Here is a 112,811-nt window from a genome sequence, read left to right as displayed (position 1 = left end):
CCGCCATGGTCACGAGTTCGGCGGGCGCTTTTTTCTTGAGATCCTTAAGGTGCATTCGCGTGAAGTCCGATGGAATGAGAGACAAGGAAGGAGAAATGGGGAAGGTCTGCCCGGCAATGACTCGGGGAAACCCGCGCCGGACGGGCGGGATAGAATGTCTGGCGTTTAGCGATCTGCCATAGGCCAAGTCAAGGTGGCTGAGCCGTTCAGTTGAACGGAAATTGCCGATATGCGCCCTGCCGCGAATGAAATGGGATGGGCGGAACCGGGGCGCTCATGCTATACAGGAATAAAATTAGGAGGAACGGGAGATGGGACGCTGGCGCGCCGCTCTGGGCATCGCGATCGCGATCGCCAGTCCTCCCCTTGCGGCGCAGGATCGCCCGGCGCTGGACCCCGAAGAGCCGCCGGCGGTGATCCGCACCATTGCCAGCGACGACGCCCGCATCACCATCCCCATCCAGATCGACGGCAGGGGGCCATGGAATTTCGTGGTCGACACCGGATCGCAGCGCACCGTCATTTCCCGCGCCCTGGCCGAACGGCTTGCGCTGCCGCTGCGGGATCGGGTGACGGTGATCAGCATGACGGGCCGGGCGGAGGTGGACACGGTGGCTGTCCCGCGCCTGGGTTTCGGCAAGACCGTGGTGGACGACATAGAGGCGCCGGTCCTGGAAGGCGAGCATATCGGCGCGCCGGGACTGTTGGGACTGGACGGCCTGCACGCCAAGCGGCTGCTGCTGAATTTCCGCACGGGCCAGATGGAGATCAGCAACAGCAAGCGGAGCTGGCGCGACCCCAATGTGATCGTCGTCGAAGCGCGGCGGCGCCAGGGGCAGCTGATCCTGCTCGATTCCGACGTGAACGGGATGCAGGTCAGCATCATCCTGGACACCGGCACTTCGGTCAGCGTCGGCAATATGGCGCTGATGAACAAGCTGGTGCGCAAGAAGAAGGCGCCCGCGATGAAGCTGGTGACGCTGACCAGCGTGACGGGAGAGACGCTGTCGGGCCAGGCGGGCCTGATCGACCGGGTGCGCATGGGGCAGGTCACGCTGAACGAGATGCCGGTGATGTTCGCGGATGCCCAGCCCTTCGCGGAACTGGAGCTTCAGGACAAGCCCGCGCTGCTGCTCGGCATCGACGCGCTCAAGCTGTTCGACCGGGTGGCGATCGACTTCGGGAGGGGGAAGGTCGACTTCCTGCTGCCGGATACGGGGCTGCTCGACCGGAAACGCTTCGCGACGGCGCGGAGAGCGGCGGGCTAGAGCAGATTCCGATCCGATTGCATCGGCTCGACTGCTCTAAGTTTTTGTTTTGTCGTGTTTTCCGGGTCAGCAGATGATTTAATCTGCTTGGAAAACGCTCTAGGCATGGTCTAAGCGGAAAACCGGTTGGTCCCTTCGACGGGCTCAGGGCGAGACTTTCCGCACCATGCCCTAATGTGGCGCCGGCTGCTGCCGATTGCGGCCCAGCACATTGTCGATCCATTGCTGGTCCAGACGCGGCGGCTGCGGCCGGTCGGCGGGATTGGGCGCCGCCTGCCCGCTATCGTCCGGCTGTTCCTCATCCTCCGGCGGCTGCTGCGCCCGTTCTATGGGAAGGCCGTTTTCATCGACCATCATGCCGCTGTCCGTGCCGCTGTCGGGCTGGCCATAATAGGCCTCCTCATCCGGTTCGAGCTGCCATTCGGGCAGCGTCACCTGCGTTTCGAACTGTTCGACCGGGCGTTTCGCGACGGCGACCTTCATATAGTCGGCAAAGGCATGGGCCGGCGCCCGGCCGCCCTGGAGGACGCCCACGGCGCGGGCGTCGTCGCGGCCCATCCAGACGCCGGTGGTGATGCCGCTGGAAAAGCCCAGGAACCAGCCGTCCTTGTTGCTGCTGGTGGTGCCGGTCTTGCCGGCGACGGGGCGGCCGATCTGCGCGGCTCTGCCGGTGCCGGTGCTGACGGCGGTCTGCATCAGGTCGGTCATCCCCGCCGCGACCCAGGGGGCGACCAGCACCCGGCTGGTGTCGTCCTGATGTTCGTAGAGCAGGCGGCCTTCGGCGGTCGTCACCCGGGTGATGCCATAGGGAGTCACGGCCACGCCCTTGCGCGCGATGGAGGCGAAGGCGCGCGTCATGTCGATCAGGCGCACGTCGGACGTGCCCAGCACCATTGAGGGATGGGTGTTGATCGGCGTGGTGATGCCGAAGCGGCGCGCCATGTCCGCCACGGTGGGGAAGCCGACCTCCACGCCCAGCTTCGCCGCCACGGTGTTGACCGAATAGGCGAAGGCGGTGCGGATATCGATGTCGCCGGAAAAGCGGCCATTGCTGTTGCGCGGCTTCCACCCGTTGATGTCGACCGGACTGTCGGTGACGCCGGTGTCGGGCGTATAGCCCGCCTCCAGCGCCGCCATGTAGACGAAGATCTTCCAGGCGGAACCCGGCTGCCGCGTCGCGGTCGTCGCGCGATTATAGTTGGAGCTCACATAGTCCAGCCCGCCGACCATCGCCCGCACCGCGCCGTCGCGGTCGAGCGAAACCAGCGCGCCCTGCGTGCCGCTGGGCACATTGGCCTGGATCGCCGCGGTGGCCGCCTTCTGCATGTTGAGGTCGATGGTGGTGTAGACCTCCAGCGGCTCATTGGGCTCATCGATCAGCGTGTCGAGCTGCGGCAGCGCCCAGTCGGTGAAGTAGCGGACGCTGTTCTGCGGCGGTTCGGGCGCCATCCTTACATTCTGGAGACCGGCCGAGGCGCGTTCCGCCGCGCTGATCTTGCCATTTTCCTCCATCAGTTCCAGCACCACGCCCGCGCGGCCGATGGCGGCATCGGCGTCGGCGGTCGGGGAATAGCTGGAGGGCGCCTTCACCAGGCCGGCGACGATCGCCGCTTCGGGCAGGTCCAGGCTGGTGGCCGGGTGGCCGAAGAATTTGCGGCTGGCCGCGTCGATGCCATAGGCGCCGCCGCCGAAATAGACCTTGTTGAGATAAAGCTCCAGGATCTGCCGCTTGGAGAATTTGCGCTCCAGCGCGAGGGCCAGCACCATTTCGCGCACCTTGCGGCCCCAGCTGTAGCTGTTGTTGAGGAAGATGTTGCGCGTCACCTGCTGGGTGATGGTGGACGCGCCCTGCCAGCGGCGGCCGCTGCCGCGCCGCTCCAGCGCCACCCAGGCGGCGCGCGCCATGCCGATGGGATCGACGCCGGGGTGCAGATAGTAACGCTTGTCCTCGGTCGAAACCATCGCATCGACCATCACGGTCGGAATCTGGTCGTAGCTCAGCCAGCGGCCGAAGCTGGGGCCCAGCGACACGATGACGCTGCCGTCGGCGGCATGGACGCGGATCATCTGGCCGTTGGGCGAGGATTTCAGCGATTCATAGTCGGGCAGAGACTGATAGGCGATCACCACCGCCACGACGATCGCGACAAGCGCGCTGAGGCCGCCGACGAGGCCGATCTTCAGGCCCCGCACCAGCCATGTCTTCACTTTGCCCCGCGGTTCGCTGCTCTTGCCTGATCGTGCCATGGTTCGCCCGGATATGCGCTAAACGAAAAGGCGGCCAGTGGAAAAGCCGTGCAGGCCGCGCAAAAAAGCCGGAATTTCTCCGTTATGCGCGATTTCGCCTCTGCCGAAATCGCCCGTCATCCTCAAGGGAAGCGACGCTTTACCGGCGATGAACGATCATTCGCCTTCGTCGCGCGGCTTGAAATCGAGCGACGCGCTGTTCATGCAATAGCGCAGGCCGTTGACGCCCGGACCGTCGGGGAAGACATGGCCCAGATGCCCGCCGCAATTCGAACAGCGGACTTCGGTGCGGATCATGCCATGGCTGGTGTCGCGGATTTCGTCGACCGCATCGATGTCGACCGGCGCGGTGAAGCTGGGCCAGCCCGATCCGCTGTCATATTTTTCGTCCGCATCGAACAGTTCGGCGCCGCAGCCCGCGCAGAAATAACGGCCATCGGCCTTGTTGCTGTTATATTTGCCGGTGAAGGCCCGTTCCGTGCCGCCCTCCCGCAGAATATGATATTGTTCGGGGGAAAGGCGCTCGCGCCATTCGGCGTCGGTCAGGTTGAGCTTGTCCATGCCCGGCAATATGGCGGTGGGCGGGCGTGCGATCAAGCGGTTAGCATGATCCGGGTAACGGCGCTCCCGCGGCCGGCGGCAGCGCCCGGGAGAAACCTCTATCGCTCCCGCGCCGCCTGGCGGGCGATGGCGAGCAGTTCGTGCCGGACCATCAGGTCGCCCAGCCCCCTGCCCGACCGGCTGGCGCGCTCCGCCTGGGCGAGCCTGTGGATGACGCGGGCGATGCCGGGCGCGTCCCAGATGCGGACCTGCCGGGTGACGATGCCCTTTTCCTTCCAGAAGACCTGCTTGCCCGCCGCCTCGACCGCGCCTTCCAGCCGGCCGCTGTCATCGAAATCGGTGCGGATATTGGCGAGCAGCATGGCGCGGGCCAGCAGCGGGCGCAGCACCGCCGCCATCGCCGTTCCCGCCTCCGCCAGCCGCCCCAGTTCCCGGTGCATGCCGCGCAGGTCGCCGCCCAGCACGGCATTCACCAGCGGCGCGGCGTCGCTGTCGGGATTGTCGGCGGAAAGGGCGTCCAGCGCCTCCTCCGTCGCTTCGCGCGGGCGGTCCGGCGCCGCGTCGAGATAGAGGATCAGCTTCTCCACCTCCCCGGCCATCAGCGTGCGGTCGCCATTGGCAAGATCGGCGATGCGGCGGCCCAGTTCGGGCGAAAGGCGCAGTCCCCCTTCCCGCGCGATGGCGATGGCGATCTGCTCCGCCTCCCGCGCGTCGGGCTGGTAGGATATGAAGGCCATGGTCTGCTTGTGGTCGAGCGCGAGCTTGAGCAGCTTCGACGTGCCCTTGAGCGCGCCCGCTATGGCGATGACGGGATTGCCCGCCGCCTCCGCCTCCAGCAGGGCGTTGAGGGCGGGCAGCGATTCCTCCCCCATGCCGGTGACGCGAATCCAGCGCTTGTCCCCGAACATGGAGAAGGACGCCGCTTCATCCGCCAGCCGCGCCGGATCGTCGCGCAGCGTCGGTCCGTCCAGGTCGACCCGCTCTGCTTCCGGCCCCATGGCGCGCTCCAGCCGCTTGGCGAGCGCCGTGCTGCCCGCTTCGTCGGGTCCGTAGAGCAGGAAGAAGCGGCAGTCGGCAGGCGGCGCGTCGAGCGCCTTTTCGATCTGGCCGCGATTGGCCTTCAACGGGATTTGTCCCGCGCCGCGAAACGGGCGAGCCGCGCGACGATCTGGTCGGCAATGGTCTGCGACAGGCGTTCCAGGGCGGTGTCTTCCGCCGCGATGGTCGCATATTCGCTGGAGACCACGTCGATGCCGACGTCCGATCCGGCGGTATCGTCCAGAATCTGCGCGCCGGTTGCGCCGTCGATAAGCTGATAGCGCGCCCGCAGGGTCCGCCGCTCGCGCGTGACGGCGGCGTCGGAGCGCAGACCGAAGCCGCTGATATTGTCGTCCAGCTTCACCACCAGCTTGTATCCGGGTCCGGTGCCGCTCATCGCCGCCAGCCGGTCGTTCAGCGCATTACGCACCAGCCAGCCGCCCTTGCCCTCTATCGGCTGCACCTCGACATTGCCCAGCGCCTGCGCGACCGGGCCGTGGCTGCCCCCGCCATAGACCGGGCGCAGGCCGCAGGCGGAGAGGGACAGGGCGACGAAGAGCAATGGCCAGAGCTTCATAAGACCTACCCTTAACCGTTCGCCCTGAGCTTGTCGAAGGGCCGTTCTTCCCCAAAGAGAAGTAAAGGGCTTCGACAGGCTCAGCCCGAACGGATGTTGTCAGATAACCAAATTCACCAGACGATCCGGCACCACGATCACCTTCCTGGGCGTCGCGCCGTCCAGCGTCCGCACCACATTGGGCGCGGCGAGCGCCAGACGTTCCAGCTCGTCCCTGGAAGTGCCCTTGGGAACGGTGATGGTGTCGCGCAGCTTGCCCATCACCTGGCAGGCGATGGTGACTTCATCCTCGACCAGTAATGCCGGATCGACCGCCGGCCAGGCCGCGTCCGCGATCAGACCTTCCTCACCCATGTCGGCCCATGCCTCTTCGGCCAGATGGGGGGTCATTGGCGCGACCAGCAAAGCCAGCGCCCGGATCGCCCCGCTGCGGCTGGCCGAGGGCTTGGCCTTTTCGACTGCATTGGTGAGTTCGTAGATCTTCGCCACCGCCTTGTTGAAGGACAGCGCCTCAATGTCCTTCGCCACGCCGTCGATGGTCTGGTGCAGCTTGCGGTCGAGCGTCTTGTCCTGCCCCTCTGCCGCCTTGTCGGCTTCCCCGAACAGCCGCCACAGGCGGTTGACGAAGCGCCAGGAGCCTTCGATGCCCGCCTCTGTCCAGGGCAGGTCGCGCTCCGGCGGGCTGTCGGACAGCATGAACCAGCGCACCGCGTCCGCGCCATATTGGGCGATGATGTCGTCCGGATCGACGACATTCTTCTTGGACTTGGACATTTTCTCGACGCGGCCGACGGTGACTTCACTATCGGTCCCGACAAGGAAGCATTTGCCATCCCGGCGTTCGACCTCACCGGGCGAAACCCAAACCTCTGCAGCATGCATTTCCGGCTGCGAGCCATCATAGTCGGCAGGAACCGGGAGAGGGACAGCCGCCTTGTAGGTCTCATGCGTCACCATGCCCTGGGTGAAGAGGCCGGTGAACGGTTCGGCAAAGCCGATCTGGCCCATATGCCGGAGCGCGCGGGTCCAGAAACGGGCGTAGAGCAGGTGCAGGATCGCATGTTCCACGCCGCCGATATATTGGCCGACCGGCAGCCATTTCTCGACGGTTTCCCGGTCGAACGGCCTGTCCTTGGGCTGGCTGGCGAAGCGGATGAAATACCAGCTGGAATCCGCGAAGGTGTCCAGCGTGTCGGTCTCGCGCCGCGCCGCCTTGCCGCATTTCGGGCAGTCGACATGCTTCCAGGTCGGATGCCGGTCCAGCGGATTGCCGGGAATGTCGAAGCTGACGTCTTCGGGCAGGACCACGGGAAGCTGGTCCTTGGGCACGCCCACGGGGCCGCAATCCTCGCAATGGATGACGGGGATCGGCGTGCCCCAATAGCGCTGGCGCGAGACGCCCCAGTCGCGCAGGCGGAAGACGGTGGTGCCGGTGCCCCAGCCGCCCTCTTCGGCGCGGCGGATGACTTGCGCCTTCGCCTCCTCGACGCCCAGGCCATTGAGGAAGTCGGAATTCACCAGCCTGCCGGGGCCGACATAGGCCTCGTCGCCAATGCCCTTGGCTTCGTCGCCTTCGGCGGCGACGACGCGCTCGACCGGCAGCATATATTTGCGCGCGAAGTCGAGGTCGCGCTGGTCATGGCCCGGAACCGCCATGACGGCGCCGGTGCCATAGTCCATCAGCACGAAGTTCGCGACGAACAAGGGCAGCTTGCGACCGGTGAAGGGGTGGATCACCGACCGGCCGGTGTCATAGCCCTTCTTTTCCTGGGTCTCGATCTCGGCGGCGGCGGTGCCGGTCTGGCGGCATTCCTCCGCGAAGGCGGCGAGCGCCGCATCCTTTTCCGCCAAGGCCAGCGCAATCGGATGATCGGCGGCGACGGCCGCGAAGCTGGCGCCGAAAATCGTGTCGGGGCGGGTGGAGAAGACCTCCAGCTCACCGATCCCGCCGACCGGCGCGTCCAGCCTGAAGCGGAATTGCAGGCCGACCGACTTGCCGATCCAGTTTTCCTGCATCAGCTTCACCTTGTCCGGCCACTGGTCGAGCGTCTTCAGGCCCGCCAGCAGATCGTCCGCGAACTGGGTGATCTTGAGGAACCACTGGGACAGCTTGCGCTTTTCGACCGGCGCGCCGGATCGCCAGCCCCTGCCGTCGATCACCTGCTCGTTCGCCAGCACGGTCATGTCGACCGGGTCCCAGTTGACCGCCGATTCCTTGCGATAGACCAGGCCCGCTTCCAGCATGTCCAGGAACAGCGCCTGTTCATGGCCGTAATAGTCCGGCTCGCAGGTCGCCAGTTCCCGGCTCCAGTCCAGCGCGAAGCCCAGCTTCTTGAGTTGCGCGCGCATCGTCGCGATGTTGGAGCGGGTCCAGGCGCCGGGATGCACCTTCTTCTCCATCGCGGCGTTTTCGGCGGGCATGCCGAATGCGTCCCAGCCCATCGGGTGCAGCACCTCATGCCCGGTCATCCGGCGGAAGCGCGCCAGCACGTCGCCCATCGAATAGTTGCGGACATGGCCGATATGGATGCGCCCGGAGGGATAGGGAAACATCTCCAGCACATAGCTGCGCGGCTTGTCGCTGCTGTCGGACGCCTTGAACGTCTGCTTCTCGTCCCAGACGGCCTGCCAGCGGGCATCGGCCTCAAGCGGGTTGAAGCGCCTTTGCATGGATAATCCTTAACTCAAGTGCCGTTCGGGCCGAGCCTGTCGAAGCCCTGCACTTCTCTTCAAGAACATATGGCCCTTCGACAAGCTCAGGGCGAACGGAAATCGACGCCGCGATCAGCCCGCAATCGCCATGCGGCGCAGGTCGCGGGCCTTGGTCAGGATGATCTCTTCCAGCTTCTGCACGGTCGCGGCCTGCACCGGCACGTCGACCCACTGGCCGCCCTGGCTGACCTGGCGGCTGGCGGCGACGCGCAGCGCATCGGCGCGCAGATCCTGGTCGAGGATCGATACGGTCAGCTTCATCCGCTCATTGGGGCTGTTCGGATTGGCGTACCAGTCGGTGACGATCACGCCGCCGTTCGAATCCGTCTGGACCATGGGCATGAAGGACAGGGTGTCGAGGCTGGCGCGCCACAGATAGGCGTTGACGCCAATGGTCGTCACCTTCGATGCGGCGAGATCCGCCTTCGGGCGGTCCTTGGCGCCGCCCCCGCAGGCGGCGAGCGGCAGAAGTGCAGCCAGCAGCAGACCGGCGGAAAGGCGCGAAGAAAGGCGGCGGACCATCATTATTGTCCCATCAAACGAGTAAACGCCCCGCTTCTATAGAGGACCGGCGGCAATGGGCAAGGGGGACTCCGGGACGGCGCGACGACGACCCACCGTGCAACCGGGGCGAGTCCTGTGTGTTCCGTGCAACAGCTCCGACAAAAAACCGGTGGCGCTCTACCAATTCCAGAGCCTTGCGTATATGAAGGACCATAGAAAAGTAGTCGGCGGGGAAGAGATTCGGAACATGCGCCTGAAAAGGGGACATATAGCGTTGGCAGGCTCGGCGGTCGCCGTGGCCGGCTTCATGCTGTCCCCTGCCATCGGGGCGGCCACCGACCTTGTCCGCATGCGTGCCGAAACGCCGGTTTCGCTGGGTGCGCTGGGCAGCATCTCCTCCTTCACGCCGACGACCAAGGACCCGCGCCTGGCGGCGGCCTATGCGAAGATCGCCGCGTCCGCGAGTCGCCAGAATTTCCGCTTCACCCCGACCAGCGGGTCGCTGAGCGGTCAGCGCTCGGTCACCGTCATGGTGCGCGCCGCCGACCTGAACGATCGCGTCGCGATCAGCCGGACGCTGGACCCGGTGAGCATCGCGCCCGTCGCCTTCAGCCTGAACAGCGCGCATAACTGGCGCAAGTTCGCCCTGCCCGAAGCGGTGGGCCGCAAGGAACTGGACCCGGTCGCCGTCGAGCCGATGGCGGGGGCCAGGAATTTCTCGCTGGATCAGGGCCGCAAGGACCGTTTCAGCACCAAGGTGCTGATCGAGAGCCGCCGCGAGCCGGCCGCGACGATCCGCAACCCCAGCGCGGACAAGGATTATTCGCTGGATCTAGCCAGTTCCTATTCGCTGACGCGCAATCTGAACGTCACCGCGGGCATTCGCTATAATAACAGCTTTGCCGGACGCCTGACGCCGATGACCGACGACCGGCAGGATGCGCAGGCCGTCTATCTGGGCACGATCTTCAAATTCTAAAACGGCTTGAGGGGCGAGGTTGAGCGGCATCATGCCTGCCTCGGCTTCTGTCTTGTCCAGCGTTGGTCCTGTCCAGGCCGAACCATGGTCCGGGGCGGGAGCATGTCCCGCTTCCATCCGGCAGAAAGACCTGAGCGCCCTGTGTCGCCCGGCAACCGGGGGCTTTAGAGCCAATCGACATTCAGCCCTGACGGCCTGCAAATGGCGCTTTTCCGTGCTTCCGGTGCTCACCTACTTTGAGTAGGCTGCGCTCCGGGTCACGGAAAAACACCATTTTACCTTCGGTGGCCTTCGGCTCGGCTCGTCATCTTCTGAATGTCGATTGGCTCTACGGTTCGCCTTGATCGTCCCGCAAGCCGCCGCAGCCGTTCAGCGTTCCCTCGCCAAAGGCCACCGCCACGCGGTCGGACCAGACCGCATCGCTCATGCCGTCGCTGCACGGCCCTTCGGTTACGGTCATTGAAAAGCCCTCGCCGAGGAAACGGACAGCCCGCCGGTCGTCGTTCCGGGATATGGCGTAGCGGACGGGCGCCCTGTCCGGGCGCTCCAGCACGGCGGTCGATCCCTTTACCGTCACGGCCCAGAAAGGCTCGGTCCCGATCGCCCGATAACCATCGTCCACAGCATGCTTAACGCCGGGAGAGCTGACCGGCGGGCTCTCCTTCGTCCCACGTGCCTCTGTTCCACGTGGAACCAGTTTGGAAATATTTTCAGGGCCTTGGCCTGGCGCTGGGTCCGGCGTCCCGATCGGTGCGGAGGCGTGAGGCTGCGCGCCGTTGGCCGTGGGCATTTCGTCGCCGCCACACCCCGCCAGCGCACACAGGACCAGCGGCAGGAATCGTCTCACGCCTTGCCGACCTCATCCCGCCGGAAGCAATCCAACGCATGATCGTTCACCATCCCGATCGCCTGCATCCATGCATAGACGATGGTGGGGCCCACAAATTTGAAGCCGCGCTTCTTGAGATCCCGGGAAATCTCTTCCGAAAGGTCGGTTCTGGCCGGGAAGGTCAGGCCATCGTTCCGGATCGGCTCGCCCCCGACGAAATTCCAGACATAGGCGGAGAAATCCTCGCCCCGTTCCCGCATATCGCAGAAAATCCGCGCGCCCCCGATCGTCGCTTCGATCTTCGCCCGCGCCCGGATGATGCCGGGGTCGCCCATCAAACGTTCGACATCGGCCCCGCCGAAGCGCGCAACCTTGTCCGGATCGAACCCCGCAAAGGCGGCGCGGAACGTCTCCCGCTTGCGCAATATGGTGATCCAGCTGAGGCCCGCCTGAAAGCCCTCCAGCATCAGCGTTTCCCAGAGCATCCGCGGATCGCGTTCCGGAACGCCCCATTCGCTGTCATGATAGGCGCAATAAAGCGGGTCCGATCCAGCCCAACCGCAACGGACCCGCTCCATCGGATCAGACGTCCAGATTGGCGACGTTCAGCGCATTGTCCTGGATGAACTCGCGCCGCGGTTCGACCACATCGCCCATCAGCCGCGTGAAAATCTCGTCGGCAACGTCCGCCTGCTCGACCTCCACCCGCAGCATGGAGCGATTATCGGGGTCCAGCGTGGTTTCCCAAAGCTGTTCCGCATTCATCTCGCCAAGGCCCTTGTACCGCTGGATCGCCAGCCCCTTACGCCCGGCAGCGAGGATCGCCTCCAGCAATTCGCTGGGCCGCGTGACCGCCGTCGAACCCTTGGTCGCGACCGGCAGATCGTCATCCCCCGCCTCCTCGGCGGCGGCGGCCGCCTTGGCCGTGACCAGACGGCTGGCGGTGCGATAGCTGTCCGCCTCCTCGGTTGCGATGGCGTGCAGCTTGCGCGCTTCGGCCGACCCGATGAAGCCCGCCTCGATCATGTGATGGTCGGTGACGCCGCGCCACAGCCGCTCGAAATGGAAGCCGCCCTCCTCCGCGATCCGGCCGGTCCACCTGCCCTCTTCGTCCTGCGCATCCATCCAGCGGACGGTGTTCGTCAACCGTTCGGCCTGCGCGTCATGGCTGAGTTCCGGATCGAGCGCGCCGTTGATCGCCAGCGCTTCGATGATCGCGGGATTGTAGCGGCGCGGCACATAGCGCATCACCGCCCGCATCCGCCGGCCATGCTCGATCAAGTGGCGCAGGTCTTCGCCAGACCGCATGCCGCCGGTCGTTTCCAGCGCCATGGATTCGACGCCATTGTCGACCAGATACTGCTCCAGCGCGGCTTCGTTCTTGAGATACACCTCCGACCGGCCGCGCGTCGCCTTGTAGAGCGGCGGCTGGGCGATAAAGAGATGCCCCGCCTCGATGATCTGCGGCATCTGGCGGTAGAAGAAGGTCAGCAGCAGCGTGCGGATATGCGCGCCGTCGACGTCGGCGTCGGTCATGATGACGATCTTGTGGTAGCGCAGCTTTTCCAGGTTGAAATCGTCGCGGATGCCGGTGCCCATCGCCTGGATCAGCGTGCCGACTTCCTTGGACGACAGCATCCGGTCGAAACGGGCGCGCTCGACGTTCAAAATCTTGCCCTTCAGCGGCAGGATCGCCTGATTGTGCCGGTTGCGCCCCTGCTTGGCCGAACCGCCGGCCGAGTCACCCTCCACCAGGAAGAGTTCGGATTTGGCGGGATCGCGTTCCTGACAGTCGGCCAGCTTGCCGGGCAGCGAGGCGATGTCCATCACCCCCTTGCGCCGGGTGAGTTCGCGCGCCTTCTTCGCGGCTTCGCGGGCGGCGGCGGCGTCGATCACCTTCTGCACGATCATGCGGCCATGCTGGGGATTTTCCTCCAGCCATTCCGCCATCTTGTCGGCCATCAGGCTTTCCAGCGGCTGACGCACTTCGGACGAAACCAGCTTGTCCTTGGTCTGCGAGGAGAATTTGGGATCGGGCAGCTTGACCGACACGATGGCGGTCAGGCCTTCGCGCATATCCTCGCCGGTCAGCGAGACCTTTTCCTTCTTCAACAGGCCGGACTTGTCCGCATAATTGTTGAGCGTCCGGGTCAGCGCAGCGCGGAAGGCGGCAAGGTGGGTGCCGCCGTCCCGTTGCGGGATGTTGTTCGTGAAACAGAGGACATTTTCATAATAGCTGTCGTTCCATTCCAGCGCGACGTCGATGGTGACATCGTCGCGGCTGCCCGAAATCGCGATCGGATCGGGCATCAGCGGCTGCTTGTTGCGGTCCAGCCACTTCACGAAGGCCGCGATGCCGCCCTCGTAGAACAGTTCGATCTCCTTCTTCTCCTCATGCCGCGCATCGATCAGGAACAGCCGCACGCCGGAATTGAGGAAGGCGAGTTCGCGATAGCGATGCTCCAGCTTCTCGAAATCGAATTCGGTGTGGTTCTTGAACGTGCCGCCGTCGCCGGGCACTTTCTCGGTCGAGGGGAGGAAAGTGACCTTCGTCCCTTTCTTGCCCGCGGGCGCGTCCCCGATCACCCTGAGCGGCGCCACCGCGTCGCCATAGGCAAAGCGCATATAATGCTCCTTGCCGTCGCGCCAGATGTTGAGGTCGAGATATTCGCTGAGCGCGTTCACCACGCTGACGCCCACGCCGTGCAGGCCGCCCGACACCTTATAGGCGTTGTCGTCCGACGTGTTCTCGAACTTGCCGCCCGCGTGGAGCTGGGTCATGATGACCTCGGCCGCTGAGACGCCCTCTTCCTTGTGGATGTCGGTGGGGATGCCCCGGCCATTATCCTCCACGCTGACCGATCCGTCGGGATTGAGCGTGATCAGGATGCGGTCGCAATGGCCGGCCAGCGCCTCGTCTATGGCATTGTCGCTGACCTCGAACACCATATGGTGCAGGCCCGAGCCGTCGTCGGTGTCGCCGATATACATGCCGGGCCGCTTCCGCACGGCATCCAGCCCTTTCAGGACCTTGATGCTGTCGGCGCCATAGGCATTGCTGTTGGGGTTGTTCTGACTTTCCTCGCTCATATCCGAGCATATAGGGAAAAGGGCCAGCAAACTAAAGCGAAACATGGCGGCTATCGCCCGCGCCGGGCAGGGTCTATCAGGCGGCTATGCGCATGATCCTGACCCTGGTCCTGATGCTTGCCGCCTGCTCCAAGAGCAGCGACGTGCTGGAGGAACTGCCCAACAGTTCGCTTGCCGGCGCACCGCGGGAGGAGGTGCCGGAAACCCGTCTGGAATCGCGCCTCGTCCGCCCGGTGACCATTGGGGAGGACGGTCCGCGCCTCGACGCCTGCGGCGCCATGGGCCAGGCGGTGCGCGTAGGCGCCGGAGGAGCGGCGGTCCGGGCCGCGCCCTTTTCGGACGCCGGGGAAGTCGCCCGCATGGCGGAGGGCAGCCGCGCGTGGGTCTGCACCCGCAGCCTCGACCAGAAATGGCTGGGCGTCGTTCTGGTCCCCGATCCTCCTGCCGACAATGCCGCGGCCCCGGTGGATTGCGGCGTGTCCGGACCGGTGGATCGCAAGCAGCCCTATGGCGGCCCCTGCCCCAGCGGCTGGGTGTCGAGCGCCGCCATCCGGTTGATCGCGGGTTAGGGGATGCGCCGCCCGCAGGCGGGAGCGGGCGGGCGCGACATCGGCGGTGGTTTTGCTGACGGCAAGGCTGGAGGCTGGCTGCGCTCGCGCCCGCGCCTAACCCCTCCCGCAGGCGGGAGGGGAATGCCTTATGATGGCCGTCGCCACCCGGTCGCTAAATCCCACCCAGATAATCGATCTTGCTCAGCGGCACCCCCGCCTGCCGCAGCAGCGCATAGGCGGTCGAAACATGAAAATAGAAATTGGGCAGCGCAAAGCCCAGCGCATGGCTGCGTCCGGTAAAGCGGAATTCGCCGCGAGGGCCCTTGAGGATCACTTCCGCATCCTCCCGCCCGTCGATCCGCTCGCGAGGCACGGATTCCAGGAAGGCGATGGTCTTGCCGATCCGTTCTTGCAGGTCGGCAAAGCTCTGCTCCGTATCGGGCATGGCAACCGGATCGAGCCCACCGATGCGTGTCACCGCCCCCTTGGCGCTGTCGCTGGCATATTGCACCTGTCCGGTGAGCGGAGCCATGTCCCCGATCAGGCGCGCCTGCGTCAGCGTCAGTGGATCGATGCCCTTTTCTTCCGCATGGGCGGCGCCCTTCTCCAGAATGGCGGAAAGGTTGCGCAGCCCGCGGATGAAGACGGGAACGGTCAGGTCGTACAGGTCGGTCGCCACCAGGCTCTCCTCATGATCGTGAGGCGCCTAGATATGGCGTGGATCGCTACAGTCGATACCCGCGCGAAATAAAAGGACCGGCCGGCGGACTCCATGCCGGCCGGTCAGGGGGCAACCGGATCAGCCAAGCGCGGGGCGTTCGCGCGGGACAATGGTGAAAAAGGGCAAGGCATGGTGCACGATCCACCCGATCGTCGCCGCATAGAGCAGGGTGCCGAGGCCCACCGTGCCGCCCAGCAGCCAGCCGACCGCCAGCACGCCGATCTCGATACCGGTGCGGACCCATTTGACCGGCAATCCGGTCCGGCGGCAGAAGCCCGTCATCAACCCGTCGCGCGGGCCCGGGCCCAATCCCGCGCCGATATAGGCGCCACCCGCAATGCCGTTGAGGACGATCCCCGCCGCCAACCAGGCGAAGCGCATGGCATAGCCCTCCGGCGTGGGCAGGATCATCAGGCTGAGGTCCACCGCCGTGCCGATCACCGCAATGTTGCAGACCGTGCCGATACCGGGCCGCTGACGCAGCGGCCACCAGAGCAACAGCACGATCGCCCCGACCAGATTGACCGTCATGCCGAAACTCAGACCCAGGCGCGGCGCCAATCCCTGGTGCAGCACGTCCCAGGGATCGAGCCCCAGATCGGCGCGCAGCATCAGGGCCATGGAGAAGCCATAAAGGCCAAGACCCCAGAAAAGCTGGAAAAGGCGGCGGTGCATCATCATGGCGGTTGAAATCACCCGAAATGGCCTTTTACAAAATGGCCATTATTGGGTAAGTGGCCTCCTCCCTTTCCGGATTGGAACCTATGGTCATGTCCACTTCCCTGTTGCGGCCGCCTTCCCTGCTTCGCCTGCTGGGCGCCTGGCGCGCCGAAGACAGCGCGGAGCCCGCCTATCGCCAATTGGCGCAGGCGCTGCGGATGCTGGTGCTGGATGGGCGCGTCGGCCTGAACGTCCGCCTGCCCGGGGAACGGGAACTGGCCGCCGCGCTGGGCCTCAGCCGCACGACCATCGCCGCCGCCTTCGACCGGCTGCGCGACGAAGGCTTTCTGGAAAGCCGGCAGGGATCGGGCAGCGTCACCCGCCTGCCGCCCGGCCGGATGGAACAGGCCCTGCCGGAAATCGACATGATCGACGGCGGCAATATCCTGAACTGGACCCATGCCGCATTGCCGGCCGCGCCGGGCGTGGGCCGCGCCTATCAGGTCGCGGTGGAGGCCCTGCCCGCCTTTCTGGGCGAGCTGGGGTACGACCCTTTGGGCCTGCCGCCGCTGCGCCGGGCGATCGCCGCCTATTATGAGCGGCGGGGATGTCCCACCAGTCCGGACCAGATCATCGTCACCAACGGCGCGCAGCAGGGATTTTCGCTGTTGCTCCACTGGCTGGCGGGACCGGGCGACCGGGCGGTGATCGACCATCCCACCTATCACAATGCGATCCAGGCCTTGCAGCGCGCCCATGTCGTGCCGGTGCCTGTCGGCCTGCCCGCGCAGGGATGGGACATCGACGCGATGGAAGCGGCCTTCCGCCAGACCAGTCCGCGCTTCGCCTATATCATCGCGGATTTCCACAATCCGACGGGGCGCAGCATGGACCCGGGCACCCGCCGCGCGCTGGTGGCCGCAGCGACGCGCAGCCATATGCCGCTGATCATCGACGAGACCATGGCGGCGATGGGACTAGACAATATGCCGCCGCCGCCGGTCGCGGTGCATGATCCTTCCGGGCGGCAGGTCATCACCCTAGGTTCGGCCAGCAAGATCTTCTGGGGTGGGCTACGCGTCGGCTGGATTCGCGCCGATCCGCAGACCGTCGCGGCGCTGGGACGGCTGCGCACGACGATGGACATGGCGAGCCCGGTGGTGGAGCAGCTTGCCGTCGCGCATCTGATCGATAGCGATGAAGGGCTTGGCCCGCGGGCGGCGATCCTGCGGGGGCGTCGCGATCATCTGCTGGGGCTGATCGAACGACACCTGCCGCACTGGCGTGCCGAATCCCCTGCCGGCGGCCTGTCGCTCTGGGCGGAACTGCCGCGCGGCGAGGCGACGGCGCTGGCCGCCATTGCCGAGAGTCATGGCGTGCGTGTCGCGCCTGGGCCGCGCTTCGGCGTGAGCGGGGCATTCGAGCGCTTCCTCCGCCTGCCCTTCACCTTATCGGAGGAGCAACTGACCGCTGGCGTCGAGCGGTTGGCGGAAGCCGATGCGCGGCTTCACGCCCGCATGCCTCGCGGCCGCGATTCCCTGGCGGCGGCGTTGGAGGCGGATCGGTTGATCTGAACGCTGGCGGATATGGTCATGAACTGCCATCGGCGCGGCATGCTCCTGCGGAGGAATCCGCAGGAGACAAGTGGCTTGCGAGAGTAAGGTGCGGCCTTTGGATGGCCCGCCCTTACCGCCGTCACCGGCCCGACAGGCCATCGATGGCGGCCCAGCCGGAAGCGCCGATTGCCTTCAGCATATGCCGATGCGCCGCGTTCACCCCGCCCAGGGCGATTACCGGCATCGGGGCGAGCCGGGCCAGGGCGGCGAAGCCCGCTCGCCCCAATATGGGTGAACCGGGGTGCGAGCGCGTCGGGAAGAGTGGCGAGAGCAGGACGATATTTGCCCCACAGCGCACGGCTTCCGCCATCTCCGGCCCATCATGCACCGGCCTGCTGTGGAGCAGCGCCTTTCCTGCCCGCCGCCGATCACGTCCGTGCCAGCCATCGGCACGCCAGGCCTGCGCCTGTGCCGCCGTGCCGCCCAGCATCAGCACCAGCCGCCGCCTTCGGGCAATCCGGGCGATCCGATCGAACAGGGCGCGCCGCTCCGCCGCGGCCGTGCGATAGTGCCGGAATATGACTCCCGCCTTCCCCTTGGGCAGACGGGCGACAGCAGCCAGCAGGGCGGGCTCCCCGATGCGTTCGTCGGTCATCAACCAGATCGTCGGCAATTTTTTGCGGTGGCGGCGTTGCATGGCCATCGCCTATAGCAGCCGCCATGACGACCGACAGCATCGAAGCCGCAGACCGGCTGGCCGCGAACCGATTGGCCGAGATACACGACGCCATGGGCCGCGCCGCCCGCCTTACCGGCCGCACCGCCGACGACATCACCCTGATCGCCGTGTCGAAGACGCAGGCGGCGGACGCCATCCGCCCGTTGATCGCGGCAGGCCAGCGGGTCTTCGGGGAAAATCGCGTGCAGGAAGCGGAAAGCAAATGGCCTGCCCTGCGGGAGGAGCATGAGGGCCTTCAACTGCACCTCGTCGGTCAGCTCCAGTCGAACAAGGCCGCCGACGCGGTCACCCTGTTCGATGTCATCCATTCGCTCGACCGGCCGTCTATGCTGACGGCGCTGGCCAAGGCCATGGACGCGGCGGACAGGCGGGTGCCCTGCTTCGTGCAGGTCAATATCGGTGCGGAAGCGCAAAAGGGCGGTTGTCCGATTGCCGACGTGCCCGCGTTGATCCGATCGGCCCGGGACGCGGATATTCCGCTGCTGGGCCTGATGTGCGTGCCGCCGGCCGACATCGAACCCGCGCCCTTCTTCGCGCTGCTCGCCAAGATGGCGCGGGAGGAGGGGATGGAACAGCTCTCCATGGGCATGTCGGGGGATTATGAAACCGCGATCATGCTGGGCGCGACGCACATCCGCGTCGGCACGGCCCTGTTCGGGGAGCGCCCTGCCGCTCGCCCGGCACCGGGGAGCGGCAGGGGCATGATCAGAAACTCCCGCGAAGGGTGACGCCGTAGGTGCGGGGATCGCCCAGATAGGCGGAGATCAACTGGTTCGCCATCGGTGCGCCCAGGGCGAACTGGCCGGTGGTCGAGGTGGACGGGCTGCTCGACTGTAGCGGGCTGCTGAAGGCGACTTGGCTATAGTCCTGGTTGAAGATGTTCTGGCCCCAGAATTCAACCGCCCAACGCTGCTGCGGCCCGCGAATGCCGACACGGGCATTGAACACCGCATAGCCGTCCTGCCGCTTTTCGGGGAACAGGTCCGATCCGGTGTTGAAGTCGCTGCTCATGCGCCCGTCGACATAGAAAAGCGCCGACAGGCCGTTGGAGCCGAGCGAAGGCGTCCAGGACGCGCTGACCGTCGTCACGACTTCCGGCGCCTGGGAGTTGATCGAACCCGGCAGCAGGAACAGCGCCGGATCGAGCGGCACCGTTCCGTCGCCGCTGCCGACCAGGCGGTTGGCGAATTTGGCGCGGGCATAGGTGAAGCCCCCCGCGACGCGCACGTTCCGCACCGGGGTTGCCGACAGTTCCAGTTCCACGCCCTGGCTGATCAGGCCGGGTCCCACATCGCCGCCTGCGCAGGTCCGCGCCGCCGTCAGCGCGCCGTCGCAGCCATTGATGTTCTGGACGACGAAGCTGGTGCCGTTGAAGGTGTTCAACTGGAAATTCTTGAACTCCTGCCGGAAGGCGGCGATGTTGGCGCTCCATTTGGGCTGGGTATATTTCAGGCCCACTTCGAACGCATCGACCTTTTCAGCGGCGAAGCGCAGACTGGTGACGTCGGCATTGGTGCGCGGCGCGAACACGGCCGGCACCGCGTTCAGGCCCGTCGATCCGAGCTGAAAGCGGTCGAGATTGTAGCCGCCCGCCTTATAACCCTTCGAATAGCTGCCATAGACCAGCAGTTCGTCGATCGGCTTCCATGACAGGACGGCGGTGCCGGAAAACTCCCCATCGCTGATCTTGTCATTGAGGTCGAGCGCGTTCAGCCCGGTCGATCCGTTGCCGAGACAGCCCAGGGTCAGGATGCCGCCTGCCAGGGCCGCCGCGCTGCCGAGCTGCGCATTGGTCGCGATGGCGGGCAGGCTGGAGGCCTGCAAGGCCGCGCAGGTGGCGTTGTTATTGTTGAGGTCCGCCGAGAAACGCTTGCTCTCATGGGTGTAGCGAAGACCCAGCGTCAGATCGAGCTGCTTCGCGATATGGATGATATTATGGGTGAACAACGCCCAATTCTCGCTCTTCTGATGGTAGAGCGAGGCAATGTCGCCGGTGCCCGAAGGGATCGCCGCCAGCGCGCGGAGACCATTGCCCAGGCCGGTCGAAATCGCCCCGGCCTGCAAGGCTGGAACGCCGGCAAGGACGAGACCGCCGTTGAGCTGCGCCTGCGTGCCGGCGATCAGCGCCTGCGTCGCAAGCCCGCTGCCGCAAGCGGCAAGCTGCGCCGCCGTCAAATTGCTGTTGACGCCTGCCCCCGCCATCAGGCGGCAGGCGGCAAAGCGGCCATAGTCCGCGCCGAAGACGATATTATCCTCCAACGTCAGCTTCTCATGCGCATAATAGCCGCCGACCAGCCAGTCGAGCACATCGTTGAAGGCCGATCCCTGCGCCCTGAGTTCCTGGGTGAAGGTCCTGAACTGGCGATAGGTGTTGGGATCGCGGTAGAGCAGGTCGGCCCCGCTATAGTCGTAATCGCCATAGTCCTGGCTCTTGTAATCGCGATAGGCGGTTATGCTGGTCAGCTTGGCGCCGCCCAGATCATAATTGATCTCGCCCGAAACGCCCCAATCCTTGAGCTTGCTCACATAATTCCGGCCCGCCGTGATGGTGAGGTCGCGGTCATAGGGATCGGCGGCAAAGACGCTGCCCTGCCCCGCCAGAATGGCGGCGATCCGGTTGAAGGGCGCCGTGCTGTAGCCCCCGCCGGCGACCGGACGGCGTTCCCGCGTCTCCATATAGGCGGCGCCGCAGCAGCTTTCGTCGCGATGGGTATAATCCCCGATGAGGCGGATGGAGAGCGCGTCGTTCGGCTCGAACAACGCCTGCCCGCGCAGGAAATAGCGGTCGCGGTCATTGGTTTCCCCGACCTTGGCGCCGCTGGCGTTCACCAGATCGTAGAAGCCGTCGCGCCTGGACCAGACGCCATCCAGGCTCAGCGCCAGCTGATCGCTGATCGGCCCGGTGATGCGGCCGGCAAGGCGCCAATAATCATAATTGCCGTAAGTGATCTCCGCCTTGCCCGCGAGCTTGAACTCGGGCGCCTTGCTGATGATGTTGATGAGGCCGGCGGAGGCGTTGCGCCCGAACAGCGTGCCCTGGGGACCGCGCAGCACCTCGACCCGCTCGATCTCACCCAGTTCGTTGAGGCCGGCGCCGGTGCGCGAGCGATAGACGCCGTCGATGAACACCGCGACCGAGCTTTCCAGCCCCGGATTGTCGCCCACCGTGCCGATGCCGCGGATGCGGGCAGAGGCATTGGCCTCTGTCCCCGTGGAGGACAGCAGCAGCGAAGGGGCGAGCTGGTTGAGCGCGCGAATATCCGTCGCGCCGCTATTCTGCATCGCCTGCGCCGTCACGGCGGACACGGCGATCGGCACGTCCGACAGCGGGCTCGCGCGCCGGGTCGCGGTGACGATGATGTTGACGCTTTCCGGATCGACCGCGGTTCCACCGTCCTGCGCCCATGCGACCGGAACGCTGCTGCCCAATGCAACGGCACCGGCAGAAATCAGCCAAAGGCTCTTCTTCATGATGATGCTCCCTCTCCTTATCCGCGCGGCTTTGCGTCGCGTCGAATTATTGTCGAACTATGCTGCCACAGCAGGATGAAGGCAAGATATGCCTGCTTTTCAGAGGCTTTGATCCCCCATGGTGACCGGATTCTCATGCACTGTCACTTAAAGGAGACAGCTTAAATTCCGGTTTCCGTTACGTCCGCCTAAGCAATGGGAAAACGCAGCAGCCGGCCGGCGACCGGCACCAGGGCGGCCGCGCCCGATCCCATCACCCGGCGAATCTCGCCATGACCGGCATCGAGACCGCCCGTCAGGGCGCCAAGGGCGGGCAGAATCAATTTGGTCCGCGATCCGACGAAGCAGCGCCGCGACACATGGCGTCCGCGCACGGACAGGCGGAACTTGGGGTGGAAATGCCCTGATATTTCCGGCCGGGGGTCGGCAGGGTCCGCCTCATGCCGCAGCCAGATGCCGTCCACCTGCATGTCCGTGCGACGCGTGCCGCCGGGCGTCCGCGCCATGCCGGCATCGTGATTGCCGGTGATCCAGACCCAGTCTAGCCTGTCCGTCAACACGGCCAGTCTTGCCCGCGCCGCCGGATCGAGCCGGGCCGCGCCATCGGCATCATGAAAACTGTCGCCCAGCGACCAGACGGCCCGCGCGCCCGTCCGTTCCACCAGCATCTCGATCATGTCCAGCGTCGCCTGGCTGTCATGGGGCGGCAGGAACTGCCCGGATCGGGCGAACCAGCTTGCCTTTTCGAAATGCAGGTCGGCCACCAGCAGGGCGGAGCGCGCCGGCCAGAACAGCGCAGCCTCCGCCAACGCCAGAAAATCATGACCCGCGAACGAAAGGGGAACCATGGCCTGCCTATGCCCCCTTGCCCCGCCGCTTTCAAGAGGGCAGCGAAGCGGCTATGGGCGCTGCCATGGAATCCGCTTTCACCATTGCCGCGCTTTACCGTTTCGCGGCCTTCACCGATCCGGAGGCGATTGCCCGCGATTTGCGCCTGCTCTGCGCCGACCTTGGCACCTGCGGCACGCTGATCGTCGCCGGGGAGGGGATCAACGGCACGGTCGCGGGGAGCGAGAGGGCGATTGCGGCGCTGGTCTCGCATATCCGGGCATATCCGGGCTGCGCCGATCTCGACGTCAAATATGCCCATGGCGACAGCCCGCCCTTCGCCCGGATGAAGGTGAAGGTGAAGGCGGAGATCGTGACCCTGGGCGCGGGCGATCTCGACCCGGCGCATCAGGCAGGCAGGCATCTCGATCCGGTGGAATGGAACGCCCTGATAGCCGATCCGGACACGGTCGTGATCGACACGCGCAACGCCTATGAAGTGTCGGTGGGCAGCTTCGAAGGGGCGATCGATCCCGGCACCCGCTCCTTCCGCGATTTCCCGGCCTGGTTCGACGATTTTGCCGAAAAGCTGCGCGAGGAGGGCCGCACGCCGCGCATCGCCATGTTCTGCACCGGCGGCATAAGATGCGAGAAATCGACCGCGCTGGTCAGGGCCCGCGGTTTTGAGGAGGTCTATCATCTGCGCGGCGGCATCCTGCGCTATCTGGAGGAAATGCCCGAAGAGGACAGCCTTTGGCAGGGCGACTGCTATGTGTTCGACGAGCGTGTGGCGGTGGGCCATGGGCTGAAGGCGGGCGATTATGTCACCTGCCGGGCCTGCGGCTTGCCGCATGTGCGGGACGCCGCGCATGATTGCGCGGCGGACGGGTCGGGCGTCTGGCCGCACAGGAACCAGGGCTGAAGGATCAGGGCATAGCGTGACCCCGCCTTCGCAGGAGCAGCTTGCGCTTCATCTGGCCGGCGTTTCGACCAGTTCCGCTATCTCGAACGCATAGCGTTTCCAGCCGCGCATCCGCGCGCCTTCTTCCGCCGCCGTCCGCTTCCTCTTCGCCTCGGCCAGCGAGCGGCTGTGGCCCCAGAAAACCTCCGTCCTGCCGTTCTCCAGTATCGCGACGATGCGCCAATAATGAGTGAAGGCGTCCGCCGTGGGCCCGATGGTCTTCACACATCCGTCCGGCATCGTCGCCGTCAGATAGCGCTTCTTCCTGCCCATGGGCCTGTCACCCGACGAAGCGGTGCAGCGCGGTCCCATGGGCGCGCAGCCAGGCCCGCGCAGGCCGGGGGTCTTCGCCCAATATCCGCTTGTGGGCCACGTGAAAGGCCGGGCTGTGATCCATGTGCAGCAGATGCGCCAGCTCATGCGCCACGGTCGCCCGGCGCACCTCCGGCGGGCAGAGGATCAGCCGCCAGCTATAGCGGATCGCCCCGCTGGAGGCGCAGCTCGCCCAGCGGCTGCGCGGATCGCCAATGCCGACCGACGCCACGATCAGCCCATTGTCCCGCGCCATTTCATGGCTTTCGGTCTCCAGCACGGCCTTCGCCCGCATCTTGAGCCAGCGCAGCACCCGCGACCCAACTGATTCCGCCGCTCCGCCCAGCAGCAACCGGTCGCCCTCCAGCCGGATCGTGCGGGAAGCGCCTTCGACCCAGCAGATGCGCACCTCCCGCCCCTCCAACGGAAAGACGGCGCCGTCGCACAGCATCACCTGCGCTGGCTGCCGCGCCATTTGCGACCGGACCCAGCCCTCATGCTCCTGCGCCCAGCCGAGCGCCCGCTTCAGATTGGCGCGGGTCGGCAGCGAGAGCCGCCACTCCCCCCGCGCTTGGTCCAGCGACAATCGATAGGCCTTGGCCCGCGCCGACCGGCGGACCCGCACCGGAACGGCGATGCCGTCGATCAGGATTTCGGCGTCAGAGCTCTCTGTCGACAAGATGGTTTTCCCAATCGCCGGCGTCGGCTTCCGCAATGGTCCAGCCGCGCACGGATTCCTTTGCCCGGTGCACCGCCTCTCGGTCGCCGCAGATCAGATAGTGCCATTCGGGCAATGGCTTGCCCTCGCCCCGCAGCCGATAGGCGCAGGTGCGCGGCAGCCAGCTTATCGTCTTCACCTTGGCAGGGGTCAGCCGCACGCAATCGGGCACGAAGCGGCGGCGTTCCTTATAATTGGTGCACTGCCCGCTATGCCGGTCCAGCAGGCGGCAGGCGACATTGGTGGGGTAGATGTGCCCCGTATCCTCATCCTCCGCCTTGTGCAGGCAGCATTTGCCGCAGCCGTCGCACAGCGCTTCCCACTCCGCGCGGTCCAGTCTGTCGAGGGGCTTTTCCCAGAAGTCCAACCGTCACTTCACCCATTTTTCGAGGAAGGCCGTCACCCTGACGGGATCGCCCTCATCCACATCCGGCGTTCCCGGATCGTCCACCGGCACCAGCGCGACCGGCGCGCCGCCGCCCCCAAAAAGATAGGGCGTGCGGCTGTGGCTGACCAGATAGCCGCTTGCGCCCTTCGCCTCTTCCTTATTGTAGAGCACGACGAAATCCTTCGCCACCCTGGCGATCTCGTCAGGGGTGCCGGTCAGGCCAACCAGCCGGGGATGGAAGGCCGCGACATAGGTTTTGAGGACGGCGGGCGTGTCCCGATCCGGATCGACGCTGATGAAGATCGGCTGGACCTTTGCGGCGAGCGCTGGTTGGTCCTTCTCGAACTTCGAAAAGCCCTGCATGATCCGTTGCAGGTCGATCGGGCAGACATCGGGGCAATAGGTGTAGCCGAAATAGACCAGGCGATACTTGCCCTTGAAATCGTCCCAGCGGACCTTCTTTCCGTCCTGATCGGTCAGGGTGAAGGGCGCGCCGATGCTGGCCCCGTGCAGATCCCCCTGGGCGCTTTCATCGCCGCTTGATGCATTGCCCCCGGCCCCCATATTACAGGCTGCCAGCAGGGCGGTCAGCGGCAGGGCGAGCGAAATCAGCGCTTTGTTCATGGCGCCGCCAGCCATGCCCTGCTATGGCCCGATTTGCAAATCCCAACGGGGCTATGGACATAATGACAGGACGTTTTCCGGCTTGGATGGGCCTTGGCCGTGCCGCCGCTCTGGCCCTGGCGCTGCTGTCGCCGGTCGCGGCGCAGGCGCAGTTTTCCGACAATTACAATTTTCTGAAGGCGGTCAAGGATGCCGACGGGCAGAAGGTGACCGACCTGATCCAGAAGCCGGGATCGACCGTCATCAACAGCCGCGACGTGACGACGGGCGATACCGCGCTGCATCTGGTCGTCGCCCGGCGGGACAATACATGGCTGACCTTTCTGCTCGCCAAGGGCGCGAACCCGAACCTGACCGACAATAACGGCAACACGCCGCTGATGGACGCGGTGCAGGCCCGGTTCGAGGAAGGCGTGCGCAGCCTGCTGACCTATAATGCGCAGGTGGACAAGGCGAATGGCAGCGGCGAGACGCCGCTGATCCGGGCGGTGCAGCTTCGCGACGTGGCGCTGGTCCGGCTGCTGGTCGCGCAAGGCGCCAATCCCGACAGGCGCGACACGATCGCCGGCATGTCGGCGCGGGACTATGCGGAGCGCGACGCCAGGACGCCGGGGCTGGTGGAAGCGCTGAGCGCTGCGAAGACGAAGACAGCGCCCAAGGGACCGGTGCAGGGGCCGGTGTTCTGATTTTTTTCCTGAAGCGAACATCAGACGATGCGTGTTCCTGCGCAGGAGCACGTATCGCTTAAGGGGAATGTCGCGGGAGACGATCCGTCCCCTCATCGATCTCCACGCAGATCAGACTACCACCCCAGTTCCGCGGCATGATCCGGGTCCGCCAGCGCCGTCAGCCGCCTGGCCGCCCGCCTAGCGAAGCGCAGCGTTTCCGCCTTGCGCCGCGCGGCCGCCAGCGGCTCCATGGGTGCGGGGCGCACCAGTTCGGCGTCATATTGGTCCGCGACGATCAATCCCGTCCGTCCCGGCCATAGCGCCTCGCTCTCGAACAGCGACAGGTCGAAGCCCGACGGCACGGCCCAGAAATAGCGGTCGCAATAATCGAAATAGTCGGGCCATTTCATGTCGCCCAACAGGTCGGCGCGGCTGCACTTGATCTCCACGATGGTGATCCGACCCGCCCCGTCCAGCGCCATGATGTCGGCGCGCCGGCCATTGGGCAGCGGCACTTCCAATATCCCGCTCATGTCATGCCGGAAGAACAGGCGCAGCGTGCCCCGCGCCACGGCCAGAGCCGTGCCGTCCGTGAGGGGCGAACAACTGTCGGAAAGATCGGATTCCATGTCCGGTTCTTAGAACAGGAAGGGAACAAAAGGAAAGGGCCGATTCAGGATCGCCCGAACCGGCCCTTCTTCACCCCCTGCGCGCCCGGCGCGAAACGGTCAGCGATAGAAGACGTGATTGTCTATCGCGGCGAGCTGGCGCTTGCCCCAGCCGGGCGAAACCCGACGGGCGTGGAAATAGAGCGCACCCTCTGCCTTGCTGTCCCAGCTATCGTCCATCGCGATCTGGGCGATGGCAACGGCCTCGCGCCAGCTTTCGCTGCCCAGGCGGATCGACGGCATGCCATTGCCGCGCACGAAGCTGAACTGGCCGGGCTGATAGACGACGCCGCACAGGCTGTCGGCAAAGCGGCCGGACCGGGCGCGATTGATGATGACGCGGGCAACGGCCAACTGGCCTTCCAGGCTTTCGCCCTTGGATTCGAAATAGACGGCGCCGGCCAGGCACTTCATGTCGCCGGAAACATCCTCGGCCGCGCCTTGCGCGTCCACGAGGGCGGCGAGATTGTCGGCCTTTACATCGGCGCTGTCGGAAAGGGGAGCCAGCGGCTGCACGACTTCGCGCGGCGCGGCGAAAGTGACGGCGGGCGTGGCGCCGGCCGGAGCTGCATTCAGCTCATTGCTTCCCGGAAGGGAAAGGACCGACGGAGCCGCCTCGGAAGCGCTCGACATGTCGGCCGCGGTAACCGCCGCTGTGGCGGAAAGGGAAAATGCCGCGAAGATCGCAGCCTTCAGACGAAAACTCATTACAGCTCAAAGTCGTGCGGTTCTTGGCCGGGAACGTCAAAAAACCCCTAAAACACGACGTCCGGCCGCCCCCCGTCTGCGTGTTTACCGCATCCGCCCCCCATGGACGAAAACCGGCAACCTGCGCGTTGAAAGCGTCGGAGGCCTGTGCCCGCGCGCGGAAAATGAGTCAACGATCAACAGATCGTTTCAGCGGCGAACCGTTCCGCATCCGCGATGTCGAGTTCAATGACCCACAGATCGGGGTCCGATCCGCGCCGGCGCGCAAGATATTGAGCCATGGCCTCGACCCCCTTTTCCGGGTCCGGGCCGCAGCGGGTGAGGCGATAGCCGCCCGCATAATCAGGAACGCGTTCGAACAGTCCCTGTTCCCGGCCATTTTCCAGCGCCTGGAGCAGGATCACGCCGCTGACGGCATCGCCCTTCACCAGCACCGTGGCAAAGCCGCCCGCCGCGGCGCAGCGGCGCATCAGGACACCGACCAGCATCGCGCTGGTCAGCCGCGCGTCGGATGGGTCAGCCGGCATAGCCCGGCAGGGAGGAGAGGGGGAATTGCGACCGCATGAAGGTGCCGGTGCCGCGCCCCACCTCCTCGCCGTCGGCGTCGATCAGGCTGGCCTCCGCCACATAGACGCGCCGCTTTCCGCTGATCCAGCGCCCTTCGGCCCGAATCCGGCCCGGCCCGATCGGGCGGGTGAACAGCAGGTTGAAGCTGGTGGTCAGCAGGAAGCGATCGCTGACCAGGCTGTTGGCGGCGTAGAAGGCCGCATCGTCCAGCATCTTGAAATAGACCGTGCCGTGCACCGCGCCGGCCGCATGGAACTGCGTCTCGTCCACGTCGAAATGGATGATCGACCGGCCTTCTTCCGGAATCGTCAGTTCCGACCGGAACAGCCGGTTGATCGGTGCGGAACGGTAGAGGGACTCCAGCGCCCGGAAATGCGCCTGCTCCCCGCTGGGCAAGGCGCTGGCGGCGGAACCCGGATCAGGCAGCGTCACGCGCCTCGCCACCGGCGAGCAGGGCATGGAGCGCCGCCGTCGACTTGGCGCCGCGCAGCCGGGCGATCTGCCCCTCGTCACGCAGGTAGCGCGAAACGCGGGCCAGGGTCTTCAGATGTTCGGCGCCGGAATCCACCGGAGAGAGCAGCGCGAAGACGATGTCGACCGGCGCTTCGTCCACAGCGTCGAAAGGAACCGCCGGATCGAGCAACACCACCACCCCGCACATTTTCTGAAGGCCGGGAATCTTCGCATGGGGAATCGCGACTCCGCCGCCAAAGCCGGTCGAGCCCAGTTTCTCACGCTCCAGCAGCGCCTCCGCCACCGGATCGGCAGCCAGGCCGTAGGCCTGCGCAGCCAAGGCCGCAACCTTCTGAAACAACTGCTTCTTGCCGTTCACCGAAAGGGCGGTGCCCAATGCATCCGGTGCGACGATATCGTTGAAATGAACCATGCCGAATCCCAGCCGAGCCGCGCCCAGCTTCGGAAAAATGACGCAATGCCCGGATCTTTAAAGTCCGGCCCCATAGGCCGCCAGCGGATCGAGGTCAACCGGCGGCCGGGGGAAGGCGATCAGCCCAGGCGGGGCTCTACCCAGCCGATGGTCCCGTCCTGCCGCCGATAGACCATGTTGTACGCCGCCGTTCCGGCATTGACGAACAGCAGCGCATTGGTGTTGCGCAGGTCGAGCATCATCACCGCGTCCGACACGCTGGCTTCGGGAATGTCGACCCGGGTTTCCGCCACGATCAGCGGCGCTTCGGCCGGGTCCTCTTCATCGGCCGGGGACGCGAAAATCGTGTAGCCGGCGCCGTCCAGTTCATCGGCGCCATATCCATTGGCCCGGCTGGCCTCCGCCGCCGCGGCCTGCGCGCTGCGGTCCTTCAGCCGGCGCAGATAGCGGCGTAACTGCTTCTCGATCCGTTCGGCCGCTTGATCGAAGGCAGGATGCGCCTCCTGCGCCTCTCCGGCGCCCTTCAGGATCAGTCCGGTCATGACATGGCAGACGATGTCGCAATGGAAGGCGCCGTGCGGGGCCGGCCGGAATGTGACCTGGGCGGAAAGCGCGCGGGAGAAATATTTCTCGGCCATGGCCTCCAGACGGGTCCAGACATGCTGCTTGAGCGCGTCACCCGTATCGACCTGATGCCCGGAAACACGAATATCCATATGCCTTCTCCTTATTCTTGCCGGACCGCCCGGGATTGGCGACCCGGTTGGCGTGGAGGCCGTGAAGGCAGCCCATCCCGAAGGGACAGCCGTAATCAGGCCTCCTCAAGCCAGAGCGGCTTGTCCAGCGTCGCGACGAACGCTGCATGCCGCTCCAGCTCCTCCGCGCTTGCCGCAAAGACACGCGCGGGACGAACAGGGCGAACCGCGACTTCCGCCGCAAGTTCCATATTTACAACGAGTTTCTCTTCCTCCTGTGCAAGACCGAGGCCGATCTGACGGCCGCCGGTCAGTTCGATGTAAAGCTGGGCCAGCAATTCGGCGTCGAGCAGCGCGCCATGCTTGATGCGATGGCTGCGGTCGATGCCGTAGCGGGTGCAGAGCGCGTCGAGGCTGTGCTTGGCACCGGGGTGAAGCTGCCGGGCGATGGCGACGGTGTCGATCATCCGCTCCATCGACACTTCCGGCAGCTTGCACAGCTTCAGTTCGTGATTGAGGAAGCCGAAGTCGAAGCGCGCATTATGGGCGACCAGATGGCTGTCCTCCAGAAAGGCGAGCAGTTCCTCTACCCCATGGGAAAATAGCGGCTTGTCCTTCAGAAAAGCGTCGGACAGGCCGTGCACCGCCTCGGCCGCGGCCGGCATCGACCGCTGCGGATTATAATAAGCGTGGAAGGTGCGGCCCGTGGGAACCCGGTTGAGGAGTTCGATGCATCCGATCTCGACCAGGCGATCGCCGGAGGCTGGGTCGAATCCCGTCGTTTCGGTGTCGAAAATGATCTCGCGCATCGCCCTCTACAACGACTCTTGCCGGCCAACCTCGCCGGCCCCCTCTTATCGGCCTGTCTTCGCACCAAGGCAAGCGACCAAGCGGCGAACCTGGAAGCGGGTCTCAGCGAAGGTCGTGCCCGTATGGATGATATAGTCGGCCCGCCGCCGCTTTTCAGCATCGGGTGTTTGCAGATGGACAATCCGGCGAAATTTTGCAGCGGTCATGCCGGGCCGGGCCAGAACCCGCTTGCGCTGCTTCCAGGCAGGGGCGGTGACCACGATGACGCCGGCCAGCCGGCGATAGCCATGGGTTTCGAACAGCAGCGGAATGTCCAGCACGACGAACCGGCGCGATCGGTTCCGTTGCAGAAAGGCCTTGCGGCTCTGCTGCACGGCGGGATGGACGATGGCTTCCAGCGCCTTCAATTCCTGGGGATGACCGAAGACCGCCGCCCCCAGCTTCGCCCGGTCGACGCCCTTGGGACCGGTCGTGCCGGGAAAGCGCGCCTCTATCGCCGGCAGCAGCGCGCCGCCCGGCCCCTGCAGGCGATGCACCTCCGCATCGGCGTCGAACAGGGGAACGCCTTCCCGCCGCAACATCCCCGCGACGGCGGACTTTCCCATGCCGATGGAGCCGGTGAGACCGTAGATCTTCATCCCATCATCTTCATGAATCTCAGGCGGCGAGCAGCAGGGCGCGCAATTCCTCGTCCCGTTCGCGCGGCGCCTCCGCATCGAAGAAGATGTCGAAGGCCAGCGCCGCCTGCCCGATCAGCATCTCCAGCCCGTCGAGGGTCTTCAGGCCCCGGATGCGCGCCGCCTTGAGCAACTCCGTCTCCAGCGGCGCATAGACGATGTCATAGACCGTCGCTTCCGGGCCCAGCGGCGAAAGGTCCAGGTCCAGCACCGGCTGGCCCACCATGCCGAGCGAGCTGGTGTTGACGAGCAGGTCCGCCCGGGGGAGCGCATCGGCCATGCCGATCACGCGGCCCCTGACCCCTGCACGGTCGAGCAGCGCCTGACCCTTGGCCGCATCGCGCACCATGACGGTGATGTCCGGCACGCCCAGGCTGGTGAGGGCGAACAGGATCGCCCGCGCCGCGCCGCCCGCCCCCACCAGAACGGCGCTCTGCCCCTTCCACCTGTCGCGCAGCAATGGCTGGAGGAATCCGCCCGCATCCGTATTCGTGCCGATCAGCGGTCCGCCCGTCTCGCTGGCGATGGTGTTCATCGCCCCGATCCGCTCCCGGACGCCGCCCGGATCGTCGGTATAGTCCATCACCGCGATCTTGTGCGGAATGGTGACGTTGCAGCCAAGCCAGTCCGGATCGGCGCGCCGCGCCAGGAAATAGGCGGACAGGCCCTCGCCGGTGACATGGGTCTTCCTGTATTCCGCCTCGATCCCCAGCGCATCGAGCCAGAAATTGTGGATCAGCGGCGACTTGCTGTGTTCGATCGGATCACCGATCACTTCGGCATAGGGGAGCTTGTCGGTCATGTCGCCAGAACGCCCCGGACGCGCAGAAAGTCAAGCAAAGGCAGCAGCGGCAGGCCCTGAATCGCGAACTGGCTGCCTTCGACCCGGCTGAAAAGCTGCGCGCCCGGCCCCTCGATCCGGTAGCAGCCGACGCACCAGCGGCAATTTTCCCAATCGCCGTCCAGATAGGATGTGATGAAAGCGTCCGACAGAGGCCGCACCGTCATCCGCACCCGCTCGACATGCCGCCAGATCGGTTCGCCGTTGAGCGCGATCACCGCCGCGCTGTGGAGATGATGCACCCGCCCGGAAAGCAGCTTCACTATGCGCTCCGCATCGGCGCGGTCGACCGCCTTGTCGATCATCGCGCCGTCATCCAGACTGAGGGTCTGGTCGCAGCCCAGCACCAGCCCGCCCGGCACCCTGCGCGAGACGCGAAGCGCCTTCAGTTCCGCCAGCGCATCGGCCAGTTGCCGCGCATCCAGGCCGTCGGCGCGCAGCGCTTCCTTCGCCGCTTCCTCGTCGACGCCGGGGGACAGCGCCTCGAACGGCACCTGCGCCGCTTCCAGCAGGGCGCGGCGGCTCGCGCTTTGCGATGCCAGCACGATCATGGTCTCATGCTCCTTCCGCCAGCACGCGGTCGTTGAACAGGTTGATGATGGCGGCGGCGGCTTCCTCGATCGACCGGCGGGTCATGTCGATCACCGGCCAGCCATTGTCCGCGAACATGCGCCGGGCGAAGGACAGTTCCTCCTGCACCCGGTCGATGTCGACATAGCTGGTCTCCGGCGCCTGGTTGAGCGACAGCAGGCGATTGCGGCGGATCTGCACCAGCCGTTCCGGGCTGACGGTCAGGCCGACCACCATCGGATGCTTCAGCGAGAACAGGCTGCGCGGCGGCGGCGACTGGATCACCAGCGGGATATTGGCGGTCTTGTACCCGCGATTGGCGAGATAGATGGATGTCGGCGTCTTGGACGCGCGGGAAACGCCGGCCAGCACGATGTCCGCCTCCTCCCAATTTTCATGGCCCACGCCATCGTCATGGGCGATGGTGAACTGGATCGCCTCGATCCGCGCGAAATAGGCCTCGTCCAATATATGCTTGCGCCCCGGACGGTTGCGCGTTTCCTGCCCCAATATGTTGGAGAGGGCGTCGGTCACGCTGTCGAGCGCCGCCACATGGGGCAGGCCGAGCGCCCGGCAGCGCGTCTCCAGCCGACGCCGGAGCTGATGGTTGGAGAGGGTGAACAGCACCAGCCCCGGATTGGCGGCGATCTCCTCCATGATCCGGTCGAGATGGACGTCGGACCGAACCATCGGCCAGAAATGGCGCACCGCCTCGACATTCTCGAACGCGCCGATGGCAGCCTTCGCTATGTTTTCCAGCGTCTCGCCGGTCGAGTCCGAAAGCAGGTGGAGATGGATGCGCGACATGAAGAACATCTCTGTGGGGAGGCTGTGGATAAATCAAGGCATAGCTTGCGGGTGAAATCAGGCGCTTTTCGTCCTCCCCAATTCCGGGAATCTTCTCCACAGCCCGCCAACAGAAGGAAATTTCCACCCACAGCCTGTGGATAACAGGAATAAGCCGGCTGACTCGGACCGGAATCGGCGGCCCTGAGGAGTCAAGTTGTTGGCAAATCGGGGCACAGCGCATAAACCCCGCTGCCAACCGCCCCACTATCTCCATCATCCTTTTGAATCTAAATATAAGAGAGTTTATGACGGGATCCGATGCCGCCCTTTCGAATGACCTGACGGCCAAGCCCTTGCTTTCGGTCCTGAAGGGTGCGCGCCCTGCCGTGCCGCCCATGTGGCTCATGCGTCAGGCGGGCCGTTACCTGCCGGAATATCGCGCCTTGCGGGCGGAAAAGGGCGGATTCCTCGAACTGGTCTATGACAGCGCGGCGGCGGCGGAAGTGACCCTCCAGCCCCTGCGCCGCTTCGGTTTCGACGGCGCGATCCTGTTTTCCGACATATTGATCGTGCCCTATGCCATGGGGCAGGACCTCTGGTTCGAGGCGGGGGAAGGCCCGCGCCTCGCGCCGGTCCTGGCGGAGACGGAGCTGTCGGTCCTGAAACCGGATTTCAGCCGCTTCGAGGCGGTCTATGAGACGGTGCGGCAGGTCAAGGCGGCGCTGGACAGCCATGTGACCTTCCTGGGCTTTGCGGGCAGTCCCTGGACCATCGCGACCTATATGATCGCCGGGCAGGGCAGCAAGGACCAGGGCGCCGCCCGCCGCCTTGCCTACAGCCAGCCGGAAAAATTCGGCGCGATCATCGATGCCATTGCCGATGCCACCGTGGTCTATCTCTCCGGCCAGATCGAGGCGGGCGTGGAGGCCGTGCAGCTGTTCGACAGTTGGGCGGGCAGCCTTGCCCCGCTGGAATTCGACCGCTGGGTGATCCAGCCCAACCGGCGGATCGTGGAGAAGCTGAAGGCGATCCATCCAGAGATTCCGGTGATCGGCTTTCCCAAGGGCGCGGGCGCGAAACTGGCGGATTATGCGGCGGGGACCGGCGTCGATGCGGTGGGCGTGGATGAAACGGTCGACCCGCATTGGGCCGACCGGGCGCTGCCGCAGGGCCTGCCGGTGCAGGGGAATCTCGATCCGCTGGCGCTGATCGCCGGCGGCAGGGCGGTGGAAGAGGCCGTGGACAATATCCGCGCCGCCTTTGCCGGACGGCCGCATATCTTCAACCTGGGCCACGGGATTCTCCCCGACACCCCCATTGATCATGTCGAAGCGCTGATTAGCTATGTGCGCCGGATGCGGTCGTAGCGGGAGACTGAACCATGCCTTATCTGGGAGCAGCCTATTTGTGGGTCAAAGCCGCGCATGTCATCTTCGTCATCTTCCTGATGGCGGGCCTGTTCATGATGCCCCGCTTCTTCGTCTATCACCATCAATGTCCGGTGGGGTCGGACGAGGACAGGAAGTGGATCGACCGGGAAAGGCGGCTGCTCAGGATCATCCTCAATCCGTCTCTCATCCTGGTCTGGGTCTTCGGGCTTATGCTGATGGTCGAGATCGGCGCCTGGCATTTCGGCTGGTTCCACCTGAAGCTGCTCTTCGTGCTGGGCCTGTCGGGCTATCATGGCTGGATCGCGGGCTATGCCAGGAAGCTGGCCAAGGGGCTGCGGCCGCTCAGCGAGAAGCAATTGCGGCTGGTGAACGAGATTCCGGGAATCGCCGCCGCGGTGATCGTGATCGCGGTGATCGTGAAGCCCTTTTGACATGGCCGTCATCCCAGCCAAAGCCGGGATGACGGAAATCAAAGCGGATCGACCGGAATATTGTCGATCAGCCGTGTCTTGCCGAGCTTCGCCGCACCGAGCAGCCTCGCCGGGCGGTCCAGCACCGTCATCGGTTCCAGCGTCACGGCATCGCACAGCGACACATAGTCGATCGGATCGAAACCATGCGCCGCCAGCAGGGCAACGGCCCTGGCAAGGGCGGCCTCGACGGTCGCGCCCTTTTCCATCTGCCGCGCCGCTTCGCCCAAGGCGCGGGGCAGAGCCAGCGCTTCCCTGCGTTCCTCCTCGCTGAGATAGGCGTTGCGGGACGACAGCGCCAAGCCGTCCTCGGCCCGCTGGGTCGGCACCCCGACAAGCTCGATGGGAACGTCCAGATCGCGGACCATCTGCCGGATCACGGCGAGCTGCTGATAATCCTTCTCCCCGAACAGCGCGACATCGGGGCGGACCTGGTTGAACAGCTTCGCCACCACCGTCGCCACGCCGTCGAAATGGCCGGGCCGGGCCGCGCCGTCCAGACCTTCGGTCACGCCCGAGACGGAGATGTTGGTGGCATAGCCCGCCGGGTACATGACGTCCACGCTCGGCGCCCAGAGGATGTCGACTCCGGCCGCCTGCAGCATCTGCGCGTCCTTCGCCTCGCGCCGGGGATAGGCGTCCAGATCCTCGTTCACCCCGAACTGGCGGGGATTGACGAAGATCGACACCGCGACATGCCCGGCATGGCGGCGCGCTTCCTCGACCAGCGCCATATGCCCGTCATGCAGCGCGCCCATGGTGGGCACCAGAGCCAGCGGTTTTCCGTCGCTTTTCAGCGCATCGACGGCGGCACGCAGGGAAGGCAGGTCACGGAGGATTTGCACGACAGGAACGGCTCCGATAAGGGCATCGACAGGGGTATATCCTGCTAAGGCACGACCGGCTGAAACGGTCAAGAATCATTGCGACAATCAACGGGGTTATAAAGGTCCGATGGCGAACGCCCAAACGCACCATATCGTCTTCGCCAATGAGAAGGGCGGAACCGGCAAGTCGACCACCGCCGTGCACACGGCCATCGCGCTGACGGTATTGGGTCACCGGGTCGGCATGATCGACCTGGACCCGCGCCAGCGCACGATCACCCGCTATATGGAGAATCGCGCCGACACCGCGCGCCGCCGCGGCATCGACCTGCCCACCCCGGACTTCGCGGTGTTCCAGGGCGACAGCGTCGAGGCGCTGAACGAACAGGCCGCCGCCATGGCCGAGGGCAAGGATTTCCTGGTCATCGACACGCCCGGCCGCGACGATGACTATGCCCGCCACATGGCCGCCCGCGCCCATACGCTGGTGACGCCGATGAACGACAGCTTCGTCGATTTCGACCTGATCGGGCAGGTGGATGCGGAAACCTTCAAGGTGAAGCGCCTTTCCTTCTATTCCGAACTGATCTTCGAGGCGCGCAAGACCCGGGCCAAGGCCGACGGCGTGACCATCGACTGGGTGGTGCTGCGCAACCGCGTCCAGCATCATGACGCGCGCAACAAGAAGCGCGTCGGAGATGCCCTGATGGAGCTTTCCCGCCGTGTCGGCTTCCGCGTGATTCCCGGCCTTTCGGAGCGCGTGATTTTCCGCGAACTCTTCCCTTCGGGGCTTACGCTGCTGGACAAGGGGCATCTGGGCGAACTGGGCGTCAGCCATATCGCCGCGCGGCAGGAACTGCGCGAGATGGTGTCGGGCCTCGCCCTTCCCTCGCGCGATGAGGTCGCGCCGGTGGATCTGCTCGGCGCGGCCTGATGGGTCTGCTTGCCTTGGCTTTGATCGGGCTTGCCGCCTGGCTTATCTGGACGGGACGACTGCAACGCATGAGCGCGAAGGATGGCATGGCGCTGGGCGCCGCTCTGGTCGGCGCGGTCATGGCGGCCAAGGGCAAGCCGCTGGTCGGCGCGCCGCTGCTGCTGGGCGCCACCCTGTTTTTCTTCGCCAAGAGCCGTCCCGGCAAGGCGAAGGCCCGGTCGGACCAGCCCGCCACCCGGGCCGTTTCCCCTCAGGCGCTGATCGACGCCCGCAAGCTGCTGGGCGTGGGCCCCGATGCGGATGCCAGCGCCATCCGCGCCGCGCATCGCCGCCTCATCGCCTCCGTCCATCCGGACAAGGGTGGTACCGAAGCGCTGGCGGCCCAGATCAACGCTGCCCGCGACCTGCTGATCAGGGAAGCCGCGCGGCGCCACTGAAGCCAAGGGAAGAAGATGCCATGGCCCATCGCTTTCATCCCACGCTGCTGCGCGAATATGACATTCGGGGCGTGGTGGGCCGGACGCTGGGCAAGGGAGATGCCTATGCCGTGGGCCGCAGCTTCGGCACGATCGTCAGGCAGGCGGGCGTCAGACAGGCAGGCGTCGAAAAGGCGGGCGTCAGGCGGGGCGGGGGATCAAGGGTCGCGGTCGGCTATGACGGGCGGCTGAGTTCCCCGGCGCTGGAACAGGCGGTCGTCCAGGGCCTTCAGGATTCCGGCGCCGATGTCGTGCGCATAGGCCTGGGCCCGACGCCCATGCTCTATTATGCCGAAGCGGTCCTGGATGTGGACGGCGGCATTCAGATAACCGGCAGCCACAATCCCCCCGATCATAACGGCTTCAAGCTTGTGCTTCAGCATGAAGCCTTTTTCGGCGCGGCCATCGCGAAGCTGGGAGCGATGGCGGCGGCCGGCGACTGGAGCACCCCCGGAAGCGGAGGCGGGAGCGAAGGCGGGGGCCGGGTCGAGAACGTCGACATCATGGACCGCTATGCCGCCCGGCTGGTGGAGCGGTTCGACGGCGCCGCCTGGCGCATTGGCTGGGATGCCGGCAATGGCGCCGCCGGGCCGGTGGTGGACAAGCTCGTCAAGCTCCTGCCAGGTGAGCATCATGTGCTTTTCACCCAGATAGACGGACATTTTCCCCATCATCACCCCGATCCCACTGTCGAGGCGAATCTGGCGGACCTGAAGGCGCTTGTCCGCTCGAAGAAGCTCGATTTCGGAGTGGCTTTCGACGGCGACGGCGACAGGATCGGCGTGGTCGACGGCCGGGGCCGGGTAATCTGGGGCGACCAGTTGCTGGGCATCTTCGCGGAACTGGTGCTGAAGGACCGGCCGAACGCCACGATCGTCGCGGATGTGAAGGCCAGCCAGGCCCTGTTCGACCGGATTGCCGCGCTCGGCGGGCGACCGTTGATGTGGAAGACCGGCCACAGCCTCATCAAGTCCAAAATGAAGGAGATTGCCGCTCCGCTGGGCGGGGAGATGACCGGGCATCTCTTCTTCGCGGACGATTATTATGGTTTCGACGACGGGCTCTATGCCGCGGTGCGGCTTATCCGGGGGCTGACCCGGCTTGGCCGTAGCGTGACGGCCCTGCGCGATGAGATGCCGGCCATGGTCAATACGCCGGAAATCCGCTTTCCGGTGGAGGATAGCCGCAAGTTCGCCGTGGTGGAGGAAGTCCGCGCCCGATTGCAGGCCTTGGGCGCAAGCGTCGACGAAACCGACGGCCTGCGAGTCGGCTCGCGCGATGGATGGTGGCTGCTGAGGGCCTCCAACACCCAGGATTCGCTCGTGATCCGGGCCGAGGCGAAGGATGAGGAAGGATTGGCGCGCCTGATCGCGGAGATCGATGCGCAACTGGCCGATTCGGGCGTGATTCGGATTTCCGAGGACGATTCCTGATCGAACGGGCAGAAAAAGCGGTCCGTTCGGACCTGCCTTTCCGTTACGGAAATCAGGCTGGAGCATGACAGTTGCATGAAATGCAATCGAACATCAGCTTTTCGCATTTGCGAAAATCATCGCTGCACCGCAAAAGGAAAAGGCCTTTCAGGCATCCTCTCCTAAAACTTTCAAGCCGTCCTCCGGGGCGGCTTTTTTTTCATCCGCTCAGCGCCCTTCTTTTTGCTTTCTGCCGTAGCGTCGTTTCGCATTCCAGCGGCGCAGGATACGGAAACCCCCGCAAATTAGGGCTTTTCGAACGATAATTTAACCATATTGCTAATAAGGCCGTGGCTTCGAGGGGATCATTTTCCGGCTAAAGCCATTTGCCACAGACGAGTTTGAAGAGAGGATTCATCATGCCCTTGCGCCGCCCCATCATTGCCAGTGTCCTGTTGTCGGGCGTATTCGCGGCACCCGTCCCGGCCCTGGCGGGTGGTTTCTACCTGCAGGAACAGGCGCCCAAGGAAACCGGGCGCGCGCTGGCCGGCGCCGGCGCGGCGGCGGACGATCCGTCCACCGTCTATTTCAATCCTGCGGCCATGACGGAACTGTCGGGCATCCAGACCTCGATCGGCGGCATCGCGCTGATGGCCTCCGCGCATCAGGCCAATCGCGGCACCTATCGCACCGTTCCCACCCTGCCGGGCGCGCGGGTGCCGGTTGCGGGCAATGACGGCGGCAATCCGTTCGACAAGGTCATTCCGATCCCCAGTTTCTACGTCACGGCGCAGGCGACCGACCGTCTGTGGCTGGGCCTGGGCGTCAACGCGCCGTTCGGGTTGAAGCTGGATTATGACGACGGCTTCTTCGGCCGCTATGACTCGCTCTACACCAACCTCAAAACCTATAATATCCAGCCCAGCGCTGCCTATAAGCTCAATGACAATTTCTCGATCGGCGGCGGCGTCGACGTGCAATATGTGAAGGCGACGCTGACCAACGCCCTGCCGCAGCTTTCGCCCCTGGCCCCGGCCGACGGCTTCGCGCGGCTGAAGGGCGACGATTGGACGGTCGGCTGGAATGCGGGCCTGTTCTACACCAATGGCGACACCAATGTCGGCGTTTCCTACCGTTCCGGCGTCAAGCACAAGCTGATCGGCACCCAGACCATTTCAGGCCTGCTGGGGCCGATCGCCACGGCCAATGGCGAATTGGATGCGTCCGCCCCGCTGGACCTGCCCGACATCGTCACCGTGGGCTTCATGCACCGACTGACGCCGAAGCTGCGCGCGATGATCAGCGCCCGCTGGTATAACTGGTCGAAGTTCAAGGGCATTGCCATCACCTCCGCCGCCGGCACCAGCAACAAGGAACTGGATTACAAGGACAGCTACAGCGTCAGCCTGGGCGGCGAATATGATGTCAGCCCGGCCTTGACCCTGCGCGCGGGGACGATGTTCGACCGCACGCCGACCAATCCGCAGCACCTGACGACCCGCGTGCCCGATGGCGACCGTTCTTGGCTGACGGCTGGCGCGACCTTCAACATCTCGCCCGCCTTCGCACTGAACGTCAGCTATGCCCATACCTTCGTGGAAAAGGCGAACATCATCCGTCCGGACAGCTATTATCCCGCGCCCGCGACGGTGACGGCGACCACCCTGTCGCGGACCAGCGGCAATGCGGACCAGATCGGCGCTTCGTTGACGGCGCGTTTTTGATGGGAGCGGCACCGGCCCTCACCCCCACCCGACCGCCCAGACATCGTATCCTGATGGGCGGTCGGGTGGGGTGAGGGCCGGTGCGCACGTTTCAGCTTTGCTGAAACGCAAGACAGCTCGCGCTTCTAACCGACGCAATAAATCCCTATAGGGGCTCCATCACCACGGAGCCCCTTTTTCATGTCCGACCATAATCCCGGCCTGCGCCCCTGGCGCGACATCGCCCGCAGGCAATGCCGCCAGATCATGGTCGGCAATGTCCCCGTCGGCGGCGGCGCACCGGTCACGGTGCAGACCATGACCAACACGCCGACCCATGACGTCCGGGCGACCGTCGACCAGATCCGCCGCTGCGAGGAAGTGGGCGTGGACATCATCCGCGTCTCCTGCCCTGACGAGGCGTCGACCGCCGCGCTGAAGCAGATCGTCCGCGCTGCCCGCGTGCCGATCGTCGCGGACATCCATTTCCATTACAAGCGCGCGCTGGAAGCCGCCGATGCGGGCGCGGCTTGCCTGCGCATCAATCCGGGCAATATCGGATCGGAAGCGCGGGTGAAGGAGGTGGTCGACGCAGCCAAGGCCAATGGCTGCTCGATCCGGATCGGCGTCAATGCAGGCAGCCTTGAAAAGGACCTGCTCGAAAAATATGGCGAGCCCTGCCCGGAGGCGCTGGTCGAAAGCGCGCTCGACCATATCAAGCTGCTGCAGGACCAGGATTTCCACGAATATAAGGTGGCGGTGAAGGCGAGCGACGTCTTCCTGGCCGTGGCAGCCTATATGCAACTGGCCGAAGCGGTGGACTGCCCGCTGCATCTGGGCATCACCGAGGCGGGCGGACTGATCGGCGGCACGGTGAAGAGCGCCATCGGCATCGGCAATCTCCTGTGGGCCGGGATCGGCGACACGATCCGCGTTTCCCTTTCCGCCGAGCCGGAAGAGGAAGTGCGCGTGGGTTATGAAATCCTGAAATCGCTTGGCATCCGCACGCGCGGGGTCAAGGTCATCTCCTGCCCGAGTTGTGCGCGGCAGGGCTTCGACGTGATCCGCACGGTGCAGGCGCTGGAGGAACGGCTCCAGCATATCCACACGCCGCTCTCGCTCTCCGTGCTCGGCTGCGTGGTGAACGGCCCCGGCGAGGCGCGGGAAACCGACATCGGCCTGACCGGCGGCGGCGCGGGCAAGCATATGGTCTATCTGTCCGGCCTCACCGATCATACGGTGCAGGACGAAGGCATGATCGACCATATCGTCGGCCTTGTCGAAGCCAAGGCGGCGGAGATCGAAGCGGCCAGGCTGGAAGACGAAACCACCGACGCCGGCAAGGCGGAAGCGGCGGAATGACCGGCGGCGTTCCCAGCCCGGATGATGCGGCGACTGAACGGAGGGATGCCATGGCCGCTTCCCATCCTGCGACAGCCACGGGTGCATCCGCCGTGGGTGCGTCCGCCCTGGGCGCCGGGGCGATCGGCAGCCTGGCGCTGGGGGCGCTGGCGCTGGGCGCTCTCGCCATCGGTGCGATCGCCATCGGCCGCCTCCGTATCGGCGGGGCGCGCATCGTGCGCCTTCAGATCGACGAACTGGTTGTCGGCCGCGTGATCCGGAAGACACGCGATTGACCGGGCCGATTCACGGCGTTCCGCATCCATAGGCCACGGGATGGGAAGCGACACCGACCGCGCCGCACCGGCGACCGCATTTCCTCTCGCCTTCGCCGTCTGCTGCGTGGGGGTTGCGCTCTTTTCCGTGATGGACGCCGCCATGAAGGGGCTGAGCCTTTCCATCGGCCTGTTCAATGCGCTGTTCTGGCGCGCCGTGGCGGGCAGCCTGCTGGGGCTGGTGCTGATGCTGCTGACCCGGCAGCGCTGGCCCGGTCGCGCCGTGTTGCGGCTGCATATGCTGCGCGGGACGGTGGTGGCGGTGATGGCCAGCCTGTTCTTCTGGGCGATCATGCGGATGCCGCTGGCCGAGGCCATCGCCCTGTCCTTCATCGCGCCGCTGGTCGCGCTGTATCTTGCCGCGCTGCTGCTCAAGGAACGGATCGGGCGGCAGGCCATCGGTGCGTCGCTGCTGGGCCTGGTCGGCGTTGCCGTCATCCTGTCGGGGCGCGTGCGGGGCGATTATGACGCGGATGCGCTGCTGGGCGCGGGTGCGGTACTTGTTTCGGCGGTGCTGTTCGCCTGGAACCTGATCCTCCAGCGGCAACAGGCGCAGCTCGCCTCCCCTATCGAGGTCGCTTTCTTCCAGCATGTCGTGATGCTGGGGGTGTTCGTCCTGTTCGCGGCGCTTGTCCAGGGGATGCCGGTCGTGCCGGCGGCGCCCTCATGGGCGCTGGTGGTGCTGGCCGCGACGCTGGCCTTCACCTCGCTTGCGGCGCTCGCCTGGGCCTATGCGCGGGCGGAGGCGCAGGTGCTGATCCCGGTCGAATATAGCGCCTTCCTCTGGGCCGCGATCATCGGCTGGCTCGCCTTTGGCGAACGGCTGACCCTGACCACGGTGGTCGGCGCGCTGCTGATCGTGCTGGGGTGCCTGATCGCGTCGCGCGCGGGATCGGCCGAACCGCCCCCTTGTCGAACCGTCCGTGGCCTGAAAGGAAAAGCATGTCCGTCACCATTCGCGAGGCCGTGCCATCGGACATCGGCACGATCCACGCCTTCATCCTCGCCCTGGCGGACTATGAGAAACTGTCCCATGAGGTGAAGGCCGACCGCGCCTCGCTCAACAAATATCTGTTCGGGCCGCGCCCAATGGCGGAGGTGCTGATCGCGGAAAATGAGGGGAGGGCGATCGGCTTCGCCCTTTTCTTCCACAATTTCTCGACTTTCGAGGGACGGCCCGGCCTCTATCTGGAGGATCTGTTCGTCGTCCCGGAAGCGCGGGGGCTGGGCGCGGGCAAGGCGCTGCTTTCCCGCCTCGCCCAACTGGCGCTGGAGCGGGATTGCGCGCGGCTGGAATGGTGGGTGCTGGACTGGAACGAACCGTCCATCGCCTTCTACCATTCGCTGGGGGCGCGGCCGATGGACGCATGGACGGTGCAGCGCGTCGACGGCGATGCGCTCAGCGCCCTCGCCTCAGCGCATCCTGCACGCTGACGCCCAGCAGCACGGCGGTGAAGGCCCCCAGGGCGACGATCACGAGGGTCGGATAAAGCGTGGCGATCATGACAAAGTCTCCTTTCGCGGGACTTTTTGCGCCGGTCCGCCGCCCGTCGACATAAGGATTGTTACGGAGTCGGAGAGACGAGCCGATGGGCCGGACTCTTGACGGGGACTCCCCGCTCGGCGCATTGTCCCTGAACGGAACATTTGGGGGACATTGACGCCATGGCTGTCAGCCGCGGAGCCAAACGCACGCCGGAATGGCGCGAAATGCTGAAACGCAGCCTGATCCGCAGCGGTGCGCTGATCGGCGCGATCGCGCTGTTGCTGGCGACCCTGTTCCTCGCGCTGGCGCTGCTCAGCTATCAGCCGAGCGACCCGTCGATGAACACGGTGGCGGGCGACCATGTGCAGAATATCATGCAGGCGCCCGGCGCCTGGGTCGCGGATTTCCTGCTCTGGCTGCTGGGCGTGCCGGTGGCGCTGGTGCTGCCGCTGATGGCGATCACCGCCCGGCGGCTGTGGGGCGATCAGGACATGAGCGGGTGGAAGGCGCAGTTCGGAAAGTGCCTTGCCGGCATCGTCCTGCTCGGCATCGCGCTGGCGCTGTTCCAGACCAATCCGCTGGTCGGCCTGCCCGCCGGATGGGGCGGCATCATCGCGCTGGTGACGGCGCGGGGCGTCATGAGCCTTGCGGCGCAGGCGCCCGCCGCGCAGGGCTGGATCACCGGAATCCTGATCGTCCTGACGCTGATCGCGGGCCTTGTCCTCTGGTATCGCAGCCTGGCGCTGGAAAAGCCGATCATCGCGTTGCGCCGGCCCTCTCTGCCGCGCCTGGCGCTGCCCCGGCCGGCTTTCGCTCTGGCCGGTCCCGCGCCGGTCGTCGACGCGGATGAAGATGACGAGCCGTTCGAGCGCGTCGCAACCCCGCGCAAGACCGTCACCAACGAGCCCAAGCCGCCGATCAACATCCAGACGCCCAAGCCTGCGCCCGTGCAGCGCTCCATGGCGCCGGTCAGCCAGGACGACCTGTTCGGCAACAGCTCCCTGCCTTCGCCGGACCTGCTCAATCCAACCCCCGCGAGCCAGGGACAGAAGATCGACAAGGCCGCGCTGGAACGCAATGCGCGCCTGCTGGAATCGGTGCTCGACGACTTCCATGTGAAGGGCAATATCGTGGAGGTCCGTCCAGGTCCGGTCGTCACCATGTATGAACTGGAACCAGCGCCCGGCATCAAGGCGAGCCGCGTGATCGCGCTGGCGGACGACATTGCGCGCAACATGTCGGCGCTTTCGGCCCGCGTGGCGACGATTCCGGGCCGCACCGTGATCGGCATCGAACTGCCCAATGCGAACCGGGAGGGCGTGTCCTTCCGCGAACTCATCACCAGCGAGCAGTTCGGACAGGAAGCGACCCTGCCGATCATCCTGGGCAAGAATATCTCGGGCGAGCCGATCATCGCGGATCTTGCGCCCATGCCGCATCTGCTGATCGCGGGTACGACGGGTTCGGGCAAGTCGGTGGGGCTGAACGCGATGATCCTGTCGCTGCTCTACCGCATGACGCCGGACCAGTTGCGGCTGATCATGATCGATCCCAAGATGCTGGAACTGTCGACCTATGACGACATTCCGCATCTGCTCTCGCCGGTCGTGACCGAGCCCGCCAAGGCGATCCGCGCGCTCAAATGGGCGGTGGAGCAGATGGAGGACCGCTATCGCATGATGGCGTCGATCTCCGTCCGCAACCTCGCCAATTATAATGAGAAGGTCCGCGCGGCGAAGGCCAAGGGCAAGCCGCTCGGCCGCCGCGTGCAGACCGGCTACGATCCCGAGACCGGCAAGCCGATCTATGAGGAGGAGCAGCTCGATTTCCAGCCGCTGCCGCAGATCGTGGTGGTGGTCGACGAGCTGGCCGACCTGATGATGACGGCGGGCAAGGAAGTCGAATTCCTGATCCAGCGTCTTGCCCAGAAGGCCCGCGCCGCGGGCATCCACCTGATCCTCGCGACGCAGCGGCCGTCGGTCGACGTCATCACCGGCGTCATCAAGGCCAACCTGCCGACCCGCATCAGCTTCTTCGTCACGTCGAAGATCGACAGCCGCACCATATTGGGCGAACAGGGCGCCGAGCAGCTATTGGGCAAGGGCGACATGCTCTACATGCACGGCGGCAAGGGCCTGATGCGGGTCCACGGTCCCTTCGTGTCGGACGACGAGGTGCGCGTGGTGGCGGATCACTGGCGCGCCCAGGGACAGCCGGATTATATCGCCGCCGTCACCGAGGAGCCGGAGGAGGGCAGCTTCGCGCTCGACGGTGTCGACCTGGGCGACGACAGCCCGGACGCGCAGCTTTTCCGCAAGGCGTGCCAACTCGTCTTCGAAAATCAGAAGGCGTCGACAAGCTGGCTCCAGAGGCAATTGCGCATCGGCTATAACAGCGCCGCCCGGCTGATCGAGCAGATGGAGGAGCAGGGGCTGGTGGGTCCGCCCAACCATGTCGGCCGCCGCGAAGTGCTGCGCGACGAGAATGGCAATCCGCTCTGATCCGGTCGGCGTGAAAAATTTTCATTTGGGCTGATGCCAAAAAACCACTGCCCATTTCGCTCTGAAACGGGTTTTTGCGTGGATTGCTGGGTCATCGCCGTGCGGCAAAACCCCGGTGGCGCCGGGAAAAACCCCTGATTTCCAAGGCTGATTGCGTTTCATGCAATCGTCCTTCGGTTCTTCGCATTTGCCGGGAAACGCGATCTGGGCGAAGAAGGCCCTGCCTTTCAGGCATCCTCTCCTAAAAACTTTCAGGCTGGTCTTCGGATCGGCCTTTTTTTTGTCTTCGCGCCCGGCTAAGCAGAGGCCGCTCACCGCAGCGCCTAAAAAATAAATCGGGAGAGGGGCCGCCGGAAAGACCGGCACTGGCGAAGCGGGAGCAGAGGGGGATTGAGCGACCATGTTGCTCTCCCCCTTCCCGTTTTCATTTCGTGACATGATGGCGAAGGCCAGGGAATGGCCCATTCAAGATCTTCCTTTTCCCTTGAAGGAGAAGGATAGGAAGCCCTGGCGACGAAGGAGCCTGGGCTGATTGGGATGAGGGGGAGTGCCGCGCGATCCGTTGGATCGCAACCCCCTCACCCAGCTACGACTAGGGCAGCAAGCTGCCAAGTCTGCGCAGCCCTCTCCCTCGAGGGAGAGGGATAAAGTGGGTGTCCGATTCCCAACCACCCGCATATTCTTCGGGCTGAGCGTTGAAGCGGACAATCCATTCGTTGCATGACAGGAACGAATGGGTTCACAGCGGGTTCAAGCCCTGCCACCTACATTTCTCATCCTGAACAACCGGAGATGATTGCATGAAGCGCATCCTTGCGCCCCACAGCCTGACGCTGGCCGCCCTGGCGATCGCTGCCGCGCCCTTTGCGGTGCCGGCGATGCCGGCCGCCGCGCAGGCCGACCAGTCGGACCTGTCGAAGGTCAATGCCTATATCCGCGCCGTTACCACCATGACCGCCGATTTCGCCCAGACGGACCGCAACGGCCAGACGCTGACCGGCCAGCTTACCCTCAAGCAGCCGGGCAAGATCCGTTTTCAGTATCAGAAGGGCGTGCCTTTGCTGATCGTGGGCGACGGCAAGGCGTTGACCATGATCGATTATGAGGTGCGACAGGTGCAGCGCTGGCCGATCGGCAATTCGCCGCTGGGGGCGTTGATCGATCCGTCCAAGGACCTGTCGAAGTTCGGCAAGGTGATCCAGACGGGCGATCCCAGCGTGCTGTCCGTCCAGGCCCGCGACCCCAAACGGCCCGAATATGGCACGATCACCATGATCTTCAAACGCGATGCGGGCAGCCCGGCGGGCTTGCAGCTCTATGGTTGGGTGGCGCTGGATTCGCAGAACAACCGGACGGCGGTGAAGCTCAGCAACCAGCGTTATGGCGTGCCCGTGGCGGATTCCGCCTTCCGCTGGACCGACCCGCGGCCCAAGGGGCGCGCGTCGGGCGGTTAAGCGGGCCCCAGGTGCGACGGGCCGAAAACTTTTCAGACCCGTTCATCTGAGGCTCATATCCCGAGCCCTAAAAGGAACTCCACGGCGCGAGACGGAACCGGGATTTCCCCCCTGTTACCCGGAACCCCGCTCCCGCCGCAAAGCGCTTCAAGGGCGCGATCGAGGCCCCCGTTCCATGCCCCCGGAGCGGGGGCCTTTTCGGTGCGATCCGACATTTAGAGCATCGCGCAGAAAAGTGGGAAGCGGTTTTGCGCTTCAAACGATGCGACAACGAAAACTGAGAGCGCGTGACCAGCGTCCGATTTAACGCAGCGCGCTATAGCTCATGCGGGCCTCCGAAGCGGGATTTTATCCGCTTCGGCGCTCACGGACATGAAGTGCGCTGCGTTCCGATGCTCGAACATCCCATTTTCGGCTCCACCTGAACTGAACGTCGAACGGCGCCAACGCTGTTCCGTCTGCCGGGACATTCGCCGCCCTTGCGCGGGGCGGCGGAGGGTCTTAGTGGATCAGCCATGCCTCAGACACTCAGCATCGCTTCCTGGAATATCAATAGCGTTCGTGCCCGGCTCGATATTGTCGAGCGCTTTCTGACGGAGGAATCGCCCGACATATTGTGTCTGCAGGAAACCAAGGTGGTGAACGATACCTTCCCGGCCGGGCTGTTCCGGCAACGGGGCTATAATCATCAGGTGCTGAACGGACAGCCGATGCACCATGGCGTGGCCATCCTGTCGAAGATCCCGATCCGGGAGGACGACCGGCTCGACTGGCAGGCCAATGGGGAGGCGCGCCATGTCGGCGTGCGACTGGACAATGGCGTCCGGATCGAGAATGTCTATGTGCCCGCCGGCGGGGATGTGCCCGATCGGGAGGTCAATCCGAAATTCGGACAGAAGCTCGATTTCCTGGAGCGCATGATCCAATGGTCCTCCACGCTGGAGGACAAGCCGACCATCCTGACCGGCGATTTCAACATCGCGCCGATGGAATGCGATGTATGGAGCCATAAGCAACTCCTCAATGTCGTCAGCCATACGGCGATCGAGTGCGAGATTCTGGCGCGCCTGCAGGAATCGAACGACTGGGTCGACATCGGCCGCAAATTCTATCCCGCGCCGCAGCGGCTCTATACCTGGTGGAGCTATCGCGCCCGCGACTGGGCGGAATCGGATCGCGGACGGCGGCTCGACCATATGTGGATGACGCAGGACGTCGCGGAAAAGGCCGTCAGCCACCGCGTGGTGGAACCGATCCGCGGCTGGTCGCGCCCGTCCGACCATGTGCCGATCATCACGGAGTTCGCCTTCTGATGAGCGCCCGCGCCGCCGCCCGCGCCATCGACGCGCTACGCCGGGGCTGGCCGGTGCGCGTGCAGGCCGCCGACGGCGCCGTGCGGCTGATGGCCGTGGAGGGGGCCGATGCCGTGACGCTTGCCGGCTTCGATCCGGGCGCAGGGGCTGACATATTGATCTCCGCGGCGCGGGCGCAGACGCTGAAGCTCGCCAACCAGCTGGCGGCGGCCGATCCCGACATGCCGGTGCTGGTGGCGCGGGCGCCGTGGATCGACGTCGATGTGGCGACCGCGATCTCCGACCCGGTGCTGGACCTTGCCTCGCCGCTCAAAGGGCCGTTCATGGCGAAGCCGCTGGCGGCGCCCTCAGCGGCCAAGGCGGCGCTGCGGCTGGCGCGGCTGGCGGGCATATTGCCGGCCTATTTCGTGACGGCGGAAGGCGACAGCGAGGCGGAGGTCAGCGCCGCCGACATCGACGCCTATGACGATGCCGTGCATCTGGCCATCGCCACGCGCGCCCGCCTGCCCGTGTCGGCCAGCGAGACGGCGGAGATCGTCGCCTTCCGCAGTCCCGACGAACCGCGCGAGCATGTCGCGCTGATCGTGGGCCAGCGCGATTCCTCGCCCCCCGTGATCCGGCTGCACAGCGAATGCCTGACCGGCGATGTGCTGGGGTCGCTGAAATGCGATTGCGGGCCGCAACTGCATCAGGCGCTGCACCAGATCGCGGATTCGAACTGGGGCATATTGCTCTATTTGCGGCAGGAAGGGCGCGGCATCGGCCTTGTCAACAAGCTGCGCGCTTATGCCTTGCAGGATCAGGGGTTCGACACGGTCGACGCCAATGTCCGGCTGGGCTTCGCCATCGATGCGCGCGACTTTTCCGTGGCGGCGCGGATGCTGGACCTGCTGGGCGTGGACGAGGTGCGGTTGCTCACCAATAATCCGAACAAGGTGACGGGGCTTGAAGCCGCCGGGATCAGGGTGGCGGAACGGCTGCCGATCATCCTGCCTTCCAATCCGCATAATGAGCGCTATCTCGCCACCAAGCGGGACCGGACAGGGCATCAGTTGTGAGCGCCATCCGCGTCGATGCGGGCGCGGGGCGTCTTTTCTTCGGTGACTTGGACATGCCCTGCACCATCGGGCGCGGCGGCGTCTGTGCAGCGGCGGACAAGCGGGAGGGGGATGGCTGCACGCCGTTGGGCATCTGGCCGGTCCGGGGCGTGTTGCTGCGGCCGGGCAAGGCGGCGGCGGCGGCGGGCATCCGCCTGCCGTGGCGCTGGGTGCGGGAAGGGGATGGCTGGTCCGATGATCCGGCCGATCCGGCCTATAACCGGCCCGTGCATCTGCCGCGGGCCTTTTCAGCGGAAAATCTGCTGCGGGACGATGATGCCTATGATGTGATCGTCGTGCTGGGGCACAATGACTCGCCGCCGGTGCCTGGGCGGGGGAGCGCGATCTTCTTCCATCTTTCCGAAGGTCGTCCTACGGCGGGGTGCGTGGCGGTGGAGCGGGCGGATATGCTGCGCCTGTTGCCGTTGCTGGCGCCGGGCGATGTGATGGAGATCGTCTGAAGGTTCGTCCTTCCGCGAAGGCGGGGATGACGAGGTGGTCGGGGGAGGCGGGTCTTCCTAAGCCCGCTCCAGTTCCGCCACCTCACCGCCTGCCGCTTCCAGCAGCCGCCGTTCCAGCGTCTGCAGCCGCGCCCTGCTCTCGATCTTCCCGGCCAGCAGGTCGGTGACGTAGAAGGTATCCACCGCCCGCTCGCCATAGGTGGCGACATGGGCGCTGTGCACCGTCACCTTCGACTGGAACAGCGCGTTGGCGAGGCTGAACAGCAGCGCCGGGCGATCCCGCGCATTCACCTCGATCACGGTGAAGCGGTTCGACGCCTTGTTGTCGATCAGCACATTGGGTTCGATGCGGAAGGCCTCCGCGCGGGTGCGGGGCAGGGGGCGCGCCTCCAGCTTGGTGATCATGCGGTGGCGGTTGGCGAGCGAATCCTCGATCGCCTTGCGGATGCGCGTCAATTGGTCGGGGCTGTGGAAGGCGCCGCCCAGCGGGTCCTGCACCAGGAAATTGTCGATGGCGACGCCGTCCCGGGTCGTATGGATGCGCGCGTCGATGATGTTGCCGCCCGCCAGATGGATGGCGCCCGCGATCCGGTAGAACAGCCCCGGATGGTCGGCGGCATAGACCGTCACCAGCGTCGCGCCGCGCTGCGGATAATATTGCGCGGCGATGGAGAGCGGGGAATCGCCCGCCTCCAATATATGCTGCGCATTGTGGATGAGGATGTCCTCCGGCTCCGCGATCCAGTAGCTTTCCGGCAGCCGCTTGCGCAGCTTCTCGAAATCGGCTTCGGACAGGCCCAGCGCCTGGCGCAGCGCCTGCTGCTTGGCGGTGACGCGTTCGCTGCGGCCCTTCTGCTTGTGGCCGAGGCGCAGCACTTCTTCGGCCGCCTCATAGAGGTCGCCCAGCAATTGCCGTTTCCAGCTGTTCCAGACGCCGGGTCCGACGGCGCGGATGTCGACCACGGTCAGGCACAGCAACAACCGCAATCGTTCCGGACTCTGCACCACGTCGACGAAATCGAGGATCGTCTTGTAATCGGCCAGGTCGCGCTTGAAGGCGGTGGCCGACATCAGCAGATGGTGCAGCACCAGCCAGGACACGGTCTCCGTCTCCGCCGGTGTCAGGCCCAGGCGCGGGCAGAGATGGTCCGCCACTTCCGCGCCCAATATGCTGTGGTCGCCGCCGCGCCCCTTGGCGATGTCGTGCAGCAGCACCGCGACATAGAGGACGCGGCGCGACAGCAGCTTGCCCATCAGGTCCGCCGCCAGCGGATGATCCTGGCTCAGTTCGCCCTTTTCGATCCGCGCCAGCAGGCCGACGGCGCGGATCGTATGCTCGTCCACCGTATAATGGTGGTACATGTCGAACTGCATCTGCGCCACGACGCGGCGGAAATCGGGGATGAAGCGGCCGAAGACCGTGGACTCATTCATCCAGCGCAGCACGGTTTCCGGGTCGCGGGGGCTGGTCAGCACCTCCATGAAAGCGGCGTTGGCGCGGGGATCGCGGCGCACCTTTGCAGTGATCAGGCTGGCGTCGCGGCTGGCGGCGCGCATGGCGCTGGGATGGATGGCGAGGCCATGCCTGTCGGCGAGCGCGAAGATTTCCAGCAAGCGGACCGGATCGTCCTGGAAGAAATGATCGTTGGGCAGCGCCAGCCGCCCGCGATCCAGCACGAAGCCGTCCAGCTTCTTCGGGCGGCGGAAGAAGCTGGGGATATAGCGACGCCCACGCTCCGCCATCTGGTCGTCCAGATGCGCGAGGAACACGGCGGTCAGGTCGCCCACCGTCTTCGCGTTCAGGAAATAATAGCGCATGAAGCGCTCCACCCCCGACCGCCCGGCGCGTCCGGTGAAATGCATGCGGGTCGCGGTTTCGAGTTGCAGGTCGAAGGTCAGCCGGTCCTCCGCCCGCCCTGTGATCATGTGCAAATGGCAGCGCACCGCCCAGAGGAAATCCTCCGCCTTCTGGAACTGGCGCAGTTCGGTTTCGGTCAGCAGGCCGACATCGACCAGTTCCGCCACCGATTTCACCCGGTTCACATATTTGCCGATCCAGAACAGCGTGTGCAGGTCGCGCAGGCCGCCCTTGCCCTCCTTCACATTGGGTTCGACGACATAGCGGCTGTCGCCCATGCGCTTGTGCCGTTCGTCCCGTTCCTCCAGCTTTTCGGTGACGAAGGCGCGGGCTGTGCCCTGCATCACATCGGCGTCGAAACGGGCGCTGATCTCCTCATACAGGGCGCGGTCGCCCCAGATGTAGCGCGCCTCCAGCAGGGCGGTGCGCACGGTCAGGTCCGCCTTCGCCATGCGGATCGTCTCATCGATGGAACGGCTGCTATGGCCAACCTTCAGCCCCAGATCCCACAGCGAATAGAGCATGGATTCGATGACCTGCTCGGTCCAGCCGGTGGGCTTCCACGGGGTGATGAAGCCGATGTCGACATCGCTGTGCGGCGCCATCTCGCCCCGGCCATAGCCGCCGACCGCGATCAGCACGATCCGCTCGCCGGTGCTGCGGTTGCCCGCCGGGTAGAGGTGATGGGTTGTCGCGTCGTAGAGCAGGCGCAGGATCTGGTCGATCAGGAAGGCAAAGGCTGTCACGGCCTCCCGCCCTCGGGTCGGCCTCTGGCTGAGGCGGCGGGCGACATCCTCCCGCCCGGCGTCCAGCGCGTCCTTCAGTTCCTTCACGATCAGGCCGCGCAGCTTGATCTGGTCGCCCCGATGCTCCTGCGCCAGGGCGGCGATGCGGTCGGAAATGGCGCGCCGGTCGATGATCGCGCGCCTGGACCCCAATTTCGGAAACTGCATGACCATAAGGCTTATCTAGTCTTCCTGACCGGCTGCTGCCAGTTGCTTGAGCCGGTAGAGTTGGTCCAGCGCCTCCCGGGGCGAGAGCGCGTCGGCGTCGATGCCATCCAGCGCGGCGCGCAGGGGATCGACTTTTTCCTCCACCTGAGCCGTGGCTGCGGCGAAGAGGGGTAGGTCGTCCAGCCCCGCCGCGATGCCGCCGGTCTTCGCCTTGCCCGCTTCAAGGCGGGAGAGGACGTCCTTGGCGCGCTTCAGGACGGCGGGTGGAAGCCCGGCCAGCCGCGCCACCGCCAGGCCATAGCTGCGGTCCGCAGGGCCCTCCGCCACCTCGTGCAGCAGGACCAGATCGCCCTTCCATTCCCGCGCACGGACATGGTGGAGCGAGAGCGAGGCAAGGGTTTCCGCCAGCCGGGTCAGCTCATGATAATGGGTCGCGAACAGGCAGCGGCAGCGATTGACCTCATGCACCGCCTCCACCACCGCCCATGCCAGCGCCAACCCGTCATAGGTCGACGTGCCGCGTCCGACTTCATCGAGGATGACGAAGCTGCGCTCGGTCGCCTGGGCGAGGATGGCGGCGGTTTCGACCATCTCGACCATGAAGGTGGAGCGGCCCTTGGCCAGATTGTCCGAGGCGCCGACGCGGCTGAACAGCCGGTCGACCAGCGTCAGGGTCGCGGACGCGGCGGGCACATAGGCGCCTGCCTGCGCAAGGATCACGATGATCGCATTCTGCCGCAGGAAGGTGGATTTACCGCCCATATTGGGTCCGGTGACGAGCCACAGCCGGTCCCCGGCCGACAGCCGGCAATCATTGGCGACGAAGGGCTGGCCATCGCGGCGCAGCGCGTCCTCGACCACCGGATGACGGCCGCCGACGATTTCCAGGCAGGGGCCTTCGCCATCCTGCGCGACGAAATGGGGCCGTTGCCAGCCGCCCTCCGCGGCGCGTTCCGCCAGCGCCGCCGCCACGTCGAGCCGAGCAAGGGCATCGGCGGCGCGCGCGATCTCCGCCTTGCGGGCGAGGGTGGCTTCGACAAGGTCTTCCAGATGCGCGGCTTCGGCCACCAGCGCATGGGCCCCGGCCTGCGCCACGCGGCTCGCCTGTTCGTGCAGGTCGACCGAATTGAAGCGCACCACCCCGGCCAGCGTCTGTCGATGGGTGAAGCCGCTGTCGGGCTGCATCAACTGGTCGGCGGCGCGGGCGGGCACCTCGACATGATAGCCGAGCACGCCATTATGCCGGATCTTGAGCGAGGCGATGCCGGTCTGCTCGCGATATTTCGCCTCCAGCGCGGCGATGGCGCGGCGGCCGTCCCCGGCGAGGCGGCGCAGCTCGTCCAGCGCGGCGTCATAGCCGTCCGCGATATAGCCGCCATTGGCGGTCTCGGTCGGCGGGCTGGGGACGAGGGCGCGGGACAGGCTGTCGACCAGCGCGCCATGGCCGTCAAGCGAGGGAAGGAGTTGCGCCAGCAGCAAGGGCTGGTCGGGCAGGCGGCCCAGCCGCTCCCGCAACAGCCGCGCCTCGCCAAGCCCGTCGCGCAATTGGCCAAGATCGCGGGGGCTTCCCCGACCTATCGCCAGACGGCCCAAGGCGCGGCCGATGTCGGGCAGGGCCCTCAGCGCCACGCGCAACTGGTCGCGCAGCATGCTGTCGTCATGGAACAGTTGCACCAGCCCCAGCCGCGCTTCGATCCCGGCCTGGTCCATCAGCGGCGCGGACAGGTCCTGCGCCAGCAGGCGCGCGCCCGCGCCCGTGACGGTCCGGTCGACCGCGCCCAGCAGGCTGCCCGCCCGCGTGCCGCTCATGGTGGCGGTGATCTCCAGGCTCTCGCGCGTCGCGGCGTCGATGGCGACGTGCCCGCCGCTGGTTTTCCGCATCGGCGGGGCGAGGAAGGGCAGGGTGCCCTTGCCCGCATGGTCGAGATAGCCGAGCAGGCCGCCCATCGCCGCCAGTTCGGCGCGGCCGAACTGGCCGAATCCGTCCAGCGTGGCGACGCCGAAAATGCGCTTCAGCGCCGCTTCGGCCCGGCTGCTGGAAAAGGCGGCGCGGTCGAAGGAGTGGGAGTCCGGCAGTTCCAGATCCAGCCCGTCCGGCAGCACGATCTCGCTCGGTCGCAGGCGCGCCAGTTCGGCGGGCAGATCGGCCGCCCGCAGGGTCAGCGTCTCGAACCGCCCGGTCGAAATGTCGGCGGCGGCCAGCCCATATTCGCCCGCTTCCTCGCCTCCGACCCGCGCCAGCGCGACCAGCATATTGTCGCGCCGGCTGTCGAGCAGCGTCTCCTCGGTCAGCGTGCCCGCCGTCACGTAACGGACGATGGCGCGGGCGACGAGGGACTTGGACCCGCGCGCCTTGGCCTCGGCGGGGGTTTCGGTCTGCTCGGCGATGGCGACGCGATGGCCCGCCTTGATCAGCCGCGCCAGATAGGATTCCGCGCTGTGCACCGGCACGCCGCACATCGGGATCGGCGCGCCGCCATGCTCGCCCCGGCTGGTGAGCGCGATGTCCAGCGTCGCCGCCGCCGCCTTCGCATCCTCGAAGAACAGCTCGAAAAAATCGCCCATGCGGTAGAAGAGCAGGCAATCCTGCGCCTCCGCCTTCAGCGCAAGATATTGCGCCATCATAGGCGTCGCCTGTTGCGTGGATGTGTCGATCGTTCGCGCCATGGCACAGCGGATAGCGTGAAGCCCGGCCTCATGCCAGTGCTGCAAGAAACAGCAGGAAAATTGCGCTTCTCGCACTTGCCCACAAGATATTCTTACCGCTAGGGCGGTCGGCATTCAGCCCATGCGGGCCTGCAAAGCGCGATTTTCTGCGCTTCGGTGCGCACATACTTGCGTATGCTGCGCTCCGATGCTCGAAAATCACCCTTTTCGGCTCCGCCTGAACTGGATGCCGGAGCGCCCTATGGGGCGAGCTTATTGTTTCAAACAAGGGGTGGGTGCAGCCATGACCGACAAGTCGAATGTGGAATTTTCAGAGCGCGAGGCGCTGTTCTTCCACTCGACCGGCCGCCCCGGCAAGATCGAGATCATCGCGTCGAAGCCGATGGCGACCCAGCGCGACCTTTCGCTCGCCTATTCGCCCGGCGTCGCGGTGCCGGTGCGCGCCATCGCGGAAGACCCGGCGACCGCCTATGATTACACCGCCAAGGGCAATCTGGTCGCGGTGATCTCCAACGGCACGGCGATCCTGGGCCTGGGCAATCTGGGCGCGCTGGCGTCCAAGCCGGTGATGGAAGGCAAGTCGGTTCTCTTCAAGCGCTTCGCCGACGTCGATTCCATCGACATCGAACTCAAGACCGAGGATGTCGACAAGTTCATCGACGCCGTCGAGCTGATGGAGCCGACCTTCGGCGGCATCAACCTGGAGGACATCAAGGCCCCGGAATGCTTCATCATCGAACAGACGCTGAAGGAGCGGATGAACATTCCGGTCTTCCATGACGACCAGCACGGCACGGCGATCATCGCGGCGGCGGGCGTCATCAATGCGGCGATGCTGACCGGCCGCGAGATGAAGGACATGAAGGTGGTGGTGAACGGCGCTGGCGCGGCGTCCATCTCCTGCACCGAACTGATCAAGGCGCTGGGCGTCCAGCATGACAATGTCATCATGTGCGACAGCAAGGGCGTGATCTATCAGGGCCGCACCGAGGGCATGAACCAGTGGAAGTCGGCCCATGCGGTGAAGACCGACGCCCGCACCCTGGCCGAAGCGGTGAAGGGCGCGGACGTATTCCTGGGCCTCTCCGTCGCCGGGGCGATGACGCAGGACATGGTGAAGTCGATGGCCGACAAGCCGATCATCTTCGCCATGGCGAACCCCGACCCGGAAATCGCGCCGCCCGACGCCAAGGCGGTGCGCCCCGACGCCATCGTCGCCACCGGCCGGTCGGACTATCCCAACCAGGTCAACAATGTGCTGGGCTTCCCCTTCATCTTCCGCGGCGCGCTCGACGTGCGGGCGACCGGCATCAACGAGCCGATGAAGCTGGCCGCCGCCAAGGCGATCGCGGAACTGGCGCGCGAACAGGTGCCGGAGGAAGTGGCCAAGGCCTATGGCCGTTCGCACAGCTTCGGCCCGGATTACATCATCCCCGCGCCCTTCGACCCGCGCCTGATGGAAGTCGTGCCCTCCGCCGTCGCGCAGGCGGCGATGGAGACCGGCGTCGCGCAGAAGCCGATTGCGGACATGGCGGCCTATCGCCAGTCGTTGAAGGCCCGGCTCAATCCGACCACCTCGGTCCTCACCACCGCCTATGAAGTGGCGAAGGCCAATCCCAAGCGCGTCGTCTTTGCCGAAGCGGAAGAAGAAGTGGTGCTGCGCGCGGCGATCCAGTTCCGCACGCTGGGCTATGGCATCCCCGTGCTGGTCGGTCGCGGCCATGTCTATGACAAGCTCAAGGAACTGGGCGTGCAGGACCCGGAAAGCTTCGAACTGCACAACAGCGTCAACTCGCCGCTGGTGCCGGAGATGGTCGACACGCTCTACAAGCGGCTCCAGCGCCGGGGCTATCTGCGCCGCGACTGCGAGCGGATGGTCAATCGCGACCGCAACATCTTCGGCTCGCTGCTGGTGAAGATGGGTCATGCCGATGCGATGATCACCGGCATGACCCGACCCTTCGCCCAGACGCTGCGCGAAGTGAAGCGGGTGATGGACCCGGCGGCGGACCGCACCCCCTTCGGCATCCATGTGCTGGTGACGAAGGACAAGACGGTGTTCCTGGCCGACACCACGGTCAATGAGCGCCCCTCGGCGCAGGAACTGGCGGACATCGCGGAAGGCACGGTGGCGGTCGCCCGCCGCATGGGCCACGACCCGCGCGTCGCCTTCCTGTCCTATTCCAATTTCGGCAACCCGCCGGGCAGCTTCCTCGACAATGTGCGCGATGCGATTAAGGCGCTGGAAGAGCGGAATGTCGACTTCGAATTTGAAGGCGAAATGACCGTCGACGCGGCGCTCAACCCCACGGTGATGAAGAATTACCCCTTCAGCCGCCTGTCCGGCCCGGCCAATATCCTGGTGATGCCGGGGCTTCAGTCGGCCAATATCTCAGCCAAGCTGCTGCGCGAACTGGGCGGCGCGACCATGATCGGGCCGATGCTGGTCGGCATGGACAAGTCGGTGCAGATCGCCACCATGGCGTCCAACGCTTCGGAACTGCTGACGCTGGCGGTGCTGGCTTCGGCGGGTGTGGCGATCTGACGGAAGTGCGGGTGTGAGCGACTGGCCGGAGATGGCCAATTCAAGACATTCCCCTCCCGTAAACGGGAGGGGTTAGGGGTGGGCGCGAGCGTAGCGAGCTTCTGACTTAGCCGTTGCAAAACAGCGCAGGTGCCGCGCCAGCCCACCTCCTAACCCCCTCCCGCCTGCGGGAGGGGGAATGTCCGCCTTCCACCCTAGATCGCGCGCCCTTTCCAGTCGGCCAGATCGTCCGGCTGGTCGATGTCGAAGCCCAGACCGCGCCGGACGACCGGCGAGAACATCAAACCAAGCCGTTCCGCTTCCGCCCTGTGCGCCGCGAAACTGCCCTGGCCATAATGGAACTGGAAATCCGCCGCTCGTGGCAGAGGCAAGGACAATGCATTGGTTCCCCGCCCATGGACATCGGGCGCGGCCGCAATGCCGGAGGCGTCCAGCAGCGCCGCCACATCCGCTGCCTCGACCAGCGGCAGGTCGGCCGAGAGGAACAGCATCCGCTCGACTCCTGCTCCCAATGCCGCATCGCGGGCGCTCGTCACGGCAGGGTTAAGGCCGCCGCCCGGATCATCGAGCAAGCCTATGCTCTCCGGCAGTCCATGCCGCGACGGCCCCAGCAGCCGCAGCCTTTCCATCCCGACCACTTCCGCCGCAGCCCCCACCGTGCGGTGCAGCATCTCCGCCACCAGATTGCGCCGTCCGGTTTCGTCCAAAACAGGCGCCAGCCGCGTCTTGCAGGCGGCGGGCGCCTTGACCGGGATGACGATCCAGCAGTTCATGACCGTCAACCGGCGATCCGTTCGGCCAGATCCAGCGCCGCCCGCGCCACCCGGGCGCGGTCGTCCAGCGTCTTCATCAGCGTGTCGGTGACGGCGTGGGGAATGTCCAAACCCTCGCTCCCGTCGCGGACGTCGACCAGCAGCGCGTCGATGACGCCTTCATAATGGGCGGCAATGGCCTGGTTGGTGACGCCCAGTCCCAACTCGCCCATCAGCTTGGCGGTCGGTCCCTTAACCGCCTGCCCGCCGACGATCGGTGACACTGCGACGACAGGGGCGCTCGCCGCCGCCAGAGCCTCCCGCATTCCGGGCACCGCCAGAATCGGGTCGACGCTCAGCCAGGGATTGGACGGCGCGATCACTATGGCGCGGGTTGCGGGATCGCTGATCGCCTCGATCGCGCCGGGGGCAGGATGCGCTTGCTCCGCGCCCTCGAAGCGGATCGCCCGGACCGCCGGGACGCAGCGCTGCTCGACGAAATAGCGCTGGAAGGGGAGGTCGCCCGCATCGGTGGAGACATGGGTGGCCACGGCATCGTCGCTCATCGGCAATATCTTGAGGCCAAGGTCCCAGGCCGTCGCAAAACGGGCCGTCACCGCGCTCAACGCTTTGCCCGACGCCAGCATATGCGACCGCAGCACATGCAGCGCCATGTCGCCGTCGCCCAGCAGGAACCAGTCCTCGCCGTCCAGCGATTTGAGCGCGCCCATGAAGCTCCATGTCTCACCCTCGCGGCCCCAGCCCTGCGCGGCATTGGCCCTGCCCGACAGGGTATAGAGCAGCGTGTCGATGTCGGGAGAGATCGCCAGCCCGAGATGACGGAAATCGTCCCCCGTGTTGACGATGGCGGTGATGTCCTCCGGCGGGCAGACCTGCATCAGCCCCAGCACCAGCTTCGCGCCGCCGACGCCCCCGGTCAGAACGACGATGCGGCCGCTCACCGGAACAGATCCTCTTCCAGCGGGCGGACCAGCGCGCCCGCGCCTGCATCTCCTTCGGGCAGGGCCACGCCGCGCAGCAGGGCGGCGGGCACGCTTTCCGCGCCCTCGCCCGTCACCAGCGTCGCGGCGGTGGCGATCTGGTCGGCCAGCGCGATCTGCGTCACCTCCAGCCGCCGTCCGTCCCGATCCTCTTCGCCGCGGCGGTCGACCAGCGCGGGCAATCCCGCCGCGCCGATTGCGACGCCCACCACGCCGTGGCGCCATGGCCGCCCGAAACTGTCGGAAACGACGATGCCGATCTCGGCCGCCTCGGGCCCCGCCAGCGCCGCCAGCAGGCCGCGCGCCGATCCGTCGGGATCGAGCGGCAGCAGCAATGCGCGATCTTCCTCCCCCGGCCCGATATTGGACCGGTCGATGCCGCCGTTCGCCATCACATGGCCCAGCCGGTGGCGGGTGATCAGCACATGGGGCGCCGCGCGCACCACGCTGCTGCTTTCGCGCAGCACCAGTTCGACCAGCCGGGGGTCCTTGCGCGTCGTGGCCGCCAGCTCCAGCGCCTGCGCGCCCGGCTCGACGCTGTCCAGCGCGACCATCCGTCCTTCCGCCTTGGACAGGATCTTCTGCGTCACGACCAGCACATCGCCGGTCTGGAGCGGCCACAGGCCCGCCTTCGCCAGACTGTCGCGCAGCACGGCCGCCAGATCGTCGCCGGCCCGGATTTCAGGAATATCGCATAGCGGATGAATCGAGATCATGCCGTGCTGTAGCGTGCAATTGCCGGTTAAGGTAGCATTGCGATTTCCCGGAAAAGGAAACTCATGAGCTTATCAGCGGGATTCGCTTGCCATGCCCCGGCCGAGTCTGGAAGAGAGGCGACGATGAAGATCAGTGACGATATGTTTTCCCTTCAGGGCGCTCGCGCATGAGCGAGGCCATTGCCTTCGACAGCGGCACTTTCCGCCGTGTGCTGGGGCATTATCCCACGGGCGTCTGCGTCGTGACGGCGGTGGAGGACGATCATGCGCCCACCGGCATGGTCGTCGGTTCCTTCACCTCCGTTTCGCTCGATCCGCCGCTGGTCGCCTTTTTCCCTGCCAAGAATTCGCTGAGCTGGCCGCGGATCGAAAGGGCGGGGAAATTCTGCGTCAACATCCTCGCCAGCGACCAGAAGCCGCTTTGCCAGCAATTTTCGGCCAAGGGCGCGAACGACAAGTTCGCCGGGGTGACGCATCGCGTCTCCGCCAATGGCTCCCCGATCCTGGATGGGGTGGTGGCCTGGATCGACTGCCGGCTCGAAGCGGTGCATGAAGCGGGCGACCATTATATCGTGCTGGGCCGGGTCATCGCGCTGGAGGTGGAAACGCCGGGCAAGCCGCTGCTCTTCTTCCAGGGCGGCTATGGCGAATTCGCTCATCTGAGCTGATCCTGTCGATCAGCGTTGTGCGGGGGAACACTGGGCCGGCCCCCGGCGCGCCATGTTCCTGCGCAGGACCATGGCCGGCCCTATGGAAGCGCATATCCGCTTTCCATCCCCCCATTGCCGCCGCTGAATCGCATCTCCCCGCGACCCGGAGGGGATCTCCGAAAACCCGCGAAAAATCATGGCCGTTACGGCATGGCGAGGGTATAGCCTGCCGGGCAGGCGGATAGGCGCGCCGAAGACGCGCCGCGAATGAGGAGATGCCGTTTTGAGCGCGATCGAGCGTTTTCCCAATCTGGTGACCATGTTCTTCGCCCGCGCCAAGGCGATGGGGGACACGCCCTTCCTCTGGCGCAAGGTGGCTGGCCAATGGAAGTCGCTGAGCTGGACCGAAGTCGCCCATGACGTCGCCGCACTGGCCAGCGCATTGCAGGCGCAGGGATTGAGGCCCGGCGATCCGGTGATGCTGGTCAGCGAGAACCGGCCGGAATTCTGCATCGCGGACCTTGCCATCATGGCCGCGGGCTGCGTCACCGTGCCGACCTACACCACCAACACCACGCGCGATCACCAGCATATCCTGACCGACAGCGGCGCCCGGGCCGTCATCGTCTCCACCGCCAGGCTGGCGCAGAACCTGATGCCAGCCGTGCTGCGGTCGCAGGCGAGCTTCGTCATCGGCATGGAGCCGTTGCGCGGCATGCAGGGTCATGTCGCCTGCCATTTGTGGAGCGACCTGATCGCCCATTATCCCACCGACATCGATGCCTGCGCCGCCGGCCAGACGGCGAAGCGCGACGATCTGGCCTGCATCATCTACACCAGCGGCACCGGCGGCGCGCCGCGTGGGGTGATGCAGCATCATGGCGCCATCCTCTGCAATATCGAGGGGGCGGACAAGTTGCTGGAGGAGGATTTCGGCCGGGACGAAGAGGTGTTCCTGTCCTTCCTGCCGCTGTCCCACGCCTATGAACATAGCGGCGGCCAGTTCCTGCCGATCATGGCGGCGGGGCAGATCTATTATGCCGAAGGGCTGGAAAAACTCGCCAGCAATATCGAGGAGGCGCGGCCGACGATCATGGTCGTCGTCCCCCGCCTGTTCGAAGTGCTGCGCGCCCGCATCATCAAGTCGGTCGAGAAGCAGGGCAAATTCCCCACCTATCTGCTGGGCCAGGCGCTGCGCATCGCGGCCAGGGAACAGCGCGGGCAAAAATCGCTGCTCGACCTGCCGATGAAGGCGCTGCTGGCGCGCACGCTGAAGCCGAAGATCGCGGCGCGCTTCGGCGGGCGGATGAAGGCGCTGGTGTCGGGCGGGGCGCCGCTCAATCCGGATGTCGGCCTGTTCTTCGACGCGATGGGGCTGACGCTGCTCCAGGGTTATGGCCAGACCGAGGCGGGGCCGGTGATCAGTTGCAACCGCCCCCGCGCCGGGATCGCGATGGACACGGTCGGCCCGCCGCTCGACGGGGTGGAGGTGCGGATCGCGGAGGATGGCGAGATTCTCGTGCGCGGCGAACTGGTGATGCACGGCTATTGGCGCAATCCCGCGGAAACGGAGAAGGCGCTGCAAAATGGCTGGCTCCACACGGGCGACATCGGGGAGATCGATGAAAAGGGCCGCATCCGCATCACCGACCGCAAGAAGGACCTGATCGTCAACGACAAGGGCGACAATGTCTCGCCGCAGAAGGTGGAGGGCATGCTGACGCTCCAGCCGGAGATCGGGCAGGCGATGGTCTATGGCGACCGCCGCCCGCATCTGGTGGGTCTGCTGGTGCCCGATGCCGAATGGACGCGGGAATGGGCGCAGGCGCAGGGACGGAAGGTTGAAGGGATCGCGGCCGATGCCGCCTATCAGGCGGCGCTGCGCGCGGCGGTCGACCGGGTGAATGACGACCTGTCCGTGATCGAACGGGTGCGGCGGTTCATCCTGGCGGATGAGCCCTTCACCATCGACAATAGCGAGATGACGCCGTCGATGAAGATCCGCCGCCACGTCATCCGCGCCCGCTATCAGGAACGGCTCGACGCGCTGTACAAGGGGTGAAGCCTGGCTGATCCTGTTCCTGCCTTTGCGGGACCAGGACGCCATAAGGAAGCAACCCTATTTCGACGGCGCGCGATAGGGGATGAAGTCACCCAGCGCGCAATTTCCCGTCACCATGCCGGTCATCAGGTCGGCGCTGGTCAACTGGTCCCCCCGGCAATATTGCGATCCCCAGGTCCTGATGATCAGCGTGTCGCCGCGCGACAGCCCGGAACAACTGCCGATCAGGTCGTTGCGGTAGACCAGCCGCCGGCTGACCCGGTAGAGCAGGACGCTGTTGCTGATGGCCGTCAGATTGGACTGGGATTCCCGATTGACGCAGCTCGTCCTTTCGCCCGGCACCTTGCCCGCCAGGGCCCGTTCCAGCTCGCTCGTCTGTTTTTCGGTCAGCCTGGGCGGCTCATAGCTGTCCGAACATCCGGCCAGCAGCAGCGGGGCCAGGCACAGGCTGGAACGCAACATCCATGGACGCATGGCATCTCTCCTCAATCGTCCCGCTTTCAGGACGACAAAGCAGCGCGAAAACCGTCACGCCGCATCCTTTGCCGCGCGCCGTTCGGCCAGTTGCGCGACATCGCGGGCGCGCATGAAGACATTGGTTGCGCGTTCCTGCCCGATGCTGGTCGGCACCGTGGCCTCTCCCCGCGAACGCGCCGCGTCGACATCCCCCATGCGGGCGCGCAAGGCGGCGTTGTCCGGCTCCACCGTCAGGGCGAAGCGGCCGTTCGACTGCGTATATTCATGCGCGCAATAGACGGCCGTATCGTCGGGCAGGGCGGCGAAGCGCTGCATATTGGCGAACATCTGCGCCGCCGTTCCCTCGAACAGCCGGCCGCAACCCATGGCGAACAGCGTGTCCCCGACGAAGATCAGGCGGTCGTCGGCCAGATGATAGGCGATATGCCCGGCGGTATGGGCTGGCACCTCCAGCACGGTGGCCTGATGGGCGCCGATGCGGACGCTGTCGCCCTCCCGCACCGTGCGGTCCAGCGTGCCGATCTTCTCCGCCTCCGCCGCCGGGCCGGTGATGATGCAGCCCGTCGCCGCCTTGATCGCCGCATTGCCGCCGACATGGTCGCCATGCCAGTGGGTGTTCCAGATCTGGCCGATGGTCCAACCCCTCTGCCGGGCCGCTTCCAGCACCGGCTCCGCCACGGCGGGATCGACGGCCACAGTCTCCCCGCTGGCGTCGTCATGCAGCAGCCAGACATAATTGTCGCTGAGAACGGGTATGCGGACGACCTCCAGCATGGCCTACCAGGCTCCCACATTGGGCATCGATGCCCAGGGTTCGGCCGGATCAAGATGTCCGTCCTGCAACAGTTCGATGGAGATATTGTCCGGCGTCCGCACGAAGGCCATGTGACCGTCGCGCGGCGGCCGGTTGATGGTGACGCCCGCGTCCATCAGCCGCTGGCAGGTTTCGTAGATATTCTCGACCCGATAGGCGAGATGCCCGAAATTGCGTCCGCCGCCATAGACCTCCGGCGGCGTCCCGTCCTCCGCGGGCCAGTTGTAGGTCAGTTCGACCTGCGCCTCTTCATCGCCGGGCGCGGCGAGGAAGACCAGCGTGAACCGCCCCTGCGCATTGTCGATGCGCTTCTGCTCCTCCAGGCCAAGCAGGCGGAAGAAGTCGACGGTGCGGTCGATGTCGGTCACGCGGATCATCGTGTGCAGATATTTGGGCAAGAAATCACTCCATTCGTCGCCATAAAGCAACGGTTCATCTCTGAAGACCTAAGACGCTTCCAAGATAAGATGCGTCGGGCTTCGACGGAAGAGGGAGGCAGGCATGGCCTTAACTTATCATGACAAGCTTTTCATGGGATGCGCGGCCGTTCTGGCGCTTGGCATGGTCGGCGGCGGCTATCTGCTGGGCGACGGGCTCAAGCGGGCGAAGGCGGCGGACCGATCCGTCACCGTGCGCGGACTCGCGGAAAGGGATGTGACCGCGGACCTCGCCACCTGGTCGATCAGCTATTCCGCCACCGGTTTCGCCCTGCCCGCTGTCCGGGCGGAGATCGACAATAACACCCGCGAACTGCGCGCCTATTTCGCCGGCCTCGGCTTCAGGCCGGATGCGCTGACCGCCACCGGCGCCGGGGTCAACCAATATATCAACAATGGCGTCAACACGATCACCATCACCCAGCGGATGTTGCTGCGCACCACCGACATTCCCCGCGCCCAGCGCGCCGTGGCGCAGCAATTCGACCTGGTCCGGCGGGGCGTCACGCTGCAGGAGGGGTCGGGCATGCGCTACAGTTTCACAAGGCTCAACGACGTGAAGCCCCGGATGGTCGCCGCCGCAACCAGGGATGCCCGCGCCGCCGCCGAGCAGTTCGCCCGCGACAGCGGCGCCAGCGTCGGCGGCATCAAGAGCGCGACGCAAGGCTATTTCTCGATCGAACCGCGTGATGGCGAAGCCGACGGGTCGAGCGACACACCCTATAAGAAGGTGCGCGTCGTCACGACCGTCGACTTTTACCTCAAATAGCCATCAATCCTTGTCGTCGCCGATGATCGCACCGGCAGCGCCGCCGATCACAGCGCCCTCCACCGTGCCAAGGCCGGTGGCGGAGCCCACCACGGCGCCGCCCGCGCCGCCGATCAGCCCGCCGCGCGTCGCGCCATGCGAACAGGCGGTCAGCGCCAGCGCGCCCGCCGCCAGCAGGCCCAGCGCCGCGAACCTTCCATGACGATCCGGCATCCTCATGTTCCTTATCCCTTCGCGTCCCGCCTGGCGGGCCAACGGAGAATGGCGGGCGGAGGTTCCCTCGTCGCCCTTCAGCGGGCGGGCTTTGGCGGCAGGCGGGAAAGATTGTCGGCGGCCGCCTTTCCCGCCGGCGCTTCCGCCGCCAGCTTCACCGCCCGCTGCCAGGCGGAACGGGCCACATCCTCATGATCGGTGAGGATGGCGATATTGCCTTCCTCCAGCGCGACGGAGGCATCGTCGGGCGAAAGCTGCACCGCCCGCGCGATATGCGCCTGCGCCAGCTTCATTTCCCCCGATCGCCGGGCCAGCGTGGCCGAAAGCAGCCAGGCCAGCGGGTCCCGCGGCACCTGATCCAGCGCCGCATCGAGCGAAGCGCGGGCGCCCTTCACATCGTTCAGCGCCACCAGCGCGCGGGCGCGGTCCAGATGGACCTCGCCCTTCTCCATACCGTCCGGCAACCCACGCGCCAGCGCCGCGTCGAAATCGTCCCGCGCCTTGGCGGCGTCGCCACCAGCCAGCGCGGCATTGCCGGCCTGCGCCCAGAGCCGGCCGCTCTGCACCATTTCGCCATTGCGTTCGGCTTCGTCCGCCCCCTGTTCGAAGGCGACGATGGCGGGCGCCCAGCGTTCGGCGCGGGCATAGGCAAAGCCCATGCAGTTGCGCGCATAGAAGCTACCGCCGTCGATCCGCCATTGCTGAGCGAAGGCGACGCCCTTGTCCGGCGCCTCCACCGCCTGGTCCAGGCAGGCCTGGAATTTCGCCGCATATTTGTCCGGCACCGGAATGCGGCCCTCACTCGCTCCTGCTCCTGACCGCGCCGGAGCGGCCGACGCAGAAGCCGCCGCTTCCGCCTTTTCCTTCCTCTTGCGGTTCATCACCGCCTCGACCTCCGGATCATAGGCCTGCGGGGCGAGCAGCAGCAGCGGGAGGAAGAGGAAGGGCATCAGAGGCTGTCCAACAGGCTGGAGACGGTCCGGATCAGCAGTGCGATGTCCGGGTCGCGGGAAAGGCGATGGTCGCCATCCTTAATCAGCAGCGTCTGCACATCGGATGAACGCAGCCGCTCCGCGATCCGCAACGCCGTTCGCCAGGGCACGTCGGGGTCGGCCTGCCCCTGCAACAGCCGCACCGGGCAATCGATCGCGATCTCCCCCTCCAGCAGCCGCAGCGACTGGCCCGATTCCCAGAAGGCCAAGGTGGTGACATAGGGGTTATCGCCATAAGGGGTCGGTTCGACGATCCGTCCTTCCGTCGCCAGCAGGGCCTTGTCCGCGTCGGTAAAGCCCCATTCGGTGAAATCCGGCGCCGCCGCGATGCCGACCAGCCCCGCCACCCGCTCCGGCCGGGCCAGCGCGATCAGCAGCGCCAGCCAGCCGCCCATGGAAGATCCCACCAGCACCACCGGCCCCTGGGTCAGGGAATCGATCAGCAGCAGCGCATCGTCGCGCCAACTCGCCAGCGTGCCATCCTCGAACCGTCCCTCGCTCGCGCCATTGCCGGCATAATCGAGCCGCAGCATCGCCCGGCCCTGATCCTGCGCCCAACCGTCCAGCGCAACCGCCTTGCCCCCTTCCATGTCGGACATGTAGCCGGGCAGGAAGACGATCGTGGGGCCGGTGCCGGGCCGGTGCCGACAGGCCAGCCGCAACCCGTCCGGCCGAGGGTGAAAGGCGGGCGGCGCGACGTCGGGACGATCCATGCTATTTCTCCGGTTCAATGGCAGGGGCCTGAAAAAGCCCCGTAAAAAGCTCTTGGCCTGGAAACCAGAAAAATAAAAAATAATGCGCCTGCCGTGATTGACAGCCCCCCGGCCAGCGGCTAGTTGCGCGCTCCTACCCCGTGCCCAGATGGCGGAATTGGTAGACGCACCAGCTTCAGGTGCTGGCGATCGCAAGGTCGTGGAGGTTCGAGTCCTCTTCTGGGCACCATTTGTTCTTCCGGCAGCGTCCGGGGACGTCCCGAAAGTGGCTGATTTCAGCCGTTTTTTGTGCTAAGACCGTCCGGTCAAATCCGGGCTGATCCGGCACCAATCGGGAACAAATATGGTATCCTGCATGGTATCGAAGGCCCCTTATGGACGGGCCGATACCATGGGAAAACTCTTCGCGACCACCGTCACCAGCGCCAGGCCGAGGGAGCGCGAATACAAGCTCACCGACGGCGCCGGCCTCTATCTCCTCGTCAAGCCTAACGGCAGGAAGCTCTGGCGTCTCAACTACGCCTATCTCGGCAAGCAGCGCACGCTCTCCTTCGGCGCGTGGCCTGACGTCGGTCTCGCCGATGCACGCGAGCGGCGCGACGAAGCCCGCAAGCTGATCGCCGCCGGCCTCGATCCCTCGCACGAAGCCAAGCTTGCCGAAGCGCGCGCGATGCTGTCCGAGGAAAACAGCTTCAAGCTGGTCGCCGAGGAATGGGTTGGCAAGCAGGAACGCGAAGGGATGGCGGAGATCACCCTCAGCAAGATCCGCTGGCTGCTTGCCAAGGCTTATCCCAGGATCGGCAACCGCCCCGTCGCCAAGATCACCGCCCAGGAAGTGCTTGCCGTGCTCCGTTCGATCGAGGCAACCGGCCGATATGAAAGCGCGCGGCGGATGCGCAGCGTTCTCAGCCGCGTGTTCCGCTATGCGATTGCCACCACGCGGGCCGAAATTGATCCGGCCCGTGACCTGCGCGGCGCGCTGACCGTACCCAAGGCAAAGCATCTCGCAGCCATCACCACGCCCAAGGGCGCCGGTGAACTCATGCGCGCGATCGAGGGCTATACCGGCCACGCCATCACCCTGTTCGGGCTCAGGTTGTCGGCCCATCTGTTCGTCCGCCCCGGCGAACTGCGTCAGGCCGAGTGGAGCGAATTCGACTTCGACCGCTCGGTCTGGAACATCCCCGAGCAGAAGATGAAGATGCGACGGCCGCACCGCGTGCCGCTGTCCACGCAGGTGACCGCGCTTTTCGAGCAGCTCTGGGAGCTGACGGGCACAGGACGATATTGCTTTCCCTCTTTCCGCTCGCCGCGTCGACCGATGTCCGAGAATACGGTCAACGCGGCCCTTCGCGCGCTCGGGTTCGGCCAGGAGGAGATGACGGCGCACGGCTTCCGGGCGATGGCAGCGACGCTGCTCAACGAAACGGGCAAGTTCAATCCGGACGCCATCGAGCGCCAACTCGCCCATATGGAGACCAACGCCATCCGGCGTGCCTACACGCGCGGCGAATATTGGGACGAGCGCGTGAAGATGATGCAGTACTGGTCGGATCAGCTCGACGAGATGCGCGACGGCGCAAGAGTTCTGAAGCCCAATTTCCGACGCGCCTGAGGCTCCCAACCTAGCGATCAAGGTAAGTCCTCTCCGTCACTTCAGCGATCGACCGGAAGACAGCGGACGAACCCTGTGTGAGGGGATCATGGGCCTGCACATGCCCTTGCGCCCATTCCAGCCACTCGGCGGCCGTCCTACCGCCGATTTCCAATGAAGAGTCCGGCATCGCGGCACGCAGCGCCATGAGGAAATCCCGCGCCAGTCCCGCTTCGCGCCATCTGCCGGCCTGCTCGAGGAAGCATCGGAAGCGGTCGCGATCGAGCATGAGCTGCTGCGCCAACATCTGGCGCTTCCGTTTCTCTGTCTCCCGCAGTCGTTGCCGCTCTTCGGCCATTTCCCGGGCTGCGGCCATCATCGGGAATGCCGCAAGCACGGCCGCCAGTATGTCGCCCACCTTGTTCTCGATCATGCCCTTCGGGCCGTCCTGCCAGATGCGTGGCAAATCGCCGGGCAACCAACGCTTGATCTCGAAGACCAGCACATCCGTCTCGACCAGTTCTCGCCTGTATTGCCTGCCAGAGCCATGCCACCGTCTCTCTTCGGCAGGGAGGAGCTGGCGCACTTCCTTGAGCCGGGGCCTGAGTTGAAACGCGATCTCGTCCTGTCCGCTCCGCGCAACGGGACCATGCCGGTCTGTCTCGGCAATGACGATCTTATCTGCCTCCAAGGCTTTGAACAGGGTGTCCAATATCCTGAGGCGACGCCGTTCGATCGGCGTGAAGGGCGCGGCCCGGACCGGCCGGTTGGGCCAGATATCATAGACCAGCCGGCCCCTGGCGATCGCCTCCCTGCGATTTGCAAGCCAGCCGGCAATGATGGGGTGGGGATCCGAGAGCCGCTCCGCCACGCGCACCGCTTTGCCATTCTGGCGGGCCGCGGCAAGGGGGGCGTGCGCAGTTGACGACGCACCACCATCCGGGTGCGGGGTAATTTCTATCTTCTCGTCCATGCCGGCTTTTGCGGGCGGCAAGGCCGGCACGGCGATCTCCCTGCCGGCCGCGACCTTGTTCCAGTGCCCAGGCCGAGGACGCGGGATATCGAAACGATCGCAGAGTTTGGCGAGACTTTGATCCGAGATGCCGAAGCGTCTTGCGAGGTGGCGGAGAGGTTCGGCCCAGACCAGCGCCTGAAGTTCGGTACGGGACAGCAATGCAGGGACCAACGGCGTGGTGGGCATATCCATCGGACAGTCTTTCACTCCAAAGCCACATGCATGAGGACGCCGGAGGCTGCCGGGCCGCAGCCCAAAGCCGTTTCGCCATCATTCCATGACGCTTGGATTCAGAAGTACCCGACAAGAATGTTTCATCGGCAATGACGCCGCTCGATTTGAAGGATATTATGCCTGTTCAGCGCCTTAAATCGCCTTGTTCCGCAGAGCCGGGCTTGCGTCTTGGATGACCTGCGATAAGCTGAAGGCGCGCCATCGATGCATGGCGCCGAGGCGTGAGAACCTCGTGCGAGATGAAATGGATCCGCCATCGTGCGGCCGGGTGGCCGACGCGCATGTCCAAGCCGTTCGCGGCCAAAGGCGTTGGCGCATGTGCTCGTGCATGTTCTCAACACCCGGCTTTCGCCGGCATCGCCTCGCCAGAGCGAGGAGATGTGATCGATGCGATCCACAGCCAGGATCGGCGCACTGCGCCGCAAGCCATGCGGCCTGCGCTAGGGGCGGCCCGCTTGCCGCTCGACGAAGGCGAGCCGCTGCCGCCGACGCATGATCGCGTGCCATCGATGGCGCCGACCATCGATGAATTGTACCGAGCTGAAAGGCCACGGCTCCTGCGCTTCCTCGATCGTCGCGCCCCGGACGACCGCGCCGAGGAGATCGTCCAGCAGGTCTTCACCCGTCTTGTCGCGCGCGCGCAGACCGATGCCGTCGCGATCCATGCGCCCGGAGCCTATCTGCGCGAGGCCGCGCACAATCTCCTGCGTGATCACGCCCGCGCCGCCGCCCGCAGTCACCAGTTCCAGCATGTGCCGATCGACGATGTCGAAATTGGAAGCGGGGATCCTGTCGCCGCGTTGGAGGCGCGCGACCGCCTTGCGCGTATCGAACAGGCCGTCCTGCGCCTCAAGCCGCTCACCCGGCAAATATTTCTCGCTTGCCGCCTTGATGGCTATAGTTACGCCGAAATCGCGAAACAGACGGGATTGAGCGTGCGAGGCGTGGAAAAGCAGATGAGCCGGGCCATCAAGCAACTGGGGCGGCACCTCAGCGATCATGGCTGACGAAGTCCGTGCCATTCCGCGCGCTATCCGGGATGCCGCCGGGGACTGGCTGGCGCGCCGGCAGGAACCTGCTCGACCAGATGTCGAGCGGGCCTTTGCCGTCTGGGTGAATGCCGATCCGCGTCATCGGATCGCTTATGAACAGGCGGAGCGTCACTGGCGGGAGAGCCGCTTGCTGGCCGACAGCGAGGTGGGCCGCACGCGGAAGCTGGTTCGCGCACCCTTCCTGATGCGGCACAGTACCCATGTTGCGGCTGCCAGCCTCAGTGTCGTCGTCCTGCTCGGGATCGGCAGTGTCGGCTTGCTGCGCTATGGATCGCCTCTCGAGCTGGTTTCTCCCGCGCAAGCCGCGACCTATGAGACCGCGCTGGGCGAAATCAGGACCATATCGCTGGCGGACGGATCGCAGCTCACGCTCGACACCGCCACGCGCGTGCACGTCACCCTTACCGCCAACGAACGGAAGGTCTCGCTGGAACGAGGCCGCGCGCGCTTTCGCGTTGCGCCGGACGGCAATCGCCCCTTCACCGTTACGGTTCCCGGCGGCACTGTCGTTGCACAAAGCACGCTAGTCGACGTCAGCGTGGAAAGCGGAAGTCCCGTGGTGGCGGTGATCGAGGGGCGGGTCGATCTCACCAGCACAAGTGACGTGACCTCCCGTACTGCTCGAACGCTTGCCGCGGGGCAGACCGCAAACCTGGACAATGCTGAGACGCCCCGTCCTACGCAGGCGGGCGAAACCCAATGGGTGTCCGGCATGTTGTCGCTGGACGGCGGCCTGCTTGGCGATGCCGTCGCCGCCGTCAACCGCTACAACCGCATCCAGATACGCCTTGCCGAGCCTGGGCTGGCCCGCCTGTCGGTTACCGGCGCCTTCCAGGTGCGCAATCCGGACGCCTTTGCCCGGGCCGTGGCGGCGACATTCGGGCTCGGTATCGACCAAACCGATCCGGGCGTGATCCTTCTTCGCCGCGCTCCTTAGGACGTTTTGATCCTTCGCTGAAAAAATCTGTCGTGGGTTTTCAGAACCCGGCGTCTCCCCGCCAACCAGCCACGATGTGGCCAGGGGGAGACACAGGGTAATGGTTCGATTTGACGCAAGATATCTGTTCAACAGCATCGCTGCCGTGGCGCTGGTGGCGGGCCCTTCGGTCGCGCGAGGCCAGGACGTAAAGCGCCATTCCTTTGAAGTGCCGGCGCAAGATCTGGGCGCGTCGCTTAAGGCGCTGGCACTTCAATCCGGCATCACCGTGCTGGTCGACAGCAAGATCGTGACGGGCAAGCAGGCCCCGGCGCTTCACGGTTCCTACACGGTCGAGGAAGCGCTGCGCATCCTGCTCGACCGATCCGGGCTGGCCTACACGCCTGTCGATGGCGGCTTTGCCGTGCGGCCGGCCCGCGCGAGCCGTGACGGCAGTTCGACAAATGACGGGCAGGATATCGTCGTCACGGGGAGCCGGCTGCGTGGGGCCGCGATTGCATCGCCGGTCGTCCGGATAGGTCAGGAAGAAATTCGCGATTCCGGCCAGGCTGGCCTTGGCGATGTCGTCCGCCGTATCCCGCAAAGCTTCGGAGGCGGGCAAAATCCCGGGATCGGCATGAATGTCCCCGACGCCAGCGGCGTCGACGTGGGTGGGGGATCGTCCATCAATCTGCGCGGTCTTGGAAGCGATGCGACGCTCACGCTGCTCAACGGCCGGCGTCTTGCCTATACGGCTGTCCGGCAGAGCGTCGATGTTTCGGGCATCCCGGTGTCGGCGGTCGATCGCATCGAAGTCGTCCCAGATGGCGCCTCGGCGATCTACGGCTCGGACGCGGTCGCCGGCGTCGCCAACGTCATCCTGCGCCGGGACTATGATGGCCTCGAAACCAGCGCGCGTCTTGCCGGTACGACGGACGGCGGCGATTTCCAGCAGCAATATGGCGCGTTGGCGGGTCGCACATGGGCATCGGGCGGACTGTTCGCCGCCTATGAATATGGCAGCAACACTGCGATCCGTGCGAGCCAGCGGTCCTACGCTGCGACACGCTCCCCGGGGCTCGATCTTTACCCGGCGCTGCGCCATCACAGCGTCGTTGCCAGCGGACATCAGGACCTGGGCGGCGGCCTGACCTTCTCGATCGACGGGCTTTATAATATCCGCTGGAGCGACCTGACATTTCCAACGGTGGCAGGTGGCGATCTCGACGAGGGCAAGGCGACCTTCTCGTCGGTCGACAAATCCTTCGGTGTCGCGCCGACCCTTACGCTCGATCTGTCCGGTGGCTGGCAGATTGCGCTTGGCGGGACCTACGGCAGGGAACGGGTCGACTATCATCAGGTCGAATGTGCCTCGGGGGTCTGCAGCGATTCCGGCCCCAGCTTCTATCGCAACACGGCCAAATCGATCGAAATCAATGCCAATGGCGACCTCTTCCGCCTGCCCGGTGGCATCGCCAAGATCGCCGTTGGCGGCGGCTATCGCGATATCGGCTTCCAGCGGTTCGTTGGGACGGGAAGCGCGGTCAACACCGTCGCCGCCCAGGACAATCTGTTCGCTTTCGGGGAATTGAGCCTCCCCCTGATCGGCCCGGATCAGAATCTGCCGCTCATGACCAAGGTCGATGCCAGTGCCGCCCTGCGCTATGAGCGCTACCCCGGCATCGGCGAAGTCGCCACGCCCAAGCTCGGTCTGTCATGGGCGATGACGCTCGATATCAGCCTGAAGGGAAGCTGGGGCAAATCCTTCCGGGCGCCAACGCTCTATCAGCAATATCAGCCGCGCGCGGTCTACCTGTTTCCTCCCGCAGCGCTGGGTGCGACCGGGACATCGGCGAGCGCGGGCGCCATTCTCATCCTCGGGGGCAATCCTGATCTCAAGCCGGAAAAGGCGACGACGTGGTCGGCCACGCTTGCCGTGCATCCGCGCGCATTGCCGGGCGCGAGCCTCGAGGTCAGCTATTTCAGCGTCCGCTATCGCAACCGGATCGTATCCCCGATCACCTTGCTGGCCCAGGCCTTGAGCAATCCCATCTACCGGGAACAGATCATCTTCAACCCGACCGCTACTCAACAGGCGGCCGCCATCGCCAGTGCGGGCACCTTCCTCAACATCACCGGCGTGCCCTATGATCCGGCGAACGTCGTCGCGATTGTCGACAATGCCAATCTCAATGCCGGTCGGCAGCGCGCGAGGGGCGTCGATGTGCTGGCGAGCTACAATGCCGCGATTGCGCCAGACCAGCAACTGCGCCTGTCGCTCGACATCGCCTATCTCGAGAGCGACCAGCAGCTCAGCGCCGGTCAGCCCACCTATGACCTTGCCGGCACCATCTTCAACCCGCCCCATTGGCGCGGGCAGGCTGCGGTCGCATGGACTGGCGGCAATCTCACTCTGGCGGCCAACGGCAATTACACCGGCGGTGTCAGCGACACGCGCTCGACGCCAGCCGTGCGTATCAAGGCAATGACCACGCTCGATCTCACCGCGCGCTACCGGGTCGATTCCGAGGCTCCGCTCGGAGGGCTCGAGTTCAGCCTGTCAGTCCAGAACCTCTTCAACGACAAGCCCGATCCGATCGCGACTTCGATACCCTACGACACGCCTTACGACTCGACCAATTATTCACCTGTCGGCCGGATGATCGCCTTCGGGATCACCCGGCAATGGTGAGCGCCAATATCAGAGGCTGCCTCGGCCTTGGGGTCTTGTGCCTGCTGTTTCCCACCACGACGTGGGCGAACTGCGAAGAGGTGCTGCCCGCGCATGAAGCATCGAGTACCGTGAAGCGCGACCTTGCCGCAGCGGACCTCATCCAGCTGCGCGAGATCGGCGATCCCGATTCCGCGGTCTTCAATGGCCCGAGCCCGTTCGCGGTCTCGCCCGATGGCACCCGCATCGCCTATATCATCAACCGCGCCGATCTCGCGACGAACAGCTATTGCCGCGCACTGGTCGTCAGCGGACTGACGGGTGTCCGCTCACCAGATATTGTCGATCGGGGCGGCGAACTCATCAAGATCATGGACGTGCAGCGCGGCTTCTACCTGCCGAGCGGCGCCGCGCGCACCATCGTTCCGTCCTGGACACCTGACGGGCGCAGGATCGCCTATCTGCGGCGCGATCATGGCGTCACGCAGGCGTGGGTGGCACAGGCGGACGGCGGCGGCGCACACGCGGTCACGCGCTCTGACGTCGATGTCGAAGCCGTGGCCTGGAGCAAAGATGGGACCCGGCTGCTCTATGGCACGCGCAAGGGAGCGGCGGCCGTGCAGGCGGAATTGGATCGCGAAGGCCAGTCAGGGTGGCTGTACGACCGCAGGGTCTCGCCAGAGATTTCCGCGCGGCCGCTCACCCCGGCCACCGAGATGCTGGACGTCAGTGCCATCGATTTGCGTACCGGCGCAGCCGTGCCTGCAGATGCCGCAGAGCAATCGGCGGTGGAACGCGCCGCACCCGCCGACATGCCGGTCGATCCGGAAGCCATCAGTGATGACGGCCGCAAAGCGCATCTCGAGCGTTCGAATACTTCGCCGCTGACGCCCGCGAGGCTCATCGTCACGAACGGCGACAGCAGTCGGCGCTGCGATGCCGAGGCCTGTGCCGGCGGTATCGTCTCCCTTTGGTGGCAAGGCGCATCGGTGCTCATTCTGCGCCGGGAAGGCTGGGCCAAGGAAGCGATGGCGCTCTATCGCTGGCGACCCGGCGCTACCCCTCCCACCGCGTTATTACGCACAACCGACGTGCTGCACGGCTGCGTGATGGCTCGGACGGAACTGGTCTGCACCCGCGAGGACAGCAGCATGCCGCGCAAGGTGGTTGCCATCGACACCGCGAACGGCCGGATGCGGACCATTTTCGATCCCAATCCCGAATTTTCCGGCATTCGCCTGGGTTCCGTCACTCGGCTCAGATGGCGCAACAATCTTGGGCTGGAAGCATGGGGTGACCTTGTCCTGCCACCAGGGCACAAGCCCGGAGAGAAATTGCCGATGGTTGTCGTACAATATCATAGCGACGGCTTCCTGCGCGGTGGCACCGGCGACGATTATCCGATCTTCCTGCTCGCCCAGCGCGGGATCGCCGTGCTCAGTACCGAGCGGCCCAATTTCTTCGCCGCAGCCTTTCCCCAGCTCAAGACCTGGTACGAGATCAATGCCGCCAACCAGAAGGATTGGGGTGAACGCCGCAGCCTGCTGTCATCGGTCCTCACCGGCGTGCGCACGGCAGTTGATCGTAGTGACATCGATCCCGCGCGCGTGGGCATCACGGGTCTGAGTGACGGCGCCTCGAACGTTGCCTTCGCCTTGATCAATTCGAAAGCCTTCGTAGCCGCGGCGCTCAGCACCTGTTGCATGGAACCCAACACCACCGCGACCTATGGCGGCATCGCCTGGGCCGAATGGCTGCGCGGGATGGGCTATCCGCCAGCGACCCGAGACAATCCCGACTTTTGGCGCGACATGTCGCTGGCCCGAAACGCTGCCCGGATCGATACCCCGCTGCTCCTGCAACTCGCCGACAATGAGTTCCGGCTCGCGCTCGAAGCCTTCGGCGCCCTGCACGAGCAGAACAAGCCAGTGGAGATGTATGTCTATCCCGACGAATTCCACGTGAAATGGCAGCCGATCCACCGGCGTGCCGTCTATGAGCGTAATCTTGACTGGTTCTCTTTCTGGCTGCAGGATCGGGAGGATTCGGATGGGGCCAAGATCGCGCAGTATCGTCGCTGGCGCGACATGCGATCCGGTGTGCAGCCTTCACCTGAGCCGGTTCCAGTCCGCTAGTTTGCTGATATCCGTCCAACCTATCGCAGAAAATCAAAGGGGCATCCGTGTCTGAGGGAAGTCATATGGCTGCGTCCGACCAGCTTAAGGCGTTTCGATGCTGGAGGGGGATGTCGGTTCACGGCGGAACCCACGAGCTCGGCCCAAGCGGCTGCGATCAGTCTGCGCGGCGAAATTGTGCGTGGCGACGCTGGTACGTAGCGATAGGTCTGGAAACGGATTTTCGGGTCGTTGAACCGCTCAAATACTCACGCCAAGGGCGTGCATGTCGCTATCGGCATCACCGATCTCAGGAACGACATCGCCGAGTTGGGACGGTATCTCGCCGGCAATATCGGCCAATGCGGTCATGACGGATCTGAACCGAGGCTGCTGGGTCCGACGCGAATGGCCATGCCCATCCCATATGGTCACCGGCCAGCGTTGATCGAGCCCTCTGCGAAGGCCGGCAGATGACCGTGCTGCTCGACAAAGCTGTACACCGCCCCCGCAAACTCGGCCGCTTGCTCGATATGAATGAAATGCCCGCTGCCCGGAAAGCGCGCGAGCGTGGCGTCCGGCAAAGCGTCGCGCAGGGGTTCGGCGCATCGCGGTCCGCAAATGAAATCGTGCTCACCGACCATGATTAGTGTCGGCACGGTGAGCGTGGACAATGCCTCGCGCACATCGAATGGTCTGGCATCGCCCTGTACGAAGGAGAAACGAAGCGCTTCGCTCAGACTTTTCATGGGGCCGGCGGCACGATCAGGATCGGCGAAATAGGCCGGCAACAGACCGCGCATCGTGTCCGTATAGCTCGCGTCGTCGCTCGTCGCCGGGACGGCTTGCCAGGCGTTCAGAACCGCTGCCCCGCGTACGGCGTCGTGATCGTTCGCCACGGACCGGCGAATGGCAACGTCGGCAGCTTGCATGAATTCGGGGCCGGTCACCGCCGCTGTCGCGTAGAGGATGAGACCGGCAAGGCGTTCGGGATGGGCGAGCGCGTACTCCTGCGCAACGAAACCGCCATGCGAATGTCCGAGAAGGAAGACGTTGGAGAGGTCCAGCGTGGTCAGCAGGCCGTGCAGCTGCAGGCTGTACCGGTCGATAGTGTACCCTTTGGGATGTTCGGGCAGGGTGCCCGATGCGCCCGTACCGATCGGCTCGAGATACACCATCGTCATCCGCTCCTCGAGCAGCGGCATGCGCATGTAACCCCAATCAGCGCCCGGGCCGCCCGGGTGAGCGATGCAGATCGGGCCTCGTCCGGCGACGTGATAGGCTTGCGGCACGTTCTCGACTGTGACGAGGTGAGACCCGGGTGCGAGGGGGTGCAGGCCAGACATATGGAATTCCCGAAATACTGACCTCGCCGGCTCTAAAAAGGGCGTCCGATCAACGGCTGTCCTTGAAAGAGCACGGCAAGTGAAAAGCTGCCGGCGATGGAAATTCACCGCTCGGTGCGATCTGAATGATAAGATCACGCTACCGGGCCGTGTCGGCAAGAGGGTGGCGCGTTACAATTGAAACATGCAAGTCATTGAAACCGCCGGTCGTCAGGCAGCGCGGCACAGCTTTTGGTGCTGTTCTTCCAAACCAGTGAGAATGATCTCGCACGCATCATAGCGCGTAAAGCGCGAGGCTATTGCGTGCGCCGCGCGCCGCTGTGGTGATCCAGCCGCCAGAAGCGCGTCGAGAGCGGCGCGAAGTTCCGCTTGGCTCGGAAACGGTGTGCGAAGATCGATTCCGGCACCCGCGCGTGCGACGGCTGTAGCGACGGTGGGATGAGCACCGTCGCTGCCGGCGATCACCGTCGGCACGCCGCAGGCAAGCGCCCGGAGCGTCGCTCCATATTCGTCGCTGGTAACGAGCGCATGGGTATGCGGCAGGATCCACTGGACGGGCAAATCGTCCGCAATCCGGGCATTGTCGGGTAGCTGGGTCCCGGAGAGATCCTGACCTCCGGTGCTGCCGATGACGACCAGATCCTTGCGGTGCGCAAGCGCGCGCATCGTCGGCAACAGCAATTGGCGGACATGGTCGCTCGCGCCGCTGCCCGGCGTTACTAGCACGAGCCGCCTGCCGTCCTGAAGCCGTTCCGCCCAGGCAGGTAGTTCCAGTCTCGTCGGGAGGGCAGGCCAGAGTCCGATGTGCCGGATATGATCGGGCAAGCGCGTGGATGCGTGATCGAACTCGGGCAATCCGGCCTGCCAATAGATGTCGGCACAGCGCGCCGCCACGGTTAGCGGCGAACCCTGAGGTTCGACGCCCAACGCGCGCAATTGTCTGTCGAATTCCAGCTGGGCTGATCTCAATCGAGCGCCGCGTGCCGGGGTGGGTCGGTTGAACCGCGCAACCCCTTCCGACGGCTGGCGGTATACGTCACCCGAACGAGCGCTTTCCCCGGGCCAGGTGAGAAGCGTCATACCGCAGGCGGCAACGAACGGCCGGTTCGCCGGCGGTGAAAGCATGATCGGGACCGCGCCCAGAAACATCTGGTCGGTGACGATGCAATCGGGCTGAAACGCAGCGATCAAGGCCGCCAGCGCGTGATATTGCCCTGGCAGCGCCGCGATCAGGCGCAGGCTGATATCGTTTGCTGCCGGATCGAGGCGGGGCAGCGCTCTCTCATTAAGGGTGGGGATACGGACGCCAGCTTCCACCGGGAGAGCAGCGAACGCCGTGCCGGTTTCCCGAACGCGATCGACAAATTCCGGACCGGTGAGAATGACGGCTTCATGTCCATAGCGACAAAATAGCCTGGCGAGCCCAAGGAGAGGCTCGACAAAGTCGGCTGCCGGTGTCGCGGCGATGATGATACGCATTGAATAGCCTGCTTCGGTGACGACGCGGGGCGCCCAACGAGCCTTTAAAATCGGGGCTGTTCGGTTTCACCACGGTTTCCGGCGGCGACGGCGCGGTTTCATCTGACACATCGGCAGCGTTTCAACCGAAATGGATCGCGCAGCGCCTGAAGCGCGACTGAAATCCCGCTTCCCCAGATCGCGGTGTTGGCGAGCGACTGAATGCCGCCGGAAAATCTGTGTGAGAGAAGAATGGCTGTCGAAAACCTCGTCGCGTTTCTTGTCACTGCAACGGTGCTGACAATGGTTCCGGGACTGGACACCGCGATGGTCCTTCGCTCTGCGACCCTGCACGGCGCACGATACGGCATTGCGACGGCCATCGGCATCGCGGTCGGCTGCCTGTGCTGGGGAAGCGCTGCAGCTTTCGGTCTTGCGGCCCTGCTACGCGCTTGGCCGAGCATCTTTGCTGGACTGAAGTGGGCGGGGGCGATCTATCTCGCCTGGCTGGGGTTGCAGTTTCTGTTCAGACCGCGCTGCGCGCTCGCGACCGAAACCGAACCGAGGCCTGCTGGCGGTCTCGGAATCACTTTGCGCGGCGGGCTGGTCACCAACCTGCTAAATCCAAAGGTCGGATTGTTTTACATGACGTTATTGCCCCAGTTCATTCCGGCGAGTGCGCGTGGCAGCGGTCCCGCGCTAATGCTGGCATCGCTGCATGTCGGGATCGTGCTCATATGGTTCTGGCTGCTTTCCACGCTGTCGGAGAAGATCCGCCCCTGGCTGCGGCGGCCCGGGGTAATGCGCACGGTCGATCGCGTGACGGGCGGCATCTTCGTGATTCTGGGACTCGAGCTCGTTCAGGTAGCGGGACTGCATGCCTAGGTGGGCGGTTACGGCCGGGCCGAGGCAAGGGAGCCGGGTCCGGTCACGGCCGGCGGCGTGGCCCGGTGAAGGTCAGGTCGCGCCGCGCGCGAGCGGAGAGCCCGGAGCCACGCCGGCGACGCTAGAAATCCTTGAGCCAGGAAAGGTCTGCGTCGTCCGCGTCGGTGGAGCGACTAACCTTCTCCCATGCGAGCATTGACGCGTCCGACTGTTCGTTTGCGGCTCGCACGAGCGTGAAGGCATCGCTGCCGAGCACGAGATGCGCCGGCAGAGTCGGGTGGTCGGGAAGGCTGAGGATGACGGCGGCGACCTTCGACAGATCGGCTGCCTCATGCCCGTTAACGTCGCGAAATGCCGCGAGGAAAGTGCCGACGCTGGCCTCATAGTCCTGATCGGGGAGAGGGGCGGTCGCGAGCGCGACATTGGCGAAGTTGCTACGCATGCTGCCTGGCTCGACCGCCACGACGCGGACGCCGAACGGTGCGGCTTCCTGAGCGACGACCTCACTAAGACCGCCAACGGCAAACTTGGCGGCACAATAGGCGCTGAAGCCGGGTACGGCGCGCCGACCTCCGGCCGAAGATACGTTGATGACGGTGCCGGAGCGTTGACGCCGCATATGGGGGAGAACGGCGCGCATCCCATGAGCGGTGCCGAAGAGGTTGGTGGCGATCTGCGCCTCGAACGCTTCCGCGCTGGTCTGTTCGAACGCAGCGGCGATCCCGTAGCCGGCATTGTTCACGAGAACATCGATCGACCCGAATTTGGCAAGGCCGGCATCGACGGCGGCCCGTACATCGTCGGGATTGGCCACATCCATGGCGATCGGGAGGATCGAGTTCCCGTAGTGGCGGTGGAGGTCTTCAAGGCGGGCAGGATCTCTGGCGCCTGCCACAAGATTGTCGCCGTGGCCGAGGATCGCCTCAGCGACCGCGCGGCCAAGCCCTCCCGCAGCGCCCGTCACCAGCCAAGTTTTTGCCACGCGTATTCTCCTTGCTTGTCAGGCGATATGCCTGATCTTGGTCCGCCGAGCGGAGCTATCGGTTACCCGACAGACGGGCCGCGCGTTGGCGCGGCCCGTCTGTCGTCGATCAGGGGATGAGGAGCAGCTTGCCGGTGCTCACCCGCTTTTCCATTGCAGCATGCGCCTGGGCGGCATCGGCAAGCGGGTAGGTGCCGCCGACATTGACCTTGAGCTTGCCACTGGCAATCCAGTCGAACAGCCGCTTGGCATGGGCCTGGAACAGTTCCGGTGTGTGGATGTGATCCATGAAGACGGCGTAGCCAAGCTTGATGCTCTTCGGCAGGCTCATGATGTCGAGGTCTCCCGGGCCGCCAAGGACCGGACCGTACCAGCAGAAGGTGCCACTGCGACGAAGGACATCGAGCGAGCCGTGGAACGTCTTCGGGCCCGAGCCATCGTAGACGACATGAACGCCTTCACCGCCGGACAGGCGCACCGCGTCCTCGGCAAAATTGCCGTCGGCGTCGACAATGACATGGTCGGCGCCGGCGGCCTTGGCGATCGCGACCTTGTCCGGATGCGAGACGCGTCCGATCACGGTACCGCCGCGCATCTTGATGATCTGGGTCATCAGAAGGCCAAGGCCGCCAGCCGCTGCGTGGACAAAGGCGACGTCGCCTTCCTGCACGGGGTAGAAGTCGGTGGTGAAATGGCTGGCGGTGAGGCCTTGCATCATCACGCCGGCCGCGGTCTGATCGTCGATCTCATCGGGGACCTTCACCAGCGACCCGACGGGCGCCACGACCCGCTCGGCATAGCTGTTGGGGACGAAGACCCAGGCAACGCGGTCGCCGACCTCGAACTCGGTCACGCCCCCGCCGAGCGCTGCGACGCGGCCCGCGCCCTCGACACCGAGGATCTCGGGTTCATACCCGCCGGTCGCCATGCCCTGGCGCTTGCCGACGTCCATGAAATTGACGCCCGCCGCGGCGACGTCGATCAGCACCTCGCCGGCGCCGGGCTGGGGCTCGGCTTGGTCGACATACTGGAGCACCTCGGGGCCGCCGGGGGCGGTCATTGAAATAACCTTCATCATAATTCTCCTTTTTTCTGAATGTTCGTTCCAGAACTCGACAAAAAATTGTTCAGCGCAATGCGCGCAAGGCAAGCCGACCGAGATCTTGAAGTTGTTTGTCGGTCGCTCCACCGCGGGCAGCGACGCGAATTCCCGAGAAGCTCGCGACCAGGAAGTCCATCACAAGATCGGGGTCGAGGTCGTCAGCCAGATCGCCGAGTCCCTGTGCCTCCTGGATGCGCTCGATAAAGGCGGCGCGTAGCGACCGATCAAGCGTGGTCAGGAGTTCGGCCAGATCAGGCTTGCTGTCGCCGAACTCGCAGATGGAATTCACTCCGAGACAGCTGGTGCGCGCGACGCTCACCACGCGCTCCATCGCCGCACGGATCCCGTCGATCGCGCGTGGTTCACCCTGAAGCGCGGCAAAATGGGCGCTCGCTTCCAGGATGCCGTAGCGCCGGATCGCTGAAAGGTAGAGCTGCCATTTGTCACCGAAGGTGTCGTAGAGGCTTTGGCGGCCGATATTCATGGCGTCGACGAGCATCGCCGCCGACGTGCCCTCATAGCCATGCTCACGGAACACCTGCATCGCAGAGTCCAGCGCGCGTTCCGCGTCAAATTCCTTGGGCCTACCCATCGCCAGGCCATATGGGGTTCCAGAATGATCAGTCAAGAAATTGAACGTGGAAAAGCTGCTCGGCGCGTGGCGCTGCATCCGACAACACCGCCACGACGTCGGCGATCGCCGCATGATGGCCGGGAAGGATCGCTGCGGTGAGATCACGAAGAGTCGCTCGACCTTAGGGGAAGGAGCGGTCGAAGTCGGTCGTGCCGCAGGTAGAGGCCTCCCCAGGGGAGCGCGCCGAGCATCAGCGAAAAGAGTTCGGGGGGTGAGCCGATCTCTGCGATCCGGAAATGCGCGCAAATCGCCCCGCCTGCGAACCCGGTAATGAAGATCGCCCCCACAACGGCGGTGGCGGGGACGACGTAGAGTGCCGCACAAAGCAGGATGATGCACCCGAGCGGCATGGCGAGCGACGCAGGGAAGCCGGTTTCGGTCATCTGCGCCTGGATGAGCTGGGGGGCGAACAGATCGACCAGGCCGTCCGCGACAAGGATCAGCATGACGACGGCCGACAAGAGATAGCCTGCGTATCTGCCCAATTGGGCGCCGCGAACCGGCGGTTTGACATTATTCGGCATCATCCGAGCTCCCCGCTCAGGATCTCGCCGGCGCGTTCGCCGATGATCACGCAGGGCGCCATGGTATTGCCAGCCGGGATCCGCGGCAGGATCGAGGCGTCGGCGATCGTGAGGTTCTCGACGCCGTGGACCTTCAGATCGCCGCCGACGACGGAATTGGCATCCACACCCATGCGCGCAGTGCAGCTCTGGTGCCAGAACGGGAGCGCGCTCTGCTGGATGAATGCGTCCACACTCAGCCCGAGGGCGCGCGGCGAAACGGCTTCCCGGGCACCGATCCGTGCGAGCGGCTGTGCGGCGCCGATCTGTTCGGCGAGTCCGACCATTGCCCGAGCGACCGCGCGATCTTCCGGGTCGGAGAGCGCGTCGAGATGAATAATGGGCGCGGCGTCGGGGTCGGCGCTGGAGAGGAGGACGCGCCCTCGGCTTTTGGGTTGCGACAGCCCGGCGACGAGCGACCATCCGTGTTCGGGCGCGCCGCGCTGCGCGAGCTCCGGACTGCACAGCGGGAATTCGGCCTGGCACATCACGACGTTCGGGCCTTCGGACGCGGCTGCCGTGTTCGCATAGATCGTCGCCTCACTTCCGTTCGCGCGGGGGTGGATTGCTTCCGGATGAGCCCAGACCATCGGGAAATTGGTGTGGTCCTGCAGACCCTGGCCGACGCCGGGAAGGTGCCGAAGGGTGGTGATGCCGTGGCTGGCGAGCGTTGCGCGGTCGCCGATCCCGGATAGCATCAGGATTTTGGGCGTATTGATTGCGCCGGTCGATAGAACGACCTGCGAGGTCGCCCGAAGGGCGTGCACGCTGCCTCCGACGTCTACCTCGATCCCCGTCGCGCGGACGCCGTCGAACAGGACGCGACGCACGCGAACGCCTTTCACGACCGCGAGGTTCGCTCGGTCGAGCACCGGGCGGATATAGGAAGCGAACACCGAGAGGCGCCGACCATCGTTAAGCCGGACGTCGGAAAGCGCCGCGCCGGCAGGCGATTCCATCATTTCTCCATTGGGGCTTTCGAAGGTCGGGATGCCGACATCGGCTGCAGCGCCGACGAGCGCGCTGGCGACCGGATGCGGGTCCGACGACTGCGTGACAGTCACGAGCCCGCCGGCCCCGCGCCGCTGGAAATCCATCGGACCGCGATAATCCTCGATCCGGCGATAGATGCCCAGGACCGACTCATAGCTCCATCCCGGATCGCCGGAAACCTTGGCATAATGATCCCAGTCGCGTCGGTGTCCGCGCGCCCAGATCATGACGTTGATGCTCGACCCGCCGCCGAACACCTTGCCCATGGACATGGGAATCGAGCGATTGTCGATATGGGCGCCGGGCTCGGCCATGAATCCCCAGTCGACATCACTGCCGAGATTCTCCGGCCAGCGTCCGGGCTCTACGATACTGGGCCGATGGTCATCGCCGCCGGCCTCGACCAGCAGAACCTTCAGGTCGGGGTTATCCGAAAGACGCCGCGCAACGACCGAGCCTGCAGATCCGGAGCCGCAGACAATGACGTCATAGTCCTGCGTCAGCCAATCTTGTACGCCACTCATGAGATACGCTCCTGATAAGATTTTCGATCTGAACCTTGGTGAGTTGCCTCTCGGCCGTGGATGACCGGCTAGGTGCCGGCCGTCGCAAGCGCCGGCTGTTCGGAGAGAAGGCGGGGAAGTGCGGCGCGATCGACCTTGCCGTTGCCGTTCCTCGGGAGCCGCGACACGACCCGGGCGAATTCCGGGATCTTGTAGTCGCTCAACCGCTCGCGCAGCCGACGCAGGATCTCCGCGACGCTTGCACTAGCTGACGGCGCCAGCTCGATCAGCGCGGCGATCCGTTCCCCGAGGCGATCATCGGGAATCCCGAAGACGGCGGCATCGGACACGTCGGGATACGCTCGAAGCGCTTCCTCGACCTCGAGCGGCGAGATGTTCGAACCACCTCTGATGATGAGATTCTTTCGGCGCTCGACGAACGCCAGGGTTCCATCCGCGAGACGTTGGAAGACATCGCCCGTTTCGAAATAGTCGGGGCCGGGTTGAACCGCGCCATTCGACCAATAGCCGGGCGAAACATGGGGGCCGCAAACCAGTAGCTCGCCGGTATCGTGCACGTCGGCGGCATCGCCTTCGATGCTCCGCAAGGTGACCCCGGTGCCGGTGCGTATCGGGTATCCGGAGCCCTCGGCGGCGCAATGTACCAGGCTGGTGGCAGCCTCGGTCGATGCCCATCCGGCGTGCAAGGGGAGCCGGAACGTCGAGGCAAAACCCTGCTTGAGCCGTGTTGGTGCGGCATCGCCGCTGGCGACGCAGAAGCGGAGCGAGCTAATGTCTCTGGGGTGCAGCCGTTGGGCATCGATCAGCTCGGCGAAAATGAAGGGCAGCGCCTTCATCCAGGTGCACCGGTGCCGTGCGATCGCGTCGAGCACCGCGCCTGGCTCGAACGGGCCGACCATGACCATCGCGCTCGGACGAACGAGGCTGGCAAGGAAATTGAACAGGCCGCCGGCATGAACCATCGGGCCGACGTTCAGCATGATATCGTCCGGCCGCAGTCCCAGAGCGTCGTAACGCGCAGTGATCGCATCGAGCGTGCCGAGCGTGTGGGTGACAATTTTCGGGGCGCCGGTTGTGCCCGACGTTGCCATGAGGATGGCCGGCTCGGCGACGCCAGGGGCGCTTGATCGCGTCGAGTCGCCCCTTCTGCAGTGCCCCCCACGAACTGCTTCGGCGGCGCCGCCTTCATCTGCCAGTACGACACGCGCGTCCGACGGGAGAGTATCCGCGCAAACGCCGGAAAGATCGGCCGATGCGCCGGCGGACCCAAGATGCAGTGCCGGTGCGATGAGATCGACTACGGCGCGGGTTTCTTCTGCCTTGAACCGGGTATTGATCGGGGCGGCGACAAAGCCACCGCGCAGACAGGCGAGCAGGCTGATCGCCAGGTTGGGCGAATTCGGCATGCTGATCGAGATGCGGTCGCCGGTTTGCGCGCCTGCATCAACCAGCGCATCGACCAATGCGTCAATCTCGGCGAGCAGGTCGCCATTGGTCCATCTTTTGTCGCCCCAGAAGAAAGCGACGCTGCCCGGCCGCGCCAGGGCGATCTCAAGAAAATGCGCCAGGACTGGCATCGCAATTACCTTTTTGTTGAGCGGGCGGCGCGGCCGTCACAGCATGGGGCGCGCATCAGTGCAGACCGACCTGTCCGGCCACGCTCTTGTAGAGGGCAGCGGAATCGAAGCCGACGCCGGCTTTGAACACGGTCCGCGGCGTTTCGATTGCCGTCACGTCGCGCGAGATGTCGCCGTTTAAAAGTACCAGGTCTGCTTGCTTGCCGACCTCGATACTGCCGAGGTTGGTCGCCTTGCCCTCGAAGATTGCGCCGTTGAGCGTCGCGATCCGGATTGCCGCCGGGACCGAGAAACCGGCATCGACGAGAAGCTCGACGTTGCGCTGGTCGCCCAGGCCGGCGACGGTAAAGCCGTCTCCGGTGGGGTCACAGCCCGCCATCAACAGCCCGCCCGCTTTGACGAAGGCCCGCTCGAACGCCATTTCCTTGCGCATGGCTTGGGAAAAGAGCGCGCCGCGGGCAGCCCGCTCAGGCGATGCCTGATTGAGATAATCCCATACTGCCGGATGCAGGAGGCCCTGGAGCCTTGCCCGGCGCGAAGCCGACATGCCGGTACCGCCTTCGAGCACCGCCAGCGTCGATGTCAGGGCGACGCGCCGGCGCACCATTGTCTGCACGAGGGCCCGGACCTCGGCCGCATCCGGCGAGACGTTCGTGGCGATCTGCCCAAGGACGGCGCGCCCGGTTTGCGGACCCTCCGACCGGCGACAAAGATCGGGCTTGCGCGCTGAGTCCAGATCGCCATCGGGGGAGACAAAGGGGCCGTGTTCGAAATTGTCGATCCCGAGCGCCATCGCCTGCTGGTAGCCGACCGAGCAGAGATGGCCGGTGACCTTCATGCCGAGGCGATGCGCCTCGTCGATACCGGCGGCGAGCTCGTCGGTCGTTATGTCGGCATAGGCCTTGACCGAGGTGAAGCCTAAATCGCGCCAATAGCGAACCAGCCGGCGTGCGTCGTCGGAGTTTGTCAGGCCGTGCATCGTTGGGACCGCGGGCGGGCTGCCCTCAAGATACGGAGTCGACAGCTCCAGATCGGGGCCGACGAACCGCTTGGCCTCGATGCCGCGCTTCAGTTCCAAGTCGCCATAAGGGTCCATGCTGCCGGCCGTCCGCGCCGTCGTGACGCCGCTCGCCAGATAGAGGCGGGGTGCGGTCACGAACTGCTCGATTGCGATCGGCGGCCCGGCGACCGGCGAGGCATAGAACATATGCTCGTGCATCCCCACGAGACCAGGAATGAGGCTCTTGCCGCGACCGTCGATCAGCTGGGCGTCGTCGGGAATCTTGACGCGATCGGCGGCCCCGGACGCGACGATGCGCGAGTGGTCGAGGATGACCGTCTGGTCGGAGCGTGCGGCCGCGCCGGTACCGTCCACCACCGTAACGTGCGTTATCGCCACGACCTTGCCGGCTTCGGTCACGATTTCAGGGGATGGCGCGCCCGATTGTCCGGCCGCAGGGATGGCCGCGCTGGCCAACAAGAGGGATGCCGCAAGGTAGCGCAAGGCGAGGTCTCCGCTTCTTTTCCGGGGCAAACGGGCGACTCCGCGTGGCGGAGCGACTTCATGCCGGACGGTGATTGTTGAGCCCCGGGGATGCTGGTCCCCGGTTTCATTCATGCTGCAGTGCGCCGTTGCCAAGTTACCGTGGAAACAAGGGCTTTTGGCCGCTGCGCCAACGCAACAGATGAAGCCGCTGAACAAGCGTCCTTCTACGAGTTGGTCGCGATGCCGGCATGTTATCGAGCGCTAGCTCGCGTCAGCTTCGGCGTTAGCGCACCGCCGGCCGTGCAGGGCAACGGGCGAAAGATCAGGCGTCCCCGACGGCGTTTGCGAAGCGTAGGAGATCGTCGCCGGCTATGGGATCGACATCGACCTGAAAGGTGAGCGTAATGCCGGCAACGGTGGCGGCGAACCCCTGAACCCCAACGATCTCGACCAGCTCGGCCTCACTGAAGAAGGCTCTTGCATCCTCGAGTGCCTTGTCATTCGGGTAGGTCCGTTGGACGAGGGACGTGACCAACCGAAGCAGCGCCGCTTCGCGATCGTCGAACAGGTCGGTGGGACATCGATCAGCGCTCGGCTTGCCGCCGCCAAACAGATTTCCGGGCTTTCCCCAACCGCGCAACGCTTCTCGTTGTGCTTCGGTGATACCGAGCACCTCCGAAATGCCTTCATGCTGCGCCACGACATACGGTGCTTTCAGCATATAGCCGGTCTGGAGGATCACGAGCTCACGGTCTCGGGCCGGAAGGGCCAGCACGTTCATTTGCGCGCCCGCCAGCCTGATAAAGGCCTCTGCCCAATCGGGCGAATGAAACAGGACTCGAAGCAGATTGGCGACCTGCGGCGATCCAAGCCGCTCCACATAGACGCTATCATCCACAAAGCCGATCAGTGCCACGACATTAGACTCCTCTGTACGCTACTGAGGTCACCGCGCCTGGGCGGTGTCACAGAGACTTGCGGTAAATCTGGTAGGTCTTGTTCACGCGGCCCTCGATCGCCTCGGCGATCGAGAGCATTCCCTGATTGTCCTCAAGGATCCAGCCGATCTCGGCGCGCCAGGCCCCGTAGTTCGCGACGGCTGCGCGACGGATATATTCAATCATCATGAAAGCGAGCTGGCTCGCCATGCGCGACGCCTGCAGTTCCTTGACGACGCCCATCAGGGGGACGCGCATCGTTTCCGCCTTGGGCGCGCGCAGCCACCAGAGGAGCTTTGCCCAGTTGAAGGGCAGGAGGTTGCCGTTGAACGGCTTGATCACCTCGTTGAGATCGGGGAGCGTGATCATGAACGCGACGGGCTTTCCGTCCAGCTCGGCGATGCGGATCAGGTCGTTGAAGACGATCGGCTTGAGCTTCACGCCGACGTCGCGGATCTCCGGCGGCGTAAGGGGAATGAAACCCCAATTGTCCGACCAGGCATCGTTGAGAATTTCGAGGATGATCGCCGCTTCCTCGTCGAAACGGCGCTTGTCGACCTTGCGGATCCTGATGCGCGGATTGGCCTCGCCGGATTTGACGATCCGTTGCACGATCTTCGGGAATTCGCGGGTGATATCGAGATCAAAGGTCAGCAGTTGCTTGGCCTTGTGGTATCCGGCTCGCTCGATCCAGCCACGATAGTCCGGCCGGGCGTGTCCCATCATGATGGTCGGCGAGTGATCGAAACCCTGGGTCAGCAGGCCCGGCTCCTCCCAGATCGACATGCTGATCGGGCCGAGCGCTTGCTTCATTCCCTGGCTACGCAGCCAGGCTTCCGCGTCGGCCAGCAGGGCTCGGAATATCTCTTCACGCTCCGCCTCCATCAGGCCCCATTGGCCAACGCCAGGGCCGAAGCCCTGTTCGGCCGGCATCGTCAGTCCGAGTGTGTCGATATGTGCGGCAATGCGGCCGACCACCCGGCCGTCCTCATGCGCGAGGAAGAGCTGCGCCTTGGCATGAGAGAACCAGCCGTTCTTCTCGGGCGTAATCAACCCGAGCGCCTCGCCCTTCAGCGGCGGAACCCAAGCGTGGTCGTCCTTGTACAGGTCAAACGGAAAGTCGATGAAAGTCTTTCGTTCATTCTTAGTAACGACCGGAGTGATAAGGATGCTCTTCAAGTCACTCTTCCCAAGAGATTGAAATATGCATTCGATGCAAAACAATGGATGACTTGCGGGGGATGCAAGTCTCCACTATACTTTCGAATGACCATCTTCATGGTCTCCGTTCGCACTTCATCTAATGGATGGTTTCGATTTATCTACGACGAGCGGGTTACAGGTGTAGCAATTTCTGAAGTGATATTGCGTGAGCAGCCGTTAGGTCCGGAAGAGGCCAGGACGGGGAATGAGATGCGACCGACCATCATCGACGTGGACCGGCTCATCGGCTTTGCGGCGCGATGGAGGTCGGATGGCCGTTGTGAATCGGTCGACGCTTCACGGGCATGGCCGATTGGTCGGGGTGTTCGATCACGGCGGCTAACAGGAAATGTCAGGGTCGCACTAGGTCCTATTCTGGATCGATCGTTCAACTATGGCATTGTGTGGCGATGGTCCGGATGTGGACGCGTAGCGAGGAGTTTTCCGGTGGCAATGATCGATGCGGCAGAATTCACGACTGAAGTGAAGGCCGCGCGGATTCTGATTGTCGACGATGATCCTGCGATGCAGCGGATGATTGTCGGTTATCTAACCGATCACAATCTCAGAGCATCGGCGGTAAGCGGTCGGAAGGGACTGATGCACGCGCTCGCCGTGCGCGAGCCCGACCTTGTCATCCTTGATCTCCATCTGGGCGAGGATGACGGGCTTGAAATCCTGCGGGAGCTGCGCGGCAAAAGCGTCGTTCCCGTCATCCTGATCACCGGCAATCGGCTGGAGGAAATCGATCGGGTCGTGGGTCTAGAGCTGGGGGCGGACGATTATTTGACGAAGCCGTTCGGAATGCGCGAACTGCTCGCGCGCGTTCGGGCGACGCTGCGGCGCCGCACGATGGACCGCCTGAGTCCCGCGAAGCAGCGCGAGGCAACGTTTCGATTTGCCGACTGGTCTTTTGATCAGCGGCAGCGGGAACTGACATCGCCGGCGGGGGAGACGGTGCCGCTGACCAAGGGCGAATACGCTTTGCTGAGCGCGTTCGTGCATGCGCCCCGGCGGACGTTGTCACGCGAGCATTTGCTGCAGGCGACACGCGTTCATGAGAACGTGTTCGATCGCAGCATCGACGTTCAGATCCTGCGCTTGCGCCGCAAGCTTGAGGACGATCCGCGCGCTCCCCGGTTCATCCGTACGGAACGGGGGATCGGCTACAAATTCGATGTCGGCGTGGAGGTCGTGTGAGACCCGCTACGCTCGCCTTTGCCCTATCGCTCATCATACTGGGATTTAGCGTGCTGAGAGCGGAACTACGCGCAGAGGAACCCTCGCGCGCGCCGCTAATGCCGCTTCCGATCGGTCGATCCGAGGCTACGGCCAAGGCCATGCTGGGGCGAGATCTGTTTTACGATCGCCGCCTGTCACGGTCGATGACGCTGAGCTGCCAGTCCTGTCATGACCTGTCGACCAACGGCGCAAGCTCGGTCGCGGCGGACCGCAGCGACGCGGGCCGGCGCTTGGCCTACAACACGCCGACCGTCTTCAACACCGCGTACAGCTTCCGGCTTGGTTGGGAAGGCAAGACTCGCAGTCTTCGTGATTTTGCGATGGGGACGCTCGGGACCGATCACCTGATGGGCGGGAATGGCCTGGCCGCGCGGCGCCTCGCGGCAGACCCCAGGATGACGTCTCGCTTCCGGGCCGTCTATGGTGGGGTGCCGAGCGAGGACCGGATCGCCGACGCCTTGTCCGTCTTCATGGCGACGCTGGTGACGCCCGATGCGCCGTTCGATCGGTGGCTTCGGGGCGACAGGACGGCGCTCACGAAGCAGCAGGTGCGCGGTTATGACCGCTTTCAACAGCTGGGGTGCGCAAGCTGCCACCAGGGTATCAATGTCGGCGCCAATATCTTTCAGCGCCGGGGCATCTTCCACCCATTGGGAGACCCGAACCCGCGATATTTGCGGGTCCCGAGCCTGCGCAACGTGGCAACGACGGCGCCGTATTTTCATGACGGCAGCGTCGGCACGTTGCCGGACGCCATTCGGCGTATGGCGCGCGCGCAACTCGATCTGACGATCGGGGATCGGGACCTCGCCGATGTGACGGCGTTCCTCGGATCCCTGACCGGCACCTATCAAGGTCATACGGTGCGCGCCGCGCCAGATTGGAAGAAATGATCTGGTTGCCGGGTCTGCGCATCGCGACCGCGATCCTGTTCGTGACGAGCATCGCGCTTGGCGTCGTCACGCTGCGGGCGATGAATGACAGCCGACGGTGGGTCAATGCCGCGAGCAATTCCATCATGGATTACGCGCTGGCAGAGCGCACGCTGCAGCTCGATTTGCTCAACGCCCGCGCCGGATTGCTGCGCAACTACGATCCGGTGAATGCGGATCTCGCCGCGGGGCAGGAGAATCTCGCCGACCTCGAAAACCTGCAGATGCAGCCGGCGGCGAGGCGCATTCTTGGCAGGCTGATCGCGACAGATCGATATCAGGAGGGGTTGGTAGAACAGTTCAAGAGCGCAAATGCGCTTCTGCAGAACTCCCTCGCGCGCTTCAGGGCCAATGGCGCGTCGGAGCTCGGCGCCCATAACGTTCTTTCAGCAAGAATCCTGGCGCTGACGCTCGATACGAGCCCCCAGACGGTCAAGGAGGCGCGCGAAGCGCTCGCCCGCATGCCCGCCGCGGCCGAGGGAACATCCGGTTCGCAATTCCTCGCGCACGCTCGTCTGCTGGTCTCCGTGCTGCCCGAGATCGACGACCATCTGCGTGCGATCCGTGCCCTGAAAACCGAAGGCCGCATCGATCAGCTGCAAACGGTTCTCTCGGTGGAATCGCGGCAACGCGCGACATTGGTCTGCAATCTCCAGGTTTCCCTCGTCGGTACGATCCTGCTCCTGATCGTCTCGGCTGTGTCTCTGGTGCTTGTACAGCGCGCGCGGACACGCGAACTCGAGGCGCAAGCCGCTAACGAGCGGCTCAGCGGGGCGATCGCCACGCCGCTGATCGGCACCGGGGAGGCGACGTACCGAGCTCAGGTTCAGGACGCGGTGCGCATGCTCGCCCTGCATATCGAAGCGAAGCAGCTTCAGCTCGTCATTCCCGGCATGGCGCACTTTGCGCCATTTTCGTGGCCCGACGAGACTCTCGATCCAAGCTGGCTGGCAAGATTCATGGACGCGGCCGACGGTGACAACGCATGGTCGGGCTGTCGCGTTATTGCTTCGCGCGGCAAGGGTGTCGCCCACCCTGCGCTCGACCGGGCGATGCGGGACGCTGACATCAGGGATCTCGTCTTGCTGCGAACCGATCGGCCTTTCGGGGTGGTGGTCGGTTTCGAGCCGGCCAGCCTCGCAGTCGCTCAGCGGCGCGATTATGTCGCCGGCCTCGGCTCCGCGATAGTGACAATTGCTCATGGGGCTCGCCGCGAGGCCTTGCTACTCGAGCGCGATCGCCTGGAGCGGACACTCGCGCGCGCGCGGCGGATGGAGACGATAGGCGCCATGGCGAGCGGTGTTGCGCACAATTTCAACAATATCATCGGAGCCATTGGGGGCTTTGCCGAGATGGGCCAGGAGCGGACTCGACCCGGTTCCGCCTCGCGCAACAGTTTTGACGAAATCCGCGCTGCGGTCATCCGCGCGCGCGATCTTGTCGATGATATCCTGGGGTTCGCGCGGCGTGGTCGATCGCTCAAGCGGCCGATCAATCTGTTGAACGTGCTGACGCAGGCGGTTCGGCTGTTGTCGGCTTCTGCGCGCGACGAGAAGGCCTTCGACCTGGTGTCATCGGAAATGGCCTATCCGGTTCTTGGGGCGACCAGCGACCTCCAGCAGGCGATCATCAATATCTGCAACAACGCGCTGTTCGTGAGCGATGATCGGCCGGTCACGATTTCGCTGATCCGCCGGCAGGTGCCGATGGACATGGAGCTTAGTCACGGCAGCCTCGAGGCGGGTAGTTATGTTGTCGTAACGGTCACGGACAGCGGCCCCGGCGTCCCGGCCGGTGCTTTTCCTCGCCTGTTCGAACCGTTTTTCACGACCAAGCATGGCGGAACAGGGCTTGGCTTATCGACCGCCTGGGAGATCGTGCAGGATCATGGCGGGACCATCGACGTGGGGATCGGACCGGACGGCGGAGGGCGGTTTTCGATCTGGCTTCCGGAAATAGAAGACGGCGGTGCGGTCAATCCGATTGGCGACGGCAACCGCATCCTGTTGATCACCGAGCCTGAAGGCCTTGCCGAGCACGAAGATTTGCTTGCGGAGCTTGGCTACGAGCCCATCGGGCTCGCCCTGCCAGTAGAGCGAGAGGCCCTTCAGGATGTCGTATCGACGTGTGACGCAGTCCTGATGGCGGCTTCGCGCTTCGCACTGGTTGAGACTGCGGTCGCCTCCATCGTGCCGCAGCTCAAGGGAAGGGTCCTATTGGCAGCGTTGCCGGACTGGCCTGGATCGGAGCGCCCGGGTCCCCTGCTTCTTCTGAAGCACCCGATCCAGGTAGAGCAAGTTTCATATGCCCTGGCGGAGGCAATCGCTGCCCATTCTCGCGAACTGGCGGTCTGAGCAGCCGCTGTTCGCTTCGGTTGCGTAACGTCTCACGGTATCTCTCACGCCGCTGTCACCGCCTAACCCGCGCTAATGCAGGGCTCGCTTATCCTGGCCTCTCACGATTGAGGAAAGGAAAGACGATGACCGAAGCTCCAGAACGAGGTTCCGATTGCCCCTTTTCGCAGCTGACAACGGCATTTGGGGTGCCGGTGGTCGATAACGAGAACAGCATGACGGCGGGTCCGCGCGGGCCCCTCCTGATGCAGGACGTATGGCTGATCGAGAAGCTCGCCAATCTCAACCGCGAGATTATCCCGGAACGCCGGATGCACGCGAAGGGCTCCGGTGCGTTTGGAACCTTCACCGTCACGAACGATATCACGCGGTACACACGGGCCGCGATCTTCGGCGAACTGGGCAAGCAGACCGACATGTTCGCCCGCTTCACGACGGTGGCAGGAGAGCGCGGCGCCGCTGACGCCGAGCGTGACATTCGCGGATTCGCGCTCAAATTCTACACCGAGGAAGGCAATTGGGACATGGTCGGCAACAATACGCCGGTCTTCTTCGTCCGCGATCCTCGCAAGTTCGCCGACCTCAACAAGGCGGTGAAGCGCGATCCCCGCACCAACATGCGCTCAGCGACCAACAATTGGGACTTCTGGACGCTGTTGCCCGAGGCGCTACACCAGGTGACGATCGTCATGTCGGAAAGGGGCATTCCGAGCAGCTATCGGCACATGCACGGCTTCGGCAGCCATACATACAGCTTCTATAATGCGGCCGGCGAACGGTTCTGGGTGAAGTTCCATTTCCGTACCCAGCAAGGCATCGAGAACCTCAGCAATGCCGCGGCGGACGCGATCATCGCGGGCGATCGCGAGAGCCATCACCGCGATCTTTACGGAGCGATCGAGCGGGGCGATTATCCGCGCTGGAAGATGTTCATCCAGGTGATGCCGGAGCAGGAAGCGGAAACCTATCGCTTCCACCCGTTCGATCTCACCAAGGTCTGGTACAAGGAAGATTACCCGCTGATCGAGGTCGGCGAGTTCGAATTGAATCGCAACCCCGACAATTTCTTCCAGGACGTCGAGCAAAGCGCGTTCGCGCCGTCCAATCTCGTGCCGGGGATCGGGGTGTCGCCGGACAAGATGCTGCAGGCACGGCTGTTCGCCTATAGCGACGCGCAGCGCTACCGGCTCGGCGTCAATCATCACCAGATCCCGGTCAATGCGGCTCGGTGCCCGGTCTCGTCAAACCATCGCGACGGCCAGGGCCGGGTCGACGGCAATTATGGCGGTACCCCGCACTATCATCCCAACAGTTTGGGCCAGTGGCAGGACCAGCCGCGGTTCCGCGAACCGCCGTTGCGGATCTCGGGCGAGGCCGCCTTCTGGAATTTTCGCAACGACGACGACGACTATTTCACGCAGCCCCGCCGGCTGTTTGGTCTGATGAGCGCCGAGCAGCAACAGGTCCTGTTCGAGAATACGGCCGCAGCGCTGGGCGATGCGCCAGCGTTCATCAAAGAGCGCCACATCCAAAACTGCGCGCGCTGCGACCCGGCCTATGGCGCGGGTGTCGCGAGGGCACTCGGTCTCGAGCCCTGAAGAGCGGCACTCCAGAACGATAACGACCATTGGCTCGACGCTCCCGTTTCAAAGGCGAGCTTCGAGCGTGGCGCGTCAATCTGCCCGGCAAAGACCTTAGAGACTGATGCCCCACTGCTTCAGCACTGCCGCGTTGTCGGCATCGACTCTGTTGAAATAGGCGAGCGCCTGCTGGGTCGTCATCGAGTCCGCCCAGTTGTTGCTGAACCGGTCGGTATTGCCATAATGCTGCGAGAACATCGGCCCGGACTTCTCCTCGTTCGTATCGATAAAGCCATCCTTGTTGCGATCGTACGCATCGAAGGTCTGGTCGAGCGAGGGCGCCGCGCTGAAATCGGCGGGCGTTATGCTTGCCTGCGTGGTGCCCGGTAGCGTGGGCATTTTGAACTCCTGGCGGGATACCTTGCCGTCGCCGTCCCGATCTTTGTTCTGTGGCGTGAAGGTATAGCCCGCAGCCGCGAAGCGCGAGCTAACCGACTGGTTTTGCGCAGAATCAAGTCCGATAGTCATAAGTACCTCCTGTGGCGGAAGTAGCGCGAAGTTAGTTAAAGAACGATTATTCCAAAACCCGAAAGTTACGACTGAAACGCGTTCAACGTTGCGGCATCGAGCGATGCTGACATGGTTGCGGCCATCAAGGAGCATAGGAGCCGGCGCGTTTTGGCAACCGGCGCCTTTTACGTTTCGTGCGTCAGACGGGAGTGTGTGGTGACCGATCTCAGCCCGGCGAAGATCATGCAATTGGGGACGGGCTTTTTTGGCTCGCGCGTGCTTTTGAGCGCTGTCGAACTGGACGTGTTCTCCAGCCTTGCGGAGTGCCCGCTCTCCCTGACCGATCTGCAGCATCGCCTGGGCTTGCATCCCCGTTCAGCGGCAGATTTTCTCGACGCGCTTGTATCGCTCGGATTGCTCGACCGACAGGGCGACGGACCCGGGGCCGTTTACGCAAATACTGCGGAATCAGCTCTGTTCCTCGTCTCCAGCAGCCCGGAATTCAGGGGCGGCATCCTCAAGATGGCGGGCCGGCGCCTGTACCGCGACTGGGCCGCGCTCACCGAGAAACTGAGAAACGGCAACATGGGTTCGGATGGGGCGTCGGACGCCTTTGCGAAGCTTTATGCGGACCTGGAAGGTCAGCAGGAATTCATGGACGCCATGCGGTCGGTCCAGCGTCGGAACTTCGAGCTGTTCGCCGATCGGTTTGACTTCAGCCCCTACCGATCCGTGTGCGACGTTGGCGGCGCGGATGCCTCCCTCTCGATCGCGATCGCACGCCGGTGGCCGCATTTGCGCTGTACGAGCTTCGACCTTCCGGCGGTCACAGAGATCGCGACGAAGAGAATTGCGGCAGAGAATTGCTCCGATCGCGTGAGGGCGGTTGCCGGCGACTTCAGCCGGCAGGCGCTGCCAGTTGCCGAGGTGATCCTGATGGGCAACGTGCTGCACGACTGGGATTTCGAGACCAAGCTGTCGTTGATCGGGAAGGCATTCGAGGCCCTCCCCGACGCGGGCGCGCTCGTCGTCATCGAAGATGTCATCGATGATGCCCGCCGCGAGAACGCGCAGGGCCTGCTCATGTCGCTCAACATGCTCATCGAAACTCCGGGCGGGTACAACTTCTCGTTCGCCCAGTTCACAAACTGGACCCTCGGTGCAGGGTTTGCGCGGACGGAGCGCATCGAGCTTGAGGGGAGTTCGGCTGCGCTGATCGCGTATCGTTGATTGCGAGCGGCCTGGTGTCGTTGCCTTATCGCCAACGTAGCGCGCCATGCGTGCGCGGGGTGGTCGATCAGGACTGGGCCGAGAGTCCCATTGCTAGACCGACACGCCGCCATCGACGCGCAGATTGGCGCCGGTCACATAACCTGCCTCCTCGCCACAAAGAAAGGCGACCATATGGGCGACCTCGGAGGCTTCGCCGAACCGACCTAGCGGGGTCTGGCTGCGGGCGCGCTCAAACTCTCCGCCCAGCGTGTAGCGCAGCAACTCGGTCTCGACCCGGCCGGGCTGCACATTGTTGATGGTAATCTGGCGGCTCGCAAGTTCGCGCGCCAGCCCTCTGGTCAACCCCGCTACCGCGCTCTTGGTCATGACGTACGCAGAATTCCCGCGATAGGGCATATAGTCGCTGCTGATGCTGCCGATATTGATGATCCGGCCGCCGGCGCGAATGTATGTCAACGCCTCCTTGATGGCGAGGAATACGCCTTTGACGTTCACCGCCAGCATGTCGTCGAGCAGTTCTTCCGACATCTCCTCGATGTGCGCAACGCGGGAAATTCCGGCGTTGTTGATCAATATGTCTAGGCCGCCCCATTCTGCGGCAATCGCGGTAAACCCGCTTCTGATCTGCTCGGAAGATCCCGTGTTGAGAGCGATGGTCGCGGCTTTCAGGCCCTTATCGCGGAGCGCGGCGGCGAGGTCCTCCGCTTCCTTGTGTGACGCGTTGTAGCCGATCACGACGCTTGCGCCCTGCAGCGCGAGTTCCGTCGCAATTGCCGCACCGATGCCGCGACCACCGCCGGTCACCAGGGCCACTTTTCCAGCCAGGCGCTCGATCGGATCGACGGCTTTCACCTGGATTTCCAACATGAGACGGTCCTTCGCTTGCAGAGGGTTTCAGAGGATTGGGAGCTGACGCCTTGCGCCGCGGCGCAGGCGACCTGCGTAGGGGCCGTCGTCGGCGCCTGCTCAGACGGCTTCCTTCAACCGGGCGTAGGTCTGGCGGTACTTTTTCGGACCGACGACAGGGAGGAGGAGGTTCCTGAGCGTGGCAGGAAGCTTCGCGGCCTTTGACATGGCATCGGTCTGATGCTGCACATGCGCGACACGAGCGCGCCGCATCGCTTCATAGCCGGCGAGCGCTGCAGGGATATCGGAGGTCTGTTCAAGGCAGCGTCCCAGCACGATAGCGTCTTCCAGACCAAGGGCGACACCCTCGGCCCAGACGGGTGCCGTCGCGTGCGCTGCATCTCCGATAAGAACCGCCCGCTGTGTGTGCCATCGATCCATACGGACCTCTTCGAGAGGCGAATGGTAGAGCCTGGTCGGACGGGCTGCCACATGGGCGATCGTGTCCCGGACCCGGCGGGGAAATAGGAAGGACATTTCGATTAGCGCGCTTATGCTGCTTTGGGTGCCTCCTCGTGATTTGGTGATTGCCGCCCAACCATAGACCTCGCCGTCCGATACCGGCATCAGCAGGATCATGCCTTCGGCACTGGCCCAGACCGTCCAGCAATCTATGCCGGGATTAGGGGCCATGAAGCGCCAGCTATCTTCGGCAAGGAGGGCGTGTCCGGCTCCGGCTGCAGCCCCGAAGACTTCGCGACGCACTGTCGAACGCACCCCGTCCGCGCCAACGATGAGAGCACCGTTGACGATCCTTCCGTCGCTGAGCTTCAGCGCGCCGCCGGTGGCGGACATGGCGAGAGATCGAGATTCAACTCCATGCCAATGGCGATCTTGAGGGAGATCGTCTGCCAGCATGGCGAGGAGTTCGGCACGCCGCACGCTGCGCGGCCGGTTGGCCGCGCCCCAGAATGCATCCTCGTCGATCTCGAAGAGGAGCTTGTCCCTGGCAGTTCGGTACTGCCGGCGGCGGATCGGGTGGCCGATCGCCTCGATTCTGTTCCGCAGGCCCAGCGTTGCCAGTGCCTGGATCGCGTTGCCCGGGAGATTGACCGCCAGCCCGCCGTCGGCGGACATTCTGCGGCGCTCGAACAGACTATAGGGAATGTCGAGGCCTTGCAGCCGGCGCGCGAGGGCGAGCCCAGCGACGCCTCCGCCGACAATCACGACTTGGTCCGGAAATGGCTTCGACAAGATGCGACCCCTGGCTAAAAACGCTCGATTGACAACGGCCTAGCGGCAGGGTGGCGTCGCATGAACAAATAGCGCGTTACAGCTGTCATATATAGAAAGTTGCCATTGCCAGCGCGCCGCCAGTCTCGGCATTATGTTCGCGCCATGCCACAGATTTCTTCCCCCAATGCTGCCCGGATACTTCTTGCCAGTTTCGTAGGAACGAGCATTGAGTTCTATGATTTCTATATTTATGCAACGGCTGCGAGCCTTGTGTTCGGCGGTATTTTCTTTCCGTCGACTTCATCGAGCGTTCAACAGATCGCATCGTTCGCCACAATTGCCGTAGCCTTCGTTGCCCGCCCTTTTGGCGCGGCGATTTTCGGGCACTTCGGAGATCGACTGGGCCGCAAGTCCACCTTGGTGGCATCGCTCCTGACGATGGGACTTTCCACGACGTTCATCGCCTTTCTGCCCAGCTTTGCCCAAGCTGGCATCTGGGCACCGCTGGCGCTGTGTGTTCTTCGTTTCGGTCAGGGATTGGGGCTGGGCGGAGAATGGGGAGGTGCGGCTCTCCTCGCGGTTGAGAGTGCGCCGCCGGGCTGGCGCGCGCGTTACGGCATGTTCCCGCAGCTTGGTGCGCCGGCTGGCCTCCTTGCGGCGAATGGAACCTTCCTCCTCCTGGGAGGGTGGTTGAACCATGACGCATTCCTGGCCTGGGGCTGGAGGATTCCTTTCGCACTCAGTGCGCTTCTCGTGATCCTAGGCTTGTGGGTTCGGCTGAAGCTCGTGGAGACGCCTGCCTTCACTCGGTCACTCAAGAGGAATGGCAGGGCCGGGATCCCGTTGGCGGAAGTCGTATCGCGGCACTGGCGGCCACTCATCACCGGGACGTTGGGCACGATTGGTTGTTTTGTCCTGTTTTACGTCGCCACGGCCTTCACGCTCAGTTACGCGACCAAATCCCTGGGGTATCCGATGCAGCGGCTGCTCGGCGTCCAACTCTTGGCCGTCCCCTTCCTCGCGGCCGGTATCATCGTTGCGGCATGGCTGGCGGACCGGGGACTGGCCGAGCGTCGCATGCTTGCCTGGGGAAGCGGCGGGGTCATTGTCGCCGGCGCTCTGATGGCGCCGATGATGGAAAGCGGGTCGCTGCCGCTCATACTGGCGTATCTCTGCCTCGCACTTTTCCTGATGGGCATGGTCTACGGGCCGCTGAGCGGCTGGCTGCCGACGCTGTTCCCCGCTTTTGTGCGCTATACCGGTGTATCGCTCGCCTTCAACATCGCAGGCGTGCTGGGCGGGGGCCTGACGCCGATCGTGGCGACGGCATTGTCGACGCATGGCGGCCTGATGCTCGTCGGGCTCTATGGTAGTGCGGCAGCGCTGCTGAGCCTGATCGCGCTGATCACCGCCAGGGATCAGCCACTTGGCGATGTGCCGCTTTCAGTTGGTTGAGGGTCTTTCTCGCGGCGCAGATCGGGCTGAGGCGGTCGGGTTCCGACCGCCTCGGGGCGCTCGATGCTCCAGCGCCTTGGGATGTAGGGCGGCCAAGCGAACGCAAGGGATCTCGCCGGGCAGCGGAGCTCTGCGCCCGCTGCTCGGCTGGATCGGACGAGCCACGCTTACAAAGAGAACAGGCCGACCCGGGAAGTGGTCTGTAGCCCAATCCGCTCGTAAACCGGGCGCCCGGCGTCGGTCGCCTGAAGCGTTACCCGGGTCAGGCCGGTAGCCTTGCCCGCCTCATAGATTGCCTTGCGCGTTACGGCCTCGCCGAAGCCGAGCCGTTGATATGCGGGATCCGCTGCGACGAGCACCACGAAGAGCCGTCCTTCCACCGGGTAACAGCCGGCGCAGCATACCGGCAGATCTTTGAAATAGCCGATATAGGCGTGGATGATTTCCCGCCACAGCCGGGATCCGTGAAGCGCCTCCTGAGCGGTCGGTACATCGAGATCGTAGGCCCTGGCATTCAGGCTGGCATAGATGTCCAAATGTTCCTGAGTCCGCACCCGCTCGAAGCGCAGCTGGGGGTGCGATGGTTCGGGAAATGGAAGAACGTCGCCCGCCATGCCGTGACAGGTCGTGCCCCTGGTCAGGCCGGCAGCCACCGCAAGCGCGTCGAGTTGCTCTCGAGTCTGGTCAGACAGCAGTTCCTCGAAAATCCAGAGGAAGCCGAAATGCTCATTATCGCGCATGAAGGACGCGGAATGTTCGAAACGCTCCTTCAGCGCGGTGACGCCGACCTCGCTGTCCGAAAAAGTCAGCGCATTGTAGAAGCCGAAATTGGTATTGGCCCAGATGTGCGTTACAGGCTCACCGCGCCTTACGGCGCTCCCATAGTCTTCGACCAGAGCACTCCACATGCCGATAAGCTGGCGTGCGGATTCCTCCGCACCTTCTCGCGAAACCGTCATATCATTCTTCCTAAAAAGTCGCCTCAGGGATTGCCGGCGCGCATGCTGGTCCGACATCGACCGACAAGTCGCGCTTCTTTTCGACACCGCGGCGTGACTGGAAGCGTGATGGTCGAACCGTGATTGATGAGGCGATCTACCGTCCGACTTGGACGACGCGGTCGCCTCCCGTCTTGACCGAGCGAATATGATTGATGGCATCTTCGACCGTCAGGATCCGCTCGGCCACCTGGTCGGGGATCTCGATCCGGAACTCTTCTTCGAAAGCCATGACAAGCTCGACGACGTCGAGACTGTCCGCGTCGAGGTCATCGATGAAGCTGGAGTGGTCCAATACCTTCTCCGGCTCAACATCGAGATGCAGGGCGACGACGCTGCGTACGCGATTCGCGAAATCATCGTTCATTTCAAAGTCCTTCGTCATCGAGCAGCGCGGACCAGCAGGTGACCATTGCTTTGCTCAGGTAATTCGGCGGCATGACCGCCGCTGCTCCGCGCCGCTATTTCTGGGATGTCCATGTGACCGCCGTACGCTTCTTGTTAGCGGCGGTGCTCGGGGGCACCGTCGCTGCGGGGGACTGACGGCCAAATAGCGGGAGGGTGCGTGCTGATCACTGCGAACGTGCAGCACCGGTTCCCGATCAGGCGCGGCTGAGATTTTGTCTTTATGGCCACGCGTTGATTGATTGAGTTTGGAACGCTGATGGACACGGGTGTGACAATCGGTCGAGCTCGATTGCGCCAACAAGCGTTCCGGTCATGAAGCCTTTCTATGCGGGAGTGTTGCGGCGGCGATCTTGTTGCAGCTGTCCGCTCTCGCTGCCTTATCGATCTAGCTTCGCACTCAAAGCGGCGCGACGCCTGACGCCTTACAAATGAAACAGCGCGCGAGCGGCGAGCCGCCGCACGCGGGACGCCCTGAGGTTTCAACCGAAACCCAACAACCCATTGTCTCGCAAATTCAGTAACTTGGTGAATGGATGAGGCTCCTCGCCCCGAAAGGAGAGGGCGTTAAAAAGGAGCAGATTCATGACGTTGTTTTTCGCATTGCTGGTGGCCGGTGCACCGCTCGCGTCGCCAGTCGGTGTCGCCGCCTCATCGCCGAGTGCCGACTATCCGCAGGGCACGGAGGTGATCTCGACCGACGATCTTGATTTGACCGAGCCAGCGGATCGCAAGCGGCTTGACCGGCGGATCGCGTGGGCTGCCACCAAGATCTGTCGTGACTTGTCAGCGACCGGTACCTTGCTCGAACAATCCCAATGTAGCTCGCGTGCAATCTCGAACGTGAGCGCCCAGCGCGCGGCGCTGATCGCGCGCGCCTTCTATACCAAGACGCGGGAGCTGAATGGCGGCGGGATCGCCAGCGGCTTTACGGGCTTGCCCGCAGCCGACAGCGCGGAATTCCGATAAATCGTCCGATATCAAGGCGTTAAGACTGGCTGATGAGTGCGTCGATCAGGTGGTTCGCCGCAACCTGATCGACGCGCTTGCGTCAGATTGCCGCGAATATGACATAACCTAACGCGATCAAGCTTACGGTCTTTCGTAAAAGCCTGACTCGAACGGCACTATAGGGGCGGCAGGACGGTGAAGGGACCTTCATGGTATAGCGGGCTTGACGCCAATGGCAGGCGCGCCGTGTGGAGCGCGTATGGCGGGTTTACGCTCGATGCCATGGGTGTCCAACTCTATGCGTTCATCCTGCCTACGCTGCTTGGTTTGTGGGGGTTGTCAGGATCGCGGGCCAGCACGCTTGCGGCGGCGGCCCTCCTTGCCGGTGCCGTGGGCGGGTGGGCTGCCGGTTCATTGTCGGACAGGATCGGGCGGGTGCGGATCCTCCGGGTCACGATAGCGTGGCTTGCTGTCTCGACCGCCTTTTGCGGGCTCGCCAACTCCTACAACGAATTCCTGATCGCGCGGATCATCCAGGGCGTCGGCTTCGGCGCAGAGTGGGCCGTAGGAGCAGTATTTCTCGGGGAGGTTGCGGCGCCTGCCGCGCGCGGCCGCACGATCGGCGCGGTTCAGAGCGCCTGGGCGACAGGGTGGCTGTTCGCGGCGGCAACCACCTCTCTGGCTCTCTGGCTATTGCCAGCAAATCTCGGGTGGCGGGCTGTGTTCTTCATTGGCCTTCTGCCTGCAATCTGGATTTTCTGCCTGCGGATGCGCCTGCACGAAGCTGTTGATCATGGCCGCTCGGCGCGGGTTGCGAGTTGGCATGGAATATTCGCTCGCCCGATGATCGGGCGAACCGTGCGAGGTACGCTGCTCGCCACCGGGACGCATGGCGGGTACTGGGCCTTGGCGACTTGGTGGCCGGCCATGCTTCGTATCGAGCGAAAGATGTCACTCGGTCAAAGCACGGTCTATTTTGCAGCGCTCGTGGGTGGCTCTTTCGTCGGCTACTATCTCTCCGGTTGGGTGAGCGATCGATATGGCAGGCGAGTCACGCTCGCTACCTTCGCGTCGGGCGGTGTGGCGACGGTTTTGGCTACGACGCTTCTGCCGCTTTCGCCTGTAGCGTTTCTGATCCTGAGCGCATGCCTTGGCCTGTTTGCACTTGGAATCTACAGTTCGGTAGGCGCGGTCCTGATAGAACTTTTCCCACGACAGCTAAGCGGTTCGGGCCTGGGCTTCTGCTATAATTTGGGGCGTGGTCTGGCCGGCGTCGGGCCCCTGGCGGTCGGAAGCAGCATCGGGTCGATGGGCATTGCGCATTCGATCGGACTCTATGTCACCGTCGCCTATGCCCTTGTCCTGCTTGCGACCGTCCTGCTTCCGGAGACGCGCGGAAGCGAATTGGGGACGATGGCAGCACCGGGGTAAAGTAACATCGTCTGCCCCGATTTCCGGCTAGGGTGTTCAATAGCCGAGTTCGGTGAGTGTGGGATGGTCTGAGGGACGTGCGCCCGCGGACCAGCGCAGCGCGCGTTCATGCTCCTGGATCGGGTGCTCATTGGCCGCGGTCAGCCGTCGCTTTACCAGCCCAGCATCGTCGAGCTCGATTTCCTCACTCCCGTAGGTCCGAAACCAGGTTCCGCTATCGTCATGAAATTCGGCGGCGAACCGGAGGGAGAGGCGACGGTCGCTCTTCGCCCAGGGTTCGTAGATGATCCGATAGTCGAGCTCGCGCCGGGCGGAGCGCTCGATGAACGCCCTGATCTGCTCGCGACCCCAAAGGAAATGCACGCGGTTGCGCCAGAGGCAATCGATCGCATTGCTGAGCACGATCGCGTTGATATCGCGAATATTCCACGCGCGCTCGGCCTCACGGACAAACTGCTGCGTCGCCATATCGAATCGAGGCATCTGCGCTTCCATTTTGACCGGACCGAATGGCTCCGACTCGTATCCGACTTCGGAATCGGTCCGATGAGAGCACTTTTCCCCATAGATACCGCCGGATACGCGCAGGCCAGTTAGTCTCTGTTAGTTCCTCAGAGTGATGGCGTGGATGAAGCGGGAGTGGTCCCGATCGCTGGGAAGAGTCTCCCGTCTCACAGGACATCATAGCGATTAACGGGCGTCGGCCGCGCAATGAGCGTATTCAATGGCACACCCAAGCCGTCTGAGAAGGATTTGCTGATGACGAGGCCACCACTCGAGACGATCGGAACGGATCGCCGTACGTTCATGTGTGGGGCGGTCGGTACCGCAGCCACCCTGCTCGGTGCAGCAGCGCACGCGCAAGTGGCGCCGGGCGTGCGGCCCCGCGTGCTGCCGCCGGCGACGCGCTTCGATGCGGTGAAACAGGTCGATGCCGGGGACCTCAATATCGGTTATGTCGATCTGGGGCCGCGCACTGGACGACCGGTCCTGCTTCTCCATGGCTGGCCTTATGACATCCATGCCTTTGCGGAAGTCGGGCTATTGCTCGCCGCCCAGGGGTATCGCGTCCTCGTCCCCCATTTGCGCGGGTACGGGACGACCGTCCTTCGTTCCAGCGAAGCTGTGCGCAACGGGCAACAGGCTGCCTTGGCGGCGGATGGCATCGCCTTCATGGATGCCCTCGGCATCAAGCAGGCGATTGTGGCGGGCTTCGACTGGGGCGCCCGCACCGCCGACATCATGGCGGTACTCTGGCCTCAGCGCTGCACCGCGTTAGTGTCGGTCAGCGGCTATCTGATCGGCAGCCAGGCCGCCAACGCGAAGCCATTGCCACCTAAGGCCGAGCTACAATGGTGGTATCAATTCTACTTCGCCACCGAGCGCGGCCGAGCGGGCTACGCAGCGAACACCGATGCCTTCAATCGACTGATCTGGGAGACGGCGTCACCCAAATGGCAATTTGACGATGCGACGTACAATCGGTCGGCCGCTTCGTTCGTCAATCCGGACCATGTCGCGATCGTGATCCACAACTACCGCTGGCGCCTTGGTCTGGTGGACGGCGAGAAAAAATACGACGATGTCGAGGCCAGGCTCGCCGCCGGGCCGCCCGTGAAGGTGCCGTCGATTACCATGGAGGGCGATGCGAACGGTGCGCCGCACCCGCCGGCGGAGGCATATCGCAGCAAATTTGCCGGGCCCTATGAGCATCGCCTGATTTCGGGTGGGATCGGTCACAACCTTCCGCAAGAGGCGCCCCAGGCATTCGCGAAAGCAGTGCTCGACGTGGCGCGGCTCGGGTGAAGTTCTTGCGCGTGACCCCGCACCTGCGGTCGGTAGGCTTCGGGTTCAGCGTCGCTCTCTTTGCTTCGGTCGCGCTGTTCAAGGTCGCGGCCGAAGCCAGGGATCAAGCTCGGCCGTCCGCAGCATCTCCGGTCTACGGGGTCACGCTGCCGGCGGGCTATCGCGACTGGAAGCTTATCACGGTCGCGCATGAGGCAGGGAAGAACAACGACATCCGCGCCGTTCTGGGAAACGACATCGCGATAAAGGCTTTCCGGAGTGGAAAGCGGCCATTTCCCGATGGCACCGTCATCGTCCGTCTGGCGTGGCGGTACAAATCGTCCGCCAGGAACGATGCGGTGTTTCCCGCGCCGCAGTCCTTCGTTGCCGGCGAGCCGACCAATGTTCAGGTCAGCGTGAAGGATTCGAAGCGCTACGCTGACAGTGGCGGATGGGGCTACGGCCAGTTCGAGCAAGGCCTGCCGAACCACGACGAAGCGTTGGTACGCACGTGCTTTGCGTGTCACGCAAAGCTCGACAAGGCGGACGACTTCGTGTTCGCGCCCTATTCACGATAGGCTTGCGCCCATGCTCGATCTGTGCGGGGAGCCGAGCGGCACCGATCCGTAAGCGCTGGGCTAGAGTGCGGCGAGCCAGTCGCGGAACATGGCCTGGCCCTGGTACCGCAGCGCTGTCCCATAAGCCTGCGCATCGGATCGAAGGCGGCACGGATCGACGCCGGCTGATGCCAGCTCGGCCGCGTGCCCGACCAACCATCGCTCGAACCCGGTCGTCGCATCAACTTCCGGATGGAACTGAAGACCGAGTACATGGCTCTCGATCGCAAACGCCTGATGCGGGCAGATCTCGGTCGCCGCGAGTAACGTGGCGCCTTCTGGAATTTCGAACATGTCGCCATGCCAGTGCAGCACAGGCACAGCTGCAAGATGACGCAAAGGGCTTACCTGACCAGCCTCGGACAGCGTGATCGGTGCGAAGCCGATTTCCTTCCGGCCAGTCGCGGCGACGCGCGCGCCAAGTGCCGATGCGATGATCTGGGCGCCAAGGCAAATGCCCAGGATCGGCGCCTTGGATGCGAGCCGCTTTCCGACGAGCGCGAGCTCATCTGCAAGAAATGGGTATTCGGGACTTTCGTAGACGCCGATCGGCCCGCCGAGCGCAATGAGCAATGATGCGTCGAGCAACGCTTCGGGGTGCCAGGCATCGGTGCCGACATCGTGATAGCGGATGTCATAGCCAGCTTCGCGCAGTGGCAGTTCAAAGCTGCCGAGATCTTCAAAGGCGACATGGCGCAGCGCGGCGGCGGTCTTCATCGCGATCCCCAATGAAATTCGAGCTTTTCTAGATAGGGGCCCACGATCGGCGACGCGATAGCGAGGCCGATCGTGGGCGTGTGCGCCGGCACACTGAGGGGGGGGGCGGGGGGTGCCGGCGCTACACCTTATCGGGCTGTTGCCCGTCCGATCAGGCTCGCCATGGTCGTCGCATGGGCGCGGACTGTCGGAACCTCGTTTTCGCCGGCATAAAGTTCATGCCGGCCTCCTTTCGAATAGCCGCTCAGACCAGCGTCACGACGGCGTCGATATTGCCCTTGATCGCCTTCGAGTACGGGCAGGTCCGGTGCGCCGCCTCGATAATCTCGCGGGCCTTGTCGGGATCGACGCCCGGAACGCTGACTTTCAGCCGGGCGGCCAGATTGAAGCCGTCATCACCCAGACGCAGGTCGATCTCTGCGTCGATCGCGAGGTCCGTAGGCAAGGTCACGCCCTTGGACTTTGCGGCGATCGCCATCGCGCCCTGGAAGCAGGCGGACCAACCGGCGGCGAAGAGCTGCTCGGGGTTCGTCCCCTCGCCGACCGCGCCGGGGCTGGTCAGCTTGACGTCGAGCCGGCCATCCGAGCTCTTGGCGGCACCGTCGCGGCCTCCGGTGACGTGGACGTTGGCGGTGTACAGGGTCTTGGTATCGGACATCGAATTCTTCCTTCTGTGAATTGGGAGAGGTCAGAGCAGTCAGCGCAGCGAACGGAAGGCTGCGCGCACCTCTTCAGCGAATATCTGGGGCTGCTCCCAGGCGGCGAAATGGCCACCATTCGAGGCCTCGTTGAAGTAGAAGAGGTTCTTGTAGCAGCGTTCGGCCCAGCTCTTGGGAGCCCGGAAAATCTCCCCCGGGAAGACGCTGACGGCGACCGGCATGTCGATGATGCCGCGCGCATTGAAGTTGTTGCTGTGATCTTCCCAGTAGATGCGCGCCGCAGAAGCGCCGGTGCCGGTGAGCCAATAGAGCGAGATGTCGTCGAGTATCTCGTCGCGTGTCAGGACGCGCTCGGGATCGCCGTTGCCGTAAACCCATTGCGAGATCTTCTCGTACATCCAGGCGGCCATGCCGACGGGCGAATCGACCAGGGAATAGCCGATCGTCTGCGGCCGCGTGTTCATCATGGCCGCGTAGCCGGCGTTGTCACGGTAGAAGGCTTTGAGCTGGTCGAAGGCCCCGCGCTCCTTGCTCGACAAGGTGGCAGGAGCCGGATCGCCGGCGGCCAGAATCTTCGCGATATCCGCCGGTACGACGGCCGGCATGTTGAGGTGGATGCCCAGCAGACCGGGGACGTGTTGCAGAGCCATACGCTGCGAGATCACCGAGCCGCAGTCGCCACCCTGGCTGACAAAGCGATCGTAACCCAGACGCCGCATCAGCACGGACCAGGCGCGACCGATATGGTCCGAGCCCCAGCCGACCTTGGTGGGCTTCGCCGAGAAGCCGAAGCCCGGAATTGACGGGATGACGACGTGAAAGGCGTCTTCGGCCTTGCCGCCATGCGCGGTCGGGTTGGTGAGCGGCTCGATCACCTTCAGGAATTCCAGGATCGAGCCCGGCCAGCCGTGAGTCAGGATCATCGGCATCGCATTTTCGTGCCGTGACCGGACGTGGATGAAGTGGATGTCGAGCCCGTCGATCTCGGTCATGAACATCGGCAGCGTGTTGAGCTTGGCTTCTACCTTTCGCCAGTCATAGCCATCGGCCCAGTAGCGCATCAGCCGCTCGAGGGTCTGGCGACGAACGCCCTGGCTATCGTCGGTGGCCGGCTCGGTATCGGCCCAGCGCGTGGCGGCGATCCGCCGCTTCATCGCGAGAATGTCGCTCGCCGGAATAGCGACCTTGAAAGGGCGAATGGCACTGCCGGTGCCCTGCGCAAGCGCGATCGACGGAACGGCACCGGCGGCGCCGGCCAAGGCGGTTCCGACCACAAACTGGCGTCGCGACACCGCAAGAAACTTCGGCACTTCTTGTCTCCTCATACCCCGACCTGGACTGGTCGCGGCAAGATAGAGGAACCGGAGCGATGCGCCCGTTATGTCAGGTGATAGTCTGTTAGGGCGCGCAATCCCTCTCGGAGGGCTGCCATGCGCGGCGTCGCGCGAGACACGCTGACGCCCGTGGCCAGAAGCGGTCCTTTCAGGAACTAACGAGCGTCATCGACGGCTAACGTGCGGCGCCTGGAGCCGTCACTAAATCTCCAGCGAAAGATCAATGCGGATTGGTCGCAGCTCGAGGTTCACAATGATAAGCACCCGCTCGATTGGTTTTATTGCCGCCGCCCTCGTCGCGGCAGGCACCACCACCGCTGTTTGCTTCGGCGACGCGCTGAGTGTGGCTGCGAAATCCGCCACATCGGAACCCGAAGCGATCGCATCCGCGCCCTTTGGCGCCTCCACGAGGCCTGTAGACGTGCTCCAGAACGCAAAGCCCTGGCTTACCGCCCTTCCAAACGGCCCGGAATCGCTTCGCGGCAAGGTCGTGATTGTCAACTTCTGGACTTACTCCTGCATCAACTCCCTTCGCGCGCTGCCCTATCTGCGCGCGTGGAGCGCGCGCTACGCCAGCAAGGGGCTCGTCGTCGTAGGCGTGCACGCGCCGGAGTTCGAGTTCGAGAAAAATGCGGCGAATGTCCGCCTTGCGAGCAAAAACCTCGGCGTTGCGTATCCCAATGTTCAGGACAATGATTTCGCGATCTGGCGCAACTTCAACAATGAGGGTTGGCCGGGATTCTATTTCATCGACGCGAAGGGGCGAATCCGCGGGTACCGCGTCGGGGAGGGCAATTATGCCGAATCCGAGCAACTTCTTCGCAAACTGCTGGCCGAGGCGGGGCATGATCCGGCCGACATCCCGGTAGCGCCGATCCCGGCGAAGGGCATCGAAGTGCAGGCCGACTGGCGCAATCTGGGCTCGCCCGAGGCCTATCTGGGCTATGCCAAGGCTACGAGTTTCATGTCTCCCGGCGGCATCAGGCGTGACGAAGCCAGTCGATACTCGGCGGCTTCGCAATTGGCGCGCAACCAATGGGATCTCGGCGGCACGTGGACAGTCGGTCGCGAGTTTGCGACCCTTGACGGAAACGCGGGCACTATCCGATTTCGTTTTCGCGTATAGCGCGACGATCTGGGTGAGAGGTCAGCGACTATCAGGATGAGAACAGATTGTCGCGGCGGGTTCATGGTGCCGGGTTAGAT

The 112,811-nt window shown here is 64.6% G+C and carries 107 protein-coding genes and 1 tRNA gene (1 of these 108 running past the window's edge); 44 read left to right on the top strand and 64 right to left on the bottom strand.

Translation table 11 applies throughout. From position 1 onward, the window contains the following. On the bottom strand, positions 1-55 hold the beginning of the coding sequence (rho, locus tag K7W03_RS02860) for a transcription termination factor Rho (protein WP_007689303.1). The gene continues 1,202 nt to the left of window position 1, outside the view; 55 of the gene's 1,257 nt are visible here — the first part of the coding sequence; the start codon lies at positions 53-55; its stop codon lies off the left edge, out of view. A 256-nt stretch (positions 56-311) separates the two neighbouring features. Here rho and K7W03_RS02855 point away from each other — a divergent pair, with 256 nt between their 5' ends. Then, on the top strand, positions 312-1,268 hold the full coding sequence (locus K7W03_RS02855) for an aspartyl protease family protein (protein WP_025551146.1): 957 nt from the start codon (positions 312-314) through the stop codon (positions 1,266-1,268). 171 nt (positions 1,269-1,439) lie between these two features. Here K7W03_RS02855 and K7W03_RS02850 read toward each other — a convergent pair whose 3' ends face one another. The 6 genes from K7W03_RS02850 to K7W03_RS02825 form a co-directional block, all read right to left on the bottom strand. Next, a complete protein-coding gene (locus tag K7W03_RS02850) occupies positions 1,440-3,515 on the bottom strand; it encodes a transglycosylase domain-containing protein (protein ID WP_061934363.1) in 2,076 nt (691 codons plus the stop codon). 156 nt (positions 3,516-3,671) lie between these two features. Next, a complete protein-coding gene (gene msrB, locus K7W03_RS02845) occupies positions 3,672-4,076 on the bottom strand; it encodes a peptide-methionine (R)-S-oxide reductase MsrB (RefSeq protein WP_044662858.1) in 405 nt (134 codons plus the stop codon). A 98-nt stretch (positions 4,077-4,174) separates the two neighbouring features. Next, on the bottom strand, positions 4,175-5,200 hold the full coding sequence (gene holA / locus K7W03_RS02840) for a DNA polymerase III subunit delta (protein ID WP_048577327.1): 1,026 nt from the start codon (positions 5,198-5,200) through the stop codon (positions 4,175-4,177). Continuing rightward, positions 5,197-5,691: an LPS assembly lipoprotein LptE gene (gene lptE / locus K7W03_RS02835; RefSeq protein WP_222885502.1), complete on the bottom strand. Its 495-nt coding sequence runs from the start codon at positions 5,689-5,691 to the stop codon at positions 5,197-5,199. The genes holA and lptE overlap by 4 nt, the downstream gene beginning before the upstream one ends. A 99-nt stretch (positions 5,692-5,790) precedes the next feature. Then, positions 5,791-8,361 (bottom strand): leucine--tRNA ligase, encoded by a 2,571-nt coding sequence (gene leuS, locus K7W03_RS02830; protein ID WP_222885501.1) that lies wholly within the window; start codon positions 8,359-8,361, stop codon positions 5,791-5,793. A 114-nt stretch (positions 8,362-8,475) separates the two neighbouring features. Then, positions 8,476-8,925 (bottom strand): DUF3576 domain-containing protein, encoded by a 450-nt coding sequence (locus K7W03_RS02825; RefSeq protein WP_025160613.1) that lies wholly within the window; start codon positions 8,923-8,925, stop codon positions 8,476-8,478. Positions 8,926-9,154: 229 nt separating this feature from the next. Here K7W03_RS02825 and K7W03_RS02820 point away from each other — a divergent pair, with 229 nt between their 5' ends. Further along, the gene (locus tag K7W03_RS02820; protein WP_025551889.1) at positions 9,155-9,886 is read left to right on the top strand and encodes a hypothetical protein; all 732 of its coding nucleotides are present in this window, start codon (positions 9,155-9,157) and stop codon (positions 9,884-9,886) included. A gap of 328 nt (positions 9,887-10,214) precedes the next feature. On the opposite strand, the gene K7W03_RS28295 is transcribed toward K7W03_RS02820, so the two are convergent. The 3 genes from K7W03_RS28295 to gyrB all read right to left on the bottom strand — a co-directional run bounded on the left by K7W03_RS28295 (position 10,215) and on the right by gyrB (position 13,805). Further along, positions 10,215-10,508, bottom strand: coding sequence for a hypothetical protein (locus K7W03_RS28295; protein WP_413469297.1), 294 nt, complete (start codon positions 10,506-10,508; stop codon positions 10,215-10,217). 221 nt (positions 10,509-10,729) lie between these two features. Then, positions 10,730-11,293, bottom strand: coding sequence for a DNA-3-methyladenine glycosylase I (locus K7W03_RS02810; protein WP_140042760.1), 564 nt, complete (start codon positions 11,291-11,293; stop codon positions 10,730-10,732). Positions 11,294-11,297: 4 nt separating this feature from the next. Further along, positions 11,298-13,805, bottom strand: a complete 2,508-nt coding sequence (gene gyrB / locus K7W03_RS02805; RefSeq protein WP_099185548.1) for a DNA topoisomerase (ATP-hydrolyzing) subunit B — start codon at positions 13,803-13,805, stop codon at positions 11,298-11,300. Between the two features lie 86 nt (positions 13,806-13,891). Here gyrB and K7W03_RS02800 point away from each other — a divergent pair, with 86 nt between their 5' ends. Then, a complete protein-coding gene (locus K7W03_RS02800; RefSeq protein WP_061934371.1) occupies positions 13,892-14,374 on the top strand; it encodes a hypothetical protein in 483 nt (160 codons plus the stop codon). 154 nt (positions 14,375-14,528) lie between these two features. On the opposite strand, the gene K7W03_RS02795 is transcribed toward K7W03_RS02800, so the two are convergent. Further along, positions 14,529-15,035, bottom strand: coding sequence for a DUF1993 family protein (locus K7W03_RS02795; RefSeq protein WP_025549636.1), 507 nt, complete (start codon positions 15,033-15,035; stop codon positions 14,529-14,531). Positions 15,036-15,155: 120 nt separating this feature from the next. Then, the gene (locus K7W03_RS02790; protein ID WP_025549635.1) at positions 15,156-15,758 is read right to left on the bottom strand and encodes a YczE/YyaS/YitT family protein; all 603 of its coding nucleotides are present in this window, start codon (positions 15,756-15,758) and stop codon (positions 15,156-15,158) included. Between the two features lie 89 nt (positions 15,759-15,847). Between K7W03_RS02790 and K7W03_RS02785 the strand changes: the two genes are divergently transcribed. After that, positions 15,848-17,311 carry a PLP-dependent aminotransferase family protein gene (locus K7W03_RS02785; protein ID WP_044662856.1) on the top strand — a complete coding sequence of 488 codons (1,464 nt, stop codon included), beginning with the start codon at positions 15,848-15,850 and terminating at the stop codon, positions 17,309-17,311. A 121-nt stretch (positions 17,312-17,432) separates the two neighbouring features. On the opposite strand, the gene K7W03_RS02780 is transcribed toward K7W03_RS02785, so the two are convergent. Next, positions 17,433-17,996: a thiamine phosphate synthase gene (locus K7W03_RS02780; RefSeq protein ID WP_222885500.1), complete on the bottom strand. Its 564-nt coding sequence runs from the start codon at positions 17,994-17,996 to the stop codon at positions 17,433-17,435. Positions 17,997-18,013: 17 nt separating this feature from the next. Here K7W03_RS02780 and K7W03_RS02775 point away from each other — a divergent pair, with 17 nt between their 5' ends. Further along, a complete protein-coding gene (locus K7W03_RS02775; protein ID WP_222885499.1) occupies positions 18,014-18,760 on the top strand; it encodes a YggS family pyridoxal phosphate-dependent enzyme in 747 nt (248 codons plus the stop codon). On the opposite strand, the gene K7W03_RS02770 is transcribed toward K7W03_RS02775, so the two are convergent. Further along, positions 18,738-21,503 carry a TonB-dependent receptor gene (locus K7W03_RS02770; RefSeq protein ID WP_222885498.1) on the bottom strand — a complete coding sequence of 922 codons (2,766 nt, stop codon included), beginning with the start codon at positions 21,501-21,503 and terminating at the stop codon, positions 18,738-18,740. The genes K7W03_RS02775 and K7W03_RS02770 overlap by 23 nt on opposite strands. 188 nt (positions 21,504-21,691) lie before the next feature. Next, positions 21,692-22,351 (bottom strand): ligase-associated DNA damage response endonuclease PdeM, encoded by a 660-nt coding sequence (gene pdeM, locus K7W03_RS02765; protein ID WP_048577546.1) that lies wholly within the window; start codon positions 22,349-22,351, stop codon positions 21,692-21,694. Between the two features lie 53 nt (positions 22,352-22,404). Here pdeM and K7W03_RS02760 point away from each other — a divergent pair, with 53 nt between their 5' ends. Next, positions 22,405-23,253 (top strand): rhodanese-related sulfurtransferase, encoded by an 849-nt coding sequence (locus tag K7W03_RS02760; protein WP_222885497.1) that lies wholly within the window; start codon positions 22,405-22,407, stop codon positions 23,251-23,253. Between the two features lie 48 nt (positions 23,254-23,301). On the opposite strand, the gene K7W03_RS02755 is transcribed toward K7W03_RS02760, so the two are convergent. Genes K7W03_RS02755 through K7W03_RS02740 form a run of 4 tightly spaced genes read right to left on the bottom strand, consistent with a single transcriptional unit; the run spans position 23,302 to position 25,349 of the window. Beyond that, positions 23,302-23,565: a hypothetical protein gene (locus tag K7W03_RS02755; RefSeq protein WP_222885496.1), complete on the bottom strand. Its 264-nt coding sequence runs from the start codon at positions 23,563-23,565 to the stop codon at positions 23,302-23,304. A gap of 7 nt (positions 23,566-23,572) precedes the next feature. After that, positions 23,573-24,283, bottom strand: a complete 711-nt coding sequence (locus K7W03_RS02750; protein WP_222885495.1) for a M48 family metallopeptidase — start codon at positions 24,281-24,283, stop codon at positions 23,573-23,575. Next, complete coding sequence (locus K7W03_RS02745; protein ID WP_222885494.1) at positions 24,264-24,689, bottom strand: YcgN family cysteine cluster protein; 426 nt, start codon at positions 24,687-24,689, stop codon at positions 24,264-24,266. Before K7W03_RS02745 ends, K7W03_RS02750 begins: the two co-directional genes overlap by 20 nt. 3 nt (positions 24,690-24,692) lie before the next feature. Beyond that, positions 24,693-25,349, bottom strand: coding sequence for an SCO family protein (locus tag K7W03_RS02740; protein WP_222885493.1), 657 nt, complete (start codon positions 25,347-25,349; stop codon positions 24,693-24,695). Positions 25,350-25,396: 47 nt separating this feature from the next. Between K7W03_RS02740 and K7W03_RS02735 the strand changes: the two genes are divergently transcribed. Then, a complete protein-coding gene (locus K7W03_RS02735; RefSeq protein ID WP_226869649.1) occupies positions 25,397-26,020 on the top strand; it encodes an ankyrin repeat domain-containing protein in 624 nt (207 codons plus the stop codon). Positions 26,021-26,136: 116 nt separating this feature from the next. Here K7W03_RS02735 and K7W03_RS02730 read toward each other — a convergent pair whose 3' ends face one another. The 11 genes from K7W03_RS02730 to K7W03_RS02680 all read right to left on the bottom strand — a co-directional run bounded on the left by K7W03_RS02730 (position 26,137) and on the right by K7W03_RS02680 (position 33,231). Continuing rightward, on the bottom strand, positions 26,137-26,631 hold the full coding sequence (locus K7W03_RS02730) for an MmcB family DNA repair protein (RefSeq protein ID WP_025549623.1): 495 nt from the start codon (positions 26,629-26,631) through the stop codon (positions 26,137-26,139). Positions 26,632-26,730: 99 nt separating this feature from the next. Beyond that, entirely contained in the window at positions 26,731-27,378 is a 648-nt protein-coding gene (locus K7W03_RS02725; protein WP_025549622.1) for a cell wall hydrolase, read from the bottom strand. Positions 27,379-27,554: 176 nt separating this feature from the next. Further along, on the bottom strand, positions 27,555-27,905 hold the full coding sequence (locus K7W03_RS02720; protein ID WP_222885492.1) for a DUF1491 family protein: 351 nt from the start codon (positions 27,903-27,905) through the stop codon (positions 27,555-27,557). Next, positions 27,895-28,404 carry a PaaI family thioesterase gene (locus tag K7W03_RS02715; protein ID WP_037482870.1) on the bottom strand — a complete coding sequence of 170 codons (510 nt, stop codon included), beginning with the start codon at positions 28,402-28,404 and terminating at the stop codon, positions 27,895-27,897. Before K7W03_RS02715 ends, K7W03_RS02720 begins: the two co-directional genes overlap by 11 nt. After that, positions 28,364-28,831 carry a PTS sugar transporter subunit IIA gene (locus K7W03_RS02710; RefSeq protein ID WP_025549619.1) on the bottom strand — a complete coding sequence of 156 codons (468 nt, stop codon included), beginning with the start codon at positions 28,829-28,831 and terminating at the stop codon, positions 28,364-28,366. Before K7W03_RS02710 ends, K7W03_RS02715 begins: the two co-directional genes overlap by 41 nt. 119 nt (positions 28,832-28,950) lie before the next feature. Then, positions 28,951-29,547, bottom strand: coding sequence for a ribosome hibernation-promoting factor, HPF/YfiA family (hpf, locus tag K7W03_RS02705; RefSeq protein ID WP_025549618.1), 597 nt, complete (start codon positions 29,545-29,547; stop codon positions 28,951-28,953). A gap of 95 nt (positions 29,548-29,642) precedes the next feature. Continuing rightward, positions 29,643-30,335, bottom strand: a complete 693-nt coding sequence (gene dnaQ, locus K7W03_RS02700) for a DNA polymerase III subunit epsilon (protein ID WP_222885491.1) — start codon at positions 30,333-30,335, stop codon at positions 29,643-29,645. Positions 30,336-30,380: 45 nt separating this feature from the next. After that, a complete protein-coding gene (gene coaE / locus K7W03_RS02695) occupies positions 30,381-30,974 on the bottom strand; it encodes a dephospho-CoA kinase (RefSeq protein WP_222885490.1) in 594 nt (197 codons plus the stop codon). A gap of 19 nt (positions 30,975-30,993) precedes the next feature. Next, positions 30,994-31,815: a shikimate dehydrogenase gene (aroE, locus tag K7W03_RS02690; protein WP_103001124.1), complete on the bottom strand. Its 822-nt coding sequence runs from the start codon at positions 31,813-31,815 to the stop codon at positions 30,994-30,996. Beyond that, positions 31,812-32,405, bottom strand: coding sequence for a Maf family protein (locus K7W03_RS02685; protein ID WP_044660582.1), 594 nt, complete (start codon positions 32,403-32,405; stop codon positions 31,812-31,814). The genes aroE and K7W03_RS02685 overlap by 4 nt, the downstream gene beginning before the upstream one ends. Positions 32,406-32,409: 4 nt before the next feature. After that, positions 32,410-33,231 carry a pyruvate, water dikinase regulatory protein gene (locus tag K7W03_RS02680; protein ID WP_025549613.1) on the bottom strand — a complete coding sequence of 274 codons (822 nt, stop codon included), beginning with the start codon at positions 33,229-33,231 and terminating at the stop codon, positions 32,410-32,412. A 287-nt stretch (positions 33,232-33,518) separates the two neighbouring features. On the opposite strand from K7W03_RS02680, the gene hemE reads away from it, so the two are divergent. Next, complete coding sequence (gene hemE, locus K7W03_RS02675) at positions 33,519-34,580, top strand: uroporphyrinogen decarboxylase (RefSeq protein ID WP_222885489.1); 1,062 nt, start codon at positions 33,519-33,521, stop codon at positions 34,578-34,580. 14 nt (positions 34,581-34,594) lie between these two features. Next, positions 34,595-35,035, top strand: a complete 441-nt coding sequence (locus K7W03_RS02670; protein WP_222885488.1) for a CopD family protein — start codon at positions 34,595-34,597, stop codon at positions 35,033-35,035. Between the two features lie 38 nt (positions 35,036-35,073). Here the strand turns inward: K7W03_RS02670 and panC are convergent, their stop codons facing one another. Continuing rightward, positions 35,074-35,919 (bottom strand): pantoate--beta-alanine ligase, encoded by an 846-nt coding sequence (panC, locus tag K7W03_RS02665; RefSeq protein ID WP_099185539.1) that lies wholly within the window; start codon positions 35,917-35,919, stop codon positions 35,074-35,076. Between the two features lie 109 nt (positions 35,920-36,028). On the opposite strand from panC, the gene K7W03_RS02660 reads away from it, so the two are divergent. The 9 genes from K7W03_RS02660 (at position 36,029) to K7W03_RS02620 (ending at position 46,089) form a co-directional block, all read left to right on the top strand. After that, positions 36,029-36,835, top strand: a complete 807-nt coding sequence (locus tag K7W03_RS02660; RefSeq protein WP_044660579.1) for a division plane positioning ATPase MipZ — start codon at positions 36,029-36,031, stop codon at positions 36,833-36,835. Beyond that, entirely contained in the window at positions 36,835-37,272 is a 438-nt protein-coding gene (locus K7W03_RS02655) for a J domain-containing protein (RefSeq protein WP_222885487.1), read from the top strand. Before K7W03_RS02660 ends, K7W03_RS02655 begins: the two co-directional genes overlap by 1 nt. Positions 37,273-37,292: 20 nt before the next feature. Beyond that, positions 37,293-38,744, top strand: coding sequence for a phosphoglucomutase/phosphomannomutase PgmG (pgmG, locus tag K7W03_RS02650; protein ID WP_222885486.1), 1,452 nt, complete (start codon positions 37,293-37,295; stop codon positions 38,742-38,744). Positions 38,745-39,142: 398 nt separating this feature from the next. Beyond that, complete coding sequence (locus K7W03_RS02645) at positions 39,143-40,447, top strand: OmpP1/FadL family transporter (protein ID WP_025549607.1); 1,305 nt, start codon at positions 39,143-39,145, stop codon at positions 40,445-40,447. A 180-nt stretch (positions 40,448-40,627) separates the two neighbouring features. After that, positions 40,628-41,788, top strand: coding sequence for a flavodoxin-dependent (E)-4-hydroxy-3-methylbut-2-enyl-diphosphate synthase (gene ispG, locus K7W03_RS02640; protein ID WP_044660577.1), 1,161 nt, complete (start codon positions 40,628-40,630; stop codon positions 41,786-41,788). A 50-nt stretch (positions 41,789-41,838) separates the two neighbouring features. Continuing rightward, positions 41,839-42,063, top strand: a complete 225-nt coding sequence (locus K7W03_RS02635) for a hypothetical protein (protein ID WP_103001130.1) — start codon at positions 41,839-41,841, stop codon at positions 42,061-42,063. Between the two features lie 40 nt (positions 42,064-42,103). After that, positions 42,104-43,144, top strand: coding sequence for a DMT family transporter (locus tag K7W03_RS02630; protein ID WP_226869647.1), 1,041 nt, complete (start codon positions 42,104-42,106; stop codon positions 43,142-43,144). Further along, on the top strand, positions 43,045-43,536 hold the full coding sequence (locus K7W03_RS02625) for a GNAT family N-acetyltransferase (protein WP_222885485.1): 492 nt from the start codon (positions 43,045-43,047) through the stop codon (positions 43,534-43,536). The genes K7W03_RS02630 and K7W03_RS02625 overlap by 100 nt, the downstream gene beginning before the upstream one ends. Before the next feature lie 231 nt (positions 43,537-43,767). Further along, positions 43,768-46,089: an FtsK/SpoIIIE family DNA translocase gene (locus K7W03_RS02620; protein WP_025549602.1), complete on the top strand. Its 2,322-nt coding sequence runs from the start codon at positions 43,768-43,770 to the stop codon at positions 46,087-46,089. Between the two features lie 21 nt (positions 46,090-46,110). On the opposite strand, the gene K7W03_RS02615 is transcribed toward K7W03_RS02620, so the two are convergent. Continuing rightward, positions 46,111-46,554, bottom strand: coding sequence for a hypothetical protein (locus K7W03_RS02615; RefSeq protein WP_222885484.1), 444 nt, complete (start codon positions 46,552-46,554; stop codon positions 46,111-46,113). A 335-nt stretch (positions 46,555-46,889) separates the two neighbouring features. On the opposite strand from K7W03_RS02615, the gene K7W03_RS02610 reads away from it, so the two are divergent. From K7W03_RS02610 to K7W03_RS02595, 4 genes are all read left to right on the top strand, one after another. Next, positions 46,890-47,543: a LolA family protein gene (locus K7W03_RS02610; RefSeq protein ID WP_044660573.1), complete on the top strand. Its 654-nt coding sequence runs from the start codon at positions 46,890-46,892 to the stop codon at positions 47,541-47,543. 515 nt (positions 47,544-48,058) lie between these two features. Next, positions 48,059-48,856, top strand: a complete 798-nt coding sequence (xth, locus tag K7W03_RS02605) for an exodeoxyribonuclease III (protein WP_044660572.1) — start codon at positions 48,059-48,061, stop codon at positions 48,854-48,856. Further along, the gene (gene ribA, locus K7W03_RS02600; RefSeq protein ID WP_025551736.1) at positions 48,856-49,914 is read left to right on the top strand and encodes a GTP cyclohydrolase II; all 1,059 of its coding nucleotides are present in this window, start codon (positions 48,856-48,858) and stop codon (positions 49,912-49,914) included. The genes xth and ribA overlap by 1 nt, the downstream gene beginning before the upstream one ends. Beyond that, positions 49,911-50,414, top strand: a complete 504-nt coding sequence (locus K7W03_RS02595) for a L,D-transpeptidase family protein (RefSeq protein WP_222885483.1) — start codon at positions 49,911-49,913, stop codon at positions 50,412-50,414. The genes ribA and K7W03_RS02595 overlap by 4 nt, the downstream gene beginning before the upstream one ends. Positions 50,415-50,471: 57 nt before the next feature. On the opposite strand, the gene K7W03_RS02590 is transcribed toward K7W03_RS02595, so the two are convergent. Both K7W03_RS02590 and mutS read right to left on the bottom strand, forming a co-directional pair. Next, positions 50,472-53,231 carry a [protein-PII] uridylyltransferase gene (locus K7W03_RS02590; RefSeq protein WP_222885482.1) on the bottom strand — a complete coding sequence of 920 codons (2,760 nt, stop codon included), beginning with the start codon at positions 53,229-53,231 and terminating at the stop codon, positions 50,472-50,474. A 9-nt stretch (positions 53,232-53,240) separates the two neighbouring features. Beyond that, positions 53,241-55,892, bottom strand: a complete 2,652-nt coding sequence (mutS, locus tag K7W03_RS02585; RefSeq protein WP_222885481.1) for a DNA mismatch repair protein MutS — start codon at positions 55,890-55,892, stop codon at positions 53,241-53,243. A gap of 283 nt (positions 55,893-56,175) precedes the next feature. Here mutS and K7W03_RS02580 point away from each other — a divergent pair, with 283 nt between their 5' ends. Next, positions 56,176-58,437 carry an NADP-dependent malic enzyme gene (locus tag K7W03_RS02580; RefSeq protein WP_061934419.1) on the top strand — a complete coding sequence of 754 codons (2,262 nt, stop codon included), beginning with the start codon at positions 56,176-56,178 and terminating at the stop codon, positions 58,435-58,437. 194 nt (positions 58,438-58,631) lie between these two features. Here K7W03_RS02580 and cofC read toward each other — a convergent pair whose 3' ends face one another. Genes cofC through cofE form a run of 3 tightly spaced genes read right to left on the bottom strand, consistent with a single transcriptional unit; the run spans position 58,632 to position 60,906 of the window. Then, entirely contained in the window at positions 58,632-59,210 is a 579-nt protein-coding gene (cofC, locus tag K7W03_RS02575; RefSeq protein ID WP_222885526.1) for a 2-phospho-L-lactate guanylyltransferase, read from the bottom strand. 5 nt (positions 59,211-59,215) lie between these two features. Continuing rightward, positions 59,216-60,151, bottom strand: coding sequence for a 2-phospho-L-lactate transferase (gene cofD / locus K7W03_RS02570; protein WP_222885480.1), 936 nt, complete (start codon positions 60,149-60,151; stop codon positions 59,216-59,218). Further along, positions 60,148-60,906, bottom strand: a complete 759-nt coding sequence (gene cofE, locus K7W03_RS02565; RefSeq protein WP_222885479.1) for a coenzyme F420-0:L-glutamate ligase — start codon at positions 60,904-60,906, stop codon at positions 60,148-60,150. Before cofE ends, cofD begins: the two co-directional genes overlap by 4 nt. A gap of 167 nt (positions 60,907-61,073) precedes the next feature. Between cofE and K7W03_RS02560 the strand changes: the two genes are divergently transcribed. Together K7W03_RS02560 and K7W03_RS02555 are read left to right on the top strand one after the other, a co-directional pair. Then, positions 61,074-61,574, top strand: coding sequence for a flavin reductase family protein (locus K7W03_RS02560; RefSeq protein WP_025547976.1), 501 nt, complete (start codon positions 61,074-61,076; stop codon positions 61,572-61,574). 265 nt (positions 61,575-61,839) lie between these two features. Continuing rightward, a complete protein-coding gene (locus K7W03_RS02555) occupies positions 61,840-63,618 on the top strand; it encodes an AMP-dependent synthetase/ligase (protein ID WP_226869646.1) in 1,779 nt (592 codons plus the stop codon). A 57-nt stretch (positions 63,619-63,675) separates the two neighbouring features. Here K7W03_RS02555 and K7W03_RS02550 read toward each other — a convergent pair whose 3' ends face one another. Genes K7W03_RS02550 through K7W03_RS02540 form a run of 3 tightly spaced genes read right to left on the bottom strand, consistent with a single transcriptional unit; the run spans position 63,676 to position 65,307 of the window. Next, a complete protein-coding gene (locus tag K7W03_RS02550; RefSeq protein ID WP_048577989.1) occupies positions 63,676-64,092 on the bottom strand; it encodes a hypothetical protein in 417 nt (138 codons plus the stop codon). Between the two features lie 54 nt (positions 64,093-64,146). After that, positions 64,147-64,869, bottom strand: coding sequence for a hydroxyacylglutathione hydrolase (gene gloB, locus K7W03_RS02545; protein ID WP_061935009.1), 723 nt, complete (start codon positions 64,867-64,869; stop codon positions 64,147-64,149). Positions 64,870-64,872: 3 nt separating this feature from the next. Continuing rightward, positions 64,873-65,307, bottom strand: a complete 435-nt coding sequence (locus K7W03_RS02540) for a VOC family protein (RefSeq protein ID WP_025547971.1) — start codon at positions 65,305-65,307, stop codon at positions 64,873-64,875. 103 nt (positions 65,308-65,410) lie between these two features. Here K7W03_RS02540 and K7W03_RS02535 point away from each other — a divergent pair, with 103 nt between their 5' ends. Further along, entirely contained in the window at positions 65,411-66,115 is a 705-nt protein-coding gene (locus K7W03_RS02535; protein ID WP_222885478.1) for an SIMPL domain-containing protein, read from the top strand. A 3-nt stretch (positions 66,116-66,118) separates the two neighbouring features. Here the strand turns inward: K7W03_RS02535 and K7W03_RS02530 are convergent, their stop codons facing one another. From K7W03_RS02530 to K7W03_RS02520, 3 genes are all read right to left on the bottom strand, one after another. Continuing rightward, entirely contained in the window at positions 66,119-66,328 is a 210-nt protein-coding gene (locus tag K7W03_RS02530; protein WP_140042735.1) for a hypothetical protein, read from the bottom strand. Positions 66,329-66,405: 77 nt separating this feature from the next. Further along, entirely contained in the window at positions 66,406-67,278 is an 873-nt protein-coding gene (locus K7W03_RS02525) for a tetratricopeptide repeat protein (protein ID WP_222885477.1), read from the bottom strand. Continuing rightward, the gene (locus tag K7W03_RS02520) at positions 67,278-68,033 is read right to left on the bottom strand and encodes an alpha/beta fold hydrolase (protein ID WP_025547965.1); all 756 of its coding nucleotides are present in this window, start codon (positions 68,031-68,033) and stop codon (positions 67,278-67,280) included. The genes K7W03_RS02525 and K7W03_RS02520 overlap by 1 nt, the downstream gene beginning before the upstream one ends. A 142-nt stretch (positions 68,034-68,175) precedes the next feature. On the opposite strand from K7W03_RS02520, the gene K7W03_RS02515 reads away from it, so the two are divergent. Together K7W03_RS02515 and K7W03_RS02510 are read left to right on the top strand one after the other, a co-directional pair. Beyond that, a tRNA-Leu gene (locus tag K7W03_RS02515) sits at positions 68,176-68,262 on the top strand. Between the two features lie 162 nt (positions 68,263-68,424). Then, entirely contained in the window at positions 68,425-69,648 is a 1,224-nt protein-coding gene (locus K7W03_RS02510; protein ID WP_222885476.1) for a tyrosine-type recombinase/integrase, read from the top strand. A 10-nt stretch (positions 69,649-69,658) separates the two neighbouring features. Here the strand turns inward: K7W03_RS02510 and K7W03_RS02505 are convergent, their stop codons facing one another. Next, positions 69,659-70,834: a hypothetical protein gene (locus K7W03_RS02505; RefSeq protein ID WP_226869645.1), complete on the bottom strand. Its 1,176-nt coding sequence runs from the start codon at positions 70,832-70,834 to the stop codon at positions 69,659-69,661. 281 nt (positions 70,835-71,115) lie between these two features. Between K7W03_RS02505 and K7W03_RS28185 the strand changes: the two genes are divergently transcribed. The 4 genes from K7W03_RS28185 (at position 71,116) to K7W03_RS02485 (ending at position 77,650) form a co-directional block, all read left to right on the top strand. After that, the gene (locus K7W03_RS28185) at positions 71,116-71,883 is read left to right on the top strand and encodes a sigma-70 family RNA polymerase sigma factor (protein ID WP_319024285.1); all 768 of its coding nucleotides are present in this window, start codon (positions 71,116-71,118) and stop codon (positions 71,881-71,883) included. Continuing rightward, the gene (locus K7W03_RS02495) at positions 71,876-72,865 is read left to right on the top strand and encodes a FecR family protein (RefSeq protein ID WP_222885475.1); all 990 of its coding nucleotides are present in this window, start codon (positions 71,876-71,878) and stop codon (positions 72,863-72,865) included. The genes K7W03_RS28185 and K7W03_RS02495 overlap by 8 nt, the downstream gene beginning before the upstream one ends. Positions 72,866-72,965: 100 nt before the next feature. After that, the gene (locus tag K7W03_RS02490; RefSeq protein WP_222885474.1) at positions 72,966-75,536 is read left to right on the top strand and encodes a TonB-dependent receptor; all 2,571 of its coding nucleotides are present in this window, start codon (positions 72,966-72,968) and stop codon (positions 75,534-75,536) included. Next, positions 75,530-77,650, top strand: a complete 2,121-nt coding sequence (locus K7W03_RS02485) for an Atxe2 family lasso peptide isopeptidase (RefSeq protein ID WP_222885473.1) — start codon at positions 75,530-75,532, stop codon at positions 77,648-77,650. Before K7W03_RS02490 ends, K7W03_RS02485 begins: the two co-directional genes overlap by 7 nt. Before the next feature lie 410 nt (positions 77,651-78,060). On the opposite strand, the gene K7W03_RS02480 is transcribed toward K7W03_RS02485, so the two are convergent. Both K7W03_RS02480 and K7W03_RS02475 read right to left on the bottom strand, forming a co-directional pair. After that, positions 78,061-78,975 (bottom strand): alpha/beta fold hydrolase, encoded by a 915-nt coding sequence (locus tag K7W03_RS02480; protein WP_222885472.1) that lies wholly within the window; start codon positions 78,973-78,975, stop codon positions 78,061-78,063. A 210-nt stretch (positions 78,976-79,185) separates the two neighbouring features. Continuing rightward, the gene (locus K7W03_RS02475; protein ID WP_222885471.1) at positions 79,186-80,454 is read right to left on the bottom strand and encodes a nucleotide disphospho-sugar-binding domain-containing protein; all 1,269 of its coding nucleotides are present in this window, start codon (positions 80,452-80,454) and stop codon (positions 79,186-79,188) included. Between the two features lie 231 nt (positions 80,455-80,685). Between K7W03_RS02475 and K7W03_RS02470 the strand changes: the two genes are divergently transcribed. Then, complete coding sequence (locus K7W03_RS02470) at positions 80,686-81,318, top strand: LysE family translocator (RefSeq protein ID WP_222885470.1); 633 nt, start codon at positions 80,686-80,688, stop codon at positions 81,316-81,318. A gap of 121 nt (positions 81,319-81,439) precedes the next feature. Here the strand turns inward: K7W03_RS02470 and K7W03_RS02465 are convergent, their stop codons facing one another. The 9 genes from K7W03_RS02465 to K7W03_RS02425 form a co-directional block, all read right to left on the bottom strand. Next, the gene (locus tag K7W03_RS02465; protein ID WP_222885469.1) at positions 81,440-82,300 is read right to left on the bottom strand and encodes an SDR family NAD(P)-dependent oxidoreductase; all 861 of its coding nucleotides are present in this window, start codon (positions 82,298-82,300) and stop codon (positions 81,440-81,442) included. A 109-nt stretch (positions 82,301-82,409) separates the two neighbouring features. After that, positions 82,410-83,378, bottom strand: coding sequence for a quinone oxidoreductase (locus K7W03_RS02460; protein ID WP_319024284.1), 969 nt, complete (start codon positions 83,376-83,378; stop codon positions 82,410-82,412). 49 nt (positions 83,379-83,427) lie between these two features. Further along, positions 83,428-84,072 carry a TetR/AcrR family transcriptional regulator gene (locus K7W03_RS02455; RefSeq protein ID WP_226869644.1) on the bottom strand — a complete coding sequence of 215 codons (645 nt, stop codon included), beginning with the start codon at positions 84,070-84,072 and terminating at the stop codon, positions 83,428-83,430. Between the two features lie 65 nt (positions 84,073-84,137). Next, positions 84,138-84,563, bottom strand: coding sequence for a DoxX family protein (locus K7W03_RS02450; RefSeq protein ID WP_226869643.1), 426 nt, complete (start codon positions 84,561-84,563; stop codon positions 84,138-84,140). Further along, positions 84,560-86,116 carry a GMC family oxidoreductase gene (locus tag K7W03_RS02445; protein ID WP_226869642.1) on the bottom strand — a complete coding sequence of 519 codons (1,557 nt, stop codon included), beginning with the start codon at positions 86,114-86,116 and terminating at the stop codon, positions 84,560-84,562. Before K7W03_RS02445 ends, K7W03_RS02450 begins: the two co-directional genes overlap by 4 nt. A gap of 68 nt (positions 86,117-86,184) precedes the next feature. Further along, positions 86,185-87,693: a class I adenylate-forming enzyme family protein gene (locus K7W03_RS02440; RefSeq protein WP_222885468.1), complete on the bottom strand. Its 1,509-nt coding sequence runs from the start codon at positions 87,691-87,693 to the stop codon at positions 86,185-86,187. A gap of 55 nt (positions 87,694-87,748) precedes the next feature. Continuing rightward, on the bottom strand, positions 87,749-89,197 hold the full coding sequence (locus tag K7W03_RS02435) for an amidohydrolase family protein (RefSeq protein ID WP_222885467.1): 1,449 nt from the start codon (positions 89,195-89,197) through the stop codon (positions 87,749-87,751). A 304-nt stretch (positions 89,198-89,501) separates the two neighbouring features. Next, positions 89,502-90,095 carry a carboxymuconolactone decarboxylase family protein gene (locus tag K7W03_RS02430; protein ID WP_222885466.1) on the bottom strand — a complete coding sequence of 198 codons (594 nt, stop codon included), beginning with the start codon at positions 90,093-90,095 and terminating at the stop codon, positions 89,502-89,504. A gap of 49 nt (positions 90,096-90,144) precedes the next feature. Continuing rightward, complete coding sequence (locus K7W03_RS02425) at positions 90,145-91,296, bottom strand: N-acetyltransferase (RefSeq protein ID WP_222885465.1); 1,152 nt, start codon at positions 91,294-91,296, stop codon at positions 90,145-90,147. A 477-nt stretch (positions 91,297-91,773) separates the two neighbouring features. Between K7W03_RS02425 and K7W03_RS02420 the strand changes: the two genes are divergently transcribed. The 4 genes from K7W03_RS02420 to K7W03_RS02405 all read left to right on the top strand — a co-directional run bounded on the left by K7W03_RS02420 (position 91,774) and on the right by K7W03_RS02405 (position 97,446). Beyond that, on the top strand, positions 91,774-92,520 hold the full coding sequence (locus K7W03_RS02420; RefSeq protein WP_222885518.1) for a response regulator: 747 nt from the start codon (positions 91,774-91,776) through the stop codon (positions 92,518-92,520). Positions 92,521-92,660: 140 nt separating this feature from the next. Further along, positions 92,661-93,455 (top strand): cytochrome-c peroxidase, encoded by a 795-nt coding sequence (locus tag K7W03_RS02415; protein WP_264319014.1) that lies wholly within the window; start codon positions 92,661-92,663, stop codon positions 93,453-93,455. Then, positions 93,452-95,848, top strand: coding sequence for a DAHL domain-containing protein (locus K7W03_RS02410; protein WP_222885463.1), 2,397 nt, complete (start codon positions 93,452-93,454; stop codon positions 95,846-95,848). The genes K7W03_RS02415 and K7W03_RS02410 overlap by 4 nt, the downstream gene beginning before the upstream one ends. A gap of 125 nt (positions 95,849-95,973) precedes the next feature. Continuing rightward, entirely contained in the window at positions 95,974-97,446 is a 1,473-nt protein-coding gene (locus tag K7W03_RS02405; RefSeq protein ID WP_222885462.1) for a catalase, read from the top strand. Between the two features lie 96 nt (positions 97,447-97,542). Here K7W03_RS02405 and K7W03_RS02400 read toward each other — a convergent pair whose 3' ends face one another. Next, complete coding sequence (locus K7W03_RS02400; protein WP_222885461.1) at positions 97,543-97,956, bottom strand: hypothetical protein; 414 nt, start codon at positions 97,954-97,956, stop codon at positions 97,543-97,545. A 198-nt stretch (positions 97,957-98,154) separates the two neighbouring features. Between K7W03_RS02400 and K7W03_RS02395 the strand changes: the two genes are divergently transcribed. Continuing rightward, entirely contained in the window at positions 98,155-99,168 is a 1,014-nt protein-coding gene (locus K7W03_RS02395; protein WP_222885460.1) for a methyltransferase, read from the top strand. Positions 99,169-99,261: 93 nt separating this feature from the next. Here the strand turns inward: K7W03_RS02395 and K7W03_RS02390 are convergent, their stop codons facing one another. Beyond that, positions 99,262-100,038, bottom strand: a complete 777-nt coding sequence (locus K7W03_RS02390) for an SDR family NAD(P)-dependent oxidoreductase (protein ID WP_222885459.1) — start codon at positions 100,036-100,038, stop codon at positions 99,262-99,264. A gap of 99 nt (positions 100,039-100,137) precedes the next feature. Further along, positions 100,138-101,271 (bottom strand): FAD-dependent oxidoreductase, encoded by a 1,134-nt coding sequence (locus K7W03_RS02385; protein ID WP_222885458.1) that lies wholly within the window; start codon positions 101,269-101,271, stop codon positions 100,138-100,140. Between the two features lie 144 nt (positions 101,272-101,415). Between K7W03_RS02385 and K7W03_RS02380 the strand changes: the two genes are divergently transcribed. Continuing rightward, positions 101,416-102,708, top strand: coding sequence for an MFS transporter (locus K7W03_RS02380; RefSeq protein ID WP_222885457.1), 1,293 nt, complete (start codon positions 101,416-101,418; stop codon positions 102,706-102,708). Between the two features lie 167 nt (positions 102,709-102,875). Here K7W03_RS02380 and K7W03_RS02375 read toward each other — a convergent pair whose 3' ends face one another. Together K7W03_RS02375 and K7W03_RS02370 are read right to left on the bottom strand one after the other, a co-directional pair. Continuing rightward, on the bottom strand, positions 102,876-103,667 hold the full coding sequence (locus K7W03_RS02375; protein WP_222885456.1) for a GNAT family N-acetyltransferase: 792 nt from the start codon (positions 103,665-103,667) through the stop codon (positions 102,876-102,878). A 136-nt stretch (positions 103,668-103,803) separates the two neighbouring features. After that, the gene (locus K7W03_RS02370) at positions 103,804-104,073 is read right to left on the bottom strand and encodes an acyl carrier protein (protein ID WP_222885455.1); all 270 of its coding nucleotides are present in this window, start codon (positions 104,071-104,073) and stop codon (positions 103,804-103,806) included. Between the two features lie 623 nt (positions 104,074-104,696). Between K7W03_RS02370 and K7W03_RS02365 the strand changes: the two genes are divergently transcribed. Together K7W03_RS02365 and K7W03_RS02360 are read left to right on the top strand one after the other, a co-directional pair. Next, positions 104,697-105,080: a UrcA family protein gene (locus tag K7W03_RS02365; RefSeq protein ID WP_222885454.1), complete on the top strand. Its 384-nt coding sequence runs from the start codon at positions 104,697-104,699 to the stop codon at positions 105,078-105,080. 228 nt (positions 105,081-105,308) lie between these two features. Then, the gene (locus K7W03_RS02360) at positions 105,309-106,493 is read left to right on the top strand and encodes an MFS transporter (RefSeq protein WP_222885453.1); all 1,185 of its coding nucleotides are present in this window, start codon (positions 105,309-105,311) and stop codon (positions 106,491-106,493) included. Positions 106,494-106,529: 36 nt separating this feature from the next. Here K7W03_RS02360 and K7W03_RS02355 read toward each other — a convergent pair whose 3' ends face one another. Beyond that, positions 106,530-106,988 (bottom strand): DUF1348 family protein, encoded by a 459-nt coding sequence (locus tag K7W03_RS02355; protein ID WP_222885452.1) that lies wholly within the window; start codon positions 106,986-106,988, stop codon positions 106,530-106,532. Positions 106,989-107,252: 264 nt separating this feature from the next. On the opposite strand from K7W03_RS02355, the gene K7W03_RS02350 reads away from it, so the two are divergent. Together K7W03_RS02350 and K7W03_RS02345 are read left to right on the top strand one after the other, a co-directional pair. Next, positions 107,253-108,299, top strand: a complete 1,047-nt coding sequence (locus K7W03_RS02350) for an alpha/beta fold hydrolase (protein ID WP_413469302.1) — start codon at positions 107,253-107,255, stop codon at positions 108,297-108,299. Beyond that, positions 108,296-108,856, top strand: coding sequence for a cytochrome P460 family protein (locus tag K7W03_RS02345; protein ID WP_319024283.1), 561 nt, complete (start codon positions 108,296-108,298; stop codon positions 108,854-108,856). The genes K7W03_RS02350 and K7W03_RS02345 overlap by 4 nt, the downstream gene beginning before the upstream one ends. A gap of 60 nt (positions 108,857-108,916) precedes the next feature. On the opposite strand, the gene K7W03_RS02340 is transcribed toward K7W03_RS02345, so the two are convergent. The 3 genes from K7W03_RS02340 to K7W03_RS02330 form a co-directional block, all read right to left on the bottom strand. Further along, on the bottom strand, positions 108,917-109,612 hold the full coding sequence (locus K7W03_RS02340) for a glutamine amidotransferase (protein ID WP_222885451.1): 696 nt from the start codon (positions 109,610-109,612) through the stop codon (positions 108,917-108,919). A gap of 244 nt (positions 109,613-109,856) precedes the next feature. Further along, positions 109,857-110,270 carry an organic hydroperoxide resistance protein gene (locus tag K7W03_RS02335; RefSeq protein ID WP_222885450.1) on the bottom strand — a complete coding sequence of 138 codons (414 nt, stop codon included), beginning with the start codon at positions 110,268-110,270 and terminating at the stop codon, positions 109,857-109,859. A 39-nt stretch (positions 110,271-110,309) separates the two neighbouring features. Beyond that, positions 110,310-111,596 (bottom strand): epoxide hydrolase, encoded by a 1,287-nt coding sequence (locus K7W03_RS02330; protein WP_226869639.1) that lies wholly within the window; start codon positions 111,594-111,596, stop codon positions 110,310-110,312. Positions 111,597-111,858: 262 nt separating this feature from the next. On the opposite strand from K7W03_RS02330, the gene K7W03_RS02325 reads away from it, so the two are divergent. Then, positions 111,859-112,731, top strand: coding sequence for a thioredoxin-like domain-containing protein (locus K7W03_RS02325; protein ID WP_222885448.1), 873 nt, complete (start codon positions 111,859-111,861; stop codon positions 112,729-112,731). Positions 112,732-112,811 lie beyond the last annotated feature (80 nt).

The sequence above is a fragment of the Sphingobium sp. PNB genome (assembly GCF_019873065.1).
Taxonomy (GTDB): domain Bacteria; phylum Pseudomonadota; class Alphaproteobacteria; order Sphingomonadales; family Sphingomonadaceae; genus Sphingobium; species Sphingobium fuliginis.
The sequence above is the reverse complement of the archived record's forward strand: the minus strand, read 5'-3'. Positions and strand labels throughout refer to the sequence as shown.

Coding starts and splice junctions, on each gene's coding strand:
- K7W03_RS02855 (WP_025551146.1), top strand. CDS start 312: ATGGGACGCTGGCGCGCCGCTCTGGGCATCGCGATCGCGATCGCCAGT.
- K7W03_RS02850 (WP_061934363.1), bottom strand. CDS start 3,515: ATGGCACGATCAGGCAAGAGCAGCGAACCGCGGGGCAAAGTGAAGACA.
- msrB (WP_044662858.1), bottom strand. CDS start 4,076: ATGGACAAGCTCAACCTGACCGACGCCGAATGGCGCGAGCGCCTTTCC.
- lptE (WP_222885502.1), bottom strand. CDS start 5,691: ATGAAGCTCTGGCCATTGCTCTTCGTCGCCCTGTCCCTCTCCGCCTGC.
- leuS (WP_222885501.1), bottom strand. CDS start 8,361: ATGCAAAGGCGCTTCAACCCGCTTGAGGCCGATGCCCGCTGGCAGGCC.
- K7W03_RS02825 (WP_025160613.1), bottom strand. CDS start 8,925: ATGGTCCGCCGCCTTTCTTCGCGCCTTTCCGCCGGTCTGCTGCTGGCT.
- K7W03_RS02820 (WP_025551889.1), top strand. CDS start 9,155: ATGCGCCTGAAAAGGGGACATATAGCGTTGGCAGGCTCGGCGGTCGCC.
- K7W03_RS02810 (WP_140042760.1), bottom strand. CDS start 11,293: ATGGAGCGGGTCCGTTGCGGTTGGGCTGGATCGGACCCGCTTTATTGC.
- gyrB (WP_099185548.1), bottom strand. CDS start 13,805: ATGAGCGAGGAAAGTCAGAACAACCCCAACAGCAATGCCTATGGCGCC.
- K7W03_RS02800 (WP_061934371.1), top strand. CDS start 13,892: ATGCGCATGATCCTGACCCTGGTCCTGATGCTTGCCGCCTGCTCCAAG.
- K7W03_RS02790 (WP_025549635.1), bottom strand. CDS start 15,758: ATGATGATGCACCGCCGCCTTTTCCAGCTTTTCTGGGGTCTTGGCCTT.
- K7W03_RS02785 (WP_044662856.1), top strand. CDS start 15,848: ATGTCCACTTCCCTGTTGCGGCCGCCTTCCCTGCTTCGCCTGCTGGGC.
- K7W03_RS02780 (WP_222885500.1), bottom strand. CDS start 17,996: ATGGCCATGCAACGCCGCCACCGCAAAAAATTGCCGACGATCTGGTTG.
- K7W03_RS02775 (WP_222885499.1), top strand. CDS start 18,014: ATGACGACCGACAGCATCGAAGCCGCAGACCGGCTGGCCGCGAACCGA.
- K7W03_RS02770 (WP_222885498.1), bottom strand. CDS start 21,503: ATGAAGAAGAGCCTTTGGCTGATTTCTGCCGGTGCCGTTGCATTGGGC.
- pdeM (WP_048577546.1), bottom strand. CDS start 22,351: ATGGTTCCCCTTTCGTTCGCGGGTCATGATTTTCTGGCGTTGGCGGAG.
- K7W03_RS02760 (WP_222885497.1), top strand. CDS start 22,405: ATGGGCGCTGCCATGGAATCCGCTTTCACCATTGCCGCGCTTTACCGT.
- K7W03_RS02755 (WP_222885496.1), bottom strand. CDS start 23,565: ATGGGCAGGAAGAAGCGCTATCTGACGGCGACGATGCCGGACGGATGT.
- K7W03_RS02740 (WP_222885493.1), bottom strand. CDS start 25,349: ATGGCTGGCGGCGCCATGAACAAAGCGCTGATTTCGCTCGCCCTGCCG.
- K7W03_RS02735 (WP_226869649.1), top strand. CDS start 25,397: ATGACAGGACGTTTTCCGGCTTGGATGGGCCTTGGCCGTGCCGCCGCT.
- K7W03_RS02730 (WP_025549623.1), bottom strand. CDS start 26,631: ATGGAATCCGATCTTTCCGACAGTTGTTCGCCCCTCACGGACGGCACG.
- K7W03_RS02725 (WP_025549622.1), bottom strand. CDS start 27,378: ATGAGTTTTCGTCTGAAGGCTGCGATCTTCGCGGCATTTTCCCTTTCC.
- K7W03_RS02720 (WP_222885492.1), bottom strand. CDS start 27,905: ATGCCGGCTGACCCATCCGACGCGCGGCTGACCAGCGCGATGCTGGTC.
- K7W03_RS02715 (WP_037482870.1), bottom strand. CDS start 28,404: ATGCCCTGCTCGCCGGTGGCGAGGCGCGTGACGCTGCCTGATCCGGGT.
- K7W03_RS02710 (WP_025549619.1), bottom strand. CDS start 28,831: ATGGTTCATTTCAACGATATCGTCGCACCGGATGCATTGGGCACCGCC.
- hpf (WP_025549618.1), bottom strand. CDS start 29,547: ATGGATATTCGTGTTTCCGGGCATCAGGTCGATACGGGTGACGCGCTC.
- dnaQ (WP_222885491.1), bottom strand. CDS start 30,335: ATGCGCGAGATCATTTTCGACACCGAAACGACGGGATTCGACCCAGCC.
- coaE (WP_222885490.1), bottom strand. CDS start 30,974: ATGAAGATCTACGGTCTCACCGGCTCCATCGGCATGGGAAAGTCCGCC.
- aroE (WP_103001124.1), bottom strand. CDS start 31,815: ATGACCGACAAGCTCCCCTATGCCGAAGTGATCGGTGATCCGATCGAA.
- K7W03_RS02685 (WP_044660582.1), bottom strand. CDS start 32,405: ATGATCGTGCTGGCATCGCAAAGCGCGAGCCGCCGCGCCCTGCTGGAA.
- K7W03_RS02680 (WP_025549613.1), bottom strand. CDS start 33,231: ATGTCGCGCATCCATCTCCACCTGCTTTCGGACTCGACCGGCGAGACG.
- hemE (WP_222885489.1), top strand. CDS start 33,519: ATGACGGGATCCGATGCCGCCCTTTCGAATGACCTGACGGCCAAGCCC.
- K7W03_RS02670 (WP_222885488.1), top strand. CDS start 34,595: ATGCCTTATCTGGGAGCAGCCTATTTGTGGGTCAAAGCCGCGCATGTC.
- K7W03_RS02660 (WP_044660579.1), top strand. CDS start 36,029: ATGGCGAACGCCCAAACGCACCATATCGTCTTCGCCAATGAGAAGGGC.
- K7W03_RS02655 (WP_222885487.1), top strand. CDS start 36,835: ATGGGTCTGCTTGCCTTGGCTTTGATCGGGCTTGCCGCCTGGCTTATC.
- pgmG (WP_222885486.1), top strand. CDS start 37,293: ATGGCCCATCGCTTTCATCCCACGCTGCTGCGCGAATATGACATTCGG.
- K7W03_RS02645 (WP_025549607.1), top strand. CDS start 39,143: ATGCCCTTGCGCCGCCCCATCATTGCCAGTGTCCTGTTGTCGGGCGTA.
- ispG (WP_044660577.1), top strand. CDS start 40,628: ATGTCCGACCATAATCCCGGCCTGCGCCCCTGGCGCGACATCGCCCGC.
- K7W03_RS02635 (WP_103001130.1), top strand. CDS start 41,839: ATGGCCGCTTCCCATCCTGCGACAGCCACGGGTGCATCCGCCGTGGGT.
- K7W03_RS02630 (WP_226869647.1), top strand. CDS start 42,104: ATGGGAAGCGACACCGACCGCGCCGCACCGGCGACCGCATTTCCTCTC.
- K7W03_RS02625 (WP_222885485.1), top strand. CDS start 43,045: ATGTCCGTCACCATTCGCGAGGCCGTGCCATCGGACATCGGCACGATC.
- K7W03_RS02620 (WP_025549602.1), top strand. CDS start 43,768: ATGGCTGTCAGCCGCGGAGCCAAACGCACGCCGGAATGGCGCGAAATG.
- K7W03_RS02615 (WP_222885484.1), bottom strand. CDS start 46,554: ATGGGCCATTCCCTGGCCTTCGCCATCATGTCACGAAATGAAAACGGG.
- K7W03_RS02610 (WP_044660573.1), top strand. CDS start 46,890: ATGAAGCGCATCCTTGCGCCCCACAGCCTGACGCTGGCCGCCCTGGCG.
- xth (WP_044660572.1), top strand. CDS start 48,059: ATGCCTCAGACACTCAGCATCGCTTCCTGGAATATCAATAGCGTTCGT.
- ribA (WP_025551736.1), top strand. CDS start 48,856: ATGAGCGCCCGCGCCGCCGCCCGCGCCATCGACGCGCTACGCCGGGGC.
- K7W03_RS02590 (WP_222885482.1), bottom strand. CDS start 53,231: ATGGTCATGCAGTTTCCGAAATTGGGGTCCAGGCGCGCGATCATCGAC.
- mutS (WP_222885481.1), bottom strand. CDS start 55,892: ATGGCGCGAACGATCGACACATCCACGCAACAGGCGACGCCTATGATG.
- K7W03_RS02580 (WP_061934419.1), top strand. CDS start 56,176: ATGACCGACAAGTCGAATGTGGAATTTTCAGAGCGCGAGGCGCTGTTC.
- cofC (WP_222885526.1), bottom strand. CDS start 59,210: ATGAACTGCTGGATCGTCATCCCGGTCAAGGCGCCCGCCGCCTGCAAG.
- cofE (WP_222885479.1), bottom strand. CDS start 60,906: ATGATCTCGATTCATCCGCTATGCGATATTCCTGAAATCCGGGCCGGC.
- K7W03_RS02560 (WP_025547976.1), top strand. CDS start 61,074: ATGAGCGAGGCCATTGCCTTCGACAGCGGCACTTTCCGCCGTGTGCTG.
- K7W03_RS02550 (WP_048577989.1), bottom strand. CDS start 64,092: ATGCGTCCATGGATGTTGCGTTCCAGCCTGTGCCTGGCCCCGCTGCTG.
- gloB (WP_061935009.1), bottom strand. CDS start 64,869: ATGCTGGAGGTCGTCCGCATACCCGTTCTCAGCGACAATTATGTCTGG.
- K7W03_RS02535 (WP_222885478.1), top strand. CDS start 65,411: ATGGCCTTAACTTATCATGACAAGCTTTTCATGGGATGCGCGGCCGTT.
- K7W03_RS02530 (WP_140042735.1), bottom strand. CDS start 66,328: ATGCCGGATCGTCATGGAAGGTTCGCGGCGCTGGGCCTGCTGGCGGCG.
- K7W03_RS02525 (WP_222885477.1), bottom strand. CDS start 67,278: ATGCCCTTCCTCTTCCTCCCGCTGCTGCTGCTCGCCCCGCAGGCCTAT.
- K7W03_RS02520 (WP_025547965.1), bottom strand. CDS start 68,033: ATGGATCGTCCCGACGTCGCGCCGCCCGCCTTTCACCCTCGGCCGGAC.
- K7W03_RS02510 (WP_222885476.1), top strand. CDS start 68,425: ATGGGAAAACTCTTCGCGACCACCGTCACCAGCGCCAGGCCGAGGGAG.
- K7W03_RS02505 (WP_226869645.1), bottom strand. CDS start 70,834: ATGGATATGCCCACCACGCCGTTGGTCCCTGCATTGCTGTCCCGTACC.
- K7W03_RS28185 (WP_319024285.1), top strand. CDS start 71,116: ATGAAATGGATCCGCCATCGTGCGGCCGGGTGGCCGACGCGCATGTCC.
- K7W03_RS02495 (WP_222885475.1), top strand. CDS start 71,876: ATGGCTGACGAAGTCCGTGCCATTCCGCGCGCTATCCGGGATGCCGCC.
- K7W03_RS02490 (WP_222885474.1), top strand. CDS start 72,966: ATGGTTCGATTTGACGCAAGATATCTGTTCAACAGCATCGCTGCCGTG.
- K7W03_RS02485 (WP_222885473.1), top strand. CDS start 75,530: ATGGTGAGCGCCAATATCAGAGGCTGCCTCGGCCTTGGGGTCTTGTGC.
- K7W03_RS02480 (WP_222885472.1), bottom strand. CDS start 78,975: ATGTCTGGCCTGCACCCCCTCGCACCCGGGTCTCACCTCGTCACAGTC.
- K7W03_RS02475 (WP_222885471.1), bottom strand. CDS start 80,454: ATGCGTATCATCATCGCCGCGACACCGGCAGCCGACTTTGTCGAGCCT.
- K7W03_RS02470 (WP_222885470.1), top strand. CDS start 80,686: ATGGCTGTCGAAAACCTCGTCGCGTTTCTTGTCACTGCAACGGTGCTG.
- K7W03_RS02460 (WP_319024284.1), bottom strand. CDS start 83,378: ATGATGAAGGTTATTTCAATGACCGCCCCCGGCGGCCCCGAGGTGCTC.
- K7W03_RS02455 (WP_226869644.1), bottom strand. CDS start 84,072: ATGCAGCGCCACGCGCCGAGCAGCTTTTCCACGTTCAATTTCTTGACT.
- K7W03_RS02450 (WP_226869643.1), bottom strand. CDS start 84,563: ATGATGCCGAATAATGTCAAACCGCCGGTTCGCGGCGCCCAATTGGGC.
- K7W03_RS02445 (WP_226869642.1), bottom strand. CDS start 86,116: ATGAGTGGCGTACAAGATTGGCTGACGCAGGACTATGACGTCATTGTC.
- K7W03_RS02440 (WP_222885468.1), bottom strand. CDS start 87,693: ATGCCAGTCCTGGCGCATTTTCTTGAGATCGCCCTGGCGCGGCCGGGC.
- K7W03_RS02420 (WP_222885518.1), top strand. CDS start 91,774: ATGATCGATGCGGCAGAATTCACGACTGAAGTGAAGGCCGCGCGGATT.
- K7W03_RS02415 (WP_264319014.1), top strand. CDS start 92,661: ATGCTGGGGCGAGATCTGTTTTACGATCGCCGCCTGTCACGGTCGATG.
- K7W03_RS02410 (WP_222885463.1), top strand. CDS start 93,452: ATGATCTGGTTGCCGGGTCTGCGCATCGCGACCGCGATCCTGTTCGTG.
- K7W03_RS02405 (WP_222885462.1), top strand. CDS start 95,974: ATGACCGAAGCTCCAGAACGAGGTTCCGATTGCCCCTTTTCGCAGCTG.
- K7W03_RS02400 (WP_222885461.1), bottom strand. CDS start 97,956: ATGACTATCGGACTTGATTCTGCGCAAAACCAGTCGGTTAGCTCGCGC.
- K7W03_RS02390 (WP_222885459.1), bottom strand. CDS start 100,038: ATGTTGGAAATCCAGGTGAAAGCCGTCGATCCGATCGAGCGCCTGGCT.
- K7W03_RS02380 (WP_222885457.1), top strand. CDS start 101,416: ATGCCACAGATTTCTTCCCCCAATGCTGCCCGGATACTTCTTGCCAGT.
- K7W03_RS02375 (WP_222885456.1), bottom strand. CDS start 103,667: ATGACGGTTTCGCGAGAAGGTGCGGAGGAATCCGCACGCCAGCTTATC.
- K7W03_RS02370 (WP_222885455.1), bottom strand. CDS start 104,073: ATGAACGATGATTTCGCGAATCGCGTACGCAGCGTCGTCGCCCTGCAT.
- K7W03_RS02365 (WP_222885454.1), top strand. CDS start 104,697: ATGACGTTGTTTTTCGCATTGCTGGTGGCCGGTGCACCGCTCGCGTCG.
- K7W03_RS02355 (WP_222885452.1), bottom strand. CDS start 106,988: ATGGAAGCGCAGATGCCTCGATTCGATATGGCGACGCAGCAGTTTGTC.
- K7W03_RS02350 (WP_413469302.1), top strand. CDS start 107,253: ATGACGAGGCCACCACTCGAGACGATCGGAACGGATCGCCGTACGTTC.
- K7W03_RS02340 (WP_222885451.1), bottom strand. CDS start 109,612: ATGAAGACCGCCGCCGCGCTGCGCCATGTCGCCTTTGAAGATCTCGGC.
- K7W03_RS02335 (WP_222885450.1), bottom strand. CDS start 110,270: ATGTCCGATACCAAGACCCTGTACACCGCCAACGTCCACGTCACCGGA.
- K7W03_RS02330 (WP_226869639.1), bottom strand. CDS start 111,596: ATGAGGAGACAAGAAGTGCCGAAGTTTCTTGCGGTGTCGCGACGCCAG.
- K7W03_RS02325 (WP_222885448.1), top strand. CDS start 111,859: ATGATAAGCACCCGCTCGATTGGTTTTATTGCCGCCGCCCTCGTCGCG.